Consider the following 103,320-nt stretch of genomic DNA (forward strand, 5'->3'; position numbering starts at 1 on the left):
CGGTGCGTGCTGGAGACGATGGTGGCCGAGAACCCGCACATGGCCGGGTTCTTCGCCGACGACCTGGGGTCGCGGTCGTGGTTCCCGGGTATCGACTGGTCGAGCTTCCCGGACAAGGCGGGGTATCGGGCGGGTGCGGTCGCGTTGACCCAGACCCTGCGGTCGGTGGCCGACGCACACGGGCTGGTCGTCATCGTGAACGGCACCTGGGGCGCCAGCGAGGGCGGGGGGTGGCCCGATCCCGCGAAGTCCGGGAACGCCTTGGCCGACGGCGGCTTCGTCGAGAACCATGACGGGCAGATCGGCTACTTCGGGCCCTACGGCTGCTCGTCGCAGTGGGCAGCGCAGTCCCCGGTCACCCGCGGCCGAGCGATCAACTTCGCGGTCACCGACACCGCAGCGGGGCTGACGGAGTACGTGGACTCCGCCTGCTATGCCTACGTGAACCGCCATTCCGCCGACCGCGCCCAGGGTGCGCCGCCGTGGGGCGAATTCCACCCGATAGGCCTGCCATCCCGGGTCGCCTACTGAGCTGCGCGCAGCGGACCGGTTCCGAGGGCCACCCGTCCATGCGCTGGGGCACCGCGGTCCGGCGTGGCGCCCCCTACCTCCGGCTCATCCCCGGTCCTAGTCTGCGCCGCATCCGACTTCTCGGACGGAGGTCGCAGTGACGACGTGGACCCAGGACCCGCGCTCGTGGCCACCCGCTGCGGACCGCGCGCGCCACCACTGGATGGTCGAGCACCGCCTGCGCCAGGAGCTGCTGGCGAGCAACGCCGCCGAGCGGGAGCGGGTCACGAGGGAGGTCTACAACGAGCTCTTCCGCGAGGTGCCCTGGCACGACGCGAACGTCGCAGACGCCGGTACCACCGAGGCCTACGAGGAGCACTGGCTCCGCCTCTACGGGCCCCTCACGCGCCCGACCGACGTCCTGCTCGACATCGGGTGCGGGAGAGGCAGCCTCGTCCGCCACTTCGCCCGGGTGGTCGCCGAAGCCGTCGGTCTCGACGCCTCCGACGCGATGGTGGCGATCGCGGAGCAGTCGCAGCCGGGGAACGTCCGTTTCGTCGTCGGGAACCTGCTCAACCCCCCGTTGCCCCCGTGCTCCGTGGACTTCGTGGTGAGTCGCCAGCTGATGGAGCACCTCCACCCGGACGACGTCCCCGGGCACCTGCGCGCCGTCCACGAGATCCTGCGGCCGGGGGGCAGGTTTCTCATCGAGACCCCGAGCCGCATCACCGGTCCCTGGGACATCTCCCGGGGGTTCACCGATGTGGCCTCGGGCTTCCACCTCCGCGAGTACACCAACTCGGAGATGGGCGCGATGCTGCGCTCCGCGGGCTTCCGTCGAGTGCGCGGCCCGGCAGTCCCGGCACGAGTCCTCGCTCTGCTCGGCCGTCGGATCCGCCGCCGTGCCTACGTCCCGGTCCAGGTCAAGGGAGTCCTCGAGCGGGCGCTCCGGATGGCGCCCCCGAACCTGCGCCCACGACTGGCGGGGCCCCTGCTGGTCCGGGACGTCACCCTGGTCGCGGAACGCTGTTGACCGGCGCGGGAGCGGTTCCTGCCGCAGAGCGCGACGACGAGACGCCTGAACGAGCCGGACAGAACCTATGGTGACGGCGGTCGCAGGCTCCACAGCGGCCGGCGAGGACGGTCGTCGTCCAGCAGTCGGGGGATCGCAGGTACCCAACCGGCGAGGGAGCGGCAGTGACAGCACACGGGGCGCACAGCGCGACGGACGCGCTCGAGCTGGGCGGGGCCGGCGGCCTCGCCGCTCTGCTGGTGCGGCTGCGTCGCTACTGGCTCCTCGTCCTCGCCGTGACCGTGCTGGCCGTCCTCGGCGGTCTGGCCGCGACGGCGCAGGCCCCGACGACGTACGTGGGCCGTACCTCGATGATCGTCTCCTCCAACGACCGGTCGCCGGATCAGGATGCCGTGCTCGTCCAGGGCTACGTCGCGTACTTCAACGACACCGCCTACCAGCGGGCACTCACCCGCAGGGCAGGCGTGCCCGATGACGTCACGCTGGAGGCCCAGGCGGCCGCAGCGAGCCCGATCCTGATCGTCAGCGCGACCACGTCGGACCCGGAGACGGCCCAGGCGTACGCCATCCAGGTGGCCGAGGTGTTCCGGCAGGACATCAACCGCGTCCGCGCCGAGAGCCGGGCCGAGCAGCTGGTTGCGCTGCAGGACCAACTGGACACGGCGCTCAACAGCGGCGACCCGAACGCGGGGGTGATCGTCGTCGACCTGCAGGATCGGATCGAACAGGTCCAGTCCGACCAGGTCAACGTGCTGCAGGAACTCCAGGCCGAGGGCGGTGTGTCGGTCGAGGAGGCCTCGTTGATCCGCAACGTCCTGCCTGCCGCGGCGGGCGGACTGCTCCTGGGACTGCTGGGGGCTTTCGCCGCGGCGAAGCTGTCCCGGCGGCTGCATTCGGGGCGCGACGTCGTCGACAAGGTCGGCGTGTCCACGCTCGTCGAACTCCCGCGGTCCCGCGGCACAGCGGCCCGGACCCGGCAGGAGCGGAGGCTGGGGCAGCTGGCCAACATCGTGCGATCCCGGCTCCCCGGTCCGAGCGTGGTGGCCGTGGCGCAGCCCGATGCCGGCGGGGCGTCGTCGTTCGTCGCGCTGGAACTGGCTCGAGAGTGGGTGCGGCAGGGCCACCCCACCGTCCTGGTCGACGCGGACGTCGGCGGTGTCCTCGACGGCGCGGAGGCCGTCGTCACGCCGGGCCGGCCGGGCACCGTGCCGCGACTGTGGCTGGCCGGGCTGGCGCCGCAGGTCGACGAGGACGCGCCGATCCTGTCGGTCAGCAAGCTCACCGAGCTGCTCAGGCAGGAGGCCCTCGCGGGGCAGTACGTCGTCGTCGACGTCCCCGCGGTCGTCGAGTCGGCGGCCGGCCAGGCCCTCTGCCAGGCCGCCGACCAGACCGTCCTCGTGGTCGACAGCAGGATCACCCGGGTCTCCGCTGCCCGCGAGGCCGTCGTCGTCCTCCGTCAGATGGCGGCCTCGGTGATGGGGGCGGTCGTGGCCACGACGGGCAAGGCCGAGCGCCAGGCAGTCGCGGCCGAGCGAGAGCGATCGCGTTCCGTGCCGGCAGACCCGGAGGTCCCCGGGGCGCGGTCCGGCGACGTCGGTGCTCGGGTGACCGACGCGGACGGTCTCGCTCGGTCCCCTGTCGAGGCCACGCCGGCGGGCGGTCGTCCGGGTGCGCCGACGGATCAGCAGTGACCCCGGCCGCCCCGAGCGGGCCTCGTCCGCGATGACGGGACCCACGCCGGCGTCCGGCCTGCGGCCGAGGCTTCGAGCCGGGTGGCCCGAGGCCGCGGTCGTGGTGGGCGTGCTGGGGGGCTCGGCGGCTGTCGTCCTCGCGCTGGTGGTGGTCGCTCCCGCACGATCGGGGTGGATCCTCCTCCTCGGAGCAGCCGGGATCGTGGCCGTGGCGCTCGGGCTGCGCAGCCCCGTGCTCGCCTGCGTGTACCTCCTCGTCGCGACCTTCTTCCGGCTCGCCGTCCCCGGCGGCACCTTGCCGGTGGATCCCTTCGTCCTCGCCTTCGCAGGCGTGCTCGCGTCCACCTGGCTGTGGACCCGCCCCTGGCGAAGGGGCCTGTCCGACGTGCGGCTGGACCCCATCACGTGCGCGATCGGGCTCTACGTCGGCTGGAACGTCCTGTCCGCCGTCGTGCCGCACGCCTACCCGGCAGGCCCTGTGGACCAGCCCGGGACCTACTCCCTGACCCGCTTCCTGATCATCGGCATCGTCATGCCGTTCGTCATGTTCCTGATCGGGCGCCGGCTGTTCGTCGACGCGCGGGCCATCCGGGTCCTGCTGTGGACCGTCCTGGCCGCCGCCGGGTACTCGGCACTGGTGAGCGTCCTGCAGTTCAGGGCGCCGGAGTTCGTGTGGCCGCGCTACATCGCCGAGGACCCCAACTGGGCCGATCGGGCGGTGGGCGTGTTCAACCAGCCGGTGGTCAACGGGCTGGTCCTCGTCATCGGTTTCGTGGTCGCGATGCTCATCGCCTCCCACGACACGGAGGGGGCCGGACCGCGCGTGCTCGCCGGCGCGATCGCCGTGCTGATCGTCTACGGGGTGTACCTCACGCACACCCGCGTGGTGTGGCTCTCCTTCGGGTTGGTCGTCCTCCTCGGAGTCCTCCTGGCGAAAGGGTTCCGCACGGGATTCGTCCTCGTCGCGGTGGTCACCGCCGCAGCCGTGCTCCGGAACTGGTCCACCTTCATCAGTGCCGACCGCACCGCCGGAGGTGTTCGCTCGCCGGAGGAGATCCAGGACCGGCTGAACAACGTGGCGACGTCGTTCTCGGCCTTCACCGACGAGCCGATCGTCGGGGCGGGCATCGGCCGGTTCATCGCCGTCAACACCTACCACCACCAGGCGTGGTCAGCGGAGACGCCCTGGCAACGGGGATTCGGCATCTCCTCGCACCTGGACAGCCTCGGCATCCTGGTGGAGCTCGGCCTCGTGGGTCTCGTGCTCTGGCTGCTGGTCTCTGCCCTGCTGTACAGCCGGCTCGTCCGCGTGGTGCGCCGGCTGCCGGTCGGCGGCATGTACGACCGCGCGCTGGGTCTGACGGCCCTGCTGTGCCTGCTCGCCCAGACGATCACCGGACTGACGGTGGACCTCCGCTTCTTCGACTTCCCGAACATCGCCGTGATGCTCCTCGCGGGGGCGGCGATCGGGTGGCAGCGGGCGCGGGCGGAGGCGGATCTCGCGCGGGGGGCGGCCGACGAGGGCCCCGCCCCCGCGCCGTCGCCCCAGGTGCCGGAGGCGGTCCGGTCGTGAGCCGGCGACGTGCGGTGTGGGTCTCGACCAGCACGGGGACCCTCGGCGGCGTGGCCACCTATGTCCGGACCATGCAGCGGACACCGCTGTGGGGCGAGTGGGACATCCGGCACGTCGCGACCCACCGCGACGGCTCTGTCGCGACGCGCGTGATCGTCTTCCTCGGCGGAGCGACGGCGTTCGTGCGCGAGCTGCTGCTCCACCGGCCTGCGGTGGTCCACCTGCACACGGCCTCGTACGGCAGCTTCGCCCGCAAGTCGCTGCTGGCCTGGGCTGCTCGTGGTGCGCGCGTCCCCGTCGTCCTGCACGTCCACGGTGGCGCGTTCCGGGACTTCTATCGCGCCGCGCCGTGGCTCGTCCGGCGCTATGTCCGCGCGACGCTGCAGATGGCGGACGCCGTCGTCGCCCTGGGGGAGACGTGGCAGCGGATGCTCCAGGAGATCTCGCCGGGCGCTCGGGTCGTGGTGATCCCGAATGCGGTACGACCCGGCGCACCGGTGGAGCAGCCGGGCCCGGGAGAGACGGTGCGCGTGCTCTTCCTGGGGTCGATCCACGAGGCCAAGGGCGCGTTCCTCCTCCTCGACGCGTGGCGCAGGCTCGGGGACGCGCGCCGAGGACCTCCTGCCGACCTGGTGATGGCCGGCAACGGAGCAGTCGACGAGGCTCGAGCGAAGGTGGCCGACCTCGGCCTCGCCGATCAGGTCCGGGTCACGGGCTGGGTGCCGCAGCGCCAGGTCGAGACCCTGCTGCGGGGCTCCCATGTGCTCGTGCTGCCGTCCTTCGCCGAGGGGCAGCCCATGGCGCTGCTCGAGGCGATGGCCCAGGGCCTGTGCGTCGTCGCCAGTTCGGTGGGCGGCATCCCGGATCTCATCGACGGCGAGTGCGGGGTCCTCGTCCCACCGGGGGACGGCGACGCCCTCGTCGCGGCGCTGTGCACGGTGCTCGCCGACCCGGAGCTGCGGTCCCGGCTGGGGGGGCGGGCCCTGGACCGGGTGCGCGAGCGGTTCGACGTCGATCGGGTGTGGCGTGCGATCGACGGGTTGTACGAGGACGTCACCGCATGACCTCGCCGCGGCGGCTGCGGGTCGCCTTCGTCGTCCCTGACCTCGGCCTCGGCGGGGCGGAGCGGCATGTGACGACGTTGGTGCGCCGGCTCGACCGGCAGCGGTTCGAGCCATCGGTGGTCTGCCTCGGGCGGGAGGGGGAGCTCTTCGCCTCCCTCGTGGAGAGCTCGGTGCCGGCCGTCGCCCTCCACCGGACCAAGCGGCAGGCCGCCCGGTGCCTCGTCGACCTGGTGCGGGCCCTGCGGAGGACCGCGCCGGACGTCGTGGTTCTCCGCGGCTACAACGCCGAGCTGCTCGGCCGGGTGGCCGCCGTCCTCGCGCGCATCCCGCGCTCGGTCGTCTGGGTCCACAACTGCGGCGACCTGGGACCCCGGGGCCTGGTGAGACGAGTGGCGGACACCGTCCTCGACCCGGTTACGGACGCCTACTTCGGCGTCGCGCACGCGCAGGTCCCCTATCTGGTCGAAGAGGTGGGTGTGCCGCGCCGGAAGGTGCGGGTCATCCACAACGGAGTGGACCCCGCGGCCTTCGACGGCCGGACCGGCGCCGCCGCCCGGAGCTCGCTGGGGCTGCGCGGGGACGACCTCGTGGTCGGCATCGTGGCCGCGCTGCGGCCGGAGAAGGACCACGAGACGTTCCTGCGCGCAGCGGCGCTCGTCGCTGCGGCCCAGCCCAGGGCTCGGTTCCTGGTCGTCGGTGACGGTCCCCGGCGACCGGTGCTCGAGGACCTGGCCGCCCGACTGGGCATCTCCCGTCGAGTGGACTTCACGGGCGCCCGGCGCGACGTCGGCTCCCTGCTGGCGACGATGGACGTGTTCGTGCTCTGTTCGTACACGATCGAGTGCTTCCCGATGGCGCTCCTCGAGGCGATGGCCTCGTCGCGTCCCGCGGTGTGCACCGCAGTCGGAGGTGTTCCGGAGATGGTGGACGACGGGGTCACGGGGTACCTGGTGCCGCCGCGGGATCCGGAAGCGCTGGCGGACAGGCTGATCTCGCTGCTGCGGGACGAGGGGGCGCGGCAGGCGTTCGGAACCGCCGCGCGTGTCCGCGTGGCACGGGAGTTCACCCTCGAGCGCAGTGTCCAGGAGGCGGAACGCCGGCTCCTGGAGATCGCGCAGCCCCCGCGAGGAGGCGCAGCGCGCAGGCCGCTCCGGTTGGCCCTGGTCCTGGACGAGACCTCCGTCGGGGGCGTCGAGATGCTCATGCTCGACGTCTTCCGATCCTTCGACCCTGCCACGGTGCAACCGGTCCTCATCAGTCTCCGCGCCCCCGGCCCCCTCGCCGACGAGTACCGGGCTGCGGGCGTTCCGGTCGACGTCATGGGCCGGACGGGGAAGTTCGACCTGCGGACCCTGCCCCGGCTGGTCGCGACCCTGCGCCGGCGGGACGTCGACGCGGTCCTCGTCACGCACCACCACCGGGCCGCCCTCGCCCTCGGCCGCCTGGCGGCCCGGCTGGCCGGGGTGCGGGTGACCATGGTGGCGGCCCACGACATGGACCTCACCGGCGTCGGGGGCCGGGTCCTCCCGAGATGGGCCGTCACCACGCTCCGCGAGACGGACGCGCTCGTCCTGTTGGCTCCCAGCCAGGGCGAGTACCTGCACCGGGAGGAGCGGGTCGGTCGTCGCCCCTGGAGTCGTACGCGGGAGGTCGTGATCCCGAACGGGGTCAGGGTGGGCCCGCTGCCGGACGAGGTGACGAAGAGGGCGGCGAGACATCGACTCGGCCTTCCCGACGAAGCCTTCGTGATCGGCATCGTCGCCCGGCTGAGCGCACAGAAGGCGCACCACGTGCTGTTCGAGGCCTTCGTCATCGTGCGGCGGACGTACCCGACCGCGCGACTCGTCGTCGTGGGCGGCGGTGCCCGTGACCAGGAGCTCCGAGAGCTGGCGACGGCCCTCGGGATCGCCGACGGCGTGCGCTTCACCGGCGTCCTGAGCGACGTCTCCGCGGTGCTGCCGGCCTTCGACGTGACCTGCCTGTCCTCGGTCCACGAGGGGGTCCCCATGGCGGTCATCGAGTCGCTGGCCTCCGGCGTCCCCGTGGTCGCGACGGACTGTGGGGCGATGCGCGACATGGTGGTGGACGGCGAGCAGGGCTTCCTCGTGCCCGTGAAGGACGCCGAGGCACTGGCCGATCGACTGCTCACCCTCGCCGGGAACCCGGGGCTGCGGGAGCGGATGGGGGCCCGCGGGCGCGAACACGTGCTGGAACACCACCGGATCGAGCAGACGGCGCGCGGCTACGAGGAGTTGCTGATGGACCTTGTGGATGCCCGATGAGCCGGCACGTGCTCATCCTCGTGGAGAACCTGCCCGTCCCCTTCGACCGCCGTGTCTGGCAGGAGAGCCGCGCACTGGTGGAGGCCGGCTACGCGGTCACCGTCGTCTGCCCGATGGGGACCCACGCTCAGGAGAGCGACGTGACACTGGAGGGCGTCCACGTCCTCCGGTATCCCCTGGATCCCGCGCAGGGCGGCGTCCTCGGCTTCGTACGCGAGTACGCCGTCGCGATGTTCCACACGAGCAGGCTGGCGCTGCGGGTCGCCCGGGCGCGCAAGGTCGACGTCGTGCAGGCCTGCAACCCGCCCGATCTCCTCTTCCTCGTCGCTCTGCTCCTGCGGCCGAGGGGCGCCCGATTCGTCTTCGACCACCACGATCTCGTCCCGGAGCTGTTCCTCTCCCGGTTCGCCGGGGGCGGCCGGGCGCTGTACTGGGTGACCAGGCTGCTCGAACGGCTCACCTTCGCCTGCGCGGACGGCGTGATCGCCACGAACGAGAGCTACCGCGCAGTGGCCACCGGCCGTGGCGGTGTGGACCCGAGCCGGGTGACGGTGGTCCGGAGCGGGCCGGATCTGTCGAGGTTCGTGCAGTTCCCGCCGGACCCTCGGTTGCGCCGGGGAAAGCGATTCCTCGCGGCCTACCTCGGCGTCATGGGTCCCCAGGACGGTGTGGACTACGCGCTGCGTGCGCTGTACGCGCTGAAGAACGACCTGGGCCGCACGGACCTGCACTGCGTCTTCATGGGTGCCGGTGACGTGCAGCAGCAGATGATCGCGCTCAGCAGGGACCTCGGGCTCGACGACATGGTGGAGTTCACCGGCCGCGTCCCCGACGAGTTCGTGCAGCGCTGCTTGTCGACCGCCGACGTGTGCCTGTCGCCGGATCCGAAGAACCCGCTCAACGACGTCTCGACCATGAACAAGGTGCTCGAGTACATGGCGATGAGCTGTCCGATCGTGTCCTTCGACCTGGCGGAGGCGCGGGTATCCGCGGGTGGGGCAGCGGTCTACGCCACCCCCAACGACGTCACCGACTTCGCGGCGCGGATCGATGAGTTGCTTCGCGACGAGGAGGTGCGCCGCGAGATGGGCCGGCGCGGGCGGGAGCGCATCGAGCGCGAGCTGTCGTGGAACAGATCCCGCGAGGCGCTGATCGGCTTCTACGACGCGTTGTTCGAGCTGGACAGGTGATCGCGGGACCGCACCGGCTCCGGCTCGGAAGGAGCTCCTCGGCCAGGGATCCGCCGCCGCACGGCGGCCGCCAGCGCGGTCAGGTCCCGGAACGTGGCCGGGGCGAGGAAGCGGAGACCCACGCCGTACAGGGCCAGGAAGACGACACACACCGCTGCGATGGATGCCAGAGCCCAGGGACCGCCGTCGCCGGCGCGCAGGGCGAATCGAGCCGGCACGGCGACGAGCACGTAACCGAGCAGCGCGGCGACCATCGCCGGCACGGCGGCGCGGGATGTCTGACGCCACGTGACCCCCACGACCGGAGCCGCTGTCCCGGTCACGACGACGCCGAGGACGAGCGCGGTCAGCGAGATGGACAGGCCCACGCCGACCAGCCCGAGGGGACCGATGAGGGCCAGCAGCAGCACGACGCTCAGGAGCGTCTCCGCGACGGTGAAACGGTTGAGCAACCGCGTCCGGCCGGCGCCCTTGATCGCTTCCTCTCCGACGATCATCATCGACTTGCCGAGCCCGAGGCCGGCCATCGCGACGAGGGCTTCGCCGGCGCCGCGCCACTCCTCCCCGAGGACGACGACCACGAGGGGTATCCCGACGGCGACGATGAGCGCTGTCATCGCGGCGGCGACGGCCACCGACAGGCGGAGCGCCTGGAGGTAGGCGGCCTGGAACCGCCCGCGCTCACGGGCGAGTCGCGTGAACGCGGGGAAGAGCGAGACCGACCCCGTCTCCACCAGCACCATCACCGGGATGCGGCCGATCCGCTCGGCATACCGCAGCAGGCCGAGGTCCCCGGCTCCCAGCACCTTTCCCGTGACCACCGCCTCGACCGACTTCTGCGCCCGGTCACCGATCATCCCGAGCACGAGGGGAAAGCCGAACCGAGCCAGCTGCCGCCAGATCGGGAACGAGGGGCGGCCCCGTCGCGGGCGCCAGTCGCAGATCCACCAGAGGGTGAGCACCCACACGACCGAGGAGGCGTAGCTGCCGACGACCATGCTCCAGACGCCGAGGCCCAGGGCCGCCGCGGTGACGGAGACGGCCGCGAACGTCGCGGATACCGCAGGTCCCACGATGAGGCGCCGTCGCACGCTGAACTCCCGCTGCAGCAGCGCCTCCGGGACGTTGGTGAGCGCGTAGAGCAGGAGTCCGCCGGACATGGCGGCGGCGACCAGGCCCGCTGTGCGGCTGTCGAAGACGTGGCCGACCAGCGGTGCCGCTGCCAGGGCGAGCACGGACATGGCGGCGCCCGTCCCCAGGGTGGCCCAGAACACCGTGGCGGCCGCGTCATCGAGGTCGCCGTCGCGGTGGATGAGCCCGGAGCGGAGGCCCCCCTCCACGAAGTTCGTGACGAAAGTGGTCAGTACCCCGCCCGCCACGAACAGGCCGACCTCTGCCGGGGACAGCAGCCGGGCCAGGGCGACGGTCTGACCCAGGGCGATCAGCTCGCTGAAGAGCAGCGCCACGACCGATGCCCCGGCCACCCTGCCGATGCGGGATCGCAGCGAGTCGCCTCCCGGCCGACCCGTCGGATCGTCCGCCTCTGGCTCGGACCCCTCGCCACCGCGAGGCGCTCCGGTCGCTGCGGGGCGTTCCGGCCCGGGCTCAGACAAGGTCGCAGATCCGTCGGAAGGCCGCCCGGCTGAGCTCGATCTGCTCGACTGCGCTGGCCACGAGGGTCGGCCCCACCGACGGTGCACGCGACCACGCGCGGGTGATCGCCAGCCGGAGCCGTTCGGGCAGGTCGTCGTCGCCCAAGCGGACCAGGTCGATGCCGTCGCCGAACATGTCGGCCAGGCCGAGGAACTTGTCGTCGTAGTACGCCGACGACGTCAGCGCCACCACGGGGATCCCCTGCGAGAGGGCGAAGACGCCGGCGTGGTAGGCCCCGGTGACCATGACCCGGCAGGTTCCCACCCGCCGGGCGACGTCCTGGGGGCGGGCGAAGCGACCGAGGGGGCGGCGAGCGTGCTCGTAGCCCTCGACCAGCGGCAGCGTCGACCGGCGATCCTCCGACCGGAACTCGCTGATGATGACCGGCGTCAGATCGACGTCCAGTTCGCGCGCGGCGGCCCGCAGTCCGGTGCCCACCGCGCGCCGTGCGCCCACGCTCACCGGCGAGTAGCCCGCCACCCGCAGGCAGACACCGAGGTCGCGTCCCAGTTCGTCCGGGCGCTGGGAGTAGGCCAACTCGATCGCGTCGTCGCCGGTGACCAGTACCCGCGACGACGGAACACCGATCCGGCGGAGCAGTGCCGGCCCGTTCCTGCGCTCGCGCAGGGCGATCAGGTCGACCTCCGGGAGCACCCCGGAGGCCCGGGACAGCAGCCTCGGATCCTCGAGCGGGCCGATGCCCTGCCCCAGCATGGCGGCGGGCACGCCGTGGTGGCGCGCATGACCCAGCAGGGCGAGGACCCGGGCGGCCTGGTGAGGGTCTGCGTCCGTGACGTATCCGCCGCCCAGGGCGAGGACCAGGGACGACGCCGCGACAGCCCTGCGCGTGTTCGGCGCGAGCTCCTGGGGGGGAACCGGCGTCGTCGATGCCGCTCCGTCGTCGGGCCACGGGTCCGAGCCGCTGGAGCCTGGTCGCAGCCGGGCCGTCAGCGGCCGCAACCGCTGCTCGCCCCGTCGCCGTGCAGCGCGTGCCATCCGTCGGAGGCGCACACCTGCAGCGAGCCGGAGGAGGTCGTAGGGGCCGACGACACGCGGTCCCAACAGCTCGGCCGATCGGGCCGGCCGGCCGGCGGGCCGCCACGCGGACGTGGCCCAGGGCTCGATCGCATCCACCCCGGGGAAGTAGGCGCGCAGCAGGGCGGGCGTTTCGGTGAGCACGCCGATGCGACCGCGAGGCCACCGGTTCCGCAACCGTCGGATGGTCACGTCCAGCATGGCCAGGTCGCCCATGTTCCGCAGCCAGTACTCGCTGCTGTCGATGAGGATCCGAGGCGCGCCCTCCGGCGGCAGCTCCGGCGCGGCGGGCATGGTCGGGCCGGACGCTCCCCTGTGCTCAGTCATCGGGAGTCCGCACGGCAGCTCTGAGCTTTCCGCTGGGTTCGCGGGGGATGTGGTCGAGGATCTGGAAGGTGACGGTCTGGCCGGGGCCGAAGTAGGTGTCGACGTTCTTCCGTGCCTGTTCCTGGACCGCGGTGAGGTCGGTGGTGTCGGTGGGGACGAGGCGGAATTCGAAGCGTCCGGGGGCGAGTTGGGCGATCTGCACCTCGCGCAGGCCGATCAAGTTCTTGATCACGGTGTGCGGCAGCGGGAGCGGTCGCCCGTCGGTGGCCGTGAAGGTGTCCTCGACGCGGCCGTCGATGTGGCCGAGCAGCGGGAACGTGCGCCCGCAGGGGCAGGGGTCGGCGGGGGCGGGGCCGACCTCGTCTCCGGTGCGGTAGCGAAACAGTGGGAACCCCCAGTTGTGCAGCGGGGTTCCGACGATCTCCCAGGTGTCGGTGCGGCCGGGCACCGGGAGCAACTCGGTGATGCCGTAGTCGGGGAACTGGTGGTAGCCGCCGGCCTCGCAGCTGCCGGCCATCGACACCCGCTCGGTCTGCCCGTAGTGGTCCACCACCGGGCCTCCGAAGACCGCGCGCATGAGCGCGGTCTGCCGGGTCGTCATCACTTCCGAGGAGGTGATGACCGCGGTGACCGGCAGTTCCTGCCCGGCGTCGCGCAGCAGGCCGGCCAGCAGGGTGATGCTGGAGGGCCAGCCCTCGACCACCTGGGGGTCGAACTCCCGGATCTCCTCCAGCAGGTCGGGCAGCCGGCCCGGGTCGAGGCGGTAGCTGGAGACCACCAGCTGCCGGGCCCCGGGCACCTGCCGGGTCAGCGCCCCGGTGCGGTGGGGATCGGGGTCGTGGCTGCGCAGCAGCAGGCTGCGTGGCCGGTGCGGTATCCCGAACCAGCCCCACTGGCGCTGCAGCGCGGCGAGCTCGAACGCCGACGAGCCGGGGGTCCGGTAGACGGTGACCACCCGTCCGGACGTGCCACTGGAGTGCGCCGACCACATCAGCCGGCGCGGATAGGCCCGGAACCGATCCGGCTCGTGCATCAGGTGGTGGCGCTCCAGCAGCGGCAGCCGCGGCAGGTCGGCCAGCGTCCGGATCGAGGCAGGGTCCATCCCGGACGATGCGAACCATTCCTGGTAGAACGGCGAACGTCGCGCCGCCCACCACAGCAGTGCCCGCAGCCGGCGCTCCTGGTAGGCGGTGATCTCCTCCGCCGACGCCCGCTGCATCCGCCGCAGCGTCCAGCGCATCCCACCCCGCAGAGGAAACGCATGCCGCAGCCGGTGCTGCACGCTCAGATGCCTCCCCGGTGGCGCCACCGGCGCAGTCTGGCACGAACCGAGCCCGGGTTGAGCCGGATGAGGACGACTCCCGGGAGATCACCCGGGAGGTCCCCGGGTGAGCGGGCCGGGGCGGTTCCGAGGCATCCGCGAGCTAGCGGCGGCGGGCCTCGATGGCGAGGTCACGACCCAGGAGCATCCGCTCGAGGGTCCACCGCCACGGGCGCTCGAGCCCCACCCGCGTGCAGCCGCCCCGGACGATCCGGCTGTTGAGCACCCGGAGGACACCCCGGTCGCCGGCGGGCTGCAGGGATCGGACGCGGAGACCGGAGAACCCGGCGGCGGCCAGCATGCCCCGCAGTTCCTTCAGCTCGGGCCACTTGCGGAGCATCCCCTCGGCCGTGGGCTTGAGCTGGGTCCACCGGCGCCACACGTAGGGGTTCTGGCTCATCAGCAGGAACACCCCGCCCGGGCGGAGCAGGTCCGCAGCGCGCCGGACGTACGCCGGCTGGTCGGCCACGTGGGCGATCACCTCGGAGCTGACGACCAGGTCGAACGGTCCGGTGAGCGCGGCGTCCGAGAAGTCCCCCGCGACGAAGTGGACGAGCGGGAACTCCTGCTTCGCGTGCTCCACCGCCGCCGGGGCCAGATCGATCCCCCTGACCTCCCCGAGATCGGTGAGCGAGGCGCCCAGCCAGCCCGTGCCGCAGCCGAGGTCGAGGATGCGCAGCGGGCGGTTCCCCTCCGTCGACGCCGCGAGGCGCGTCGCGGCCCGGCGCACCCGGTGCAGCTGGCGCAGCTGGAGCGGGCTCCGGTCGGAGTAGGCACGGAGTGCGAGGTTCCACTCACCCCAGAAGCGCCTCTGCTCCTCCAGGGACGGCCCGCTCCGCTCCGCAGCCGCGTCGGTCATCGCCGCACCGTAGGGCCGGGCCCGCAGCGGTCTCCATGACCTCGAGGGGGCTCCGGAACCCCGGAGGACCCTGGTCGGAGCGGCAGGGCCGTCGTAGTCTCCCGTCGGGGCGGAGCGCGTACGTGCTCCTCCTCCCGAACCGAGCAGGACGACACCGTCGAGGCCGGCCGTGCGGCGACACCCCTCCCGCCTGGTGGCGTGGTGCCTCGTCGTCGTGACGGTGTGCGTCGGGACCGCCATGGGGGTCTGGGCCCAGCGGCGGGACGTTCCCGCCGGCCAGGCGCTGCGCATCCCGGGGGCCAGCACTTACCTCGCGGCGCCGTGGCCCGCGGCCATCCCCGGAGCAGGTGCGGGCGGACGCCCGTTCCTGGCATCGGTCGCTCCCGATGGTCGGTACTTCCTCGACCAGTACGGGCAGCCCTTCCTCGTCAGGGGCGATGCGCCCTGGTCGTTGATGACCGATCTCTCCCCTCCGCAGGCCGAGCTCTACCTGTCCACGCGGGAACAGCAGGGCTTCAACGCGGTGGTGGTCTCGCTCCTGGGATCCCTCGGTAACGGTGGCCCTCACGACGACGGGCGAACCCACGACGGCGTGGCGCCCTTCGACGGCGGGGACGTGCTCCGGTGGAACGAGCCGTACTGGGAGCGGATGACGTCCTACCTCCGGATGGCGGCCGACCACGGCATCACGGTCTTCCTCTACGTCGTGGACGGCTGGACGATCGGGCGCTCGTTCGTGCCCCGGTCCATCGACCAGTGCACGGGGTTCGGCCGCCGCGTCGGGGAGCGGTTCGCCGACCTGCCGAACATCGTCTGGGTGACCGGCGGTGACTACGCCCCGGCGACCGACGACCTCGCGGCGGGCAGTGACGTCGACCGGTGCTGGGACGCCGTGATGCGCGGGATACGTGAGACCGGGGACGGCCGGCCCTTCTCCATCCAGCTGGACTTCGACGAGTCGATCTCCAGTGACAACCCGTTCTGGGCTCCGCGGCTGGACTGGGAATTCGTCTACACCTATCACCCGACCTACACAGCGGTACTCGAGGCCTACGGCCGCAGTCCGGCGAGGCCGGTCGTGCTCGGCGAGGCCAACTACGAACGGGAGAACAATCAGCCCGAGTCCGCGCCCACCACGGACGAGACCCTGCGCAGGCAGGTGCTGTGGAGTCTCACCTCCGGGGCCGCCGGAGAGGTGATGGGCAGCCACGACTGGGACTTCCCCGGCGGGTGGGAGACACGTCTCGCGACCCCCGCCGTCGAGCAGGTCGGCCGGCTTCGTGAGCTGTTCGCCGCCTTGCGCTGGTGGGAGTTGGTGCCCGACCGTGCCGATGACCTGGTGACCGCGGGGCGCGGCCTGCCGCTCGAGGCCGGCACGGCCGTGGACGTGCTCGACGACGACTACGTCACCGCGGCGAGAACCCCCGACGGCGCTCAGGCCGTCGTCTACCTCCCCTCCGCGCGCACCATCTCGGTCGACACCGCCGTCCTGGCGGAGGGTGTCCACGTTGCCTGGGTCGACCCCGCGTCCGGGCAGCGGACGCCGGTCCCCGTATCGAGCATCTTCACCACCCCGGGCAGGAACGACGGCGGAGACGAGGACTGGGTCCTGCTCTTCACCGCCTGACCGGGGGCCGATCCAGCACGACCCGATCGGCCTCGTGGGAGGACGCTGCGTGATTGGCTGCGGTGGCCCGGGCCCTTGCCGCCCGCGCCGAAGTCGCGACGACCGCAGCTGGCATGGCGGACGGAACAGGGGTCCGATGGAACGACGGCCGACGGCACGCCGGGAGCGCCTGTCGTGGTACGTCCGCCGCCTGCGCTCCATGAGCGTGAGCGAGGTGTGCTGGCGCGCCGGCCACGTGGTCGAGCCGGTCATCACGCGTCGCTCCCTCGATGGTGCTCCGGAGGCCCGGCTGCTCATTCCCTCGATGACCTGGGAGCGGGCACTGCGGGACTTCCGCGACGGCGTCGGCCGCCCGGTGCTGCTGGACCGATCCCGTGCGCGGCAGATAGCCGCCCGTCATCCGGACCAGGTGGCGGCACTGCTCCGGATGGCGGAGCAGGCCCGAGCGGGCGTCGTGGCCTACTTCGGCTACCCCGAGGTCAGGCTCGGCGTGCCGATCGACTGGAACCACGATCCTCTTCGCGACTTCCACTGGCCGTCGGTGGACGCCGCCCGCATCGATCACCGATCGGCTGCGGCGGATCCCAAGTGGATCTGGGAGCTCAACCGGCTGCAGCACCTCCCGCTGCTCGCCGAGGCGTGGCTGTTCACGGGGGACGACCGGTACGCCGATTCGGCCTTCGTGCACCTGGACTCCTGGCTCGACCAGAACCCCGTCGGCCGCGGCATCGCCTGGCGCGGCGCGTTCGAGGCCGGGGTGCGGGCGGTGTCGGTGGCCGCGGCCCTCCAGGGTCTGCGCGACCACCCGCTGCTCACCCCGGCCCGATTCGAGCGCGTCGTCCGGATGCTGGCGGCGAGCGCCGAGCGGTGCTGGCGGCATCGCTCCCGGTTCAGCTCCGCGAACAACCACCTGGTGGGTGAGCTCGCCGGCCTCGCCACGGTCGCCCTCCTGTTCCCGGAACTGGCGCCGTCGTCCGGTTGGGCACGGCGAGCGATCAGCGGGCTGGTGGCGGAGGCCTCCCGGCAGATCCTCCCCGACGGCAGCGGAGCCGAGCAGGCCGTGGGCTACCAGGTCTTCACGGCCGACCTGCTGCTGCTCGTGGCCGCCCTCCTCCGGGCGCGAGGGGACGAACCGCCGGCGTCGCTGCTCGCCGCGGTCGACCGCAGTGCCGACTACCTCGCGGCCGTGGTCGGCGACGCGGACCCGGCTCCGCGGTACGGGGACGACGACGAGGGCTTCGCCCTCCGACTCGGCCCCGAGCCGCGGCCGACGGTCCGCGACCACCTCGGCGCGGTCGCCGCCCTGACGGGCAACCCGCGGGCCCGTCGGGCGGGCACCGAGACCCTGGCCGCCCGGTGGTTCGACGCGATCCCCGCACGATCGACGGCACCGGCACCTGCGGTGACGAGCGGGCCCAGCTTCGTAGCGCCGGACGGGGGGCTGGTGGTCCTCCGGTCAGCCGGCCGGAGGATCACGATGGACGTAGGCCCGCTGGGCTACCTCGCCATCGCCGCCCACGGGCACGCGGATGCCCTGGCGGTGACCCTCAGTCTGGAGGGGCACGACGTCATCGGGCACCCGGGCGCGGCGAGCTACTACGGGCACCCGGAATGGCGCTCGGTCCATCGCAGCACGCGAGCGCATCCGACGGTGACCGTGGACGGCCAGAGCCAGTCGGTGCCCGGCGGCCCCTTCCTCTGGACCCGGCACGCACGGGTCCGCGTGCGGTCGCTCGACGTCGACGGGGGGATGGTCGACGCGGAGCACGACGGGTATCTGCGGCTCGCGGCTCCGGTGACGCACCGACGGTGGCTGTTCGCTCCGCCGGCGGACCCTGCGGTCCTCGTCGTCGACGAGATCAGCGGGTCCGGTCTGCACGAGATGCGCACCTCGTGGCCGTTGCACCCGGAGCTCGACGCCGCCGGGATCCCCGAGGGGCATCTGGTCACGAGAGGCGGAACCGGCGTGATCCGGATACTCACCGCTGCGGTGCACGGCGTGACCCTCGCCCAGGCCAGGGGGGACGAGGCGACCCACCTCGGGTGGTGGTCGGACCGCCTGGAGCGCCGGGTGCCGTCCTGGGTCGTCGGGGGGACGACGCGGGGTGCGGCGCCGTTGATCATGGCGACGCTGATCCAGCGTCAGGAACGGGGGGCGGACCCCGCTGCCGACCTGGCGGTCTCCGTGGCAGGCGACCTCATCGCCGTCGCGTGGAGTTCAGGAGGACGCCGTCGCGAGAGGGTCATCGATCGGTCGCGTCAGTCCGGCCGTCGCGTTCAGGATTCCTGAACGGGGACGCCGTTCTCCAGGACGATCGCCTCGTACCCGCCATGGGTGAAGGTCCGCGTCTGCGTCAGCCCCAGGCCGGCGGAGAAGGCTTCGCGGAAACGTGGATCGAAGTAGATGACCCAGATGTGCCGCGGTCGGCGCTCGAGCGACTCACGGATGCGCTCGACGACGATCTCCAGCACCTCGCGGGCGAACGGGTTGAAGAAGTAGAAGACGTTCTCGTCGTCCCTCAACTCGTAGGTCGTGGCGTCCGCGCACACCGGTTCGATCTGTGCGGAGCGCGGACTCCCGAGACGCCGGACGTTCTCCGTCGCGATGCCGTGCAGTTCAGGCGCGTACTCGATACCGACGATCCGCCTGAACTCGAATTCCGTCGCCAGCATCAACATCTTGCCCTTGCCGGAGCCGTAGTCGACGAACACGCTGCCCGGCGGGAAGCGGAGAGTGCGGAGGAGCTTCCGGAAGGCTCGCCCCCGGGTCGGGATGTAGGCATGGGCCGATGCCTGGTGGGGGCTGTCCACCCGCAGGTCGGGCTGCTGCAGGCGGCTCATCGTGTCGGTGCCATGGGTCCGGTCGAACCACCAGTCGCCCACGATGCTGGCGGTGCTCTGCAGGGAGCGACGGACGCCGCGACGATGGAGGCTGTCGAGACTGCGCGTGACGATGTTCACCGCGCGAGTGTGGGGACGGGCGTCCGCCGGAGTCCATGGCCGGGGCCGTCACCTGCGTGCTGACCACGAAGTCTGGCCTCGTAGGTGATCGCGTGAACGCGGTCGGTGCCGACGCGCCATGGTCACTGCCGGTCACGACGTTGTGAGGTGGATCACGAACCAGCGGCCCTAATCTGCGCAGATGACCAGCACCACCTTCCCCATGGAGGGCATGGCACGGGCATCCAGTCGCGCCCTGACGGGCATCAGCGTGTTCGGTCTCGGGTACGTCGGTTCGATCTCCTCGGCGTGCTTCGCGTCCCGAGGCCATCGCGTCGTCGGCGTCGACGTCGACGTGCGCAAGCTCGACCTGCTCCGGCAGGGGATGGCCCCGGTCATCGAGGCCGGTCTCGGGGACATGGTCCACGACGCGGTCGGATCGGGGCTGCTCTCGGTGACCGATGCCGCCTCGGCGGCGGTGTCGGCCACCGACATGTCCCTCGTCTGCGTGGCCACGCCGTCCCTGCCCGGCGGGGGGCTCTCGACCGCGTACCTGGAGGCGGTGTCGTCCCAGATCGGCGCAGCGTTGGCGACGAAGACAGGTTGGCACACGGTCGTCTACCGCAGCACGATGCTGCCGGGGACGTGCGAGACGGTGCTGATCCCGTTGCTGGAGCGGGCGTCCGGCAAGCGCGTCGGCGTGGACTTCGGGGTGTGCGTCAATCCCGAATTCCTTCGCGAGGGCACGAGCGTCCGGGACTTCTTCGAGCCGCCGAAGACGGTCGTCGGCTACACCGAGGACAGATCCGCCGGACTGGTCGTCGGGCTCTACGAGGGACTGCCGGGCCCACGTTTCCTGGTCCCCTTGGGCGTTGCCGAGATGGTGAAGTACGTGGACAACTGCTTCCACGCACTCAAGGTCGACTTCGCCAACGAGATCGGAGCCATCTGCGTCGCACTGGGACTCGACTCCCACGCGGTGATGGACGTCTTCCTGTCGGACACGAAGCTCAATCTGAGCGGGGCGTACCTGCGGCCGGGGTTCGCCTTCGGCGGATCCTGCCTGCCCAAGGACGTCCGGGCGCTGACGCACGCTGCACGCCGGCACGACGTCGAGATCCCGGTGATCGCCAACATCCTGCCGTCGAACGAGGCGCACCTGCACCGGGCGCTGGACACGATCCTGGCGCTCGGCAAGCGCAGGATCGGAATGTTCGGACTCTCCTTCAAATCGGGGACCGACGACCTGCGCGAGAGCCCCATGGTGGAGCTGGCCGAACGGCTGGTCGGAAAGGGGTGCGACGTCAGGATCCACGACGAGAACGTCTCGCTGTCCCGCCTCACCGGCTCGAACAAGGCCCACATCGACGAACGGCTGCCGCACCTGGCCGAACTCCTGGCGGAGGACAGGGACACCGTCGCGCAACACGGCGAGGTGCTGCTGGTGGCGACGAAGGACGCGGCCACGCTCGACGCCGTGGAGCGCGCGCCCGCCGGCACGGTGGTGCTCGACCTCGTCCACGTGCCGGGGCTGCGCGAAGCGCGCCACGGCTGCGCCTACGTGGGGTTGAGCTGGTAGATGGAGGCTGCGAGCGGATCCCGGCCGAGGCTCAGTTTCCTCACCTCCGCCTACCGGACCGAGGCGTACCTACGGGGGACCATCACGTCGGTCCTGCGGCAGACGGACCCGCACTGGGAACTCGTCGTCGTCGACAACGGGATGTCCGATGCCATCGCCGCGATCGTCCGTGAGTTCGCCGATGATCCGCGAGTTCACTTGCTCCGTCAGGAGAACCGCGGGTACGCGGGCGGCGTGATGGCCGCGGCCGCGGTCGCCCGGGGTGACTACTACTCGGTCCTCGACAGCGACGACGAGGTCGTGCCCGAGTTCGTCGCCACCGTGCTGGAGTTCCTCGACGGGCATCCGTCCGTGGACGGGGTGGGTTGCGACGCCCACATGGTGCTCGACGGGGACGACCGTCCCTCTCTCCGCAGCTACCTGCAGTCGATCGGCTCCCGTCCGCCCCCCAGCGGCACTCCGCTGACGGTGGAGGAGGCGCTCGGTGGCCGGGTGCCCTACTACACGGGGGCGGTCCGCGCGGAGTCATGGCGGGCGGTCGGGGGATATCAGCCCGGCGTCGAGAGCGACGTGCTCATGTGGTTGCGGCTGGCCGATCGGTTCTCGGTCTGGCTGCTGCCGGACAAGCTGGGCCGGTACCGCGTCCGGGGAGAGTCCGAGTCCCGGCACCCGGACAGGGTCGAGGACTTCGAGAGGTCGTTCATCCACACCCTGGAGTCGTACGCGGCGGAGTCGGGCCTGCCGGGCCATCGCGCGATCGTGCAGTCGCCCGTGCGCCGGCTGCGCTACCACCAGGCGCTGCGGCGCGCCCGGTGGGCATTCGTCGACGGCGACGTCGCCGCCGCCCGCCGGCACGCGCGCGACGCCCGGGAGCAGCGAGCCACCCTGCGGTCCGCCGGGATCGTCCTGCTCCTCCACCTGTGGCCCAGGTTGCTCATCCGCATGCATCCGCTCAAGCAGCGACTGGCGAGCGGAGTACATCGCGCGCGGCAGCGGATCCTCGGCTGGGGAGCACCTCCGTGGCCGCCCGTCCGTGCGCGCTCGGGCTCGGACGGAGCAGGGTCTCGTGGCGTGCCGCGTGCCGGGGGGCGTCGTGGCGTCCGACCGTGACATGACGCTGATCTCGCGCCTCGCATGCCGTATCGGCGTCGAGCGACGGGCTGGACCACCCCCGGTCGTCGACACGTGCCCGCGGAGTGAGTCGAGAACACCGGTGGAACGGGCTCATCCCCAGCGCCTGACAGTGAGGTCCAGACCATGAGCGCACCCACCTGCCGACTCTGCCGAGCGGCTCTGGTCGACACCTTCGTCGACCTCGGGATGTCACCGCCCTGCGAGAGCTTCCTGGCCGTCGACCAACTCGACAGCGGTGAGGTGTTCTACCCGCTGCACGTCCGGATCTGCGCCCGGTGCCTCCTGGTCCAGCTCCCGGCCTACATCGCCGCCGGCGACATCTTCAGCCACTACGCCTACTTCTCCTCCTACAGCGACTCGTGGGTCGCGCACGCCAAGACCTATGTGGAAGAGGCCGTCGAGCGGCTGTCGTTGGGCCCGGGCTCCTTCGTCGTCGAGGTGGCGAGCAACGACGGCTACCTCCTCCAGCACGTCGTCGAGCGAGGTATCCGCGCGCTGGGCATCGAACCGGCGGCGAACGTGGCGGAGACGGCGATCGAGAGAGGGATCCCGACCGAGGTCACCTTCCTGGGCGAGGCCGCCGGCCGCGACGTCACGGCGAGGCACGGAGCGGCCGACCTGGTCGTCGCGAACAACGTCTTCGCCCACGTCCCGGACATCGTCGATTTCGCGAAGGGCCTGCGGGCGTTGGTTGCCGACGACGGCACGGTGACCATCGAGATACCGCACCTCATGAGGCTCATCGAGGGCAACGAGTACGACACGATCTATCACGAGCACTACTCCTATCTCTCGCTCCTGACGACGCAGCGGGTCCTCGCCGAGGCGGGACTGGTCGTCGTCGACGTCGAGGAGTTGCCGACCCATGGCGGGTCGCTGCGCACCTGGTCGAGGCCCGCAGAACAGGCATCGCGCCCGAGCGAGGCCGTGGCCTCCGTGCTGGCCGCCGAGGCGGCGGCCGGCCTGCACTCGCTCGACGGCCATGCCGGCTTCGCGCGGGCCGTCACGCGGGTGCGCGACGACTTCGTGGAGTTCCTCGTCGAGCGCTCGCGCCGGGGGGAGACGGTCGTGGCCTACGGCGCGCCGGGGAAGGGCAACACGCTGCTCAACCACTGCGGGGTCCGCAGTGACCAGATCTTGTTCGCCGTCGACCGCAACCCGTACAAGCACGGCAAGTTCCTGCCGGGCACCCACATCCCCATCCACCCGCCGGAGCACCTGACGGAAACCCGGCCCGACTACGTGCTGATCATGCCCTGGAACCTTCGCGACGAGATCTGCGAGCAGCTCCGTCCCGTCCGTGGCTGGGGCGGCAAGCTCGTCGTCGCGCTTCCCCGACTCGAGATCTTCTAGGCATCGAGGGAGTCATCCATGAAGGTCGTCATCTTCTGTGGCGGACTCGGCATGCGGATCCGGACCGGACCGGAATCCTTGCCGAAGCCCATGATGCCCATCGGCAGCCGTCCGGTCCTGTGGCACGTGATGCGCTACTACGCGCACTTCGGTCACCGGGAGTTCATCCTCTGCCTGGGCTTCGGGGCTTCTGCAGTGAAGGACTACTTCCTCGACTACCGCGAGACCAGCTCGAACGACTTCGTGCTCACGAAGGGTGGCAAGCACGTGGAGATGCTCGCCACCGACATCAGTGACTGGACGATCACCTTCATCGACACGGGGGTCTCCACCGCCATCGGGGAGCGATTGCGCCGGGTCCGGCCATACCTCGAGGGCGACGAGGTGTTCCTCGCCAACTACGGGGACGTGCTCACGGATGCCCCGATGAACGACCTGATCGCCGAGTTCGAGAGAAAGGACGCGGTGGCCACCCTGCTGGCCGTGAAGCCGCAGGACTCCTTCCACGTCGTGGACATCAGCGACGACAACCGGGTGACCGGTCTGGTTCCTGTCGCGGACATGGTCATGCGCATCAATGGCGGCTACTTCATCCTCCGGCAGCGGATCTTCGACTACCTGGAGGAGGGGGATGACCTCGTCATGGACGGGTTCGTCCGGGCCGCGGCCGACGGCAATCTCTGTGCCACGCCCTACGACGGTTTCTGGGCGCCCATGGACACCCTGAAGGAGCGGGCGGCGCTCGAAGAGCAGTACCGCAGCGGAGTCAGTCCGTGGGCGGTGTGGCGCGATCAGCCGGTGGAGCCGGGACGGGCGATCTTCCCGGTGGTCGTGGCGGAGCCCAGTGTCGGCGCCCCCCGGTAGGCGTGCCGGGGCGGACGACGGGCCCGCGAGCGAGGACCGGTCGTGATCGAGCTGGTGCCGCCGGGCGACCGGCTCGACGTCCTGTGCATCGGCGCGCACCCGGACGACATCGAGATCGGCTGCGGGGGGACTCTCCTCGGGCTCGGCGACCGATCGGGGGCCACCGTCACCGGCTTGGTCCTGACCGGCACCCCGGAGCGGCGGAAGGAGGCCGAGGCGTCGCTGCCGGAGTTCTTCCCCGGTGCCTCTGTTCGTGTCCTCGATCTCCCCGACGGCCGGCTGCCGGGGCACTGGAACGCCGTCAAGGAGGCTCTGGAGGACTGCGCCGCCGAGCGGCAGCCGGCCGTGGTGATGGCGCCCCGGCCCGACGACGCGCACCAGGACCATCGCCTCCTGGGTCGGATGGTGCGCACGGTGTGGCGTGACGCGCTGGTCCTGCACTACGAGATCCCGAAGTGGGACGGGGACCTGCGGGTGCCGAGTCTGTACGTCCGCGTGCCGGATGATCACGCGCACCGGAAGGTCGAGTTGCTGCACCGGTGCTTCCCGTCGCAGGTCCAGCGGGACTGGTGGGACGACGAGACGTTCCTCGGCCTCATGCGCCTGCGCGGGATGGAGTGCCGAACTCGCTACGCGGAGGGATTCGTGGCCGACAAGCTGATCCTGTCCCTCGACGAAGGACGTGCCCGATGACGCCGCCGGGGGAGGAGGGCCGGACCTTCACGGCGTCCACGGCGATGCAACAGAGGCTGCACGAACTCGTGCCGGGCGGTGCGCACACCTATGCCCGGGGTTCGGATCAGTACCCCGAAGGCATGGCGCCGGTGATCGCGCGCGGGGCAGGTGCACGCGTGCAGGACGTCGATGGCAACTGGTATGTCGAGTACGGCATGGGACTGCGCTCGGTGACGCTCGGGCACGCATACCCGCCTGTCGTCGAGGCGGTGACGGAGGCGGCGCGCACGGGCGTCAGCTTCAGCCGGCCGTCGGTCTACGAGTTGCGGGCCGCGGAGGAGTTCCTCGCACAGGTCCCCGGGGCCGACATGGTCAAGTTCGCCAAGAACGGCTCCGACGCCACGACCGCGGGGGTCAAGCTGGCTCGCGCAGCCACCGGCAGGGACCTCGTGGCCATCTGTCGGTCGCAGCCGTTCTTCTCGACCGACGACTGGTTCATCGGCACCACCGAGATGCGCAGCGGGATCCCGACCTCGCAGCGTGAGCTCACCGTGACCTTCGACTACAACGACCTCGGCTCTGTCGAGAGCCTTCTGGAACGGCACCCCGGCCGGATCGCCTGTGTCCTCCTCGAGGCGGCAACGGGGACCGCGGCCCCGGAGCGCGGCTTCCTGGAAGGGCTTCGCGCCATGGCCGACCGTGACGGCTTCGTCCTGATCTTCGACGAGATCATCACGGGCATGCGCTGGGCACCGGGCGGCGCTCAAGGCGTCTACGGCACGACCCCCGACCTGTCCACGTGGGGCAAGGCGCTCGGCAACGGCTTCGCCGTCTCGGCTCTCGCCGGCAGGCGCGAGCTCATGGAGCTGGGCGGCCTGCGGACGGATGCCGCCAGGACGTTCCTCCTGTCCACGACCCACGGCCCCGAGACGACGGGTCTGGCGGCCTACCTGGCGGTGGCGGACGCCTATCGGCAGCGTGACGTCGTGAGCGTCATGGAGCAGCAGGGGCGCAAGCTCGCCGACGGCGCGAACGAGGCTGCGGCTCAGCTGGGGCTCGCGGATCACTTCGCCGTGGTCGGCCGACCGTCCTGCCTGGTCTTCGAGACGCGCGACCACCTCGGCCGGCCCTCGCAGGAGTTCCGGACGCTGTTCCTCCAGGAGATGTTGCTGCGCGGCGTCCTCGGGCAGTCGTTCGTCATCTCGGCAGCGCACACCGACGACGACGTCGGCCTGACGGTCGAGGCGGTGGGTGAGGCGCTGTCGGTCTATGCGAAGGCTGTCGACGCAGGTTCGTGCGACGGGCTCCTGAGGGGGCGCCCCGTCGCGCCGGCTCTGCGCAGGTTCGCGGCCCCCCGTCAGATCCCGGCGCCGCACCGGGCCTGACAGTCCGGCCATCTGTCGTCGAATCGAAGGAGGTGCTCGCACATGGGCTGGCTGGACGTGGCGCGGGACGACGGGCGAGGACGCTGCCGGGTTCCTCCCTGCGGCCCGGACGGACCTGCTGCAGCCTCCGACAGCTCGGGCGACCCGTGTCGCTCGGAGTCATGACCCGATGACCCTGGCCCGGCACGTGGATGCGCTGCGTTCCGGCGACCAGGACGGACGCGCTCTGGGCGAGGCCATGCACGCGGTCATGGGGCGGCTCTACCCCATCTGCCGCAGCATCACCGGGGACGGGGTGCGAGCGACGCTGGACGTCCTCGCGGAGTCGGCCGACATCCAGCGCCGCAGCATCCCGTCCGGCACCCAGGCGTTCGACTGGACGGTCCCCGACGAGTGGAACGTGCGGGACGCCTACGTCGCCGACCGCCACGGGCATCGCCTGATCGACTTCCACCGCCACAACCTGCATCTGGTCAGCTACAGCGTCCCGGTGCGCGCCACGATGACGCTCAGCGAGCTCCGGCCCCACCTCCACACGCTGCCCGACAGGCCGGACTGGATCCCGTACCGGACGTCGTACTACCACCGGGACTGGGGTTTCTGCCTGGCCGACAGCCGGCTGCGTGCCATGGACGAGGGCCCGTACGAGGTGGTGGTCGACAGCACTCTCGAACCGGGGGAGTTGACCTACGGCGAACTGGTGCTGCCGGGCTCGAGCACGGAGGAGGTCGTCGTCAGCGCCCACATCTGTCATCCGTCGCTGGCGAACGACAACCTCGCCGGAATCGCAGTCGCGAGGGAGGTGGCGCGCACCCTGGCTTCCCTTCCGTCCCGGCGGTACACGTACCGGTTCATCTTCGCGCCGGGAACGCTGGGATCCATCGCGTGGCTCAGCCGTAACGCCGACGTCCTCCCCCGAGTCCGGCACGGGCTGGTCGTCACAGGTCTCGGGGGACCGGGCGTGCTCGTGTACAAGCGCTCGCGACGCGGTGGCGCGGGCATCGACCGGGCGGCCGCGCACGTCGTCTCACGACGAGGTGGGGAGATCCGCGGCTACTCGCCGTACGGCTACGACGAGCGGCAGTTCAATGCCATCGGCTTCGACCTGCCCTTCGGGAGACTGTCGCGCACCCCCCACGGGGAGTACCCCGAGTACCACACCTCGGCGGACGACCTCTCGTTCGTGACGCCTCCGCAGTTGTTGGAGTCGTACCTCGCCTTGCTGGAGATGATGGACGTCCTGGAGAACGACCGGCGCTACGAGAACCTCAGTCCGTACGGCGAGCCACAGCTGGGCAAGCGGGGCCTCTATCCGACCACCGGTGGAAAGCAGGCCACCGACGCAGTCATGGCGATGCTCTGGGTACTCGCCTACTCCGACGGATCCACGTCGTTGCTCGACATCGCCTCCGTCGCCGGCGTCGACTTCGCCGGTCTGCGCGGTGCCGCCGCGAGTCTCGAGGCAGCAGGACTCCTGGCCGCCGAGAGGTAGGCCCTCCGGAGCTGCCCGCCGGCCTCGGGCGCGCAGTCCCGCCACCAGGGAATCCGGGGGAAGGCACCGGTTGAGCAGCGTCGTCGGGTGAGGGACGATGGGCGCACCCCACACCGCGGGCAGCCGCCCGAACGGGTTCGTCAGCCACGAGGCCCCCCATGACACTCGTCCTGGTCATCATGGGGGTCTGGTTGGTCGTCGCCGCTGGCGTGAGTCTCATCCTCTGCCGCGCGATGCACGATGCCGAACTGCGCGACGGGGGACCGTCCAGGGTCCGGGTCGCCGGGCCCGCGGTGCGTCTCGGCGGTGACTCCGAGCGAACCCGCAGCCGGGTGCTGGTCGAGCCGGACCCGGACGACCTCGCCACCTGGTACGGGTGGCGAGGTCGGCCGCCCGGGAGGGCCCCGGCCGGACCGCCGGGCCGCCCCGGCGCGGGCGACGCGGGCTGAGATCCGGCCGGGGCATGACGCCGATCCCAGGCGCACGGCCGGGGCCCGGCGGGTCGACACGTCCCCGAGGTCGACGCCCTCGTCATCCCCACGGTGTCGTGTCGTCCCTCGCGGGAATGAACGGGGGGAATGCGTAGTGCCCTCCGGCGCCGGTGCTCCACTCCATCGGTCACGATGTCGGCTGAGGAGGAGTGGCCGGACCGGTACCCCGGCCCACGATCGATGCTGTCGCTGCTCGCTGAACACCGGGAGCTCGCCCGTCTCCGGTTGCCCCCCGAGGTGTGGGACTACTACGAGGCAGGCTCCGGCGAGGAGGTGACACTCGGCGAGGCGGAACTCGCCTGGCGGAGCTACCGGCTGCGCCCGCGGGTCCTGCGCGACGTCTCCTCCGTCGACCTCGCCACCCGTCTGCTCGGTACGACGCTGCGGTCCCCCTTCGTCGTCGCCCCGATGGCGTTCCACGCCCTGGCCCATCCCGATGCCGAGTGCGCGACCGTCCGCGGTGCGGGCGAGGCCGGCTGCCTGACCGTGGTGTCGACCCGCGCGTCACGGACCATCGAGGAGATCGGGGCAGCGGCTGCCGGCCCGTGGTGGTTCCAGGCCTACGTCATGCGCGACCGCGGGCTCACCGAGGCGCTGGCCCGGCGCGCCGCCGCGGCCGGTGCCGGCGCGATCGTGCTGACCGTGGACACCCCGTACGTCGGCCGCAAGAACAAGGTCGGCGGCGTCCGCTTCGCGGTGCCCGACGACGAGTTCCTGGTCAACCTGGCCCAGCACCTCCTCCCGGGGGCGGTGGGCCGGGAGTCGGCGGAGCAGGACCCATCCGTCACGCCCGACGTGATCGGCCGACTGGCCGAGGTCAGCGGTCTACCGGTCCTGGTCAAGGGCGTGCTTCGGGGCGACGAGGCGCTCCGCTGCCTCGAGGCCGGGGCGGCGGGTGTCGTCGTCTCCAACCACGGCGGCCGGCAACTCGACCGCGCCCTCGCCAGCGCGCATGCCCTCGTCGACGTGCTCGACGCCGTGGCCGGGCGCGCGCCGGTGCTGGTGGACGGCGGCGTGCGCAGCGGGGCCGACGCTCTCGTCGCACTCACCCTCGGCGCGGACGCCGTCCTCGTCGGTCGCCCGGTCCTCTGGGCGCTCGCAGCCGACGGGGCGCCGGCGGTCCGGGCCGCCCTGCAGGCGCTGTCCGCCGACCTGGCCCATGTCCTGGCCGTGGCAGGGGCCGCCCGGCCCCTGGACCTCGACCGCAGCATGGTGGTGGGTCGACCGGCCGGGTGAACTCAGGTGCGGGTGCGCCGGCCGCGCAGCAGGTCGGTGGCGCCCTCCCAGAAACCCAGCCCCCAGCCGACCTGCATGGCGACCAGTGCGGCCGGGACGGCCCGCCGGTCGGTGCTCTCCGGGGCGGTGCGGATGATCGCCGTCGACGCGGCGCCGACGGCCAGCAGGTAGGGCGCCACCGCGACGGCCGCCCACCGAGGGCGGCGCGTGCCGGTTGCGGCGGCACCCGCGAGCCACAGCACCAGCGCGGGGGGCGCCAGGTGGCGCAGCCGTACGCCGTCGGGGTGCCGCAGCGCCACGGCGGGCTTGCCGCGTCCGTAGCGCCGGTACTGCCGGAACAGCCCGGGGATGCTCTCCCGCACGTTCCAGTCGATCTGCAGCGCCGGGTCGAACAGCAGTTCGCCGTGCTGCCGGAGTCGCTGGTCGAACTCGAAGTCCTCGTTGTTCAGCACCGCCTCGTCCCAGCCGCCGAGGCTGCGGACGAGGTCGGTCGGGTACGCGCCGAACGGCACGTGATCGACCACGGTCTCCGTCGTCCCCCAGTGGTAGACCGACCCGCCCACGGCCAGTCGTGAGTTGAGGACGGCGGCGATCGCCCGCCCCACCGGCGACCGGCCGACGGCGGCCTTGCGGCCCCCGACCCCGACCCACCGCTGCTCCTCCAGTCGCGAGACGGCGCGCGCGAGGTACCCCGGCGGGATCGTCGAGTGCGCGTCGACCCGGACCAGCCAGTTCCCCCGGGCCGCGGACACCGCGAGATTCAGGCTCGCCGGGATGGATGGTGCCGGATTCGACAGCACCGTCAGCCGGGGGTCGGCGGCTGCGCGCGCCGCCAGCCGCTCGGCCGTCCCGTCGGTCGAGCCGTTGTCCACGACGACGACCTCGAAGACGACGCCCTCCTGCGCGAGGACCGAGTCGAGGCAGGTGTCGATGGTGGCCGCCTCGTTCCGCGCGGGCACGATCACGGTCGCCCGGGGCGCGGGCGTCCCACCGGTCGATGCGGCCTCGTCCGAGGTCATCGTGCGTGTCATCCGTGGCCCTCCTGTCCGTGGTCCGATCGACGATCGCCCCGGCGACGGCGACCGCGGTGCCGCCGGGACGGTACCGCCGCAGTTCCTCCGCGTCCCTCGCGTGTCACCGTCCCGGGTCATGTCGAGTCCGTGGCTAGACCGTACGTAATCGGAAAGACATGCGCGGTTCACCAGGGGGCCTGTCGTAATGCGCTAGTCCTGTAACGGAGAGTAAGGGATCGCCGCGAAAGGGTGGTTGTCTCGTGTGACTCCGGCTTCAAGGTGCGCAAACCCCGTGACGCAACGTGTTCGGCCGTTAGCGTGCTCCCTTGATCAGCACAGAGTCACCACACGAGACCCCCGCGGAACTAGCTGTCCGCCTGCGCACCGGAGGAGGACTGATGCCGACGTGACGGCGGCCCCCCGACATGTCCGAGATGCGGCCGCGCCTGCGCCGGCCGCTCACCCGCCCCGGGAGACCCGGCCGTCGGCCCTCCCGTCGTCCCCCCTCCCGCCGGCATCGGTACGGGAGCACCGGACGGCGGAACCGAACTTCACAGCCGAGGAGCGCGTCACCGGTTGGACCCGGCTCTCCCGGTTCGGCATCGGCCCTCTCCTGCTCGCCCTGGACCTCGTCGCGGTCGGCGGGGCGCTGGTCGTGGCCGAGTGGATCGGCCGGGAGGTCGGGGAGGACTCCCCGTTCCGGAAGACCGCGGCCTTCGCCGTCGTGTTCCTCCTCGCGATGGGGCAGGCGGGGCTCTACCGGTCGCGGTTGGCGCTCTCGGTCCTGGACGACCTCCCGGCGCTCGTCGGACGGTGGGGGCTTGCCGCTGGCGTCGCCGTCATCGGGCAGATCGTCTGGTCCAACGCACTGTGGCGGGACTACATCATCGACTGGCGCTTCCTCGCCGGCGCCGCAGGCGTGGGAGTCGTGGTCATCGTCTTCCGCGCCGCCGGGTATGCCATGGTCAGGCGCCTGCGGTCCCGTCGGTTGGTGGCGCACCGGACCCTGATCGTCGGCGCAGGCCGGGTCGGTCACCAGGTCGCCGACATCCTCCGGGAGCACCCCGAGTACGGGCTGCACCCGATCGGGTTCCTCGACGGTGACCCGCGGGTCATGAGCGGCCCGTCGCGGCTGCCCGTCCTCGGCGGCCCCGCTGCCCTGCCCGCGGTGCTGGAGGGGGGCCGCGTGAACAACGTCGTGGTGGCCTTCTCCACCATGAAGGAGTCGGAGATGGTGCGGCTCATCCGCACCTGTGACCGGTTCCGGTGCGAGCTGTTCGTCGTTCCGCGCCTGTTCGAGCTCCACCAGGTCGACGGAGAGATGGACACGGCGTGGGGGTTGCCCCTCGTCCGCCTGCGCAGGTCGACGTACCGGAGCCGCACCTGGCGGATGAAGCGCCTGTTCGACATCGCCTTCGCCGGCGGTGCGCTGTTCGTCCTGGCGCCGCTGATGCTGCTGCTCGCGCTGGCGGTCCGGTTGGACGGCGGACCGGGGGTGTTCTTCCGGCAGGAGCGCGTGGGCGTCGACGGCCGCACGTTCGAGGTCCTCAAGTTCCGTTCGCTCCGCCCCGCCGGCGGCGAGGCGGCGACGACGTGGAACATCGCCGACGACCCCCGCTTGTCCCGGTTCGGCCGGATCCTGCGCAAGACCTCGTTCGACGAGCTCCCGCAGCTGATCAACATCCTGCGCGGAGACATGAGCGTGGTCGGGCCCCGCCCGGAGCGCCCGCACTTCGTCGAGGAGTTCCGCAACGTCTACCCGAGCTACGAGGCGCGTCACCGGGTGCCCTCCGGGCTCACCGGATGGGCTCAGATCCACGGCCTGCGCGGGGACACCTCGATCGCCGACCGGGCGCGCTTCGACAACTACTACATCGAGAACTGGTCCCTGTGGCTGGACGTCAAGATCATCCTGCGCACCGTGGGCTCGGTGGTGCGCGGAGCCGGAGGCTGAACACCGGCAACTCCGGGCGCCGCCCGGACACCGCACACCCCCGTTTCCCAGAACAGGAGAACCTCATGGGCGCACCCACCGGAGACCCGGCCGTCGCCGACATCCCCGTCGTCATCCTCTGTGGAGGCATGGGGACCCGGCTGAGAGAGGCCAGCGAGCAGCTCCCCAAGCCGCTGGTCGACATCGGTGGCCGGCCGATCCTGTGGCACATCATGAAGATGTACAGCCACTACGGCTTCCGCCGGTTCGTGCTCTGCCTCGGCTACAAGGGCGACATGATCAAGGAGTACTTCGTCGACCACCGGTCGCGGATGAACGACTTCACCCTCCGGCTGCGCGGGAACCACGAGTTGGAGTTCCACACCGCGCTCGGTGACGAGGACTGGGAGATCACGTTCGCCGAGACCGGGCTCACCACGGCCACCGGCGCCCGCATCGCCCGGGTCGGCTCCTACCTCGACGCTCCCCGCTTCGCGCTCACCTACGGCGACGGCATCGGCGCGGTGGACATCCCCGGCGTCCTGCGCGCGCACCTCGAGAGCGGCAAGCTCGGGACGCTGACCGGCGTGCACCCCAGCGGTCGCTACGGCGAGATGGTCCTCGACGGGGACGACGTCACCGCCTTCAACGAGAAGCAGCCGCAGACCGGCTACGTCAACGGCGGTTTCTTCTTCTTCGAGCGCGAGTTCGTCGACAAGTACCTGGATGCCGACGCCACCGACGAGATGCTCGAGCACGCTCCGCTGGGCCAGCTGGCCAGGGACGGGCAGCTCGGGGTGTCTCGGCACGAGGGCTTCTGGATGGGTATGGACACCTTCCGTGACTGGAAGGAGCTCAACGGCATCTGGGACGACGGCAAGGCCGAGTGGAAGGTCTGGGAGGACTGAGGCGGTCGAGGGGCCCCACTACCCGGGGCCCCTCGCCGACGCCGTCCACGGACCGCTGCGCCCCCGCGCGGGGGAGAGCGGGGAGCCTTGCCTCGTCGGGGGGTCGCCGAACGTGCCGTTCACACTTTGGTGACGGAGAGTCACCCGGGTGCCCTTCGGTGGTTGTAGGTTCTCCATCCCCAGCCACATCTTCACCGCGATCGAGGCGAACGTGCGAGTACTAGTCACCGGTACCGAGGGTTACCTCGGCTGCCTGACCGCCCAGGAACTGCTGCGGGCAGGCCATGACGTCGTCGGTGTGGACACCGGCTACTACAAGTACGGATGGCTGTACCCGGGCGTCGAGCAGACGCCGCGCACCCTCGCGCTCGACATCCGAAAGCTCGGACCCGAGCACCTCGAGGGCGTCGAGGCCGTCGTCCACATGGCCGAGCTCTCCAATGACCCGATCGGCGACCTGATCGGCGAGGTCACCTACGACATCAACCACCACGGCTCGGTGCACCTCGCAGAGGTGGCCAAGGCAGCCGGCGTCCCGCGGTTCGTCTACATGTCCTCGTGCAGCGTCTACGGCGTGGCCGACGGCACGGTGGACGAGTCCAGCCCGGTCTCGCCGCAGACTGCCTATGCGCGGTGCAAGGCCTTCGTGGAGCGCGACGTCTCGGCGATGGCGTCCGACGAGTTCTCGCCGACCTTCCTTCGCAACGCGACCGCTTTCGGCGCCAGCCCGCGCATGCGGTTCGACATCGTGCTGAACAACCTCTCGGGGCTGGCGTGGACGACCCGCGAGATCGTGATGACCAGTGACGGGTCGCCCTGGCGGCCGCTGGTGCACGCGCTCGACATCGCCAAGGCCATCCGCATGACGCTGGAGAGCCCGCGGGAGCAGGTCCACGGCGAGATCTTCAACGTGGGCAGCGAGGCCAACAACTACCGGGTCCGGGACATCGCCGAGATCGTGGCCGCGGAGTTCCCCGGCTGCGATCTCACCTTCGGTGACCCCAGTGCCGACAACCGCAGCTACCGGGTCGCCTTCGACCGCATCCGCCAGGTGCTGCCGGGCTACGACACGGATTGGGACGCCAAGGCCGGCGCCGCCCAGCTGCACCGGGTCTTCCGGTCGATCGACCTCGACGAGGCCACCTTCACCGGCCGCGGCCACACCCGGCTCAAGCAGATCGAGTACCTGATGCGGACCGCGCAGGTCGACGAGCAGCTCTTCTGGGCGGCGCCGTGAAGTACACCGAGCTGGGCGTGGCCGGGGTCCACCTGGTCGAGCTGGAGCCCTTCACCGACGATCGGGGAGCCTTCGCCCGGTCCTTCGACGCGGACGAGTTCGAGGCACGCGGCATGCGCCCCCGGGTCGCCCAGTGCAACACGTCGTGGAACCACCGGGCGGGGACCCTGCGGGGGCTGCACCTGTCGCTGCCCGGGCACCCGGAATCGAAGTTCATCCGGTGCACGCGGGGGGCCATCGTCGACGTCGCCGTGGATGTCCGGCCGGATTCGCCGACCTACCTGAAGCACGTCCAGGTGGAGCTCAGCGCCGACAACCGCCACGGCCTGTACCTGCCGCCGCACCTTGCGCACGCCTACATCACTCTGACCGACGACACCGAGGTGCTGTACATGGTCAGCGTGCCGTACGCGCCGGGTGCGGAGATGGGCTACCCGTACGACGACCCGGCCTTCGGGATCCGCTGGCCACGCGAGGTCGCCGTCATCTCCGACAAGGACGCCTCCTGGCCGGCCTTCGACGCCGAGGCCAACGCCGCGCTCTTCGCCGCAGGTGTGTCGGCGTGATCCCGGTCGACACTCTCCTCGCGAGTCGGCAGACGGACGGACGCCCGGTGCGACTCGGCCTCGTGGGGGCCGGGTTCATGGCCCGGGGGCTGATCAACCAGGTCGTCAACAGCACCCCCGGCATGCAGCTGACCGTCGTCTGCAACAGGACGCCGGCCAAGGCGCACGCGGCGGTCGGGGACGTCGGTGCCCAGGCGGAGGCCGCGGAGTCCCTGCGGGACGTCGAGCGGATCGCCGCGGCCGGAGACGTGGCGATCACCGATGACATCGCGCTCGTGGCAGGCAGCGACGCCGTCGACGTGGTCGTCGACGCCACCGGTGCAGTCGCCTTCGGTGCCGAGCTGGCGCTGGCGTGCTTCGCCGGAGGCAAGCACCTGGTGCTCCTCAACGCGGAGGTCGACGCCACGCTCGGGCCACTGCTGGCGACGAAGGCCGACGCCGCAGGGGTCGTCTACTCCGGCGCGGACGGCGACCAGCCGGCCGTGCAGATGAATCTCATCCGGTTCGTTCGCCAGATCGGCCTGGAACCGCAGGTCGCGGGCAACATCAAGGGTCTGCAGGACCCGTATCGGACGCCCACCACGCAGGAGGGGTTCGCGAAGCGGTGGGGTCAGGACCCGTGGATGGTCACGAGCTTCGCCGACGGGACCAAGGTCAGCGTCGAGCAGGCGCTGGTCGCCAACGCCGCCGGGCTCACGGTGCCGCGCCGGGGGCTCTACGCCATGGACCACACGGGCCACGTCGACGAGCTCGCCTCCCGATACGACGTGGACGAGCTGCGCGCGCTCGGCGGCGTCGTCGACTACGTGGTGGGGGCGAAGCCGGGACCGGGCGTCTACGTGATGGCGACGCACGACGACCCCAAGCAGCGGCACTACCTGGAGCTGTACAAGCTCGGCACGGGGCCGCTCTACAGCTTCTACACGCCTTACCACCTCTGCCACTTCGAGGTGCCGACGACCGTGGCCCGGGTGGCCCTGCTGGGCGACCCCGCCATCCGGCCACTGGGAGCGCCGCGGGTGGACGTCGTCCCGCTGGCCAAGACCGACCTGGCGGCGGGCACGGTGCTCGACGCCCCGGGCGGCTACCACTACTACGGCGAGGCGGAACGCGCGGAGGTCACCCACGCGGAGCGGCTGCTGCCCCTCGGCCTGGCCGAGGGGTGCCGCCTGCTGCGGGACATCCCCAAGGACGGCGTCATCGGGTACCAGGACGTCGAGGTTCCCTCGGGGCGGGTGGTCGACCGGCTGCGGGCCGAGCAGGACCAGATGTTCTTCGGCAGCCCGGCGGCGCGGACGCCCGAGAGCGCTCGCGCCTGATCCCTGCTTCCCTGGCGCGAGGCCGGTGCCCCACGGGGTGCCGGCCTCGCCTGTTCCCCCGGCCGAGGGGAATCCATCACCGGAACGAAGGCTCCGCTCCACCGCGCCCCTTCTCAATGCCACCCGCGCTGTCGTTCCCTGGCTCTCCGGCGTGCCCCGACATCGGCGCCGGCCCGGTTCAGGGCGCACGGGAGACCAGCATCGAGGCGAGGAGCGCATGGCTGTCCAGCGGGAAGGTGACGGGGGAACGGTCCGCGGGCAGCGGCTCTCCGCGTTCTGGGCGGGATGGCGCGAGTCGCGGCGGAACCCGGTCGGGTACGCGCTCAGCCATCCCCGGCTGGCGCTGGCCGCCGTCGGGGACCTGATGGCCCTGCCGTGGGTGGAGGCGCCGCTGGGTGAAACGCCTGCGGGCCGGCTGATCCGGAGCGACCTCTCTCGACGGTGCCTGGCCGGTGCGACGCTGGCCGCCACGGGAGCGTCCGTCGTCGACGTCCCGGAGACGCCGCCGGCCTACCGAGAAGGCAGGTCCAAGCAGACGCTCCGTCGCAAGATCCGCGCTGCGGAGCGCGCAGGTGTGGCCTGGCGTCCCGTTCCGCGACCGGCCGAGCAGCGGGAGCTGGCCGCTCGGCTCGACCGCGCGCTGGGAGTCAAGTCCGATGCGCGCTACCGGCAGCTCGGCACCGACCACGCGCACTGGGTGGGGCGGGGGATGTGGACCGTGGCCGTCGATCGGGACGGCGAGCCCCTCGTCCTGGCCGTCACGCCCCACGACGGCGAGTGGGCACTGCTGAGCGTGTTCATCACCCTCGGCGAGGGTCCGCAGCACTCCGACGCGCGCTACCTGCTCTTCGCGGCCGTCGTGGAGCAGTTGTCGGAGCGGGGCGTCCGCCACCTCGTGGACGGCCGGGGACAGCACGAGCTCACCAACGGGTTGAGGCACTTCCAGCGGATGCTCGGCTTCCGGATCGCCCGGATCAGGATGAGGCGGCGGGAGCCGGGGCTCCGGTCCGCGGCCGTGGGCTCGCGCGCGGCCTGACCCGGCGCTCGAGATCCCGGACCGCCGCGGTCACTCCGGGGCGGTCCCGGGGATCGCGGCCAGCAGCGGGCGCACCGCGGCGGTCCAGGAGTGGTCGGCGGCCACGGCGTCGACGCCGATCCGCCCGAGGGCCGCCGTCCCCTCGGCGTCGACGAGCAGCCCGACCAGGGCGGACGCCATCTCCGCCGGGTCGTCGGCGACGACGACGCCGCGGCCGATGAGGTCTTCGAGGCCCTCCGCGCCGATCGTCGTGGCGACCACCGGCCGTGCCGCGGCGAGTGCCTCGAGGATCTTGAGTCGCGAGCCGCCGCCGGCCAGGAGCGGGGCCACCGCCACCCGGGTGCGGGCGTACCAGGGGGCGAGGTCGGGCACGGTGCCGGTCACCTCGACCGTGGGGCCGGCCAGGGCCTGCACGGCCTCGGCGGGATTGCGCCCCACCAGTTGCAGCCGCGCCTCGGGGACCTCGGCGACCACCCGCGGCCAGACCTCCCGGGCGAACCAGACGGCCGCGTCCACGTTGGGCCCCCACGAGAGCAGGGCCACGAAGCTCACCACCGGGTCGGGGGCCGGCGGCAAGGGCTCGGGTTCGTCCCAGGCGTTGGGCACCACGAGCACGCGCGGGTGGGCGATGATGCCGGCGAGCGTGGCGCGGTCGACGTCACTGACCACGGAGACGACGTCGGCGACCCGGGTGCGGCGCTCCAGCGCCCGCAGCGCTCGCGCCTCCCCCCACCAGGCCCATCGCCGCGGGCCGCGGGACGAGGCGGAGATCCGCTGTGCGAGGGCGGACTCGACGTTCTGCATGTCGACCACCGACAGGCCCGCGCGGACCCCGCGCAGGTAGGGCAGGAATTGCGCGTGCCCGACCAGCACGACGTCCGTGGGCTCCGCGGTGGCGACCGCGACCTCAGCGGCCAGCCGGCGGCTCCAGAAGCGGGCCGCCGTGATGGAGCGCCCGAGGAGGGCCCCCTGCAGGAGGCTGGCCGCGCTGCGCTGCAACGGCACGCTGCGCACCTCGATGCCCTCGGCGCGCAGCGGTCCCGCGTCGTCGTCGGGGCCCTCGAACGCGCACAGCGTCACCTCGCCGCGCTGCCGCAGGGCGCGCACCAGCCCGAGGGTCCGGCGCTTGTCGCCGCTGTTGGGGGGCCAGGGGACGAACTTCGCCACGACGACGCTGCGCACGCTGCAGGGACCTCCGGGGAGTTGGGGGGCGGCACGCCAACCTAGCTGCCGCTGCGGTACCCGCGGGAGGGGATGGGCGGAGCTGCGTCAGCGGGACCGCCCGCGTGTCCTGGCATCAACACGCCGGGTGGGACGGAACGGTACGCATCGTCATCTGGCGATTGCTCTGTGTATGTGCCAACCTGCCAAACGTCACTGATGTGATTCATCGGCCTACGCTCCGTGTAGCTCTCAGGAGATCTGTGTCCCCGCGCCTTCCCCGACCGCCCTTCGCTGCCGCCTCCCGCCGTCGCGCTGCTCTCACGCTGGCCGCCGTCGCCGCTGTGGGCCTGTCCTCGACGGCGTGCCTGCCGGACGCGTCGGTGACGCCCAGTGCGTCCACCCGGTCCTCCGCCGTCGGTCCCTCCTCCTCCGGGGAGACGCGCGCGAGCACGGAATCCGGACCGGCTGCCACGACGCCCGGGCAACCGCCGGCGGTCGTGCCGCCGTCGGACACCGCGCCTCCTGTTCCGGTGGAGACGACGGCTGCCGAGCCCCCCACCTCGACGCCCCCGGCCCCGACGACCCCCACTGCGCCGCCGCCGGCGCCGACCCCCGCCGCCGCTGGGGCCGGGAACCTGCCCTCTCCGTCGGCTGGAACCTGGCTGTCCGGCGCCTCGGGCGTCGGCGCCGCGACGGGCGAGTTCGGGTCCTGGCGCGGCCGTCCCCTGGAGATCGGCGGCCAGTGGGTCGACACGAACCAGGACATGGTGCACCTGTGGGGACTCAAGGAGGAGTGGAACCACTGGGACGGCCCGATCGACGTGGCCATCGGGGCGATCGGCCCGGGGGAGACCTGGCAGCAAGCCGCCACCGGCGCCTATGACGGCCGCTGGCGGCAGTCCCTGACCAACCTGCGCGAGGTTCGCGGCTCCCGCTCGGGAGCGCTGTTCATCCGCTTCGCCCACGAGAGCAACGGCAACTGGTACCCGTGGTCGGTCGACGCCGGTGAGGTGGACGCCTTCCGTGCGGCGTGGCAGCGGTTCCGGGCGCTGCAGCAGGAGATCTATCCGGAGTCGCAGCTCGTGTTCAACGTGAACCGGGAGTCCGTGGGCAGCGGCGTGGACTGGCGGCGCACCTTTCCGGGGGCTCGGTACGTCGACGTGATGAGCGTGGACTACTACAACCAGTGGCCTGCGGTGACCTCCGCGGGCCAGTGGGCCGGCACTCTCGACGACGTCGACCAGTACGGGGCGCCCAAGGGGCTGGAACAGCACCGCCTCTTCGCCGAGAGCGTCGGGCTTCCGCTGGCCATCTCGGAGTGGTCGGGCAACGCCGACCAGGGCGGCTCCGCGGCCTTCATGGAGGCCATGTACGGCTACCTCGGCGAGCACGCCGGGAACGGGCCGGGCGAGATCCTCTACGAGATCCTCTTCAACGTGGCCGGGTACGACGGCACGTTCGCCGTCTTCGGCAACGGCGTCCGGATGCCCGAGACCGCGGAGGCCTACCGCCGCTTCTGGTGACACCTCCGTGCCTCCCGGATCGGCGAGGGTGACACGCGAGGCCGCCCGGGCCTTACCGTCGGGGAGTGACCTCGTCGCCTCCCGACCTGCCCGCCGGGGCCCCGTCCCCGACCCGCGACCCGGAGCAGGCGCCGGCACCGCCGTCGTTCCGCGACCGGCGGCTGCTGTGGACCGCGCTGGCGGGACTCCTGGTGCTCGTCCTCGTGGCGGTGGGCGTGTACGTCGTCCGCCAGTCCGACGGCGATCCCGAGGCGGGCCCCGGCAGCGGTGACGGCTCGGGCCTCCCGGCGGGCGAGTGGCTGTCCGGCGCCTCGGGGGTGGGTGCCGCGTCGGGTGAGTTCGGCACGTGGCGGGGGCGTGCCCTGGAGATCGGCGGCCAGTGGGTCGACACCAACGAGGACATGGTCTACCTGTGGGGCCTGAAGGAGGAGTGGGCCGACTGGGACGGACCCCTCGACATCGCCATCGGAGCCATCGGCCCGGGTGAGACGTGGGCCGAGGCGGCCGCGGGCGCCTACGACGAGCGGTGGCGGCAGTCCCTGACGAACCTGCGCGAGGAGCGCGGCGACCGGTCCGGCACGCTGTACATCCGCTTCGCCCACGAGAGCAACGGCAACTGGTACCAGTGGTCGGTCGACGCCGGGGAGGCGGAGGACTTCCGTGCCGGGTGGCAGCGGTTCCGGGCGCTGCAGCAGGAGATCTACCCGGAGTCGCAACTCGTCTTCAACGTGAACCGGGAGTCCGTGGGCAGCGGCGTGGACTGGCGGGAGACGTTCCCCGGCGCGGAGTACGTCGACGTGATGAGCGTCGACTACTACAACCAGTGGCCCGCGGCGACCACTGCGCAGGAGTGGGCCGACACTCTCGACGACGTCGACCAGTACGGGGCGCCCAAGGGGCTGGAAGAGCACCGCCTGTTCGCCGAGAGCGTCGGGTTGCCGCTGGCGATCTCCGAGTGGTCGGGCAACGCCGAGCAGGGTGGATCCGAGGCGTTCATGGAGGGCATGTACGACTACCTCGGCGAGCACGCGGGCACCGGGCCCGGCGAGATCCTGTACGAGGTCCTGTTCAACGTGGAGGGGTACGACGGGAAGTTCGCGGTCTTCGGGGACGACGTCCGGATGCCGGAGACCGCGGAGGCCTACCGCCGGCTCTGGTGAGCGCCGGCCCTCAGCTCCGGGATCCCCGGACGGCGTCGTCCGGGCGCCCGGGAGGCGGGGCCTCGTCCGAGGAGACGTCGTCCGGCGTCCGGCCCGGCAACGGCTCGACCGCGGCGGCGCCGGTGCCCGGGAGCCGCCCGGACGTCCGCTGCAGTCGGTCCTTGAGCCGCAGGAACGGCCGCTCGACGACGAGGTAGCTCAGGGTGGCGGCGGCGAAGGCGGCGACCACGCCCAGGAGGCTGGAGTCGAAGCCGGGCAGCCCCGTGCCCTGAGGGGCCAGGAAGAGCTGCTGCCAGAGGTAGAGGCTGTAGGAGATCAGCCCGACCAGGGTGAGGGCGCGCCACCGCAGGACGCGGGTGTACGGCGTCGGCTCGTCCCGGCTGATCGCCGCGAGCACCAGCATCCCGGCCGCGATCGTCGCGACGGTGTACCCGAACGGGAGCACCCACCGGCCCTCGAACTGCCGCTCCAGCGCCGAGGAGACGAGCAGGGCGACGACGGCGACCGCCACAGTGGCTCCGCGGCGGCCCAGCCAACGCAGACGCTGCCAGAGGTCCGGGTAGGCGACGGGCAGGAGCGCCAGGAGGCAGCCGACCAGCAGGGAGTCCGCGCGGGCGTGGAACATCATCCAGACGTCCTCGCGAGCCGACCCGAACGTCGCGTAGCAGCCGACCCGGATCACCGGCGCCGCCACGAGGTAGCCGACGGCCACCCAGCAGGCGCGGCGCGGCCGCAGGAAGCCGAGGGCGAGCGGCCAGAGGAGGTAGAACTGCTCCTCGATCGCCAGGGACCAGGTGTGGCCGAGCCACCAACCGTCCGCGGCGGGGGCGTAGTTCCAGACGAAGAGGCCTGCCGCGAGCAGCTGGGAACCGCTCACCTGGACGAGGTCGACGACTGCCAGGATCGCCATGGTGGCGAGGAAGACGTAGTACGCCGGGAGGATGCGGAGAGTCCGGCGCAGGTAGAAGGCCCGGTAGTCGACCCGATCGGTGCGCTGCCGCTCGCGGACCAGGAGTCCGGTGATGAGGAAGCCGCTCAGGACGAAGAACAGCGTGACGCCGATGCCCCCGTTGAAGACGACGGAGAGCGCTCCGGGGAGCGGCCGGTCCTCGTCGGAGACCGCACCGATGGCGTGTCCGAACACGACGAGGAGGACGGCGACCCCGCGCAACCCGTCCAGCGTTGCGACCCGAGCGCTGCTCATCGGCGCAAGCTGTCATGTGCGGTGGAGGGGTGGCCATGATCCTCGGCGCCCTTCACCCGATCGGGCAGGGCCGGGGGCTGCGTGCGCCGCCAGCTGTACCGATGTGCGGGCAGCAGGGTCATCCAGAAGAGGGTGAGGAACACCTGGGTGCTCTGGAGGAACGACGCGTTCACGTAGAGGTACGCGACCAGCAGTCCGATGGTCCACGGCCGCGGGACCGCGCCGCCCCCGAGGAACAGCACCAGCGGGAGGAGGATGCCCAGTAGCCCCAGGATGCCGTACTCGTAGAGCACCTTCGGGACGACCGGTGCGGTGGCGTCCAGCTTTCCGATGTCGATCAGGTAGTCGTCCGCAGCGCCGGCGCCGTGGCCGACGATGGCGCGCGGGGTGTCCTCCACCGCCGGCGGGAGCAGGAGTTCGTACGGCTGCACCAGTCGGGCGCTGGAGCTGGTGCGGGGGTCCGACGCTTCGGTCGAGCGTTCGAGGTAGCGCTCGCCGAGCGGGGTCAGCGTGGCCACGACCAGGGCGATGGCGATCGCGGGAAGGGCGGCCACCAGATGGCGCCGCTGCGCACCGAACAGCATCAGAACGAGGGCGGGGACGAGGACGACGAAGCCGCTCCCGGCCAGCGGGGGGACCATCCCGACGAGGAGGACGGTCACCTGGAGCACACCCGCGCCCCGGTACAGGGCCAGGGCGACGGCCAGCCCGAGGAACAGGGAGAGGAACGAGGGTTCCAGGAAGACGATCCCGTTGGAGCGGTACAGGGGGTCGCCGTATGCGATCGGGTCGGCGGTGTTGTAGCCCTCGAGGAGGAGGTCGGCCGGGACGATGCCTGCCAGATAGTCCTCGTACGGCACCCCGGTCAGCTGCGCGACCATCTGGCCGATGGAGACCACTGCGGCGATCGTCATCAGCCCCAGGAAGACACGCTCCACTGTGGCGAGGCCCTGGGCGGTCAGGTCGGCCGAGACGCCGACCAGGGCGTACAGCGCGAGGAAGAGGACCACGGACAGCAGGGACGGCGCCCCGCCCAGCACGAGGTGCCCGATCGTGCACGCGACGGCCACGGCGGCCATGAGTGCGAACACCCGCAGCCGTGCGGCCTCCACCCGGAACTCGCCGCTGACGAGTCCGACGGCGAGCATCGCCAGAACGAACGGGATCGTGAGCGAGAGCTGCTGCTCGCCCAGCGGCACCGCGAGGCGCTGGAAGAGCGTCGAGCCGACCAGCATGGCGATGCAGCAGGGCGCGGTCCACCTGCTGCCGCCCTGGGCGGCCGCCTCGGTCGGGTGCATCGTCAGGCCGGGCTGCGGCTGGTTCCCGCGGGCTGCAGCCGGGTGTGCCGCTTGTGCAGCAGGACGACGATGCAGACGCCCAGGAGGAAGCCCAGCGCGGCGCCCAGGGCAGCGGCGGTCGGCAGCGACAGCGACGACGGCTCCGTGGGCTCGACCGGCGACCGGAGGGGCACGGCCTGCCCGGGGTAGACCTCGGCCCCCGCGGTCAGGCTCTCCTGCTGGGCCCTGAGGTCGGCCAGCCGCGTCGCGGCATCGGCCAGCTCAGCGCCGACCTGCGTGGCCTGGGCCTGGACGGCCCCGTACTGGGCGCTGTTGATGTTGAGCCCGCCGAGCTGGTTGGTGAGGCCGTCCAGCGACTGGCGGAGCTCGTCCCAACGGCCCTGGAGTCGCTCGATCGACGGCTGCAGCACGGCCGCCTGGGCGACGAGCGCCTCGGCCCCGGCCCTCTGGACGTACTGCACGTACGCGGTCGTGACGGCATCGGCGATCCGGAAGGCCGTCTCCGCGTCGTCGGCCGTGGCGGTGATCGTGAGCCGGCTGCTGCCCGTCTCGACGTCGACGGTGATCGCGTCGCGGACGACGTCGCCCTCGAGCCCCAGGGTGTCCCCGGCGGCGTCGACGATCTGATCCGAGGTGACGACGTCCCGCTGGTCGGTGACTGCCCGCTCGAGCGAGTTCGGGTCGTCCGAAGGGGTCAGGCCGAGGAACTGCGTGGCGCTCGGATCCCAGAGCAGCTGCGACTCGCTCGAGTAGCTCGGCCCGCTGATCGTCGTCCCGGCCACGATGGCCGCGGCACCCAGGAGCGTGGCGAGCGCGACGACGGCCGCGGCGCGGCGCGTGCGCGACGCCGGCCGGGCGACGACGAGGCTCGGCGGGGCGTGGGGGGGCTCTGGGCGCGCCGGGAGTGCCATTGCTTCCTGTGGAGGGACTTCGGGGGCCGCGGCCCGCTGGTCGTGGTCGACGCCGGGAGGTGTGGTCGCGGGAGTCAGTGGGAGCTCCTGGCCGGACGGATGCGAAGCACCTCGGACGGGTCCTGGGGCGGTGATTCGCTGTCTGCTGGGCGCACGGCCGCGAGGTTACTGCACCTCCCCCCCTCGAAGGACCTCTCGGCGGCCCCCCGATGGGGTCATCCGCGTCACCGGAACGGGGGTTCCGGCGGCGGTCGGCCCGCTGGGGCGCCCATTAACCTCGGTCTCCCGGCGCCCGGGTGGCGGGCGTCCCGGCTGCGAGGTGTGCTGATGCGTCGAGCGACCCCTGGGACCCGACCGTGACGGCACCGGACGACGGCACGGGACCGGGCGCGGGGGTGCCGCGCTGGGGGTCCTGGCTCGGGTGGGCGGTCGCTGCGGTCGCGGTGGTGGTCCTCGTGGTCAGCGTGCTGTTCGCCGTCCGAGGGGAGGAGGAGGACCCGCCGCGGGCCGCGCCGACCGGCCCGGACCCGGAGACGTCGGAGCCGACCGCCTGGATGTCGGGCGGCTCGGGCCCCGACATCGTGACCGGGAAGTTCGGGGCCTGGCGTGGTCGCGACGTGGAGATCGCCGGCACCTGGTCGGACAACAACGAGGCCATGGTGAACAACTGGCAGCTTCAGCCCGACGCCGAGTACGGCGACTGGGACAAGCCCATGGACGTCGCGATCGGCGCGATCGGCGAGGGCGAGACCTGGGCCGAGGCCGCCGACGGCGCCTACGACGAGCGCTGGCGCGGGGCGCTCACCTCGCTCCGCGAGCTCTGGGCCGAGCGCCCCGGCACCCTCTACGTCCGCTTCGCCCACGAGATGAACGGCAACTGGTACCCGTGGTCGGTCGACTCCACCGAGGTGGATGCCTTCCGCGCGGCCTGGCAGCGGTTCCGGGGGCTGCACCAGGAGATCTACCCGGAGTCGCAGCTGGTGTTCTGCGTGAACCGGGAATCGGTGCAGACCGGCTTCGACTGGCGGGAGAGCTTTCCCGGCGCCGAATTCGTCGACGTCCTCTCCGTGGACTACTACAACCACTTTCCGTACGTCGCTTCCGGCGTGGAGTGGACCAACTCCCTCGACGACACCGACCAGTGGGGAGGCCCCAAGGGGCTGCAGCGGCACCTGGAGTTCGCGCGGGAGATGGGCCTGCCGATGGCGGTGTCGGAGTGGTCCGGCAGCGCCGGGCAGGGGGACTCGCCGGCGTTCATCCGCGGGATGTACGCCTTCTTCGAGTCGAACGGCGGAACCGATCCGGGTCAGGTGCTCTACGAGATCCTCTTCGACGTTCCCATCGACGACCGGAACTTCATCCTCTACGGCGACACGCGCATGCCGGAGTCGGCCTGGGCCTACCGCGAGCTCTGGTGACGTCCGTCGCGCGCCATCAGGAGTCGGCGGGTTCCTCGACGAGACCGCGACCCCACTCGTGGGCCTCCTCCGCGACGGTGGCCCAGTCGGTGCCCGGGGCGACGTAGCCGATCTCCACGTGGGTCGCCAGGTTCGGCTCGGGGGCGATGAGCAGGCGGCGGCGGTCGCGGCGCCGATGGGAGCGGAGGTTGGTCGCGACCATGAAGGGCGCCATGAAGGCCTCGCGGAGCCGCTCCTTCGGGGTTCCGGGAGCCAGCCCGACCAGGTCGCGGGCCAGCTTCCGGTAGGAGTGGGGCTCGAAGCCCTGGTACAGCAGGCAGGTGTCGTGGTCCCGGAACATGTTCCGGTGCGGCACCGTGCAGAAGCGGAAGATTCCCTGATCCGCGCGCAGGGCGCCGACGCGGCCGGCGAAGGTCGCCGTGGTGCTGTACAGCCGCACCCAGTCCCGGCCGTCGACCTGCCAGGGCGGCGGGTCGACCCAGCCGCGGGGCCGGTGGACGGGGGGGTCCGGCCGCGGGTGGGGCTGCAGCGGGTTGCTCCCGTAGAGCCCGAAGTAGTCGGCCTCGGGCACCACGGCCGCGGCCCGCACGAGCGCGGGAAAGGCCTCGGGGCGGTAGAGGTAGTCGTCCTCGCTGTAGGCGACGACGTCGTCGTCGTCCCAGGTGCCGTGCGTGGCCAGCCGGAGCGCGCTCAGGTAGGACTCGTGCACCCCGACGCCGGGCAGGTCGACGATCTCCCCCGCCGCGCGCATCAGCCGGACGCGGTCCTCGGCGATGGGCCCGTTGTTGACGAACACCAGGTGCGCGTCGACCTCGTGGGCCGACCGGAGGAAGGACAGCAGACAAGCCATCTTGTCGAAGTACTCGGGGCGGCCCTTCTTGTTCTCCCCGCCGTACGACCGATAGACGAGATGCAGTGCCACGTCCCTGTTCCCTTCCGCCCGCCCCGCCGGACGGGCGCCCCGTGTCCCGCGCGGAACGCGCCGCGGCCTTTCCTACACCCTGCCGCGGGATCGGACAGCCCTTCGGCGCCGCGGTCGACCGGACGGGTGAGCAGGGTCGCCGGTCCAATGACGGCCTCCGGGCCGCCCGCTACCGTCGACTCGTGGACAGGGAGGCGCGGGCGACCGCCGCGGTCGCGGCGGTGTCCGCGCCGGAGGGGCTCCCCGGGCCGGATCCGCTGGTGCCCTCGGGCTCCCGGCGGGCGGGCCTGGCGCGGATGGCGCGCGGCGCGGGCTGGAGCGTCGTCGACCAGGCCTTGTCCAGCCTGAGCAACCTGACCCTGTCGATCCTGGTCGCGCGGGCGGTCGATGCGCACGCATTCGGTGCCTTCACGGTCTCGTTCACCGTCTACTCCATGGCGGTCCTCGTCTCGCGGGCGCTGGTGACCCAACCGCTGGCCGTCCGCTTCTCGGGAGCCCGCCGGGAGGTCTTCCAGGTGGCCGCGGGAATGTCCGCCGGGGCCGCCGTCGTGATGGGCGTCGCCCTGGGCAGCGTGGTCCTGGTCTGCGGGCTGCTGATCGGCGGCAGCGTCGGGCTGGCGCTCTCGGCGGTGGCCGTCTGCCTTCCGGGGCTGCTGCTGCAGGACGCCTGCCGGATGGTGTTCTTCGCCGAGGGCCGACCGAAGCTGGCCGCTCTCGTCGACGCGCTCTGGATGGTCCTGCAACTGGTCGGTGTCGGCGCCGTGGTGGTCACCGACGCTCGATCCGCGGTTCCGTACGTGGTGGCCTGGGGGGTGGCGTCCGCCGTCGCGGCGACCACGGGCGTCGTCCGTGGGGGACTCAGGCCGCGGGTGTGGGACACACGGACCTGGCTGCGCGACCACTGGTCCCTGACCCGCTACCTGGTGCTGGACGCGGTGCTCGTGCAGAGCTCCTACCAGGGCACGCTGCTCGTCGTCGGTGCTCTCGGATCGCTGACGGGTGTTGCGAGCCTCCGGGGCGCCCAGGTGCTCATCGGTCCGATCTCCATGCTCGCCATGGCGGCGATGGCGTTCGGGGTTCCGCAGATCTCCCGCCGTGTCCACCTCACCGGCGGGCAGCGGATGCGCCTGTCCTTCGTCGTGTCGGCGGTCTTCACGGTGATGGGGGTCGTCTGGGCGGCCGTGCTGCTCCTGCTGCCGGACGGTGCGGGTGAGGCACTCCTCGGTGACAGCTGGTCCGGGGTCGACGACGTGCTCGTGCCGACGCTCGCCGGTGCAGTCGCGAACCTCCTGGCGATCGGCCCGACGCTGATGATCTACGCCATGGGCAGGAGCGCGACGGCCTTGCGGATCAACGGCGCGCTGTCGGCCCTCCTCGTCGGGTGCGGGCTGACCGGGCTGTGGCTCGGCGACGCGGTCGGCGTCGCCTGGGGCCTCACGCTGGCCTACTGGCTGGTGATGCCCTGGTGGTACATCGCCCTCCGGCGAGCACGACTCGAGAGCGCTCCGGCTCCGGCGTCCGCCGCGCTCTGACCCCCGCCCCGACCGATCTCGCCCCGCCCCCTCCGGCGGGGTCTGTGGGACTCTGAGTCGAGAACGGCTCAGGAGTTCCAGCGGACGGAGGCACGGCATCGCGGTGGAGAGCGGAAGCGTCATCCCGACCGGACGGATCGGCCCTGCGCCGGGTGATCCGGCTCTCGGGCCAGGGCGACCGTCGATCGCCGGGGTGGTCATCAACCACGACTACGGCGACTACGTCCTGGATGCCGTCCGCTCGCTGACGCAGCAGAGCGTCCCGTTCGCGGAGGTCGTCGTCGTCGACGACGGGTCGACCGACCACTCGCTCGCCGTCCTCCAGACGTTGCCGCGGGAAGTGCGACTGCTCCGCAAGGCGAACGGTGGCCAGCTGAGCGCGGCCCTGACCGCCCTGGCGGAGGTCGGGGCCGACTACGTCTACTTCCTCGACGCCGACGACCGAGCCCTCCCGGACCTGGTCGCACGCGTGACCCCGGATCTGGCCGGCCGGCCGGTGAAGGCCCAGTTCCAACTCCAGGGTGTCGCCGCCGACCTGACTCCCACCGGCTCGGTCTTTCCCACGTTCCCGTCGGGCTACGACAGCGCCCGGATGCGGGAGGACAACGCCCGCCTCGGCTTCTACGTGTGCCCGCCCACCTCGGGCAACGTGTACCGGTGCGACGTCCTGCGGGGAATGCCGCTTCGGGAACTGGACCAGTGGGACTTCGTCGACGGCGTTCCCGCCATGGTGCAGCCGGAGCTCGGCGCGGTGGTGAGCATCCCGGAGCCGCTCGCGCAGTACCGGGTGCACGACCGCAACCACAGCAGCTGGGCCCGGCCGACCGTGGGCCAGCTGGAGGAGGAGACCGCTCGGTTCTCCCACCGGTGGAAGGAAGCCGACGCCGTCCTCGGGATCGACGTGCCCTTCTCCGCGCACGCGCCCGCGTTCGTCGTGGAGCGTCGACTGATGACGGCGGCGCTGAGCGGGCAACCGGTGTCCGGCCACGCGATAGCGCTGGTCCGCCGGCTGTGGAGCAGCCACCTGCCGTTCCTCCACAAGGTGGCGCTGAGCGCCTGGGCCGTCGGCTTCGTCCCTCCCGTCGCGAGTTGGCGGCGCACCTCCGTGGACCGGCGGCGCTCTCCGTCCGGGCGATCGCGGGCCATGCGGACGGCCATCCGTCTCCTGAGGGGGTTCCGGAGCGGCTGAACCGCCCGGTCACCCCGAGGTACGGATCCGTTCGAGCAGCTCCTCGGCCGGGCGGGTGTTGATGACGCGCTCGGCAGGGACGCCGGTCTCCACGGCTCGCTCGCAGCCGTTGGACTGCCAGTCGAGCTGGCCGGGCGCGTGCGCGTCGGTGTCGATCGCGAACTCGCAGCCCAGCTCCACGGCGAGGGACAGCAGCCGCAGCGGCGGGTCCAACCGCTCGGGCCGGGAGTTGATCTCCACGGCGGTGCCGTGCTCGACGCAGGCGCGGAACACCGCCTCGGCGTCGAAGTCGCTCTCCGGGCGCGGTCGCTGGGTGCCGTTGCGCTGCGTCCGCCCGATCACCAGCCGGCCGGTGCAGTGCCCGAGGACGTCGGTGTAGGGGTTGGCGACGGCGGCCAGCATGCGCTCGGTCATGACGGTGCGCTCGGCCCGCAGGTCGGAGTGCACGCTGGCGACGACGACGTCGACCCGCTCCAGCAGCTCGTCGGTCTGGTCGAGGGTGCCGTCGAGGTTGATGTCGCACTCGATGCCGGTGAGGATCCGGAACGGCGCCAGCTCCTCGTTGAGCTCGGCGACGACGTCGAGCTGCCGCTCCAGCCGCGCCGCCGTCAGCCCGTTGGCGACGGTCAGCCGCGGCGAGTGATCGGTCAGCGCCAGGTACTCGTGCCCCAGGCCCCGCGCGGCCTCGGCCATCTCGCGGATGGGGCTGCCGCCGTCGGACCAGTCCGAGTGCGAGTGCAGGTCACCCCGCAGCAGGGCGCGGAACCCGGCGACGTCGTCGGCCAGCGGCACCAGCTCCGCGTGCTTCTCCTCGAGCCCGGCCAGGTACTCGGGAACCTCGCCGCGGTGGGCCTGCACGATCGCGGTGCCGGTCTTGGGGCCGATGCCCTTGAGGTCGGTCAGCGTCCTCGTGCGGATCCGCCGGTCGAGCTCGGCGTCGTCCAGGCCGTCGATCACGGCCGCGGCGGTGCGGAACGCCGCGACCCGGTGCGAGGGCTCGCGGGCGCGCTCCAGGAGGAAGGCGATCCTCCGGAGCGCGGCCGCGGGCGGGAGTGGCTCGGTCAGCTCTTCGCCTTCCTCGCCTGCTTCTTGGCCTTCCGGGCCGCCTTCTTCTGCGCCCGGCCGGCCCGCTTGGCGGCCTTCTCGTAGCTCTCCTCGGTCGCGTGGGCTGCGCGCGCGGCCGCCCGCTTCGCCCGGTAGCCGACCGACGGCCGGCCCTCGGTGTCGACGGCGGCGAGCAGCAGCCCGCCCAGCAGGCCGGTGTTCTTGAGGAAGTTCGAGATCTGCCCGAACCGCTCGGTCGGGTCGTCGTGCTCCCAGAACCGGTGCCCCGCCAGCGTGGTCGGGACGACGGACGCCGACAGCACCAGCGCGGTCAGCCGCGGGAGCTTGTTCAGCGCGAACAGCGAGCCGGCGGCCACCTTGATCGCGGCGTCGGCCTTGACCCACTGCTCGACGTCCTTGGGCACCTGCACGGGCAGCTGCTTGTCCGCCGTCCCGGCGATCTTCTCCACCACGGGGGCGGCGCCGGGCACGCGGTCCTGCGGCTTGCGAAGCGTGCTGATGCCCCCGTAGATGAAGGGCGCGGCGAGCAGTGGCCGAGCGATGCGGCGGACCAACATGGGCAGACCTCTTCCGTCGACGAACCGTGTCGGTGTCCCCATGCCCAGCTGAGCAGGAGGGACACACTCCCCTCGGACCGTAGTGAGATCGGCGCCGCTCCGCTCGCCCGTTCGGGTCGGCTCTGCGATCCCGCCGTTCCCCGGAGGGGTGAGGCTCCCTGTCGGATGGCGACGAGGCCGGGCACGCTGACCGCATGGGGAAGGCTGACGGCATGGGCAAGGCACTGCTGGGCCTGCTGCTGATCGTGGTCGCCGTCGAGATGATCGCCGTGGTCGTCATCGGCGCCGTCCTGGTGCTGCTGGGCACCACGCAGACCACGCTGATCGGCGTCGGCATGATGTTCGCCGCCGTGGCCGCCGCCATCCTCAGCTGGCGGTTCGCGCGCCGGAGGGTGTGACGCGGTCCCGCTGACCGGGTGCCACGGCGCGGGCGGGGGCCGGCCGACCCGGGCACTCAGCCGAGCAGTCGCGTGGCGGCGCCGAGCAGGTCGAGCAGGTCGACGCTCAACGCGCGCGCGATGGCCTGGAGGTCGTCGAGGTCGAAGGGGCTGTCCTCGCGCAGCTTGCGCGCGACCGTGGCCTGGTTGATCCCGGTCTCGCGGGCGAGCTGCCGCCCGGACCAGCCGCGGTCGGAGAGCAGCGACCGCACGACTGCTGCGACCGCGGCGGACAGGTGCACGGACACACCGTAGGTCGCTGCCGGTGTCCCCGTGGCCCACCGGCAGCGACGTGCCTCACCGCGCCGCGCTGCCGGGCCGCAGTCGTCGCCCGATCAGGGACAGGTCGCCGCGGAGCACGTCGAGCAGCAGCGGCAGCGCGTCGAGTCCGTACCGGCGCAGGACGTGGCCGACCGGCGTGACGCCGTCGTCCGGGACGGCGGTGCGGAAGCGGAGCCGCCGCTCCAGGTGGCCGTCGGGGGCCATGCGCACGGAGTGCGAGAACACCGGACCGGGACTGGTGGCCCGGACGGCGACGGCGATCGCCACGAAGACCGGCAGCACCAGGAACAGGCCGACCAGGGCGAGGCCTCGGTCGAGCGCGCTCGTGGCCAGCTGGGAGGCGCGGGTCGTGGGGGGGAGGGGGCGGGACGTGAGCGGTTCCATGGGGGACCTCCGGCGGGACGGCGCGGGGGGCGCGCGTCCGGCGAGAAAGGGTCTGTCGCGGGGGAAGCACCCGGCAGGGCCGGGTCTGCGGGAGCCCGGCGCGGGGCCGGGGGTCGCGGTGCCCGGCATGGAGCCGGGGGTCGCGGGTGCCCGGCGCGGGGCCGGGCCTGCGGGGAGCGGGCTGGAGGAGGAGCCCGGTCTCAGTCGGGGGGCGAGCCCGGATCGCCGGCGCGGGTGAGCGCCTGCTCGGCGGCACGCGTGATGCGGCGCACCTCGGCCGTGTCCGCGGTGCCGCCGTCGACGGCGCCGGTGGAGAGCAGCGAGGAGCCGGCGTCGGTGCTGGTACCACCGCCCTGGTGGACGACGTTGCTGCCGGGCAGGGGGCAGGAGCCGGTCGGCGCGGGCGGCGGGGTGGGCGCAGGCGGCGGACCGGTCGGGATCGGGCTGCCCGTGGCCGGGCTCGCCGGCGGGGGACCACCGGTCGGTGAAGCGGACGCAGGGGACGACGCCTCGGAGGTGCGGAACGCCGTCCGTTCGGGGGCGGAGGCCGGGATGCAGAGGACCTCGGCGGCCTCCGGGGTCACGGCATCGGGGTCGGCCGGCTCGGCGAGGGGCGGAACGAGGCCCAGGATCGCGAATCCGGGATCGGCCAGGATCTCCGCGCCGGGGATGCCGGGCTCCGTGCCCGGGGTGCCGAGTTGCTCGCCGGGGACGGCGGGCTCCGCGCCGGGGGTGCCGGGCTCCGTGCCCGGGGTGCCGAGCTGCTCGGCCGGGGTGCCGGGCTCCGTGCCCGGGGTGTCGGGCTCCGTGCCCGGGGTGCCGGGCTGCTCGGCCGGGGTGCCGGGCTCCGCGGCCGGGATACCGGTCGCGGGCGCCGGCTCGCCGCCGGGGGCCGGAGGGGTGGGCGCGACGTCGGGCGGGGGCGCGGGCTCGGGCGTCGGTGCCGGCTGGGGGGAGGCGTCCGGCGGCGGCTGGTCCGAGGTGGTCGGCGAGGGCTCGTCCGGCCCGTCGGTCGGTGGTGCCGGCGCCGGCTGCGGGAGCGGGAGCGGCACGGTCGGCTCGGGTGGCGGCGACGCCGGGGGCCCGTCCGAGGCGCTGCCGTCGACGCCGGGCCGGCCCGGGGGAGCTCCCGCTGCCGGTTCGGCCTCGAGCCCGGCGTCATCGGTAGTGGCGCCGGCGTCGGTCGCGGGCGGAGCCGTGTCCGCGGACGCGCTCTCGGCGACGGCGGTGAGCAGCAGCCAGCCCGCGATCGCGAAGAGCAGGGTGAGGAGCAGGCGGCGGGCGAGGCGACCGGCCGGCGCGGGCACGTGGCTCGGGAGGATGGTCGCGCACCTCCTCCCGGCCGCGGTTCCCCGCGTGACGCCGTGTCAGCCCGTAAACCCTGACAGAGGTTCGCGCGGGATCAACGGTTTCCCGGCCCTCCGCTGCCGACGACCGATCCCGGCCCGGCTGGTTCTCACGCGGAGTGACGTCAGTCGTACGGGTCGGTGAGCACGGCGTGGGCCTCGACGACGGTGAAGGTCACGGGGAGGCCGTCGGTGGTCGTCGTCCCGGGGACGTCGAGGCTGGCGCCGCCGTCGACGCTGTAGGTGCCGCTCCAGGTGGTGGTGAGCGAGGCGGTGTAGGTGCCCGAGGGGTAGTCGTGGGTGACGGTGTGGTGCGGGTAGGGGGCGCCGGGGTCGGTGCCTGTGAGAGCGGTGCCGTCGCCCGTGTGCCAGGTGAAGGCGTCCGCGGTGGCGCGGATGTCGACCGTGAAGCCGCGGATGTCGAGGGTGTGGGTCTGGGTGGTGGGGCCGTCGGTGAAGAGGATGACGGGCAGGCCGACGAGCGCGTTGCCGGGTGGTTGCTGGTGGGTGGGCAGCTGGGGGAGCGGGAGGCGCTCGAAGTACCGGAACACCTCCTCCGGCGACGGCGCGGGATTCAGCGCCGTGACGTCGACGCACGAGACGGTGAGCGCCTGCCAGGCCCCGACGGGTTCCCCGACCGGCCAACCGGCGGGTACGGGTGTGCCGTCGACCGTCGTGCCGTCGGGCTGGACGAGCGGGCGGCTCTGCACGGTCAGGAACCGCACGACTCGGTCGGGCGCCGCCTCGCACGACTGGTCGAGAACGGGTGAGCAGTCGTTGCCCGTGCTCGACTCGCACGGCCGCAGCAGGCGGTAGGTGAAGGGCTGCGGTCCCGGTGCGGTGGCAAATGCGATGAAGGTGCCCGATTCGGAGGCCAGGTAGGCAGCGGTCAACGCTCCGCCGCCAATCGCCACCTCTGGCTCCTCACACGAGAGCCCCGTGCACTCTGCGCGCGCCGGCGCGTTCTGTAGGAGGAGGCTCATCACGAAGACCGCGATTGCTGTCAAAGGGCGCACGGCTCAGCCAATAGTCAGCACGCTGACGTTCCAGCTCTGCTCGGAGGCGTTCCACACCAGCCGCGCACCAGAGGCAAGAGCTCCGGTGGCCGGGGCGGATCGGCCGGTCACTGGCTGACCGCTTGAATCGAACACGAGCAGCTCGCTCTGTGCGAACACGAAGCTGACCTCTGCATCTGGCCCTCGCATGATCGCTGGACCAGCTGGCTCAAACGTGTATGTGAAGTCGCTGTACGTGTAGCCAGCGTCGCGGTCGGCGCCATACGAGTCCGCGATCATCTGGCATTGATCGCAGTTCTGCGCAAGATCAAGCAGAGGCTGAGGATCTTGTGGACCGTCCGCGACATGAGCAGCGAGCGCGATGTAATAGCGCGTGAATTCGAGTGCTCCTTCGGCGGAGTTCTGTCGCGCCGCCTCGGGGACCGGGAAGTCGGGCGGGCCCAGGGGTGGGAGGGCCTCGCTCGACGTCGTCTCCGCGGTGGAGCTCGGCAGGGACCCGCTGGCCGGCCGCTCCTCGGAGCACCCGCTCAGCACCGCGACGAACAGGGCGATCGCCCCCGCCGTCGTCCGCCCGGCGAGCCGTGCCGCCATGTGTCGCCTCCCCGTCGTCCCGGAGGAGGGAGACTAGCCAGGGCCGCATCCCCGGCGCAGCCACCGCTGTGGACAACCGCCCGATCGGGCCCCCTGTGGGCGACCCCCGCACGGTCGGCTCTGGCGGTGTTCCTCGCGCTTCGGCGGTGCTGCAGCCCCGCCAGAGCGCGGACAAGACCGCCAGAGCGCACCGGGCGCGCCGGGGAAGGGCCGGAACCGGCCGCCTCAGGTCGTCCGGGAGCAGTAGACGGTCAGCGAGCCGCCCTTGGTGAACTCGAAGTCGGTGGCCGGGTCGCCCATCTCGCCGTCGTAGGCCACGGCCTGCGGTCCGGACAGCGAGCGCACGTGCACCGACCGCACCTGGGTCTCCGCGTAGCCGGACACCCGGTCGGAGACGCCCAGCAGCGAGCCGAGCACCGCGCGGGTGCGGCTGAACGCGATGTCGGCCCGCAGGTACTGGACGTCGAGCAGCCCGTCCTCGAGCCGGGGTCGCCAGGCCGGCGCCAGCCCGCGCGGGGTGTAGGTGCAGTTGCCGACGAACAGGATCCAGACCAGCACCTGCCGGCCGTCGAGATCGAGCGCCACCGGCGTCCCGGTGCGCAGGGTGCGGGCCGCGGCCACGGTCATCGCCGCCCACTTGCCCAGCCGGCCCGACAGCGCGTCGCGGCGGCGCACCATCTCCGGATAGCTGCCGATGCTCGCGGTGTTGAGGAACGGCGTCCCGTTGAGCGACGCGACGTCCACCTGCACCGCCGCCCCCCGGGCGACGGCCTCGGCCGCCTGCTCGACGGTCTCGACCCCGACGTCCCGGGCGAAGTGGTTCAGCGTTCCCGCCGGGATCACCGCCAGCGGCAGGCCGTGCTCCAGCGCGACGGCGGCGGCCGCGGCCACCGAGCCGTCGCCGCCGGCAACGCCCAGCGCTCGGGCCCGGCCCGAGCGCGCCGCGTCGCCCAGCAGGTCGGCGACGCCCCGGTCCTCCGACAGCTCGAGCACCTCGGCCCCCGGGAGGAGCTGGCGGATGTCGGCGGCCGGGTCGTAGCTCTCGGCGCCCGACCGCGGGTTGACCGCCACGACGAGGCCCTCGCCGTCGGCCAGGGCCGGCGCGGAGGACGCGGGGCGCACCCGGGCGGGGGTGCGGGGCCGCACCGCCCACCACCGCCGGCTGGCCGCGGCCACCGCCGTCCCCACGGCGAAGCCGGCGAGCACGTCCCCCGGGTAGTGGACGCCGACGTGCACCCGCGAGTAGCCGACGCCCAGCGCCACCGGCGCGAGCGCGGTGCCGGCCAGCGGGCTCTCCATCGCCACCCCGGTGGCGAACGCCGCTGCCGAGGCGGCGTGCCCGCTGGGGAAGGAGTGCGTGCTCAGCGTCCGGCGCAGCAGCCGGTGGGGGCCGTGCGAGGAGAGGTCCGGACGGCGGCGTGCGAAGAACGTCTTGAGCACCGTGTTCGCCACGGTGCTGGTGACCGCGAGCGACCCGATCCCGCGGACGGCCCCCCGGCGCATCGGGCCCTTGCGGGCGGCCAGCAGCGCGGCGACCGCGAACCAGAGCCGGCTGTGGTCGGCGGCCGTGGAGAGCCGGCGCAGCCAGCGGTCGGCCGGGGAGGCGGGGATCGCGCCGACCGCGGCGTGCAGGCGGGAGTCCCAGTGCCGCGGCGACCTCACGCGGTGACCGTAATGGTGGAGGACTCCCTCGCCGCCACCCCTCGCTCCGCTCGGAGCGAGTAGCGCTCGAGCGACTCCGTCAGACCTTGCGGCGGGCCCGGTAGGCGGCCACGGTCGAGCGGCTCGCGCAGGTGTTGGAGCAGTAGCGGCGGCTGGCGTTGCGCGAGGTGTCGACGTACACGTTTCCGCAGCCCTCGGCCGAGCAGACGCCGAGGCGCTGCCAGCCGTGCTGGGCGACGACCTGGGCCAGGCCCATGGCGACCGTCGTCGTCAGCTGGTCGAGGACCGGGGCGTCGGCCGGCGTGTAGTGCAGGTGCAGCTCGCCGTCGTGGTCGGTGGCGTGCGGCTGCGGGTGCGCGCGGGAGAGCAGGGCGTTGAGCCGGTCGAGCACCTCGGCCTGGGTCGTCGCGAGCGCGACGGCGCGCACCAGGTCGGCGGTCTCGGCCGCGGCGCGGGCCCCGCCGGCGTCGAGGTCGCGGGGCGACCCCGGGGAGAACCACTCGTCGTGCGCGCGGAGGAACTCCGCGGACCAGCCGTCGACGGCGCGGTCGGCGTTGGCCAGGTCGATCGCCAGCTCGACGGCGTTCGACGCGTAGGTGTCGTAATCCACTTGACCCCCTACCCTTGGCTCGTTACCGTGACCTGTAGGTGGTCAACCGTTGATGACCGCCTACACATTCCTCGTAGTCCTGAATCGAGCTCCACCGTGCACGCGTACCTCTCCGTCTGGCGGCTGCCCTCCGCTCCGACGCTCCTGATCGGCGGCTTCGCCGGGCGGCTGCCCTCGGCCATGGTGCCGCTGGCGCTGCTGCTCATGGTGCAGCAGCAGACCGGCTCGTTCGCGGTGGCGGGGCTGGCCGCGGCGACGCTCGGCATCGCGATGGCCGCGATGGCGCCGGTCCTGGGCCGGGTGGCCGACCGCCGTTCGCCGCGCCCGGTGCTGCTCGCGCAGGCCGTCGCCTACCCGCTGCTGCTGGGGGTGCTCGTGGCGGCCGTGCTCGCCGGCGCGCCGACGCCGGTGGTCGTCGCCGCCTCCGCGGCGGCCGGTGCCGCCACCCCGCTGGTCAGCGGCACCGTGCGGGCGCTGTGGTCGCGAACCGGCCCGCGCGTGCGCCCCGCGGCCTTCGCGCTCGACGCCACGAGTACCGAGCTGGTCTTCGTCGTCGGCCCGGCCGTGGTGGCCGCGCTCGCCGTCCTCGCGGCGCCGGCGGTCGCCATGGCGACCGCCGGGGTGCTCGCCGTCGCCGGCGCCGTCGGGATCGGCCTCTCCCGCCCGATGCGCGACTGGGTGCCGGCCGCGCATGCGCAGTCCGGCGTCTTCTCGACCGTCCGGGCGCCGGGCATGCCCCGGGTGCTGATCAGCGGGGCCGCCCTGATGACCGGTTTCGGCGCGCTCGAGGTCGCCGTCCCCGCCTTCGCCGACGCGGCCGGCACGCCGGGGATGTCCGGTGTCCTGCTCGCGGTCTGGTCGCTGGGCTCGGTGATCGGCGGGCTGTGGTTCGGCGCCCGCGTGCTGAGCGCCTCGCTGCCCCGCCAGTACCGCTGGCTCCTGCTGGGCACGACCATCGGCCTGGCGCCGCTGGCCGCGGTGTCCAGCCCGTGGGTCCTGGGTGTCCTGCTGTTCCTCGGCGGATCGGTCATCGCCCCGACGCTCACCGTGCAGAACTCCCTGGTCGGCGCGATCGCCCCGGCGCAGGCGACCACCGAGGCCTTCACCTGGTTGTCCACGGTCACCGTGGGCGCCTCCGCCGTCGGTGCGGCGCTCGGCGGCGCGCTGATCGAGGGATCGGCAGGCGTGCCCGGGGCGCTGCTGCTCGCGGTCGGCGGGGCCGCCGTCGCGGTCGCGGTGACGTTGCTGCCGGGTCGCCGCATCGTCGTCCCGTCGGCGTCGCGGCGGCCGGTGGCCGCCTGACCGGCTCCGCACCCCCGGGCCGGGGGCGGCCGGGGCGCTGGTAGTCTTCAGCGCGGTGGTTCCGAGGGGACTCGGACCCCGGGAGGCTTCGCCTAGTCCGGTCTATGGCGCCGCACTGCTAATGCGGTTTGGGTTAATCCCCATCCCGGGTTCAAATCCCGGAGCCTCCGCGCACGACAACTGAACACAGGCACCCGTAGCTCAACGGATAGAGCATCTGACTACGGATCAGAAGGTTAGGGGTTCGAGTCCCTTCGGGTGCACGTCTGGTTGAGACACCGATCTGCCGCGCCGCCCCGACGGGGGAGGCGCGGCAGATTCGTTTTCCGGGGCCGATACGGACGCCCGCCCGGTGCGGGGTGGTGCAGATCCCGGCCCTACCGCTCGGCATCGCCGGCGGTCGGGGGAGAACCCCCACCGGTCGTCCCCCGGAACCGGGGACGGATGGGGGTCCTCCCCGATGGGCCCGCCGCCGCCCCGCCGACAGGCTCCGAGGGCGGGATGTCGGGCTGGCCCGACACCGGCTCCGCCAGCTGGCGGGATGGGTCCGCGCGCCCCTGAGCAGCAGATTCGGCGGCGGACATCCCGCACCCAGACAGGAGACCTCCCATGCAGCGAACCGGCAACCTCGCCGGGCGGGTCGGCCGGTGGAGCGCCCGCCACCGCAGGGCAGCAGTGCTCGGCTGGCTGACCTTCGTCCTGGCCGCCCTCGCCGTCAGCGCCCTCGTCCCGCAGGGCGAGCTGACCGGCACCGAGCAGAGCCTCGGGGCGCCCGCCGAGGCCGAGCGGATCCTCGACGAGAACGGCTGGGAGGAGCCGGCGGCGGAGATGGTCCTGGTGCAGCGGGACGCCGACGTGCCCGAGGCCGCCGTCACGGCCGCACTCACCGACCTCGTCGCCACGCTCCGGGCCGTGCCCGAGGCCGTCGACGTCGCCAGCCCCCTCGACGGCTCGCCGCTGGTCTCCGAGGACGGCCGCTCGGCGCTGGTCACCCTCGACATCGCCGGCGACGCCGAGACGGCCGACGAGCGCCTCGCGCCGATCACCGCTGCCGTCACCGCGGTCGCCGACCGGCACGACGACGTCCGCGTGGAGCAGTTCGGCGACACCACCGCCGACGTCGCCATCGGCGAGACCCTCGACGAGGACTTCCAGCGGGCCGAGCTGCTGTCGATCCCGATCACGCTCGCCGTCCTGCTGCTCACCTTCGGCGCGCTCGTGGCCGCCGTGCTGCCGCTGGTGTTCGCGCTGACGGCGTTCGTCGGCGCCCTCGGGATGCTCAGCCTGACCAGCCAGATCTGGCACGTCGACGAGAGCGCGCAGATCGTCATGCTGCTCATCGGCCTGGCCGTGGGCGTGGACTACTCGCTCTTCTACCTCAAGCGCGAGCGGGAGGAGCGCGCCAAGGGCGCGGGCCCGGTCGACGCCCTCGACATCGCCGCCGCCACCTCCGGCCGGTCGGTGCTGATCTCCGGCATCACGGTCGTCGTCGCGATGGCCGGCATGTTCCTCACCGGCTTCTCCGTCTTCACCGGCATGGCCTCGGCGACGATCCTCGTCGTCGCGATCTCGGTCGTGGGGTCGCTGACCGTGCTGCCGGCGATGATGGCCTGGCTCGGCGACCGGGTGGAGAAGGGGCGGCTGCCGTTCGCCCGCCGGCGGACCGGCGCCAGCCCCGGCCGGTTCTGGTCCGCGCTGCTGGGCGTGGTGCTGCGGAGGCCGCTGGTCGCCGCGCTGGTCGCCGGAGCCGCGCTGACCGCCCTCGCCGTCCCCGCGCTGACGATGGACCTGCGCAACGAGAGCGTCAGCGACCTGCCGCAGGACCTCGCCGTGATCCAGACGTACAACCGGATCGAGGAGGCGTTCCCGGGCGGGCCGTCGCCCGCGGAGGTGGTGGTCGAGGCGCCGGACGTCGACGCCCCCGAGGTGCAGGCCGCGATCGCCGACCTGCGGGAGCGGGCGCTGGCAAGCGGGCAGATGAACGAGCCGATCGACGTGGCGACCAACGAGGCCGGGACGGTCGCCGTCGTCAGCGTGCCGCTGGTGGGGGACGGCGAGGAGCAGGCCTCACGCGACGCGCTGGCCACGCTCGCCGACGACCTGGTGCCCGCGACCGTGGGAGCGGTGGACGGCGTGACGGCCGTGGTCGGTGGCGACACCGCCGAGTCCGTGGCCTTCGACGAGCTCATGGCCGAGCGCACCCCGCTGGTCTTCGGCTTCGTGCTCGTGCTGGCCTTCGTGCTGCTGCTGATCTCGTTCCGCTCGGTGACCATCGCCGTCACCGCCATCGTGCTGAACCTGCTGAGCGTGGCCGCCGCCTACGGTGCCCTGGTGCTGGTGTTCCAGCAGGGGGTGGGCGCCGACCTGATCGGCCTGGACCGGACCGGCGGCATCGTGAACTGGATCCCGCTGTTCCTCTTCGTGATCCTGTTCGGCCTGTCGATGGACTACCACGTGTTCATCCTCGGGCGGATCCGCGAGGGCCACGACCGCGGCCTGTCCACCCGCACGGCGATCGCCCGCGGCATCACGTCGTCGGCCGGCGTGGTGACCAGCGCCGCGGTGATCATGGTGTTCGTCTTCCTGACCTTCGTGACGCTGTCGATGACGTCGATGAAGCAGGTGGGGCTGGGGCTGGCGATCGCGGTCCTGCTGGACGCCACCGTCGTCCGGGCGGTGCTCGTGCCGGCGGTCATGCAGTTGCTCGGGGAGGCCAACTGGTACCTGCCGAGGTGGCTGCGCTGGCTGCCGGAACTGCGCCACTCCGATGCCGCCCCGGAGGCCGTCCCGGCGCCGCGGATCCCCGCCGCCGTCGACGAGGTCCCGGTCCTGGTCCGCGACTGACCGTGGCGGCCCCGGTCGCCGGGGACGGCCCTCCGTTCCCGGCGACCGGGCGTCGGCGGGGCGCTCCCCGGCCTTGCGCACGTATCCTTCGACGGGGCCGGCGGCCGAGCCGTGCACCGGGCGGGGTGGGCGTGCTCCCTGGCGCACCTGTGACGGACGAGGCGATCCCCCGCGCCGGGCGGACGGCCGCGCGCCCGCACGGGCATGGCACCCTCGCAGGACGGAGGGCCGGCCGCCCACCGAACCGGACCGACCCCTGGAGACGTCGAGCGTGGACATGACCGTCGTGGTGCCGACGTTCAACGAGCGCGGCAACGTCGCCGAGCTCGTGCGCCGGCTCGGGGAGTCGCTGCTCGACCGCGACGCCGAGATCCTGTTCGTCGACGACTCCGACGACGACACCGCCGACGTCGTCCGCGAGGTCGCGCGGACCAGCAGCCTGCCGGTGCGGCTGTTGCACCGCGAGCGCGACCAGCGCGAGGGCGGCCTGGCCGGCGCGGTCGCCGCCGGGATCGCCACCGCGCGCGGGGAGTACGTCGTCGTCATGGACGGCGACCTGCAGCACCCGCCGGAGCTCGTGCCGCTGCTGCGCGACGGCGCCGAGTCGGTCGACATGGTCGTGGCCAGCCGCTACGTCGGCGCGGGGGACTCCTCCGGCCTGTCCTCGTCGTGGCGGCGTGCGGTGTCCAGCACGTCCACCCTGCTGGCACGTTCCTGCTTCCCCCGCCGGGTGGGCCGGGTCTGCACCGACCCGATGACCGGCTTCTTCTGCGTGCGGCGCAGTGCCGTGCACCTCGACCGGCTCCGCCCGCGCGGGTTCAAGATCCTGCTCGAGATCCTCGCCCGGCACGACCTGGACGTCGCCGAGGTGCCGTTCGCCTTCGGGGAGCGGCTCGACGGCGAGAGCAAGGCCTCCTGGCGCAACGGCGTGCAGTTCGCCTACCAGATGGCGGCGCTGCGGATGGGCCGGATGTCGCGGTTCGCGGCCGTCGGCGCCCTGGGCACGATCCTGAACCTGCTGCTCATGTGGCTGCTGCTGCGCGAGACGAGCCTGCACTACCTGCCGGCGGCGGTCATCGCCACCGAGGTCGCGATCGCGCACAACTTCGTGCTGCAGGAGCGCTTCGTCTTCAACGACCTCAAGGACAACCGGCATCCCTGGTGGATGCGGTTCCTGCACTCGCTGCTCTACAACAACGTGGACACCCTCGCCCGGCTGCCCGCGCTGGCGTTCCTCGTCGAGGTGCTCACCTTCCCGTCGGTCCTCGCGCAGGGGCTCACGCTCGCGGTCGCCTTCCTGGCCCGCTTCTTCTTCGTGTCGACCGTCGTCTACCGGCCCCGGCGCGCGCCGGGTGCGACCGGTGTCGAGGACGGGCCGGAGATCGACGTCATGGCGATCGCCCCGCTGCAGGGAGTTCCGGGACCGGCCGAGGACACCCGGCCGGCCCCGGAGGACGGCATCGCGCGCGACTCCTAGAGCGTCGGTCCTGGAGGGCCGGCGACGGGTCAGGCGATCCCGAGCTCGGCGCAGGTGTCGGCCAGGGTCTCCAGGCCGGCCAGGGTGGCGTCGATCTCCTCCACGCCGCCCCCGCCCTCGAGCGCGGGCACCGCGGCCGCGGCGGCGGCGCTGATCTCGGTCGCGGTGGCCAGCACCGGGGAGGACACCTCGTCGGCCGGGACGGCGTCGATGTCGGCGGCGAGGGCGTCCAGCGAGTCGACGAGGGTCGACGGGTCGTCGGTGCTGCCGCTGCCGTACTCGTCGTAGGCCAGCCGGAAGGTCTCGCCGTCGGCGGCGTACAGCCCGCACGCGGCGGCGTCCCCGGGTCCGGTGGTGCCCTCCTCGACGGTGCCGGCGGCGCCGTCCCCGCTCCCGCCCTCGGCGACGACGCCGGGCGCGCCGGAGGCGGCGGGCTCGTCGTTCTCGCCGCAGGCGCCGAGGAACAGGACGGCGGCGGAGAGGGCGAGCAGGGTGGTGCCTGTTCGGGCGACGGTGCGCATGGGGGAGGTGCTCCTCGGGACGACGGCGGGGGAGCCGGACGGGATGTCCGGCCCCGGTCGTGGAGGAGCGTCGTTCCGACCGCTTGCGCGGCCCTTGCGGGCGGCCGGGTGCTCGCTCCCGGCCGCCCGCAAGGCCTCAGAGCGGAAAGGAGATGTACTTCGTCTGCAGGTACTCGGCCAGGCCCTCGTGGCCGCCCTCCCGGCCGATGCCGCTCTGCTTCACCCCGCCGAACGGCGCCGCCGGGTCGCTGATCACGCCGCGGTTCAGCCCGACCATGCCCGACTCCAGGGCCTCGGCCAGCCGCAGCCCACGGGCGAGGTCGCCGGTGAACACGTAGGAGACCAGGCCGAACTCGGTGCCGTTGGCCAGGGCCAGCACCTCCTCGTCGGAGCCGAAGCGGACGATCGGGGCCACCGGCCCGAAGATCTCCTCCTCGGTCGCCGGGGACCCGGCCGGGACGTCGACCAGGACGGTCGGCGGGTAGAACCAGCCGGGGCCCTCGGGCCGCTCGCCGCCGGTGACCACGCGCGCGCCGGCGTCGACGGTCTCCCGGACGATCCGTTCCACCTTCTCGACCGTCTCCTCGTTCACCAGCGGGCCGAGCCCCACGCCGTCGGCGTCGCCCCGGCCGACCGTGATGGCGCCCATCCGCTCGGCCAGCCTGCGGGCGAACTCGTCGGCGACGGCGTCCTCCACGTAGAACCGGTTGGCCGCCGTGCACGCCTCGCCGCCGTTGCGCAGCTTGGCCAGCATGGCTCCCTCCACCGCGGCGTCGAGGTCGGCGTCGGCGCAGACGATGAACGGCGCGTTCCCGCCCAGCTCCATCGAGCTGACCAGCACCTGGTCGGCCGCCTGCTTGAGCAACCCGCGCCCCACCTCGGTCGATCCGGTGAAGCTCACCTTGCGCAGTCGCGGATCGGCCATGGCGGCGCCGGCGACGTCCCTGGCGCTGGTGGTCGGCAGCACGCTCAGCACCCCCTCGGGCAGCCCGGCCTCGGCGAGCAACTCGGCCAGCAGCAGGGCGGTCAGGGGGGTCTCCGCGGCCGGCTTGACCACGACGGGGCAGCCGGCCGCGAACGCCGGGCCGAGCTTGCGGGTGAGCATCGCCGCGGGGAAGTTCCACGGCGTGATGGCCAGCGCGATGCCGACGGGCTGGCGGACGACGACCGTGCGGGTGCCGCCCGCGGGGGCGACCCGGTAGTCGCCGTCGATGCGGACCGCCTCCTCGGCGAACCAGCGGAAGAACTCGGCGGCGTAGGTCAGCTCGGCCCGGGCGTCGGCGAGCGTCTTGCCGTTCTCGCGGACCATCAGCAGCGCGAGGTCGTCGGCCCGCGGGCCGGTCATGGCCTCGAAGGTGCGGCGCAGGATCTCGCCGCGCTCGCGGGGGGCGGTGGCCGCCCAGCCCGCGGCGGCGGCCGCGGCGGCGTCCATGGCGGCGCGGGTGTCGTCGGGTGTGGCGTCGGCGACCCGCGCCAGCACGGAGCCGTCCGCCGGGTCGTGGACGGCGAAGTCGGCGCCGCCGGTGGCGGGCCGCCACCGCCCGCCGACGAAGAGGCCGGTGGGGACGGGGCGGCTGATCCCCGCGATGCTCGCGTTGGTCTCGCTGCTGGTCACGGGCCCATTCTGCGCCCCGGGGGCAGGTCCCGTGCGCCGATCGCGCCCGGCTCCGGCGACGCGGAGGGGAAGTGGGGCGGGGGGCCGGCTCTGGCGGTCTGGCCGCGTTGGTCGGTCCATCCAGCGGTGGATGGCCAATGGTTTCCCGGCTGCCCCCGCCCGAGACCACTGTGACCCGGGCCACACCGTCGGGTCAACCCCCGCCCGGCGTGTCCCCGGGCGGGCTCACGGCATCCGGCGGAGGACCTCCGGCGTGAGCTGGTCGACGGCGGTGAACCCGGCGAGGCCCAGGGTCAGGTCGAACTCGCCCAGGACGTCGGACACGACCTGCCGCACGCCGTCCTCCCCGGCCAGGCCCAGTCCCCACGCGAACGGGCGACCCAGCAGCACGGCTCGCGCCCCCAGGGCGACGGCCACCAGGGCGTCGGCGCCGCTGCGCACACCGCTGTCGAGCAGGACCGGCGCGCGGTCGCCGATCGCGGCGACGACGTCGGGCAGCGCGTCCAGGGCGGCGATCGAGCGGTCCACCTGCCGGCCGCCGTGCGTGCTCACCACCACGCCGTCGACCCCCTCGTCCAGGGCCCGGCGGGCGTCGTCGGGGTGCAGCACCCCCTTGAGCACGATCGGCAACCGCGTCCGCTCGCGCAGCCAGGCCAGGTCGGCCCAGGTGATCGAGGGCCGCGAGTAGATGGCCAGGAACGTCTCGACGGCGGCCCGGGGCAGCGGCGAGCGGAGGTTCTCCCGCAGCGGCCCGGGCCAGGCCCGTGCCATGCCGACCAGTGCCCGGACGGCCGCGAGGGTCGGGCGCGGCTGCCGGTCCCGCCGGGCCGACGCGGCGGCCTCCGCGGGTGCGGGGGCGGCGCCCGCTCGCTCGGCCACCAGCCGCCGGAAGTCCGGGTCGGAGGTGTACTGCGCGATGCCCTTGCCGAGCGCGAACGGCAGGTGGCCGAGGTCGAGGTCGCGCGGGCGCCAGCCGAGCATCGTGGTGTCGAGGGTGACGACGAGCGCGTCGCACCCGGAGGCCTCGGCGCGGGCGACCAGGCTCTCCACCAGCTCGTCGGACGTCGACCAGTACAGCTGGAACCACCGGGGCGCGTCGCCCATCGCGGCGGCGCACGTCTCCATGGGGACCGAGGCCTGGTTGGAGAAGACCATCGGCACGCCCAGCGAGGCCGCGGCCCGGGCCACCGCCAGATCGGCCTGGGGGTGCACGAGCTCGAGGGCTCCCACCGGGCCGAGCAGCACGGGCGCGGGCAGCCGGCGGCCGAACAGCTCCACCGAGGTGTCGCGCGCGCTCACGTCCCGCAGCACCCGGGGGACGATCGCCCAGCGGTCGAAGGCCGCGCGGTTGGCCCGCTGGGTCGCCTCGTCGCCGGCGCCCCCGGCCACGTAGGCGTAGGCGCGGGCGTCCAGGCGACGGCGGGCGGCCCGCTGCAGCGCGCGGGCGACGGTCGGCACGCGGGGCCTGCGGCCGTACACCCCGGCCCGGTAGATCTCGTTCTGTCGCTCGCGTCCGGTGCCGGCTGCTGAGGTCACCCGGCCACGCTAGGACCTCCCCGCCGGACGGGCCCCCCGAGTACCGCGGCGCACTTTCTGCCGACACGCCGCGACGACACGCCAGAAGCGTCAGTGACACACGGTCCGGAGCCCGTCACAGGCCTCATCATGGGGAGGCCGGTGCAGCGACGTCCGTCGCGCCCGGCAGCAGACTGCTCGAGGGGGAACTGCGTGCCGTCAGGTACGTCACCGGGAGCCGTCCGCAGGACCGCCGTGCGCGGGCTCCTCGCGGCCGGCCTCGTCGCTGGCATGGCCACTCTGGGTGTCGTGGCGGCCGGCTCGGCCCTCGCCATCGACGACCCCACCCGACCCGACGCCCGGGTCACCCACGGTCCGAGCTGCCGGCCCGGCGGGGTGGCGGTCGAGGTCGTCGGGGGCACCGTCGCCTACGACGTCGTCCTCGCCACCACCCGGAGCCCGGAGGGAGAGGACCGCGCCTCGGTCGCGCCCGGGCAGACGGTCGAGCTGCGCACCGGCGACGTCGCCTGGGGCGAGACGATCGACAGCCGGCTGCTGTTCACCGCCCTCGACGGCTCGGGCGTCACGTACGTCGACGAGCTGCCCGGATTCGAGTTCACCCGCCCCGCGGAGGAGGACTGCGCCGCCATCGCGCCGCCGACGGCCGACGCCACGGTGCCGCCCATGGCCGGGGGCGCCGACGGGGGTGCCGTCGGCGGCGACGTGCCGCCACCCGCCGCGTCCGTGGGCGTCCCGGCGGGCTCGGCGTCCAGCGTGGCCGCCGGGGACGTGGTCACCCTGACCGCTTCCGGCTTCGCCGCCGGGGAGGAGGTGACGCTCCGCCTCGGCGACGGCACGGAGCTCGGCACCTCCGTCGCCGACATCGACGGGCTGGTGGCCGTGGAGGTGCGCATCCCGTCCTCGGCCGCGACCGGCGCCACGACCCTCGAGGTGGTCGGCGCCGTCACGCCCACCACCGTCACCGTCGACCTGCGGATCGCCGCCGCCGGCAGTCCCGTCGCCGAGCAGGCCTCCGCGACGTGGCCGCTGGTGGTGGCAGGCGCGGCCCTGGTGGCCGCGGCCGGCGGGGTCGGCGTCGTCGCGCTGCGCCGCCGGGCCGAGCGGTCGGCGTCCGGGAGCTCCTGAGGTCGACGACGATGGGGCGGTGCCCGTGGACGACGTGCCGACGTCCGCCGTACCCGACGTCGCGGACCTGCCCGGCGCGGCGCCGCGGCCCCAGGAGACCTGGCTGCGCATCGTGCAGGTGCACGACCGGATCACGCGGCGCGTGGACTCCGCGCTGCATCGCGGGCACGGCATCTCGCTGACCGGGTTCGAGGCGCTGCGCCGGATCGCGGACGCGCCGGGTGAGCGCGCCAGCATGGGGGAGGTCGCCGAGGCGCTCGGTCTGTCCCGCGCCGGGGTGACCAGCACGGTGACCCGGCTGGTCGCCGCGGGGCTCGTCGTCCGGGAGCGCGGGGCCGACGACCGCCGGCTGCTCCACGGCCGGCTGACCGACGCCGGCCGCGCCACCGTGCGCGCCGCGGCAGCCACGCACGACGACCTCGTGGCCCACCTGCTCATCCGGCTGGGCGACGACGCCCCCGTGGTCACCGACGCCCTGGCCCGGGTCTCGGCCGCGGCCCGCCCCCGCCGCTGACCCGGCCCCGCCCCCACTCCGCCGTCCCCGGGCAATTCCGCCACATTGCGCGGTGCAGAAGCGCGATAGTGCGCGGTGCAGAAGCGCGAGATTGCGCGGTGCAGAAGCGCGAGATTGCCCGGGAGGGCGGCGATCAGGAGGCGATGCTTCGAGCCCGTAGTGTTTCCCCGTCCGATCGGTAGGGCACGACCGATCGCATGGAGGGCGTCCTCGAGCGCGTCACCGTGGTGGTGCCGACGATCGGTCGGCCCTCGCTGGATGCGCTGCTCGACGCCCTCGCCGCGGCTCCCGGCGACCGCCCGGCGGAGCTCGTGCTGGTCGACGACCGGCCCGCGGGTCCGCCGCTGCGGCCCGAGCGGCCCGGCCTGCCGCCGCTGCGCGTCGTCCGCACCGGGGGCGGCGGCCCGGCCCGGGCGCGCAACCTGGGCTGGCGGGTGGCCCGCACCGACTGGATCGCCTTCCTGGACGACGACGTCGTCCCCGACGCCGACTGGTACCGGCGGCTCGCGACCGACCTGGCGGGCCTCGCCCCGGACGTCGCCGGCAGCCAGGGCCGGGTGCGGGTGCCGCTGCCCGGCGACCGCCGCCCCACCGACTGGGAGCGCGGCACCGCGGGCCTGGCCACCAGCAGCTGGATCACCGCCGACCTCGCCTACCGCCGCGCCGCCCTGGCCTCGGTCGGCGGCTTCGACGAGCGCTTTCCGCGCGCGTTCCGCGAGGACTCCGACCTCGCCCTGCGGGTGATGGACACCGGCGCCCGGCTGGTGCGTGGCGAGCGGTGGATCACCCATCCCGTGCGGCCCACCGACCGCCGGGTCAGCGTGCGGGTGCAGGCCGGCAACGCCGACGACGTCCTCATGCGGAGGCTGCACGGCCCCGGCTGGCGGGCGCCGGACCGGGCCGACGCCCCGCTCGGCCGACGTCCGCAGCACCTCGCCGTCACCACCGCCGCCGTCGCGGCGCTCGGGCTCGCCGCCGCGCGCCGGCCCCGGGCCGCGACGGCCGCCGCGCTGGCCTGGGCGGCCGGCACCGCCGAGTTCGCCCGGGCCCGGATCGTGCCGGGGCCGCGCGACCGTGCCGAGGTCGCCACGATGCTCGCCACCAGCGCGGTCATCCCGCCGCTGGCCACCTGGCACGTCCTGCGCGGCCTCCTCACGCACCGCCGGGTGGGCCGCTGGCGCGGCCTGCCCGATCTCGTCCTGTTCGACCGCGACGGCACGCTGGTCCGCGACTACCCCTACAACGGCGATCCCGCCCTGGTGACGCCGGTGCCGGGCGCCCGCGAGGCCGTCGACGCCCTGCGCGCCCGCGGCGTGCGGGTCGGCGTGGTCAGCAACCAGTCCGGCGTCGCCCGCGGGATCATCACCCGCTACCAGGTCGACGCCTGCATGGCCCGCCTCGACGAGCTGCTCGGCCCCTTCGACACGATCCAGGTCTGCCCGCACGGCCCGGACGACGGCTGCGCCTGCCGCAAGCCCGCGCCCGGCATGGTGAAGGCCGCCTGCACGGAGCTCGGCGTCGATCCCGCCCGCTGCGTGGTCGTCGGCGACATCGCTGCCGACGTCGAGGCCGCCGCGGCCGCGGGTGCCGCCGGGATCATGGTGCCCACGCCCGTGACCCGGAAGGCCGAGGTCGCGGCCGCCCCGCACGTGGCGGGAACGCTGACGGAAGCGGTCGACGACGTCCTGGCGGGCCGGTGGTGACCGGCGGGCGGCGGACGGTCCTCGTCGCGCGGCTGGACAACGCCGGCGACGTCCTCCTGCAGGCGCCCCTGGTGCGGGCCGTCGCGCACGGCGCGGACCGTGTCGTGTTCCTCGCCGGCCCGGCCGGTGCCGAGGCCGCCGCCCTGCTGCCGGGCGTCGACGAGGTGTGGACCTGGTCCTGCCCGTGGATCCTCGGCGATCCCCCGCCCGTGGACGCCGCCGATCTCGCCGCGCTGACCGCGCGGATCCGGGAACTCGCGCCGGACGAGGCCGTCGTCCCCACCTCGTTCCACCAGTCGCCCCTGCCCCTGGCGCTGGTCCTCCGCGCGGCCGGCGTCCCGCGGATCTCGGCGATCAGCGTCGACTACCCCGGCGCGCTGCTCGACGTCCGGCACCGAGTGGACGACGACCTGCCCGAACCCGAGCGCGCGCTCTCCCTCGCCCGCGCCGCCGGCTTCGAGCTGCCCCCCGGCGACGACGGCCGCCTCGCCGTCCGGCGCCCCCTGCCCCCGACCGGCCGCGAGCCGGGGTACGTCGTGCTGCACCCCGGCGCGTCCGTCCCCGCGCGCGCCTGGCCGGCCGACCGCTGCGCCGAGGCCGTCGAGGCCCTCGCCGACGCCGGGCACCGCGTGCTGGTCACCGGCGGGCCGGGGGAGCGGGCGCTGACCGCCGCCGTGGCCGGCAGCCGCGGGGAGGACCTCGGCGGCGCCACGAGCCTGGCGGGGATGGCGGCGCTGCTGGACGGGGCCGCGGCCGTCGTCGTCGGCAACACCGGCCCGGCGCACCTGGCCGCCGCCGTCGGCACGCCCGTCGTCTCGCTGTTCTCCCCGGTCGTGCCGGCCGCGCGGTGGGCCCCCTACGGCGTGCCGACCGTGCTGCTCGGGGACCAGGACGCGCCCTGCCGCCGCACCCGTGCCCGCGTGTGCCCGGTGCCCGGCCATCCCTGCCTGACTTCGGTGACCCCGGCCGACGTCGTCGCCGCCGTCGAGAAGCTGGTGAGCGGATGAAGGTCCTCGTCTGGCACGTGCACGGCTCCTGGACGACCGCGTTCGTGGAGGGGGACCACGAGTACCTCGTCCCGGTCACCCCCGATCGGGGTCCCGACGGGCGGGGCCGCGCCCGCACCTGGAACTGGCCGGCGTCGGCCCGCGAGGTGACGCCGGAGGACCTGCGGCACGCCGACGTGGACGTGGTCGTGCTGCAGCGGACCCGCGACCTGGAGCTGTGCCGCGCGTGGCTCGGGCGCGAGCCGGGCCGCGAGCTGCCGGCGGTCTTCCTCGAGCACAACGCACCAGGGCTGGAGCCGGACGACGGGCCGGTGCCGCACACCCGCCACCCGCTGGCCGACCGCGACGACATCTCCATCGCGCACGTCACGCACTTCAACCGGCTGTTCTACGACAACGGCCGGGCGCCGACCACGGTCATCGAGCACGGCATCGTCGACCCGGGGGAGCGGTGGACCGGCGAGCTCGCCCGCGCCGCCGTCGTCAGCAACGAGCCGGTCCGCCGCGGGCGCACCGTCGGCGCCGACCTGCTGGCCGGGCTGGCCGTCGTCGCCCCGGTCGACGTGTTCGGCATGGGGCTGGCCGGGCTGCACGAGCGGTACGGCCTGGACCCCGACCGGGTGGCGCTGTTCGACGACCCGCCGCAGGCGGCGATGCACGCCGAGCTGGCCCGCCGCCGGGTCTACGTGCACCCCGTGCGGTGGACGTCGCTGGGCCTGTCGCTGCTGGAGGCCATGCACCTGGGCATGCCGGTGGTCGCCCTGGCCACCACGGAGGTGGTCGAGGCGGTGCCGGCCGAGGCCGGCGTCATCTCCACCCGCCCGGAGCGTCTCTGGGAGGGGGCGCGCCGGTTCCTCGACGACCCGGATGCCGCCCGGCTCGCGGGCAAGGCCGCCCGCGCCGCCGCGCTCGAGAGGTACGGCCTGGCCCGGTTCCTGGCCGACTGGGACGCACTTCTGGAGGAGGTCATCCGATGAGGATCTCGTTGGTGAGCGAGCACGCCTCGCCGCTGGCCGCGATCGGCGGGGTCGACGCCGGCGGGCAGAACGTGCACGTTGCGGCCCTGGCCGCCGGGTTGGCCGCGCGGGGGCACGACGTCACCGTGCACACGCGCCGGGACGACGTCGCGCTGCCCGACGAGGTGGTGACCCAGGACGGCTACCGCGTCCGGCACGTCGCCGCGGGGCCGCCGGAGAACCTGCCCAAGGACGACCTGCTGCGGCACATGCCCGACTTCGCCTCGGCGCTGCGCCGCCAGTGGTCCGCCGCCCGGCCCGACCTCGTGCACGCGCACTTCTGGATGAGCGGGCTGGCCGCCGTCGCGGCGGCCGGGGACGTGCCGGTGCTGCAGACGTTCCACGCCCTCGGCTCGGTCAAGCGCCGCCACCAGGGTGCCGCCGACACCTCCCCGCCACAGCGGGTGCAGCTGGAGCGGGCGCTGTGCCGCACCGTCCGCCACGTCGTGGCCACGTGCTCCGACGAGGTTTTCGAGCTGCGCCGCCTGGGCCTCTCGCACGAGCGGGTGACGATCGTCCCGTGCGGCGTGGACACCGAGGTCTTCTCGCCGCAGGGCCCCGTCGCGCCCCGCACCCCGGGCCGGCAGCGGCTGCTGGTGCTCGGCCGGTTGGTCGAGCGCAAGGGCCAGGACGACGCCGTCCGGGCGCTGGCCGTGGTGCCCGGCGCCGAGCTCGTCGTCGTCGGCGGGCCGCCGCGGGACGAGCTGGACCGCGATCCCGAGGTGCGGCGCCTACGGGCGGTGGCCGCGGGGGCCGGGGTCGCCGAGCGGCTGCGCTTCACCGGGGCGGTGGCCCGGACCGACGTGCCCGCGTGGATCCGCTCGGCCGACGTCGTCCTCGCCGTCCCCTGGTACGAGCCGTTCGGGATCACCCCGCTGGAGGCGATGGCCTGCGGCCGGCCCGTCGTGGCCACCGCCGTCGGCGGGCTCGTCGACAGCGTCGCCGACGGCGTCACCGGCGACCTCGTGCCGCCGCGGGACCCGGTCGCGCTGGGGGCGGTGCTGGCCGCCCTGCTGGCCGACGACGCCCGCCGGGCCGCCTACGGCGCGGCCGGGGTGCGACGGGCGCGCTCCCGTTACCGCTGGGCCCGGGTCGCCGCCGACACCGAGGCCGTCTACGGCCAGGTGCTGGGCAGCCCGGCCGTGGCCGAGAACCGCGTCACGCGCCCCGTGGAGGCCGCCCGATGAGTGCCGTTCCCCGATCCGCCGGCACGGCGGTCTCCCCGGACGCCTGCTCCCACCTGACCGGGCACGACCACGTCGCGTCGCTGGCCGCGGCGCTGCGGGACGTGACCGGGCACGTGGCGACCCTGGACCGCTGGGGGCGCCTGCTCGCCGGCGTCCTGCGGGGCGAGGGCCGGGGCCGGCTGCTCGCGGCCGGCAACGGCGGCAGCGCCGCCCAGGCCCAGCACCTGACCGCCGAGCTGGTCGGCCGCTACCGGGCCGAACGGCCGCCGTTCTCCGCGATCTGCCTCAGCGCCGAGACCTCGTCGCTGACCGCGATCGCCAATGACTACCCGGCCGAGGAGCTGTTCGCCCGCCAGGTGGAGGCGCACGGCCGCGCCGGGGACGTGCTGGTCCTGCTCTCCACCAGCGGGCGGTCGCCCAACGCCGTGGCCGCCGCCCGCCGGGCCCGCGAGTGCGGCCTCACCGTCCTGGCGCTGACCGGGCCGGGGCCGAACTCGCTGGCCGACGTGGCCGACGAGGCGGTCTGCATCGACTCCGCCTGGACGGCGACGGTGCAGGAGTGCCACCTGGTCGCGCTGCACCTGCTCTGCGCGGCCTTCGACGCCGCCGTGCTCGCCGAGCCCGCGCGGGTTCCGGCGGGCGCCGGGGACGCACCGGGGCGCGAGGCGGGGAACGGCCCGCGGGAGCGGCCGGCGCCGGCGAGCGAGGCCGGCGGCGCGCGGCCGCTGGTCGTCGTCGGTGACGCGCTGCTGGACGTCGACCTGGTGGGCACGGCGTCCCGGCTGACCCCGGACGCGCCCGTGCCGGTCGTCGAGGACGTCGAGCGCCGCGAGCGGCCGGGGGGTGCCGCGCTGGCCGCGGTGATCGCGGCGGCGTCGACGTCGCGGCCGGTCGTGCTGGTGACCCCCATGGCCGACGACGACGGCGCCACCCGGCTCCGGGCGCTGCTGGCCGGCCGGGTGCGGCTGGTGGAGATCCCGGCGACCGGCGGCACGGCGGTCAAACGGCGCGTGCGGGTCGGGGACCACTCGGTGGTGCGGATCGACTCCGGCGACCCGGTGGTCCGGCTCGGCGCCCTGCCCGACGAGGCGCGGGAGGTGCTGCGGACGGCGGCGGCCGTGCTCGTCGCCGACTACGGCCGGGGGACGACGGCCTCGGCCGCGGTGCGCGAGGCCCTGGCCGCGGCCGGTGGGCCGATCGTCTGGGACCCGCATCCCCGCGGGGCCGACCCGGTGCCCTCGACGCGGCTGGTCACCCCCAACGGCGCGGAGGCCGCCCGCGTGGCCGCGGCTGCCGGCGTGCCCGCCGACGGCGACGGCCTGGCCGCCGTCGGCGCCCGGGCGGAGGCGCTGATCCGCCGCTGGGGCGTGGGAGCGGTGTCGGTGACCCTCGGCGCCCGCGGTGCCCTGCTCTCCTACGGCGGGGGAGCCCCGATGGTCGTGCCGGCGCATGCGGTGACCGGCGGCGACCCCTGCGGCGCCGGCGACGCGTTCGCCGCCGCCGCGGCGCTGCTGCTCGCCGACGGCGCGGTGACCGGCGAGGCGGTGGCCGGCGCGGTGGCGGCGGCCTCGGTGTTCGTCGGCCGGGGCGGCGCGGGCGCGTGGGACGCCGGGGACGCGCCCCGGTCGGGCGCCCGCGCGCCCAACGTGATCGCCGAGCCCGGCGTGGACTCGGTCCTCTCCCGGGTGCGGGCGGCCGGCGGCACCGTCGTGGCCACCGGCGGCTGCTTCGACCTCCTCCACCCCGGGCACGTGGCGACGCTGCGGGCCGCCCGCGGGCTCGGCGACTGCCTGGTGGTGTGCATCAACTCCGACGACTCGGTGCGCCGGCTCAAGGGGCCGGCCCGGCCCCTGGTGTCCGCCGCCGACCGCGCGCGGGTGCTCGATGCGCTGGAGTTCGTCGACGCCGTCGTCGTCTTCGAGGAGGACACCCCGGCGGCGGTGCTCGACCGGCTTCGGCCCGACGTCTGGGCCAAGGGCGGCGACTACGCCGGCGCGGACCTGCCCGAGGCGGCGGTGCTGCGCCGGTGGGGCGGCCAGGCCGTCGTCCTTCCCTACCTGGACGGCCACTCCACGACCGCGCTGGTCGAGCGCTCCCGGGCGTGAGGGCCGACGTGCAATTCCGCGCTTCTGCACCTCGTCCCTCCGGGCAGAAGCGCGGAATTGCACGGCCCACCGCGGTGGTGCTGCGGCCGCTCGGGCTGGGGGACCTGCTCACCGGGGTGCCGGCGATCCGCGCGGTGCGGGCGGCCGTCCCCGGGCACCGGCTGGTGCTGGCCACCACGCGGGCGCTCGAGCCCCTGGCCGGGTTGATCGACGCGGTCGACGAGGTGCTGCCCGCCGGGGAGCTCGAGCCGCTCGAGTGGACCGGCCCGCCCCCGGACCTCGCCGTCGACCTGCACGGCAGGGGGCCGCTGTCGCACGTCGTCGTCGCCGACCTGCACCCGCGGCGGCTGCTCACCTTCGACAGCCCCGGCTACCCCGGCCCGGCCTGGTACCCCGACGAGCACGAGGTCCGGCGATGGTGCCGGCTCGTGGCCGAGGGGCTCGGGGTGGACGCCGACCCGGACGCGCTCGATCTCGCCGTCCCGGCCGTGCCGCCGCCGGTGACCGGCGCCGCGGTGGTGCACCCCGGTGCGGCGTTCGCCGGCCGCCGGTGGCCGGTCGAGCGGTTCGCCGCCGTCGCCCGCCACCTCGCGGCCGCCGGCTGCGACGTGCGGATCACCGGCGGTCCCGCCGAGGTGCACCTGGCCCGCGCCGTGGCCGAGGGCGGGGGCCTGGGCCCGGACGCGGTCCTCGCCGGGACGACGACCGGCCTGGAGCTCGCGGCCGTCGTCGCCGCGGCCCGGGTGGTGGTCAGCGGCGACACCGGCGTGGCGCACCTGGCGACGGCCTACCGGCGGCCGTCCGTGGTGCTCTTCGGCCCGGTCGCCCCGGCGCTGTGGGGGCCGCCGACCCGCATCCGGGACGGCGGCCCGCTGCACGTCGTCCTGTGGCACGGCGACGGCACCGGCGACCCGTGGGGCGCCGATCTGGACCCGGCACTGGCGCGGATCACCGTCGACGAGGTGGTCGCGGCCCTCGACGGCGTGCTGGGTCAGCGCTCCCGGATGGCGTCGAAGAGCACGGCCTGCAGGTCGTCGGGGTCCTGGGCGGAGTAGGCGGTCCCGCCGGTGGCCGCGGCGATCTGCTGCAGCTCCTCGAGGTCGGCCTCCGGCCCCAGCGCCACGCCGACGAGCTGCACCGGCCGGTCGGGGTCGGCCTCGGAGCGGAGCGTGTCGATCAGCCCCTGCAGGGAGATGCCGCCCGCGTCGTCGTCGTTGGTGCCGTCGGTCAGCAGGACCACGCTGGAGACCGCGCCCTCCTGGTACAGCTCGCGGGCGGCCCGGACCGCGGCGAGCGCGGTGTCGTAGAGGCCCGTCCCCCCGGACGTGAGCGAACCCGACAGCGTCTGCAGCTGCGCGGCCAGCGCCGCACGCTGGGTGGACCCGTCGACGTCGGCGTCCAGCGCGCGCAGCGGCACCCGCTCGGCGTAGTCCCTGTCGCCGTCCACCCGGTAGGCGAAGGTCCACAGGCCGACCGAGTACTCGTCGGGGAGCCCGGCCAGGGCGGTGCGGGCGGCGTCGACCGCCAGCGAGATCCGCGTGCCGCCGGCGGCGGTGGCCTCCATGGACGTGGAGGTGTCGATGACGGTCAGCAGGCGCGAGGGGGCGAGCACGCGGTTGGCCTGCTCGATGGCCGCGGTCGCGGCGTCGGGCTCCATCGGCAGCCGCTCGGGCGCCTCCGGCTGCGTCCCGGTGTCCGGTCCCGCGCCGTCGGGCGCGTTCCCGTCGGCGTCGCGGAACCCGGCGGCGCGCACCGCGGCGGCGGCGTCGTCGGAGGTCAGCGCCGCCACCACGGTGTCGACGGCCGCGCGCCGGTCCCCGTCGGGCTCCCCGGCACGCACCACCGGGTAGTCGAGGTAGGTCGAGCCCCCCTCCGGGTACAGCGCGACCATCTGCGAGTCGCCGGCCAGGTAGCTGGCCAGCACGTCCTGCTCGGTGCCGGCCCACAGCCCCGCGTCCGCGTTCCCGGCCACCGAGGCCGACCGCACCTCGTCCAGGGTCGCGCCGGACCGCGAGAGCCCCAGCGACGCCGCGAGCTCCTCGTCCGAGATCGCCACCCCGTTGCCGGTCGCCTCGACCGACAGCGAGACGCCGATCTGGCGGGCGGATCCGGTGAGGTCGGCGGTCGGCATGGACCGCCCCGCCGTCAGCGCCGCGATGACCACGTCGAGCCACACCGGCGTGGGAGCGAGCACGCCGAGGTCCTCGGCGGAGGCGCGGCTCGTGGCGAGCACGAGCGGGGAGATGGCCAGCGTGCCGGCCTGCTCCACGGAGGCGCCCTCGACCTGGGCCGGCCAGATGGAGGAGTCGGGCACCCAGACGTCGGGCACGCCGGAGTCCGCCCCCGCGGTCAGCGCGGCGACGGTCTGCAGCGAGTCGGCCTCGACCACGTCGGCGGTGACGCAGTCGCCGGACAGCGCGTCGGCCAGCACCTCCTGCACGACCGGCGCGATCTCGGGAGCCACGGCGACCCGCACGGCGGCGTCGTCCCCGCACGCGGCCGCGTTCCCGTCGTCGTCGGAGCCGGCGAGCCACCACACCAGCCCGCCCGCGACGAGCGCGACGACGGCCAGTGCCGCGATCAGCACGAGTGGCGGCGGCGGCCACCCGCGGCGAGTGGTCGTGGTGGTGGTGGCGTGCCGGCCCATTGATGCGCTCCGTCGTCGTCCGAACACTCATGGCGACCCCGTTCGCCGGGTCCAATGTAGAGGGACGACGGTCGGTAGAGGGGGCCTCGTCGACGGAAGGCCGACGGGGGACGCTCAACCGACGGCGCGCGTGCCCATCGAGCGCTGCTCGGCGAACCAGGCGACGGTGCGTCGCAGCCCCTCCTCGGAGGGCACCAGCGGCCGCCAGTCCAGCAGTTCCTCGGCCCGGGTGGTGTCGGGACGGCGGACCTTCGGGTCGTCGACGGGCAGGTCGATGAACTCGACGGCCGACCCGGAACCGGTCAGCTCGATGATCCACTGCGCCAGCGCCAGCATGGAGAGCTCGTCGGGGTTGCCGATGTTCACCGGGCCGGCGTGCCCGGACGCGGCCATCGCCAGGATGCCGCGGACGGTGTCGTCGACGTAGCAGATCGAGCGGGTCTGCGAGCCGTCGCCGGCGACGGTGACCGGTCGGCCGGCGAGCGCCTGGCCGACGAAGGCGGGGATGGCGCGGCCGTCGTCCGGGCGCATCCGGGGTCCGTAGGTGTTGAAGATCCGCACGATGCCGGTGTCGGTGCCCTTGGACGTCCGGTAGGCCGTGGTCATGGCCTCGCTGAAGCGCTTGGCCTCGTCGTAGACGCCCCGCGGCCCGACCGGGTTGACGTTGCCCCAGTACTCCTCGGTCTGCGGGTGCTCCAGCGGATCGCCGTATACCTCCGACGTCGAGGCCAGCACGTACCGGGCGCCCTTGTCGTGGGCCAGGCCGAGCGTGTGCAGCGTGCCGAGGCTGCCGACCTTGAGGGTCTCGATCGGCATCCTGAGGTAGTCGATGGGGCTCGCCGGGGAGGCGAAATGCAGCACGAGGTCCACCGGTCCGGGGACGTGGACGTAGTCGGTGACGTCGCAGCGCAGCAACCGGAACGCGGGGTGCTCCATCAGGTGGACGACGTTCTGCGGCGAGCCGGTGAGGAAGTTGTCCAGGCACACCACCTCGACGCCGCGCTCGAGCAGGTGCTCGCACAGATGGGAGCCGAGGAACCCCGCCCCGCCGGTGACCACCGCCCGCCGGATCGACCGAGTCGCGCGCACCATCCCCAGCCCTCCTCGTGCCCCGCCGACGCGCACCGCGCGTCATCGGCGCCCCTACCCAGGGGGCATCCGGGCACACCCCGCGGGGCGGTCCGCCCGGGGACGCCGACGGCCGCGGGTCCCGGGGAGGGACCGCGGCCGCCGTCGTCCTGCTCCTACCGGCCCCGCTGCAGGGTCCCGCCGCGCGCGGAGCGTGCGGTGGAGGGGCAGCGGGGCCCTTCCGCTAGCCGACGGCCTCCTCGTCCGGGATGCCGCTCTCCGGCGGGGCGATGGGCTCGCCGTCGTACTCCTCGATCTCCGCATCGCCGGTGTCGGTGACCAGCAGCGGCGTCTTCGGCTCTCCGACGCCCTCGGCGTTGAACTGCACCACCGACATGCCGCTGATGCCGGCGTGCCGGTCGGAGGAGTAGCGGAACGGCGTGAACGCCGGCCCCTGCCAGTCCGCTCCGGCCTCCTCCACCGCGGCGACCAGGTCGTCACCGGTGGGGTTGCGGCCGGCCGCCTGGAGCGCCTGCACCATCGTGTAGGCCATCGACATGCCGTAGACGCGGGTGTTGGTGAGCACGCCCTCCTGGCCGGACTCGTCCCAGATGCGCTGGAACAGCTGGATCCACGGGTCGTCGACCTGGTCGACCGTCGGGATGTAGGAGGTCGTGTAGATGCCCGCGAGGGCCGACGCGCCGCTCACAGCGCCCTGCGAGAAGGCCCCGAGCAGGGAACCCACGAGGTCGGGGGCGGACCCGACGTTCGAGTACCACCACTGCGGCGTGTAGTTCAGGTCCCGGGCGGCCAGCTGGGTCAGTGCCGTGTACGGCGGGGTGTTGAACCCGAGCACGAAGTCGGCCCCGGAGGCCTGCAGCGCCGCGATCTGCGGCCCCACGTCGATGTTGCCGGACGTGTAGGTCTGCACCTCGACGATCTGGTCGTCGTCGAGGTACTGCCGCACCCCCCGCTCGCCGTCCTCGCCGAAGTCGTCGTCCTGGAGGAACAGCCCGACCTTCGCGTCGGGGAACTCCTCGGCGATGTACTGACCGATGATCTTCCCCTCGCTCTCGTAGTCGGTCTGCCAGCCGAACGTGTACGGGAGGTTTTCCGGGTCGTCCCACAGCGAGGAGCCCGAGGAGACGAACAGGTCGGGGACCTCCTCGGTGTTGAGGAAGTCGAGGACGGCGTTGTGCGTCGGCGTACCGAGGCCGCCCATGATGGCGAACACCTCCTCCTCCAGCACCAGCTCGCGGACCACGGTGCTGGTGTTGGTGGGGTTATAGCCGTCGTCGCGGTAGACCCACTCGATCTGCCGGTCGTAGACGCCGCCGTTGGCGTTGACGTAGTCGAAGTAGGCCTGGACGCCGGTCGGGATCTCGCTGTAGCCGGGCGCGGCACGGCCGGTCAGCGGGTAGTGCGAACCGATGGTGACGGTGTCCTCGGTCATACCAGGGCCGGTGGCCTCGTTGTCCTCGGCGGTGCCGCCGCCGCCACCGCCGCCGCCACCGCCATCGCTGTCGTCGTCACCGCCACAGGCGGCCATGCTGGTGGCGATCGTCGCTGCGGCCAGGACGCTCACGAGGCGCCGGGAGTTTCGTGTCAAGGGTGCTCCTTGGGTGTCGCCCGGGCAGCTGTGCCCAGGGGTGTGGGGGGTGCGCCGTGCGTGGCGGGAACGGGGATCGAGTGCCCGCTCCCGGGGCCGGTCGGCGGTGGTCTCGTCGCGCGGCTCACCCCCGCCCGCTGCGGGTGAGCGCGCGCGCGGCCCGTCGCCGCAGCAGCGCCAGGCGGATGGTGCCCACCAGTCCGGCCGGAGCGAAGAGCATCGTCACGACCAGCAGCAGGCCGTAGACGACGAAGGACGACTGCGAGGCCTGCGCCTCCTCCATGTCGAAGACGTCCCGGCCGAGATCGATGAGCCATGGCGGGAGGAAGACCAGCAGGGCCGAGCCGAGCAGCGCGCCGGTGAGGGTGCCGAGCCCACCGATGACCACCGCGGTCAGCAGCGACAGCGACAGGACCGGGAGGAACGACCCCGGCGCGGCCAGCTGGACCACGATGGCCAGTACCGCCCCCGCCAGGCCCGCGGCGGCGGCGCTCACCACGAAGGCCAGCACGCGCCAGGCGCCCAGGGAGATGCCGGCGAGCTCCGCGGCGACCTCCTGGTCGCGCACCGCGCGCCAGGTGCGGCCCATCCGGCTGCGCATCAGGTTGGCGAGGAAGAAGTAGGAGATCAGCAGGCAGGCGACGGCGATGTAGGCGACCCACTTGTCGTTGAGGCCGCGCCCCGTCGCGCCGGACAGCTGCTCGACGGTCTCGGTGAACCACTCCGGCCGCTCCGGAGGCCGGATGGTGAGGCCCTGCTCGCCGTTGAAGGTGTCGCTGAAGTACAGCGCCAGCCCGGGGAGTCCGACGGCGAGCGCGAGAGTCGCGCCGGCCAGGTACGGACCGTGCAGGCGGGCGGCGGCGACGCCGACCAGGGCGCCGACGAGCGTCGTCGCGGCGACGGCGGCGAGGAAGACCAGGGCCAGACTCGGCGGCTCCTCGCTCCGCTCCACGTCGAGCATCAGCGCCGTCGTGTACGCGCCCACAGCCATCAGCGCCCCGTGGCCCAGGGAGATCTGCCCGGACAGGCCGGTGAGCAGCGTCAGCCCCCCGGCGGCGATCGCGAGGTAGGCGACGTTGCCCAGCTTGATGTTGGTGTTGAGCTCGGTGCTCTCGAGCAGCAGCACCGCCACGGCGGCACCGACCACCAGGACCAGCAGGTGCCGGAGCAGGGTGATGCGGGGCAGCAGGGACCGGCGTCCGCCGGCCCCGGCCGACGGCGCGTTCGCCCCGGCCGTGGCGGTGGTGGGGGCGGCGTCGGACGCGGCGCCCGGGTCGCCGGTGGGGGTCTGGGTCTCGCTCACGGTCACGCCCTCCGCGCTGCGGTGGTGGAGAAGAGGCCGCCGGGGCGGACCAGCAGGACGACGACGAGGATCACCAGCGCGGCCATGCCCAGCAGCGAGTCGTCGAGGTAGCCGCGCACGTAGTTGAGCGCCAGGCCCAGGAGCAGGCCGCCGACGACGGCGCCGATCGGCGAGTCGAGGCCACCGAGCACTGCGGCGACGAACCCGAAGACGATCAGGGTGTCCATGAAGGTGGGCCCGATGAACGAGACGTCGCCGGCGATCAGCATCCCCGCCAGCGCGCCGACCGCCGCGGCGAGGGCCCAGCCCAGCGTGAGCATCCGGCCGACCCGGACGCCGAGCAGCCGGGCGACCTCCTGGCCGAAGGCGGAGGCGCGCATCGCCAGGCCGAGCCGGGTGAACCGGAACAGGGCGATGAGCGCCAGCATGGTCACCAGGACGGCGCCGACGGTCCAGATCGAGTTGCGCGACAGCGAGAGCAGGGTGAAGCCCTCGCGGACCTCGTAGCCGACGGTGCTGAACGGCGGGACGAACGCCCGCTCGTCGACGCCGGCGACGAGGGCGACGATGCCCTGGATGGCGACGAACAGGCCCAGGGTGACGATGACGGCGTTGAGCTCGGGACCGCCCTCGACCGGCCGGATGACCACGCGCTCGATCAGCGCGCCCATGACCAGGCCGGACAGCAGGGCGACGACCAGCGCGAGCCAGTAGGACCCGCCGGCGTCGATGACCGCCACCGCGATGAACGTGGTCGCGGCGGCCATCGAGCCCTGGGCGAAGTTCACGATCCGGGTCGACCGCCAGATCAGCACGAGCGCCAACGCGAACGCGGCGTAGACCGATCCGTTGACCACCCCGCCGAGGGTGAGGCTGATGAACTGCTCCACGAGTGGACTGCCTCCTACGCAGACGAGGGGTTCAGAAGCCGAGGTAGGCGTGCCGCAGGTCCTCGTCGGCGGCGAGGGTGCGGGCGTCGTCGGTGACGACGACGCGGCCGAGGTTGAGCACGACGCCGGTGTCGGCCACCGAGAGGGCGCTGCGGGCGTTCTGCTCCACGAGCAGCACCGACAGGCCCTCGGAGTCGACCAGTTGCCGCACCAGCCCGAAGATCTGGGCGACGATCTTCGGCGCGAGTCCCAGCGACGGCTCGTCGAGCAGCAGGACGCGCGGGCGGGCGAGCAGGGCGCGGCCGATGACGAGCATCTGCCGCTCGCCACCGGACAGCGTGTGCGCGGGGTTGTCGCGCCGCTCCGCGATCCGCGGGAACAGGTCGTAGACCCGGTCGAACTCCTCGCGTCCGACCTTCCCGCGGAACAGCGAGCCGACCCGCAGGTTCTCGTCGACCGTGAGCTCGGCGATGACGCCGCGGCCCTCGGGGACGTGGGCCATGCCCTTGTGCACCATGGCTTCGACGGGGGCCCGGGTGATGTCCTGGCCGTCCAGGACCACCCGGCCCGCCGTGGGGCGGACCAGGCCGCTGATGGTGCGCAGCAGCGTCGTCTTCCCGGCGCCGTTGGCACCCAGGACGGCGGTGATCCGGCCGGCCTCGGCGCGCAGCGAGACGCCGTCGAGGGCGCGCACCGGGCCGTAGGAGGCGGACAGGCCCTGGACGTCGAGCAGCGCGGTCCCGGTCGCCGTCCCGCCGCCGGACGCGGCCTTGCTCAGGCCGACCGCGCTGCTGCCGTGTGCCTCGGTCACGCCGACGCCCCCTCGGTGCCGGTGGGAGCCGTCTCGGAGCGGGTGGACCCGAACTCCGTGGTGTGGGCCGCGACGTCGACGTCGTCGCCCAGGTAGGCCTCGGTGACCGCCGGGTTGGCGCGGATCTCCTCGGGGGTTCCGACGGCGATCGGCTTGCCGGAGTCCAGGACCGTGATCCGGTCGCAGACGCGCATCACCAGGTCCATGTGGTGCTCGACCAGCAGCACGCTCATCCGCGCCGACAGCGTGCGGATGAGCTCGCCGAGCTCGTGCATCTCGTCCTCGGACAGACCGCTGGCGGGCTCGTCGAGCAGCAGCAGGTCCGGCTCGGCGACCAGCGCCCGGGCCAGGGCCACGCGCTTCTGCACCGGGTAGGGGAGGCTGCCCGGATACCGCTCGGCGTAGGCGGTGGCGTCCAGCTCGGCCAGCGCGGTCATCGCGCGCTCGCGCAGCCGCTCCTCGTCCTTGTCCGCGGTGGGGATCGCGAACAGCGCGGAGAGGAAGCCGGACCTCGCGTGCCGGTGCGCGCCGACCATGACGTTCTCCAGGACCGTCATCCCGGCGAACAGACCGACGCCCTGCAGCGTGCGGGCGATGCCGAGCCGGGTGAGCTGTGCCGGGCGCAGCCGCCGCAGCTCGCTGCCCTTCCAGGCGATCCGGCCGGAGCTCGGCCGGACGAGGCCGCACGCGACGTTGAACATCGTCGTCTTGCCGGCGCCGTTGGGGCCGATCAGGCCGTGGACCTGGCCCGGCTCGACGGTCAGGGAGACCGCCTCCAGCGCCGTCACGCCACCGAAGGCGACCGAGATGTCGGTCATCTCCAGCCGCGCGGTGGGGGCCCGGTCCGGTGGTGGGGTGGTGCGGTCGAGCGGCGCTTCCGCCACGGGCCCACGACTCCTCGGGGTCTAGGAGGTCCCCCGACCGGGTGGACGGTCGGAGACGATTGGGTCACGGCTACGTCCCGATGAGGTTCCCCGCTGGTGAGGGCGGTCACAATGGGCGCGACGCACAGTGATCGACGGCCCGGGTTGTGCGCAGCGCAGCGCGTCAGGGAGGTGAGCGGTGCACGTGTTCCCGCCAGAGGTGGCCGACCGGCTGGGGGACGTGGCGCCACGGCTGTTCGACGAGGTCGACGCCATGGTGGACCGGATGGTCGACGTGCTGCTGCGGACCGAGCCCGCGTACCGCGAGCTGGACCTGGTGGAACTGCGCCGGTCCAGCCGCGCCGGGCTGGCCGGCGGCATCCGCAGCCTCGTGGGCGCCGCGGGGGGCACCCGGGAGCTGCAGACCGCCGAGGCGCGCGAGGTCGGCCGGCGCCGCGCGGCGCAGGGCATCCCCCTCGAGGCGGTGCTGCGCGCCTACCGGCTGGGCGGGCAGATCACCTGGGAGACGCTGCTGGCGGTGGCCCGCACGTCCGGGGGGCCCAACGACACGCTCCTGGTGGAGGTGGCCAGCGCGGTCTGGCGGACCAACGACGTCGAGTGCGGGGCGGTCGCGGAGGGTTACCGCGAGGAGCAGCGCCGGCTCGACTCCGTCGACGACGACGCGCGCCGGCACGTGCTCGACGGGCTGCTGGACGGGCGGGGCGGCGACCCCGCGTTCGTCCGCTCGGCGTCGGAGCTGCTGGGCATGCCGCTGGCGGGTCGCCTGCTCGCCGTCGTCGCCGTCCCGGACGGCGAGGGGACGGCGAGCCTGCTCGACCCCGCCGCGGGGCTGCTTCGGCGGGGGATGCGCTCGGTCTGGGGCGAGCGGTCCGGCGCCCAGGTGGGCGTGGTGGCCCTCGGGCCGCGCCGGTCGACCGACGTCCTCGGGTGGTTGCGCGCGGTGGCGGCCGGGCCGGTGGGCGTCTCCGCCGAGGTCGAGGGCGCGACGGGGGTGGCCACCGCCTACCGGCTCGCCGAGACCGCTGCGCGCACGCTGCCGGTCGGCACCAGCCAGGTCGTGACGATCGACGACCGGCTGCCCGAGGCGCTGCTGAGCAACTCGCCCGAGATCAGCTCACGGCTGGTCGGGCAGTGCCTCGGCGGGCTGCTGGACCTGCCCGAGGACGAGCAGACGGTGCTGCTGGACACCCTCGCGGCGTTCCTGGCCGCGGACGGCTCGCCGACCCGGGCCGCCGACGAGCTCTACTGCCACCGCAACACGGTCATGCACCGGCTGCGGCGGATCGAGACGGTGACCGGCCGCAAGGTCACCGACCCGCGGGCCCGGTTGCTCTGGCAGCTGGCCCTGCTCAGCGCGCCGCAGCTGCGACCGGCCCGTCCCGCCGCCTGACGAAGGACCCCGTCCCTCTCACGCGACTCGGGACGGAGCCCTACTGCAGGTAGCCCTCCACCTCGGACGCGGGGCGCACCTCGGCGTCGGCGGGGTCCTCGGCGTACTGCCGCTTGGCCCGCCGCTGCCGCAGCAGGTCCCAGCACTGGTCGAGCTGCACCTCGAGGTCCCTCATCCGGGCCTTCTGGTCGTCGGTGTGCTCGCCGCTGTCGCGCAGCCGGTGCTCCTCGTCGACCAGGGCGGAGATGCGGGTCAGCAGGTCCTTCTCGTCCATGATCGCCTCCGTGCCCGCGCCGGTCCCGGGGGAAACGATCAGGGGGTGTCGGGCAGACGGCCCTCGACGAAGGCGGCCAGCCGCCGGGTGACGGCGCCGCCGGCCCGGCCGAGCGCGAGCAGCGCCGCGCGGTCCAGCGGGACCCGGACCGTCCGGGACCCCGCGGGCACCGCCGCGCGGACGGCGTGCCCGGTCGCGACGAGCTCCGGCCACGGCCTGGCCAGGTGCTGCTGGACGCGGGCCAGCGCGGCCGCCGTCGGACCCGCGTTGGCCTCGACCATCGCGGTGACCAGGGCCGGGTCGCTGCCCGCCACGCGCGTGCCGTCGCGGAAGCTGCCGGCGGCCAGCGACAGTGCCAGCGGGCCGGCCTCGCCCGCGGCGGCGGCCAGGGCCGCGGCCAGCAGGTGCGGCACGTGGCTGACGGCGGCGACGGCGTCGTCGTGGTCCGCGGCCGTGGCCGGCACCACCTCCGCGCCCACCGCGAGGGCGATCTCGGCCACGCGCAGCCAGCGGGGGAGCTCGGTGCCCCGCTCCAGGCACACGGCCCACCGCGCGCCGCGGAAGAGCTCCGGGTCGGTGGCCGCGTGGCCGGACCGCTCGGTGCCGCACATCGGGTGGCCGCCGACGAACCGGCTCCCGAACGCCGCGCCCAGGGTCGCCAGCACGGGCCCCTTGACCGAGCCGACGTCGGTGACCGTGGCGGCCGGGTCGATCGCCAGGTCCGTCAGCGCGGCCGTCATCGCCGGCAACGGCACCGCGAGGACGACGACGCCCGTCAACTGCGTCCCGATCCGGACCCCGCGATCGGCCGCCGCCGCCCGCGCCTCCGGGTCGACGTCCCAGCCGGTCACCTCCCGCCCGGCGGCGACCAGGGCGGCGGCCAGCGAGCCTCCGAGCTGCCCGAGGCCCACCACCCCGACCGGAGGGGCGGGCATCGTGGGCACCGGGAGGGCGGCGTCGGCCATGATCAGAGGCTATGCGCCACACCGTGTCCTCCCCGCGCCACTCCCGGGGCGCGCCATGACGCCCCGTTCCTTCCTCCTCACCCAGCAGGTGGCCGACTACGTCCGCGCGAGCTCCGAGGCCCCGGACGACGTCGTCACCGACCTCGTCGCGGAGACCGCGGCGATGGCCGACCGCGGCGAGCTGTCGGCGACCATGCAGATCGGGACCGAGCAGGGCGCCTTCATGCAGCTGCTGACCCGGGCCCTGGGGGTGCGGACGGCGATCGAGATCGGCACGTTCACGGGCCTCTCGTCGCTGTGCATCGCCCGCGGCCTGCCCGACGACGGCCGCCTGCTCTGCCTGGACCTCAACGCCGACTGGACCGCGGTCGCCCGGCGGTACTGGGACCGGGCCGGGATCGGCCACCGGATCGAGCTGCGCCTCGGGGCGGCGCTGACCTCGTTGCGGGCGCTGCCGGCCGAGCCGACGTTCGATCTGGCCTTCGTGGACGCCGACAAGACGGGGTACGCCGGCTACGTCGAGGAGCTGTACCCGCGCCTGCGGCCCGACGGCGTCGTCCTGCTCGACAACACCCTGCGCGGCGGCCACGTGCTGGAGCCGCGCAGCGACGACGACCGCGCGGTCGCGGCGCTGAACGCGGCGCTGGCCGCCGACCCGCGCTGGGAGACCGTCCTGCTGCCCCTGGCCGACGGCCTGACGATGCTCCGCCGCCGGTGAGCGCCCCCGAGGGGCCGGCGAGCTACGCGGTCCGCGTGGACCGGGCCGGGGAGCGGTGGTCGGTGCAGCTGCTCGCCCACGACGCCGACAACGAGCTGCCGGTGCTCGAGCGCGCCCTCGGCGAGCCCGGGGCCGAGGGCTGGCCGGGGCCGCTCGTGCTGGTCGTGGACTCGCGGCTGTACTTCGTGGTGCTGCGGCACGGGCCGGGCGGGATGGTCCGCGCGTTCATCTCCGACGCGACGATGCTCGAGTGGCTCCTGGCCAGCGAGGTGGTCGAGCGGTACGGCATCGCGGTGGACACCGAGGGCACCTTCGACGACGACGAGACCGGCTGGCCCGGTGGTGACCTCGACGTGCTCGCCGACTACGGGCTGCCCGCCGACGAGCTGAGGCCGATCGCGACCGCCGACGACCTCTGGGCCGACGAGATGGTGGCCCGCATCGCCGGGCGGCTGGGCTTCGGCGACGAGCTGGCCGCGGCGGTGCACCCGTGAGCTCGGTCTCCGCCGTCGTGTTCGACCTCGGCGGGGTGCTCACCGAGAGCCCGATGACGGCCTTCGCCGCCTACGAGACCGAGGCCGGGTTGCCGGAGGGGCTGATCCGGCGGCTGAACAGCACCGACCCGGACGCCAACGCCTGGGCCCGCTACGAGCGCGGCGAGCTGGATACCGCGGGGTTCGTCGGCGCCTTCGAGGCCGAGGCGCTCGCCGCCGGGCACCGGCTGGACGCGCGCCGGGTGCTGGGTGCGCTTGCGGGGGAGTTGCGGCCGGCGATGCTGGCGGCCGTGGCGTCGCTGCGGGCGGCGGGGCTGCCCCTGGCGCTGCTGTCCAACAACGTGGCGCCCATGCCGCGCACCGGCCGGCTCGGCGAGCTGCTGGGGCAGTTCGACGCGGTGGTGGAGTCCTCGGTGGAGGGCGTGCGCAAGCCCGAGCCGGAGATCTACCGGCGGGCGCTGGTGCGGTTGGCGGAGGCGGCCGGCCGGCCGATGGCCGCCGCCGACTGCGCCTACCTCGACGACCTCGGGATCAACCTCAAGCCCGCCCGCGCGCTGGGCATGCGCACGATCAAGGTGGTCGACCCGGCGCTGGCCCTGGCCGAGCTGTCGGAGCTGGTCGGGCTCGATCTGACCGGCGGCGGCGCCGGGTGAGCCGCGGACCGGGAGGGACGGCGGCGGTGGTCGTCGGCCGCGCCTCGTGCTCTGCCTCCCGGGGGACGCAGAGCACGAAGGGGACGGCGGCGGTGGTCGTCGGCCGCCCCTTGTGCCCTGCCTCCCGGGGGACGCAGAGCACGGGCGGGCGCGGGGGATCGGCGTGACCGGCCCCGGTCCGGCGACCGGCCCCGGTCCGGCCCCCGGTCCCGGCCCGGCCCCCGGGCAGCCACTGGGCGCCGACGTGCTCGACGCCGCGATGGGCCGCGCGCTGGAGCTCGCGGCGGCCGCGGTCGAGTGGGGCGACACGCCGATCGGCGCCGTCGTCCTCGGGCCGGACGGCGCGGTGCTCGCCGAGGCGGCCAACGAGCGGGAGAAGCGCGGGGACCCGACGGCGCACGCCGAGGTGCTCGCGCTCCGCGCCGCGGCGGCGGTGGCCGGCGACGGCTGGCGGCTGACCGGCGCCACGCTCGTGGTCACCCTCGAGCCCTGCACGATGTGCGCCGGGGCGGGGGTGCTCGCGCGGGTCGCCGCCGTCGTCTACGGCGCCGACGACCCCAAGGCCGGGGCCGCCGGATCGCTGTGGGACGTGCTGCGCGACCGTCGGCTCAACCACCGCCCGCTGGTCACCGGGGGGATCCGGGCCGAGGAGTCCGCCACGCTGCTACGTGCGTTCTTCCGCGCCCGGAGGGGCCTGTAGTCTCTTCGGCGGTGGCGTGTCCGAGCGGCCGAAGGAGCACGCCTCGAAAGCGTGTGAGGGCAACCCCCTCCGTGGGTTCAAATCCCACCGCCACCGCCAGCAGGACCTCGACGGCGGCGTCCGCCCGGGCTCGATCCCGGACGGGCGCCGCCGTCGTCGCGGGGATCAGGCCAGCACGTCCAGGTCCACGAGCAGCCCGCCGTCGCCGTCCCGGACCAGCGTCACGGCGTGGGTCTCGACCACCTGCTCACCGGGCCGGACGAACTCCACGTCGGTGGTCGCAGTGATCCGGTCGCCCTCCACGGACACGTTCCGGACGTCGACCAGGCGCACCTCCGACCACGTGCCGAAGAAGCCGGCGTAGGAGCCGTAGCCAACCTGCGCCCGCAGGGACGGCCCGGTCAGCTCGTACGCGGTCTCGGTGTCGTCGGGCAGCAGGTCATAGTAGCGCTCGAGGGTCTGCTGCACCTCGGCAGCCGGGTCCCCGGGCGGTGTCGACGTCGCCGTCGTGGGGGTGGTCTCCTCCGACGGGGCGGGCTCCTCCCCGGTCGCGGAGGTCGGCGCCGGCTCCCGGGACTGCTCCGGGGAATCGGTCGTCGCCGGGGCGGACGACGAGGAGGCCGCCGGGTCCGCGGTCTCGCCGTCGCCGTCCCCGCCGGTGGAGACCAGCCAGGCGACCCCGCCGCCGATGAGGAGGAGCAGGACCAGGCCGGCGACCACCAGTGGCCAGCGCCGCCGGCCGGCCGGGGTACCCGCGGGGGCGGCGACGGGGACCGGCGCGGGCGGACGCGGAGGGAGCGGCGTCGGGGCTGCAGCCGGGGGTGTCGCCGGACCGGCGGCGGGCGGGACCACGTCGGCCCGGCGGTCGCCGGCCGGCAGCGACGCCGTCCGCATGCGATCGGGCGCCGGGCGGAGCTCGGTGCGGGCCAGGAGGACGGTCGTCGGGTCGCCGTCGCGCCCCGCCGCCAGCACGGCGAGGCGGTCGCGGACCTGGGACATCGTCGGCCGGGCCGCCGGGTCGTCGGCCAGCATCTCCATCAGGGGCGCGGCGAGGGAGCCGGCGCGGGCGGGCGGGCGCACCCCGCCGCCCGCGACCCGGTGGAGCAGGCGCAGGGCGTTGTCGTCCATGCCGAACGGCGGCTCGCCCTCCAGGCAGGTGTAGAGCGTCGCGCCGAGGGAGAAGACGTCGCTGGCCTCGCTCATCTCCGTGCCCTGGGCGACCTCCGGCGCGAGGAACGCCGGCGTCCCGGTGATCTGTCCCGTCTGGGTCAGCGTGACGTCGCCGATCGCGTGCGAGATGCCGAAGTCGGTGATCTTCACCAGGCCCTCGACGTCCTCGCCCTGGCCGACGAGCACGTTGGCCGGCTTGACGTCGCGGTGCACGATCCCGGCCACGTGCGTGGCGGTCAGCGCGTCGGCCACCTGGGCGCCGATCTGGGCGACGAGTTCGGGAGGGAGCGGGCCGTCGTCGAACAGCACCTGGGCGAGGCTGCGCGAGGGCAGGTACTCCATGACCAGCCACGGCTGGCCCCCGTCGGTGGCGACGTCGTACACCGAGATGGCGTGCGGATGGCTCAGCCGGGCGGCGATGCGGCCCTCGCGCAGCGCGCGCTGACGCTGCTGGTCGACGACCTCCTCGTCCGCGCCGGGCGGCGGGAGGATCTGCTTGACCGCCACCTGCCGGCCCAGGAGTTCGTCGCGGGCACGCCAGACGGTGCCCATCCCACCGCCCGCGATCTGCGCGAGCAGCCGATAGCGCCCCGAGACGAGATGACCGGGTCCGATGACCTGCACAGAGGCGCTCCTACCCGCGCCGAGCCCCGATCTGCACGCGGTTCAGACGGTGCTGGGCACGCCGAAGCGCCGGGCGTACTCCTCCTGGGCGCCGGCAGGCAGCGCGTCGTACAGCGTCGCCAGTTCCTCGACGGCGTCGGCGGAGAGGTCGTCGAACAGGACCTGCCAGGTGGGCGGCTCGTCGTAGCTGCGGGTGAGCAGCAGCTCCCAGGCCTGGGTCTGGCGGTCCCGCTTGCTGCGCTCGGCGGCGAACTCGGTGAGGTACAGGTCCTTGGCGGCCTGCTTCTCCTCCGGTGTCGCACCGGCCGGCAGGCCCTCGGGGTCGGCGCCCTTGAGCACCGCCACGATCGCGTCGACGACCTCGGGCCGTGGCTCCGTTGCGCTCATCCCGCTCGCCTGCCCTTCTCCGGTGGACGACGACCGTGCGGTCCCGTCCGGCTGACCATGCCCACCCGCCGGTCCCTCAACCGTCGGCACCGGCGGCCGGCGGGCAGGAGCCTTCCACGAGCCCGCCACGCCGTCCCTCCGGGGGCGGCCGCGGGCCGACGCGCCCCCGGGGAGCCGCGGCCGACCCCCGCCGCGCCGCCCGGTAGTCTGGGCGGCACGGGAGGATTCGCCTAGTGGCCTATGGCGCTCGCTTGGAAAGCGGGTTGGGGGCAACCCCTCGGGAGTTCGAATCTCCCATCCTCCGCACGTGGGCAGGGCCTCCGGCACACCGCCGGGGGCCCTGCCGCGTCTCTACAGCCCGGCCTCGACCTCCGGCGCGCGGCCGAGTTCGCGCACGTACAGGCCCGCGACCGCCGCGAGCAGCAGCAGCCCGCCGACGACCGCCCCGGGCGCCAGGCGCTCGCCGAGGAACGCCGTCGCCAGCGCGGTGGCGGTGAGCGGCTCCAGCAGCGTGACGATCGACGCGACGGGGCCGGGCACCGTGCGCACCCCGGCGAAGAACAGCCCGTACGCCAGCGCGCTGGGCACGAACCCCAGGTAGAGCAGCACCGCGACGGCGACGGGGTCGGTGGGGACGGCGAGCCCCGCGGCCACCACCGCCGGGGTGAGCAGCAGCGCGCCGCCGGCGAACCCGATCAGGGTCACCGGCACGCCCGCCGGAACCCCCGCGCCGGCGAGCGTGACCACGGCGTAGCCCAGTGCCGATCCGGTCGCCATCAGCGTGCCCAGCAGGACCGCCGTCCCGCCGTCCGCGCCGGCCGACACCCCGACCAGCAGGCCCAGCCCGGCGAGTGCCACGACCAGCGCGGCCAGCGTGGTCCCGCTGGGCCGGCCGTGCCCGAGCAGCGCCGCACCGACGGCGATCAGCAGCGGCGCCAGGCCCAGGGCGACGAGCGTCGCGATGCTCACCCCCGCCCGGGAGACCGCGCTGAAGTACGCCAGTTGGTAGGCCGCCAGCCCCGCACCGACCAGGCCGAGGCGGACGGCCACCGGCCGGCCGACGGCTCCCCGGCCGGGGCGCCGGGCGGCCGTCAGCCCCCACGCGGCCAGGAGCACGACGGCGCCGATCGCCAGGCGGTACCAGGCGATGTCGAGCGCGGAGAGGTCGCTGCGGTCGGCGACCACGCTGCCGCTCAGCCCGGACGTCCCCCAGCACAGCGCGGCGGCGACGACGAGGAGGAACCCGCGGCGGGGATGCGCGGCGGGACCGCGGCCGGCGGCGGACGCGGCGGTGGAGGGGGTGGACATGGCGCTCCTGGACGGTTCCGGACGGAGGGACGGCGGTCCGGAGCACGGGCGAACAGCTCGCCGGGGGAGCGCCGGCGGGCGTCAGGGGTGCGCGGCGCTCCGGGTCAGGAGCGGGGCGGCGGGAGCGCGCGGGCGCGCCGGGGCGACATGGCGCCCAGGGTAGGGGGGCGGCGTGGCCGGAGCCCGACCGCGTTCCTCTACAGTGGGACCCGACCCCTCGTGTGGCGTCATCCTGTGAACCTCCCCAGGGCCGGAAGGCAGCAAGGATAAGCGGGCTCTGGCGGGTGCGCGGGGGGTCCCTTCTTTCTCCCGTGGGCGAGGGTCGTCGGTGCGGGCACGTAACCTCGCCGCGTGGCTCTGGCGCTCTACCGGAAGTACCGCCCGGCGACCTTCGCCGAGGTGGTCGGGCAGGAGCACGTCACCGCCCCGCTGATGAACGCGGTCGACGGCGGGCGGATCAACCACGCCTACCTGTTCAGCGGCCCGCGCGGCTGCGGCAAGACGTCCTCGGCGCGGATCCTGGCCCGCTCGCTGAACTGCGCGCAGGGTCCGACGTCCACCCCGTGCGGGGTCTGCGAGTCCTGCGTCGCGCTGGCGCCCGACGGGCCCGGCTCGCTCGACGTCATGGAGATCGACGCGGCCAGCCACGGCGGTGTCGACGACGCGCGGGACCTGCGGGAACGGGCCTTCTTCGCGCCGGTCAGCAGCCGCTACAAGGTCTACATCGTCGACGAGGCGCACATGGTCACCACGCAGGGCTTCAACGCCCTGCTCAAGGTGGTCGAGGAGCCGCCGGAGTTCCTCGTCTTCGTGTTCGCCACCACCGAGCCGGAGAAGGTGCTGCCCACCATCCGCTCGCGCACGCACCACTACCCGTTCCGGCTGGTGCCGCCGTCCACGCTGCGGGGGCTGCTGGAGCGCACCTGCGCCGCCGAGGGGGTGACCGTCGAGCCCACGGTGTTCCCGCTGGTGGTCCGCGCCGGCGGCGGCTCGGTCCGCGACTCCCTGTCGATCCTCGACCAGTTGCTGGCCGGCGCCGGGCCCGAGGGCGTCACCTACGCCTCCGCGCTCGGGCTGCTCGGCGTCACCGACGACGCGCTGCTCGACGAGACGATCGACGCGCTGGCCGCCTCCGACGCCCCCGGGGTCTTCCGGGCCGTCGACCGCGTCGTCGAGGCCGGCCACGACCCACGCCGCTTCGCCACCGACCTGCTCGACCGGCTGCGCGACCTCATCGTGCTCGACGCGGTGCCCGACGCCGGCGGCAACGGGCTGCTCGACTGCCCGCCCGACCGGCTGGACCTGATGAGCTCGCAGGCCCGCGCGCTGGGCTCGGCGACGCTCTCCCGGATGGCGGACACGGTGCACGCCGGGTTGACCGAGATGCGGGGGACGACGGCGCCGCGGCTGCTGCTGGAGCTCGTCTGCGCCCGCATGCTGCTGCCGGGCACCGACGACGCCGCGGCGGCCACCCTCCAGCGCCTGGAGCGGCTCGAGCGCCGGATGTCGATCGCCGGGGAGCACGCAGGCCGGCCGGCCGCGGAGGCTCCGGCGCCGCAGTCCCCGGTCCGCGAGGCGCTGGTCCGCGAGGCGCCGGTCCGCGAGGCGCCGGTCCGGGCCCCCGAGGCCAGGCCCGACACCCGGGCCCCCGAGGTCCGGGCCCCCGAGGCGCCGGTGCGCGAGAGCCCTGCCGCCGCCCCGGCGCCCGCCGAGCGGCCCGCGGCGGCCGCGGCGGGATCGCGCCGCGAGTACGTGCGCCCGTCGCGGTCCGCGCCCGCCGCCGCCCCGGCGCCCGCGCCGGCCGCCCCGGCACCGGCCGCGACCGCCGACGACGACTGGCCCGAGACGACGCAGCCGGGCTCCGGCGCCGCGGCATCCGGCTCCCCGGCCCGCGCCGCCGCTGCCGCGCCCGCCGCTCCTGTGCCCGCCGTCCCCGCCGCGCCGTCGACGCCGGAGCAGGAGCCGCCGCGGCCGCGCCCGACCACCGACGAGCCGGACATCCCGCTGCCGCCGGAGCCCACCGACGACGAGGACTGGCCGCACCCCGCCGAGCCGGCCGCGGCCGCGGCGGCCGCCGCGCGGGTGGTCGCCCCGCGCGACGCCGCCCCGCCCGACGCCGCCCCACCCCGGGCCGCCGCCGAGTCCGCGCCCGCACCGCGCGGCGGCGAGCCGACCCCGCTGGTCTCGGCGACCGCCGGCGAGGGACCGCCGGCCGCCGGCGACGGGGGCGGATCCGGCGGTGACCTCACCACCGCCGACGTCCGCCGGGTGTGGCCGGAGCTGCTCGCCGTGGTCCGCAAGCACAAGCGGACCACCGAGGCGCTGCTGAAGTCGGCGCAGGTGCACGACCTGACCGGCGGCACGCTGCACCTGGCGATGACCTCGCCCGCGCTGGCCAAGATGCTCAGCGACGACCTGAACCAGGACATCATCCGCACCGCGCTGCAGGAGCTGCTCGGCGTGCGGTGGAAGGTGCAGGCGGTCGTGGAGGGTGCCGCCAAGGCGCCCGGCGGCGGCCGGGCCGGGCCCGCGGACCGCGAGGCCGCCCGCGAGGCCGAGCGCGTGGCCGAGGCCGCCGAGGCCACCGAGCTCATGGCCGAGCGCGCCGCCGAGACCACCAGCGACCGCCCGCCGGAGCCCGCCGTCGACCCCGAGCAGGCGGCGCTGTCGCTGCTGCGCGCCCAGCTCGGGGCCCGCCCGATCGACGAGTGAGCGGCACGACGTCCCCCCGGGGCCACGTGGGCCCGTGCGGCCGCCCGCCGAGACGGGCCCGGCGCGCCGCAGCCAGGTGAGCCTGCCGCGGACGTCGTCCACCGGGCCTACGCTCGGGAGCATGTCGTTCCCCGGAGGCGCCCCCGACCTGCAGCAGCTGATGCAGCAGGCGCAGCAGATGCAGCAGCAGTTGGTCGCCGCCCAGGAGCAGCTCGCGCGGGAGGAGGTCACCGGCTCGGCCGGGGGAGGCCTGGTCACCGCGACGATGACCGGCGGCGGTGAGCTGACCGCGGTCACCATCGCGCCGGCCGCCGTCGACCCCGACGACCTGGAGACCCTGCAGGACCTGGTCGTCGCCGCCGTCCGCGATGCCGGCCGCGCCGCCAACGAGCTGGCCGCCAGCCGGATGGGCCCGCTCGCCGGGGGCCTCGGCGGCGGACTCGGGCTCCCCGGCGCCTGAGCCGACCCGCCACCGGAACCGAGGAGCACCGTGTACGAGGGGGCCGTCCAGGACCTCATCGACGAGCTCGGCCGCCTGCCCGGCGTCGGGCCGAAGAGCGCGCAGCGCATCGCCTTCCACCTGCTCGCCGCCGAGTCCGCCGACGTGAGCCGGCTCGTGGCCGCGCTGCAGCGGGTCCAGGCCGAGGTGCGCTTCTGCGTGACCTGCTTCAACGTCGCCGAGGCCGAGCAGTGCCGGATCTGCCGCGACCCCCGGCGGACCGAGGACGTCATCTGCGTCGTCGAGGAGCCCAAGGACGTCGTGGCCATCGAGCGCACGCGGGAGTTCCGTGGCCGCTACCACGTCCTCGGCGGCGCGATCAGCCCCATCGAGGGCATCGGGCCCGACGACCTGAAGGTCAAGGAGCTCATGACCCGGCTGATGAACGGCCAGGTCACCGAGCTGATCATCGCGACGGACCCCAACCTCGAGGGCGAGGCGACCGCCGCCTACCTGGCCCGGCTGGTGGCGCCGATGGGGCTCGCCGTCTCGCGGCTGGCCAGCGGGCTGCCGGTGGGCGGTGACCTGGAGTACGCCGACGAGGTGACGCTCGGGCGGGCGTTCGAGGGGCGCCGACGGATCGACGCATGACGGACCTCTCGCCCCCTCGCCACCCGCGAGCTCGCCGCGGGCCCTGCGAGCGGGCCGTCGGTCCGGTGCCGTCGCGCCATCGGTCCGGGTCGTCCAGCAACACGGTCGGATAACCGATGCGCACCTGATTCCCACGTGCTGGGACGAATGTGCTACTCATGAGTAGCAACTGTTTCCGTGGCGTTCGCCCGCCGTCCCGACGCGCGAGCGGCCACATCTGAGAACGAGGTAGTGGATGACCCCCCTGGGAAGCAGTGGCCGGCGCGTGCGCGCGACCACGGCAGGCATCGCGGTGACGGCCCTGGCCCTGACCGCCTGCGGCGGCGGTGACGACGACAACGGGTCCGGCGGTTCGGGTGGCTCCGCCGACGCCCTGATCGTCGGCACGACCGACAAGATCACCACGATCGACCCGGCCGGCTCGTACGACAACGGCTCCTTCGCCGTGATGAACCAGGTCTACCCCTTCCTGCTCAACACCCCGCTGGGCAGCCCCGAGGTCGAGCCGGACATCGCCGAGTCGGCCGACTTCACGTCGCCGACCCAGTACACGGTGACCCTCAAGCCGGGCCTGACCTTCGCCAACGGCAACGAGCTGACCGCCTCGGACGTCAAGTTCTCGTTCGACCGCCAGGTCGCCATCGCCGACGAGAACGGCCCGTCGTCGCTGCTGGCCAACCTCGAGAGCGTCGAGGCCCCCGACGACACCACCGTCGTCTTCAACCTCACCAACCCCGACGACCAGACCTTCCCGCAGGTGCTCTCCAGCCCGGTCGGTCCGATCGTCGACGAGGAGGTCTTCTCGGCCGACTCGCTGACCCCCGACGACGAGATCGTCGCCGGCAACGCCTTCGCCGGGCCGTACGTCATCACCAGCTACGAGATAAACGACCTGATCGCGTACGAGGCGAACCCCGACTACCAGGGGCTGCTGGGCGCGCCGAAGACCGACACCATCAACGTGCGGTACTACGCCGAGGCCTCGAACCTCAAGCTGGACATCGAGGAGGGCGCCGTCGACGTCGCCTACCGCAGCCTCTCGGCCACCGACGTCGAGGACCTGCGCGGCAACGACGACGTCGAGGTCGTGGACGGTCCCGGCGGCGAGATCCGCTACATCGTCTTCAACTTCAACACCCAGCCCTACGGCGCGACGACCGCGGAGGCCGACCCGGCCAAGGCGCTCGCCGTCCGCCAGGCCATGGCGCACCTGATCGACCGCGAGGAGCTCGCGGAGCAGGTCTACAAGGGCACCTACACCCCGCTGTACTCCTACGTGGCCGACGGTCTGACCGGCGCCACGGACTCGCTGCGCGGCCTCTACGGCGATGGCCAGGGCGGCCCGGACGCCGACGCGGCGGCCCAGGTCCTGGAGGCGGCCGGTGTCGAGACGCCGGTCCAGCTGTCGCTGCAGTACTCCAACGACCACTACGGCCCGTCGTCGGGTGACGAGTACGCGCTGATCAAGGACCAGCTGGAGTCCACGGGGCTGTTCACCGTGGATCTGCAGACCACGGAGTGGACCCAGTACTCCGAGCAGCGCACCGCCGACACCTACCCGGCCTACCAGCTGGGCTGGTTCCCGGACTACTCGGACGCCGACAACTACCTGGCGCCCTTCTTCCTCACGGAGAACTTCCTCAGCAACCACTACGACAACCAGCAGGTGAACGACCTGATCCTGCAGCAGCTGAGCACGCCGGACGAGGCGGCGCGGACGGCCCTGATCGAGCAGATCCAGGACCTGGTCGCCGCCGACCTGTCGACGCTGCCCTACCTGCAGGGTGCGCAGATCGCCGTCGTCCGCACGGGCGTGACCGGCGCCGAGGACACCCTCGACGCGTCGTTCAAGTTCCGCTACGGGGCCCTCGAGCGGGCCTGACGGCACCACAGCGGTACCCGGCCCCGGGTGATCCCTCACGGCGATCACCCGGGGCCTCCCCATGTGCGGCCGGAGCCGCATCCGGAGGACGAGCAGGAGACATGAGCACCACTGCCACCGAGTTGACCGGCGAGCCGGCCGTCGTACCCGAGGCCGCTCCACCGTCCAGGCGGCGCCGCAGCGGCGGCGGGCTGGGCAGCTACATCGCGGTCCGGTTCCTGCTGATCTTCCCGACGATCTTCGTCCTGGTGACGACGGTGTTCTTCCTGATGCGCACCACCGGTGACCCGATCACCGCGGCGCTCGGCGGCCGCCTCGGGCCCGAGGAGCTGGCCGAGCGGGTCGCGGCCGCCGGCTACGACCGGCCGCTGCTCACCCAGTACTGGGAGTACCTGGGCCAGTTGGTGCGGCTGGACTTCGGCACCACGCTGTCGACCAACCAGCCGGTCACCGAGGTGCTCGTCGACTACGGCGCCGCCACGCTCGAGCTCGCGTTCTACGCGCTGATCGTGGCCTTCGCCGTCGGCATCCCGCTGGGCCGCTTCGCCGCCTACGCCCGCGACCGCTGGCCCGACGCCGTCCTGCGCGTCTTCGCGATCCTCTGCTACGCGACGCCGGTCTTCTTCGCCGGCATGCTGCTGAAGCTGGTGTTCAGCAGCGGGCTGGGCTGGCTGCCCTCCAACGGCCGCGCGTCCACGCGCAGCGAGATCATCATGCAGACCACCGTCGACAACCCGACGGGCATCTACCTGATCGACGCGTTCAAGACCGGCAACGGCGAGGTGGTCCGGGACGTGCTCGAGCACGCGGTGCTCCCCGCGATCGCGCTCGGCCTGCTGACCGCCGGTGTCTTCCTCCGGCTGGTCCGCACCAACGTCATCGGCACGCTCGGCATGGGCTACGTCGAGGCCGCGCGCTCCCGCGGCGTCAGCGAGCGCCGGCTGCTGCGCAAGCACGCCTACCGCCCGGCGCTCATCCCGATCGTCACCGTCATCGGCCTGCAGGTCGCCCTGCTGCTCGGCGGCGCCGTCCTCACCGAGACGACGTTCGAGTGGCGGGGCCTGGGCTTCCAGCTCTCGGAGTACCTGCAGGCCCGCGACTTCGTCGCCGTCCAGGGCCTGGTGGTGCTGCTGGCGGTCGTCGTCGCCGTCACCAACTTCGTCGTCGACGTCCTCGCCGCGCTCATCGACCCCCGGGTGAGGTACTGATGGCCACCCCCGCCACCCCCGTCCGCCGCACGCGCGGGCTGCCCGTCGTCCGCCAGCTCAAGCAGGCCGTCGGCCTGCAGCGCGGCATGCTGATCGCGGGCCTGGTGCTGACCGGGATCTTCCTGCTGACCGCGGCGGTGGCCCCCCTGCTCGCGCCCTACGGGTACGACCAGCTGCGCGACGCCGACGGCCCGTTCGGGGCGCAGCAGTCCCCCTCGGGCGAGCACTGGCTCGGGACGACGGTCGGCGGGTACGACGTGCTCTCCCGCGTCATCTACGGCACGCGGACCGCGCTCGCCGTGATCGTCGTGGCCATCGTCCTGTCGCTGTTCATCGGCGTGCTGATCGGCCTGCTGTCGGGCTACTTCGGCGGCTGGCTGGACCGGGTGCTGGTCGTCGTCTGCGACGCGGTCTACGCCTTCCCGACGCTGCTGCTGGCGATCGTCATGGCGATCGTGATCAGCGGCGGCCAGTCCAGCCTGTGGGGCGGGATCTTCGCCGCGGCCATCTCGATCACCGTCATCTACATCCCGCAGTACTTCCGGGTCATCCGCGCCGAGACCGTGCGGATCAAGGCGGAGGCCTACGTGGAGTCGGCCAAGGTGATCGGCGCGAGCCACTGGCGGATCATGACCCGGCACGTGCTGCGCAACGCCACCCGCACGCTGCCGCTGATCTTCACGCTCAACGCCTCCGAGGCGATCCTCACGCTCGCCGGCCTGGGCTTCCTGGGCTTCGGCATCGAGCCGACCTCCGGCGCCGAGTGGGGCTTCGACCTGAACCGGGCGCTGTCGGACGTCACCAGCGGCATCTGGTGGACGTCGATCTTCCCGGGGGCGGCGATCGTGTGGGTGGTGCTCGGCCTGACGCTGGTGGGGGAGAGCCTGAACGACCTCGCCGACCCCCGGCTGCGCAGCCGGCGGGCCGCGGAGGCCGGCGAGACCGGCGAGGTGACGGTCGTGCCCGGCGGTCCGCTCGGTGCGGGTCCCGGTGGCCTGGCGGGGATCGAGGAGACGCGATGAGCGAGCAGTTCACGAAGCCGGCCACGACGGACCCGGTGGTGCGGATCGAGGACCTCTCGGTCACCTTCGCCACCGACGCCGGCCGGGTGGTCGCCGTCCAGGACGTCTCGCTGCAGGTCGCCGCCGGCGAGGTGCTCGCCATCGTCGGTGAGAGCGGCAGCGGCAAGACCGTGACCGCGCGCAGCATCCTCGGGCTCCTGCCGGAGACCGCGACCACCCGCGGGGCCATCCTGCTGACCCGCAAGGACGGCAGCAGCAGCGCCGACGTCGTCACCGTGAAGCGGTCCGAGCTCGGCGAGGTGCGGGGCCGCGACGCGGCGATGGTCTTCCAGGAGCCCTCGACCGCGCTCAACCCGGTCTTCCCGGTGGGCTGGCAGATCATCGAGGGGCTGCGCGCGCACGGCCGCTACACCCGGGCCGAGGCGCGCGCCAAGGCCGTCGACGTGCTCCGGCGGGTCGGCATCCCGGAGCCGGAGAAGCGGATCGACTCCTATCCGCACCAGTTCTCCGGCGGGCAGAAGCAGCGCATCGTCATCGCCCAGGCGCTCGTGCTCGACCCCGGCGTGATCATCGCCGACGAGCCGACGACGGCCCTCGACGTGACCGTCCAGGCCGAGATCCTCGACCTGCTGCGCCGCTGCCGGGACGAGTTCGGCACCGCGATCGTGCTGATCACCCACAACATGGGCGTCGTCGCCGACCTGGCCGACCGGGTCGCCGTCATGTACCAGGGGCAGCTGGTCGAGCAGGCCGACGTCCGTACCCTGTTCGCGAACCCGCGCGACGAGTACACCAAGCAGCTGCTGGGCTCCGTGCCGCGGCTGGGGCAGGGGGTCGCCCGCACCCGGGAGCGGGCGGCGGCCCGGCCGGCCGGCTGGACGACGGCGACCCCGGTCGTCGAGGCCCGCGACCTGCGGATCGTCTACCCCGGCCGGCTGCGCAAGCCCGACTTCACCGCCGTCGACGGCGTCAGCTTCGCCATCCGGCCCGGCGAGGTGCTCGGCCTGGTCGGGGAGAGCGGCAGCGGGAAGACGACGATCGGCCGGGCCATCGCCGGCCTGACCAAGGTCACCGGCGGGTCGCTGTCGGTGCTGGGCACCGAGATGAACGGCGTCAAGGAGCGGCGCTTCCGCCCCGTGCGGGAGCGGATCGGCTTCGTGTTCCAGGACCCGGCGTCGAGCTTCAACCCCCTGCTGACCATCGCCCAGGCGGTCGCCGAGCCGCTGGTCGTGCACGGCCGGGCCAAGGACGCGCACGCCGCCCGCGGCCGGGTCGACGAGCTGCTCGAGGCGGTGCAGCTGCCCAGGTCCTTCGGGGACCGCTTCCCGCACGAGCTGTCGGGTGGCCAGCGGCAGCGGGCCAGCCTCGCCCGGGCGCTCGCGCTCGGCCCGGAGCTGCTCATCGCCGACGAGCCGACGTCCGCGCTCGACGTGTCGGTGCAGGCGCGGGTGCTCGAGCTGTTCGACGAGCTGCAGCGCGAGCTCGGCTTCGCGTGCCTGTTCATCAGCCACGACCTCGCCGTCGTCGACCTGCTGGCCGACCGGATCGCGGTGCTCTACCGCGGGCAACTGGTCGAGGAGGGCACGGGGGAGCAGGTGCTGGGCGCACCGCAGCACCCCTACACGCAGCGGCTGCTCGCCTCGCTGCCCGTGCCCGACCCCGACGAGCAGGCCGCCCGCCGCGCGAGCTGGCACCAGCTGGCCTGAGCGGAGTGCGCGAGCGCAGGTTTCCTGCGTGTTGAGTCCGAGGACATCTGTCAGTCCTGAAGTCTCATGACATGTGTCGCTTGATCATCACAACGCCGATGAGGTGGTGTGGGGAAGCGAGCGCCAGTCATGAAGCTGCTGGATGCGACGTTGCAGGTCGGCGTGCCGATCGAGAACGTCGCGGAGTGGTGCCGGGTCAACGGGGTCGAGCCGCGGACGTTCTACCGGCATCGGGCGCGGGTGGCCGCCGAGGGCG

87 protein-coding genes, 4 tRNA genes and 1 other RNA gene are annotated in these 103,320 nt (G+C 73.6%); 57 read left to right on the plus strand and 35 right to left on the minus strand.

Features of this window, described 5'->3' with window-relative positions:
- The 7 genes from BMY88_RS23935 to BMY88_RS19440 all read left to right on the plus strand — a co-directional run.
- A partial coding sequence (locus BMY88_RS23935) for a hypothetical protein (protein WP_170861198.1) occupies positions 1-531 on the plus strand: 531 nt, incomplete at its 5' end.
- Between the two features lie 136 nt (positions 532-667).
- Complete coding sequence (locus BMY88_RS19415; RefSeq protein ID WP_091947607.1) at positions 668-1,543, plus strand: class I SAM-dependent methyltransferase; 876 nt, start codon at positions 668-670, stop codon at positions 1,541-1,543.
- A 164-nt stretch (positions 1,544-1,707) separates the two neighbouring features.
- The gene (locus BMY88_RS19420) at positions 1,708-3,234 is read left to right on the plus strand and encodes a hypothetical protein (RefSeq protein WP_091947610.1); all 1,527 of its coding nucleotides are present in this window, start codon (positions 1,708-1,710) and stop codon (positions 3,232-3,234) included.
- Positions 3,235-3,334: 100 nt separating this feature from the next.
- Positions 3,335-4,807 carry an O-antigen ligase family protein gene (locus BMY88_RS19425; protein ID WP_091947614.1) on the plus strand — a complete coding sequence of 491 codons (1,473 nt, stop codon included), beginning with the start codon at positions 3,335-3,337 and terminating at the stop codon, positions 4,805-4,807.
- A 50-nt stretch (positions 4,808-4,857) separates the two neighbouring features.
- Positions 4,858-5,871 carry a glycosyltransferase family 4 protein gene (locus BMY88_RS19430; RefSeq protein ID WP_211435733.1) on the plus strand — a complete coding sequence of 338 codons (1,014 nt, stop codon included), beginning with the start codon at positions 4,858-4,860 and terminating at the stop codon, positions 5,869-5,871.
- Positions 5,868-8,153, plus strand: a complete 2,286-nt coding sequence (locus BMY88_RS19435; RefSeq protein WP_091947617.1) for a glycosyltransferase — start codon at positions 5,868-5,870, stop codon at positions 8,151-8,153. The genes BMY88_RS19430 and BMY88_RS19435 overlap by 4 nt, the downstream gene beginning before the upstream one ends.
- On the plus strand, positions 8,150-9,343 hold the full coding sequence (locus tag BMY88_RS19440) for a glycosyltransferase family 4 protein (RefSeq protein WP_091947620.1): 1,194 nt from the start codon (positions 8,150-8,152) through the stop codon (positions 9,341-9,343). The genes BMY88_RS19435 and BMY88_RS19440 overlap by 4 nt, the downstream gene beginning before the upstream one ends.
- Here the strand turns inward: BMY88_RS19440 and BMY88_RS19445 are convergent.
- The 4 genes from BMY88_RS19445 to BMY88_RS19460 all read right to left on the minus strand — a co-directional run bounded on the left by BMY88_RS19445 (position 9,313) and on the right by BMY88_RS19460 (position 14,538).
- Complete coding sequence (locus BMY88_RS19445) at positions 9,313-10,827, minus strand: oligosaccharide flippase family protein (RefSeq protein ID WP_170861199.1); 1,515 nt, start codon at positions 10,825-10,827, stop codon at positions 9,313-9,315. The two genes, BMY88_RS19440 and BMY88_RS19445, sit on opposite strands and share 31 nt — an antisense overlap.
- Positions 10,828-10,948: 121 nt before the next feature.
- The gene (locus tag BMY88_RS19450) at positions 10,949-12,358 is read right to left on the minus strand and encodes a polysaccharide pyruvyl transferase family protein (protein ID WP_211435734.1); all 1,410 of its coding nucleotides are present in this window, start codon (positions 12,356-12,358) and stop codon (positions 10,949-10,951) included.
- Complete coding sequence (locus BMY88_RS19455) at positions 12,351-13,577, minus strand: phenylacetate--CoA ligase family protein (RefSeq protein WP_211435735.1); 1,227 nt, start codon at positions 13,575-13,577, stop codon at positions 12,351-12,353. The genes BMY88_RS19450 and BMY88_RS19455 overlap by 8 nt, the downstream gene beginning before the upstream one ends.
- Positions 13,578-13,782: 205 nt before the next feature.
- Complete coding sequence (locus tag BMY88_RS19460; RefSeq protein ID WP_170861200.1) at positions 13,783-14,538, minus strand: class I SAM-dependent methyltransferase; 756 nt, start codon at positions 14,536-14,538, stop codon at positions 13,783-13,785.
- A 169-nt stretch (positions 14,539-14,707) separates the two neighbouring features.
- Here BMY88_RS19460 and BMY88_RS19465 point away from each other — a divergent pair, with 169 nt between their 5' ends.
- Together BMY88_RS19465 and BMY88_RS19470 are read left to right on the plus strand one after the other, a co-directional pair.
- A complete protein-coding gene (locus tag BMY88_RS19465) occupies positions 14,708-16,165 on the plus strand; it encodes a glycoside hydrolase family 140 protein (RefSeq protein ID WP_211435736.1) in 1,458 nt (485 codons plus the stop codon).
- A gap of 199 nt (positions 16,166-16,364) precedes the next feature.
- Positions 16,365-18,455, plus strand: a complete 2,091-nt coding sequence (locus BMY88_RS19470; RefSeq protein WP_091947828.1) for a heparinase II/III family protein — start codon at positions 16,365-16,367, stop codon at positions 18,453-18,455.
- Here BMY88_RS19470 and BMY88_RS19475 read toward each other — a convergent pair.
- Positions 18,443-19,126 (minus strand): SAM-dependent methyltransferase, encoded by a 684-nt coding sequence (locus BMY88_RS19475; protein WP_091947636.1) that lies wholly within the window; start codon positions 19,124-19,126, stop codon positions 18,443-18,445. The two genes, BMY88_RS19470 and BMY88_RS19475, sit on opposite strands and share 13 nt — an antisense overlap.
- A gap of 181 nt (positions 19,127-19,307) precedes the next feature.
- Between BMY88_RS19475 and BMY88_RS19480 the strand changes: the two genes are divergently transcribed.
- The 8 genes from BMY88_RS19480 (at position 19,308) to BMY88_RS19520 (ending at position 29,314) form a co-directional block, all read left to right on the plus strand.
- On the plus strand, positions 19,308-20,684 hold the full coding sequence (locus BMY88_RS19480) for a nucleotide sugar dehydrogenase (protein ID WP_211435737.1): 1,377 nt from the start codon (positions 19,308-19,310) through the stop codon (positions 20,682-20,684).
- Entirely contained in the window at positions 20,685-21,794 is a 1,110-nt protein-coding gene (locus BMY88_RS19485; RefSeq protein WP_091947639.1) for a glycosyltransferase family 2 protein, read from the plus strand.
- 147 nt (positions 21,795-21,941) lie between these two features.
- Positions 21,942-23,171, plus strand: a complete 1,230-nt coding sequence (locus tag BMY88_RS19490; protein ID WP_091947642.1) for a class I SAM-dependent methyltransferase — start codon at positions 21,942-21,944, stop codon at positions 23,169-23,171.
- Between the two features lie 18 nt (positions 23,172-23,189).
- Positions 23,190-24,035, plus strand: coding sequence for a sugar phosphate nucleotidyltransferase (locus tag BMY88_RS19495; protein ID WP_139220524.1), 846 nt, complete (start codon positions 23,190-23,192; stop codon positions 24,033-24,035).
- Between the two features lie 42 nt (positions 24,036-24,077).
- A complete protein-coding gene (locus BMY88_RS19500; protein ID WP_091947645.1) occupies positions 24,078-24,728 on the plus strand; it encodes a PIG-L deacetylase family protein in 651 nt (216 codons plus the stop codon).
- Positions 24,725-26,095: a glutamate-1-semialdehyde 2,1-aminomutase gene (locus BMY88_RS19505; RefSeq protein ID WP_091947648.1), complete on the plus strand. Its 1,371-nt coding sequence runs from the start codon at positions 24,725-24,727 to the stop codon at positions 26,093-26,095. Before BMY88_RS19500 ends, BMY88_RS19505 begins: the two co-directional genes overlap by 4 nt.
- Before the next feature lie 169 nt (positions 26,096-26,264).
- Positions 26,265-27,587 (plus strand): DUF4910 domain-containing protein, encoded by a 1,323-nt coding sequence (locus BMY88_RS19510; RefSeq protein WP_091947651.1) that lies wholly within the window; start codon positions 26,265-26,267, stop codon positions 27,585-27,587.
- A 623-nt stretch (positions 27,588-28,210) separates the two neighbouring features.
- The gene (locus BMY88_RS19520) at positions 28,211-29,314 is read left to right on the plus strand and encodes an alpha-hydroxy acid oxidase (RefSeq protein ID WP_244524801.1); all 1,104 of its coding nucleotides are present in this window, start codon (positions 28,211-28,213) and stop codon (positions 29,312-29,314) included.
- A gap of 2 nt (positions 29,315-29,316) precedes the next feature.
- Here BMY88_RS19520 and BMY88_RS19525 read toward each other — a convergent pair whose 3' ends face one another.
- Positions 29,317-30,345, minus strand: coding sequence for a glycosyltransferase (locus tag BMY88_RS19525; RefSeq protein WP_170861201.1), 1,029 nt, complete (start codon positions 30,343-30,345; stop codon positions 29,317-29,319).
- A 388-nt stretch (positions 30,346-30,733) separates the two neighbouring features.
- On the opposite strand from BMY88_RS19525, the gene BMY88_RS19530 reads away from it, so the two are divergent.
- The 6 genes from BMY88_RS19530 to BMY88_RS19555 all read left to right on the plus strand — a co-directional run bounded on the left by BMY88_RS19530 (position 30,734) and on the right by BMY88_RS19555 (position 37,326).
- Positions 30,734-32,281 (plus strand): exopolysaccharide biosynthesis polyprenyl glycosylphosphotransferase, encoded by a 1,548-nt coding sequence (locus tag BMY88_RS19530; protein ID WP_280138747.1) that lies wholly within the window; start codon positions 30,734-30,736, stop codon positions 32,279-32,281.
- Between the two features lie 65 nt (positions 32,282-32,346).
- The gene (locus BMY88_RS19535; RefSeq protein WP_091947661.1) at positions 32,347-33,168 is read left to right on the plus strand and encodes a sugar phosphate nucleotidyltransferase; all 822 of its coding nucleotides are present in this window, start codon (positions 32,347-32,349) and stop codon (positions 33,166-33,168) included.
- 148 nt (positions 33,169-33,316) lie between these two features.
- Positions 33,317-34,405 carry an NAD-dependent epimerase/dehydratase family protein gene (locus BMY88_RS19540; RefSeq protein ID WP_244524802.1) on the plus strand — a complete coding sequence of 363 codons (1,089 nt, stop codon included), beginning with the start codon at positions 33,317-33,319 and terminating at the stop codon, positions 34,403-34,405.
- Positions 34,402-34,971, plus strand: coding sequence for a dTDP-4-dehydrorhamnose 3,5-epimerase family protein (locus tag BMY88_RS19545; protein ID WP_091947667.1), 570 nt, complete (start codon positions 34,402-34,404; stop codon positions 34,969-34,971). Before BMY88_RS19540 ends, BMY88_RS19545 begins: the two co-directional genes overlap by 4 nt.
- Before the next feature lie 47 nt (positions 34,972-35,018).
- Positions 35,019-36,290, plus strand: a complete 1,272-nt coding sequence (locus BMY88_RS19550) for an NAD(P)H-dependent oxidoreductase (protein ID WP_244524803.1) — start codon at positions 35,019-35,021, stop codon at positions 36,288-36,290.
- 217 nt (positions 36,291-36,507) lie between these two features.
- Positions 36,508-37,326, plus strand: a complete 819-nt coding sequence (locus BMY88_RS19555; protein ID WP_091947674.1) for a hypothetical protein — start codon at positions 36,508-36,510, stop codon at positions 37,324-37,326.
- 30 nt (positions 37,327-37,356) lie between these two features.
- Here the strand turns inward: BMY88_RS19555 and BMY88_RS19560 are convergent, their stop codons facing one another.
- Positions 37,357-38,508 carry a glycosyltransferase gene (locus tag BMY88_RS19560; RefSeq protein ID WP_091947677.1) on the minus strand — a complete coding sequence of 384 codons (1,152 nt, stop codon included), beginning with the start codon at positions 38,506-38,508 and terminating at the stop codon, positions 37,357-37,359.
- A gap of 512 nt (positions 38,509-39,020) precedes the next feature.
- Between BMY88_RS19560 and BMY88_RS19565 the strand changes: the two genes are divergently transcribed.
- Both BMY88_RS19565 and BMY88_RS19570 read left to right on the plus strand, forming a co-directional pair.
- Positions 39,021-40,013, plus strand: coding sequence for a glycosyl hydrolase (locus tag BMY88_RS19565; RefSeq protein WP_091947680.1), 993 nt, complete (start codon positions 39,021-39,023; stop codon positions 40,011-40,013).
- Between the two features lie 65 nt (positions 40,014-40,078).
- Complete coding sequence (locus tag BMY88_RS19570; protein ID WP_091947683.1) at positions 40,079-41,173, plus strand: glycosyl hydrolase; 1,095 nt, start codon at positions 40,079-40,081, stop codon at positions 41,171-41,173.
- Between the two features lie 10 nt (positions 41,174-41,183).
- Here the strand turns inward: BMY88_RS19570 and BMY88_RS19575 are convergent, their stop codons facing one another.
- The 3 genes from BMY88_RS19575 to BMY88_RS19585 are packed head-to-tail and all read right to left on the minus strand — an operon-like array spanning position 41,184 to position 44,586.
- Positions 41,184-42,377 carry an acyltransferase family protein gene (locus tag BMY88_RS19575; RefSeq protein WP_091947688.1) on the minus strand — a complete coding sequence of 398 codons (1,194 nt, stop codon included), beginning with the start codon at positions 42,375-42,377 and terminating at the stop codon, positions 41,184-41,186.
- Entirely contained in the window at positions 42,374-43,675 is a 1,302-nt protein-coding gene (locus BMY88_RS19580; protein WP_091947691.1) for a hypothetical protein, read from the minus strand. The genes BMY88_RS19575 and BMY88_RS19580 overlap by 4 nt, the downstream gene beginning before the upstream one ends.
- 2 nt (positions 43,676-43,677) lie before the next feature.
- Positions 43,678-44,586: a GumC domain-containing protein gene (locus BMY88_RS19585; protein ID WP_091947694.1), complete on the minus strand. Its 909-nt coding sequence runs from the start codon at positions 44,584-44,586 to the stop codon at positions 43,678-43,680.
- 356 nt (positions 44,587-44,942) lie between these two features.
- On the opposite strand from BMY88_RS19585, the gene BMY88_RS19595 reads away from it, so the two are divergent.
- Positions 44,943-46,004, plus strand: coding sequence for a glycosyl hydrolase (locus BMY88_RS19595; RefSeq protein WP_091947700.1), 1,062 nt, complete (start codon positions 44,943-44,945; stop codon positions 46,002-46,004).
- Between the two features lie 16 nt (positions 46,005-46,020).
- Here BMY88_RS19595 and BMY88_RS19600 read toward each other — a convergent pair whose 3' ends face one another.
- Positions 46,021-46,926, minus strand: a complete 906-nt coding sequence (locus tag BMY88_RS19600; RefSeq protein ID WP_091947703.1) for a hypothetical protein — start codon at positions 46,924-46,926, stop codon at positions 46,021-46,023.
- Between the two features lie 182 nt (positions 46,927-47,108).
- Between BMY88_RS19600 and BMY88_RS19605 the strand changes: the two genes are divergently transcribed.
- Positions 47,109-48,458, plus strand: coding sequence for an MATE family efflux transporter (locus tag BMY88_RS19605; protein ID WP_091947706.1), 1,350 nt, complete (start codon positions 47,109-47,111; stop codon positions 48,456-48,458).
- Between the two features lie 193 nt (positions 48,459-48,651).
- On the plus strand, positions 48,652-49,647 hold the full coding sequence (locus tag BMY88_RS19610; RefSeq protein ID WP_170861203.1) for a glycosyltransferase family A protein: 996 nt from the start codon (positions 48,652-48,654) through the stop codon (positions 49,645-49,647).
- Between the two features lie 9 nt (positions 49,648-49,656).
- Here the strand turns inward: BMY88_RS19610 and BMY88_RS19615 are convergent, their stop codons facing one another.
- Positions 49,657-50,712, minus strand: coding sequence for a PHP domain-containing protein (locus BMY88_RS19615; protein WP_091947838.1), 1,056 nt, complete (start codon positions 50,710-50,712; stop codon positions 49,657-49,659).
- A complete protein-coding gene (locus BMY88_RS19620; protein ID WP_091947717.1) occupies positions 50,709-51,269 on the minus strand; it encodes a DoxX family protein in 561 nt (186 codons plus the stop codon). The genes BMY88_RS19615 and BMY88_RS19620 overlap by 4 nt, the downstream gene beginning before the upstream one ends.
- Before the next feature lie 194 nt (positions 51,270-51,463).
- Between BMY88_RS19620 and BMY88_RS19625 the strand changes: the two genes are divergently transcribed.
- Positions 51,464-51,667, plus strand: a complete 204-nt coding sequence (locus BMY88_RS19625) for an MYXO-CTERM sorting domain-containing protein (protein WP_091947720.1) — start codon at positions 51,464-51,466, stop codon at positions 51,665-51,667.
- A 56-nt stretch (positions 51,668-51,723) separates the two neighbouring features.
- On the opposite strand, the gene BMY88_RS19630 is transcribed toward BMY88_RS19625, so the two are convergent.
- The 7 genes from BMY88_RS19630 to BMY88_RS19660 form a co-directional block, all read right to left on the minus strand.
- Positions 51,724-51,948 carry a helix-turn-helix domain-containing protein gene (locus tag BMY88_RS19630; protein WP_170861204.1) on the minus strand — a complete coding sequence of 75 codons (225 nt, stop codon included), beginning with the start codon at positions 51,946-51,948 and terminating at the stop codon, positions 51,724-51,726.
- A gap of 55 nt (positions 51,949-52,003) precedes the next feature.
- Positions 52,004-52,372 carry a sugar transferase gene (locus BMY88_RS19635; RefSeq protein ID WP_170861205.1) on the minus strand — a complete coding sequence of 123 codons (369 nt, stop codon included), beginning with the start codon at positions 52,370-52,372 and terminating at the stop codon, positions 52,004-52,006.
- 200 nt (positions 52,373-52,572) lie between these two features.
- Positions 52,573-53,679 carry a hypothetical protein gene (locus tag BMY88_RS19640; protein ID WP_091947728.1) on the minus strand — a complete coding sequence of 369 codons (1,107 nt, stop codon included), beginning with the start codon at positions 53,677-53,679 and terminating at the stop codon, positions 52,573-52,575.
- Positions 53,680-53,843: 164 nt separating this feature from the next.
- On the minus strand, positions 53,844-54,611 hold the full coding sequence (locus tag BMY88_RS19645; protein ID WP_244524804.1) for a PKD domain-containing protein: 768 nt from the start codon (positions 54,609-54,611) through the stop codon (positions 53,844-53,846).
- A gap of 126 nt (positions 54,612-54,737) precedes the next feature.
- The gene (locus BMY88_RS19650) at positions 54,738-55,325 is read right to left on the minus strand and encodes a DUF6318 family protein (RefSeq protein ID WP_091947733.1); all 588 of its coding nucleotides are present in this window, start codon (positions 55,323-55,325) and stop codon (positions 54,738-54,740) included.
- Positions 55,326-55,550: 225 nt separating this feature from the next.
- Complete coding sequence (locus BMY88_RS19655; RefSeq protein WP_091947736.1) at positions 55,551-56,987, minus strand: bifunctional phosphatase PAP2/diacylglycerol kinase family protein; 1,437 nt, start codon at positions 56,985-56,987, stop codon at positions 55,551-55,553.
- Between the two features lie 79 nt (positions 56,988-57,066).
- A complete protein-coding gene (locus BMY88_RS19660) occupies positions 57,067-57,597 on the minus strand; it encodes a CGNR zinc finger domain-containing protein (protein WP_091947738.1) in 531 nt (176 codons plus the stop codon).
- A 96-nt stretch (positions 57,598-57,693) separates the two neighbouring features.
- Here BMY88_RS19660 and BMY88_RS19665 point away from each other — a divergent pair, with 96 nt between their 5' ends.
- The 5 genes from BMY88_RS19665 (at position 57,694) to BMY88_RS19685 (ending at position 63,220) form a co-directional block, all read left to right on the plus strand.
- Positions 57,694-58,899, plus strand: coding sequence for an MFS transporter (locus tag BMY88_RS19665; protein WP_091947740.1), 1,206 nt, complete (start codon positions 57,694-57,696; stop codon positions 58,897-58,899).
- 81 nt (positions 58,900-58,980) lie between these two features.
- Positions 58,981-59,069: transfer RNA gene (locus BMY88_RS19670), tRNA-Ser, on the plus strand.
- A 20-nt stretch (positions 59,070-59,089) separates the two neighbouring features.
- A tRNA-Arg gene (locus BMY88_RS19675) sits at positions 59,090-59,162 on the plus strand.
- A 346-nt stretch (positions 59,163-59,508) separates the two neighbouring features.
- Positions 59,509-61,743 (plus strand): MMPL family transporter, encoded by a 2,235-nt coding sequence (locus BMY88_RS19680; RefSeq protein ID WP_091947743.1) that lies wholly within the window; start codon positions 59,509-59,511, stop codon positions 61,741-61,743.
- A 277-nt stretch (positions 61,744-62,020) separates the two neighbouring features.
- Positions 62,021-63,220, plus strand: coding sequence for a glycosyltransferase (locus BMY88_RS19685; protein ID WP_244524812.1), 1,200 nt, complete (start codon positions 62,021-62,023; stop codon positions 63,218-63,220).
- 29 nt (positions 63,221-63,249) lie between these two features.
- Here the strand turns inward: BMY88_RS19685 and BMY88_RS19690 are convergent, their stop codons facing one another.
- From BMY88_RS19690 to BMY88_RS19700, 3 genes are all read right to left on the minus strand, one after another.
- On the minus strand, positions 63,250-63,741 hold the full coding sequence (locus BMY88_RS19690) for a hypothetical protein (RefSeq protein WP_091947748.1): 492 nt from the start codon (positions 63,739-63,741) through the stop codon (positions 63,250-63,252).
- Positions 63,742-63,877: 136 nt separating this feature from the next.
- Positions 63,878-65,356: an NAD-dependent succinate-semialdehyde dehydrogenase gene (locus BMY88_RS19695; protein WP_211435738.1), complete on the minus strand. Its 1,479-nt coding sequence runs from the start codon at positions 65,354-65,356 to the stop codon at positions 63,878-63,880.
- A gap of 225 nt (positions 65,357-65,581) precedes the next feature.
- On the minus strand, positions 65,582-66,892 hold the full coding sequence (locus tag BMY88_RS19700; protein ID WP_091947754.1) for an alpha-hydroxy-acid oxidizing protein: 1,311 nt from the start codon (positions 66,890-66,892) through the stop codon (positions 65,582-65,584).
- A 270-nt stretch (positions 66,893-67,162) separates the two neighbouring features.
- Between BMY88_RS19700 and BMY88_RS19705 the strand changes: the two genes are divergently transcribed.
- From BMY88_RS19705 to BMY88_RS19740, 8 genes are all read left to right on the plus strand, one after another.
- Positions 67,163-68,017 (plus strand): hypothetical protein, encoded by an 855-nt coding sequence (locus BMY88_RS19705; protein ID WP_139220528.1) that lies wholly within the window; start codon positions 67,163-67,165, stop codon positions 68,015-68,017.
- A 19-nt stretch (positions 68,018-68,036) separates the two neighbouring features.
- Positions 68,037-68,531 carry a MarR family winged helix-turn-helix transcriptional regulator gene (locus BMY88_RS19710; RefSeq protein ID WP_091947759.1) on the plus strand — a complete coding sequence of 165 codons (495 nt, stop codon included), beginning with the start codon at positions 68,037-68,039 and terminating at the stop codon, positions 68,529-68,531.
- 197 nt (positions 68,532-68,728) lie between these two features.
- Positions 68,729-70,234, plus strand: coding sequence for an HAD-IIIA family hydrolase (locus BMY88_RS19715; RefSeq protein WP_091947761.1), 1,506 nt, complete (start codon positions 68,729-68,731; stop codon positions 70,232-70,234).
- Positions 70,228-71,241 carry a glycosyltransferase family 9 protein gene (locus tag BMY88_RS19720; RefSeq protein ID WP_244524805.1) on the plus strand — a complete coding sequence of 338 codons (1,014 nt, stop codon included), beginning with the start codon at positions 70,228-70,230 and terminating at the stop codon, positions 71,239-71,241. Before BMY88_RS19715 ends, BMY88_RS19720 begins: the two co-directional genes overlap by 7 nt.
- On the plus strand, positions 71,238-72,218 hold the full coding sequence (locus BMY88_RS19725) for a glycosyltransferase (protein ID WP_091947764.1): 981 nt from the start codon (positions 71,238-71,240) through the stop codon (positions 72,216-72,218). The genes BMY88_RS19720 and BMY88_RS19725 overlap by 4 nt, the downstream gene beginning before the upstream one ends.
- Positions 72,215-73,444, plus strand: a complete 1,230-nt coding sequence (locus BMY88_RS19730; RefSeq protein WP_091947767.1) for a glycosyltransferase — start codon at positions 72,215-72,217, stop codon at positions 73,442-73,444. The genes BMY88_RS19725 and BMY88_RS19730 overlap by 4 nt, the downstream gene beginning before the upstream one ends.
- Entirely contained in the window at positions 73,441-75,549 is a 2,109-nt protein-coding gene (gene rfaE2 / locus BMY88_RS19735) for a D-glycero-beta-D-manno-heptose 1-phosphate adenylyltransferase (protein WP_091947769.1), read from the plus strand. The genes BMY88_RS19730 and rfaE2 overlap by 4 nt, the downstream gene beginning before the upstream one ends.
- Positions 75,550-75,623: 74 nt before the next feature.
- Positions 75,624-76,604: a glycosyltransferase family 9 protein gene (locus BMY88_RS19740; protein ID WP_244524806.1), complete on the plus strand. Its 981-nt coding sequence runs from the start codon at positions 75,624-75,626 to the stop codon at positions 76,602-76,604.
- Here BMY88_RS19740 and BMY88_RS19745 read toward each other — a convergent pair.
- From BMY88_RS19745 to BMY88_RS19775, 7 genes are all read right to left on the minus strand, one after another.
- Positions 76,541-78,196 (minus strand): substrate-binding domain-containing protein, encoded by a 1,656-nt coding sequence (locus BMY88_RS19745; RefSeq protein WP_091947772.1) that lies wholly within the window; start codon positions 78,194-78,196, stop codon positions 76,541-76,543. The two genes, BMY88_RS19740 and BMY88_RS19745, sit on opposite strands and share 64 nt — an antisense overlap.
- 114 nt (positions 78,197-78,310) lie before the next feature.
- A complete protein-coding gene (locus tag BMY88_RS19750) occupies positions 78,311-79,288 on the minus strand; it encodes a UDP-glucuronic acid decarboxylase family protein (protein ID WP_091947775.1) in 978 nt (325 codons plus the stop codon).
- Between the two features lie 220 nt (positions 79,289-79,508).
- Positions 79,509-80,873, minus strand: coding sequence for an ABC transporter substrate-binding protein (locus BMY88_RS19755; protein WP_244524807.1), 1,365 nt, complete (start codon positions 80,871-80,873; stop codon positions 79,509-79,511).
- 124 nt (positions 80,874-80,997) lie between these two features.
- Positions 80,998-82,176 (minus strand): branched-chain amino acid ABC transporter permease, encoded by a 1,179-nt coding sequence (locus tag BMY88_RS19760; protein ID WP_244524808.1) that lies wholly within the window; start codon positions 82,174-82,176, stop codon positions 80,998-81,000.
- A gap of 2 nt (positions 82,177-82,178) precedes the next feature.
- Entirely contained in the window at positions 82,179-83,066 is an 888-nt protein-coding gene (locus tag BMY88_RS19765) for a branched-chain amino acid ABC transporter permease (RefSeq protein ID WP_091947780.1), read from the minus strand.
- 31 nt (positions 83,067-83,097) lie between these two features.
- Entirely contained in the window at positions 83,098-83,877 is a 780-nt protein-coding gene (locus tag BMY88_RS19770; RefSeq protein ID WP_211435739.1) for an ABC transporter ATP-binding protein, read from the minus strand.
- On the minus strand, positions 83,874-84,761 hold the full coding sequence (locus BMY88_RS19775; protein WP_244524809.1) for an ABC transporter ATP-binding protein: 888 nt from the start codon (positions 84,759-84,761) through the stop codon (positions 83,874-83,876). The genes BMY88_RS19770 and BMY88_RS19775 overlap by 4 nt, the downstream gene beginning before the upstream one ends.
- Positions 84,762-84,945: 184 nt before the next feature.
- On the opposite strand from BMY88_RS19775, the gene BMY88_RS19780 reads away from it, so the two are divergent.
- Positions 84,946-86,151: a PucR family transcriptional regulator gene (locus BMY88_RS19780; protein ID WP_244524810.1), complete on the plus strand. Its 1,206-nt coding sequence runs from the start codon at positions 84,946-84,948 to the stop codon at positions 86,149-86,151.
- 40 nt (positions 86,152-86,191) lie between these two features.
- Here the strand turns inward: BMY88_RS19780 and BMY88_RS19785 are convergent, their stop codons facing one another.
- Positions 86,192-86,425 (minus strand): DUF2630 family protein, encoded by a 234-nt coding sequence (locus BMY88_RS19785; protein ID WP_091947787.1) that lies wholly within the window; start codon positions 86,423-86,425, stop codon positions 86,192-86,194.
- Positions 86,426-86,463: 38 nt separating this feature from the next.
- On the minus strand, positions 86,464-87,390 hold the full coding sequence (locus tag BMY88_RS19790) for a prephenate dehydrogenase/arogenate dehydrogenase family protein (protein WP_091947790.1): 927 nt from the start codon (positions 87,388-87,390) through the stop codon (positions 86,464-86,466).
- A gap of 55 nt (positions 87,391-87,445) precedes the next feature.
- On the opposite strand from BMY88_RS19790, the gene BMY88_RS19795 reads away from it, so the two are divergent.
- From BMY88_RS19795 to BMY88_RS19815, 5 genes are all read left to right on the plus strand, one after another.
- On the plus strand, positions 87,446-88,108 hold the full coding sequence (locus BMY88_RS19795; protein WP_091947794.1) for an O-methyltransferase: 663 nt from the start codon (positions 87,446-87,448) through the stop codon (positions 88,106-88,108).
- Positions 88,105-88,602 (plus strand): tRNA adenosine deaminase-associated protein, encoded by a 498-nt coding sequence (locus BMY88_RS19800; protein WP_091947796.1) that lies wholly within the window; start codon positions 88,105-88,107, stop codon positions 88,600-88,602. The genes BMY88_RS19795 and BMY88_RS19800 overlap by 4 nt, the downstream gene beginning before the upstream one ends.
- Positions 88,599-89,255 carry an HAD-IA family hydrolase gene (locus BMY88_RS19805; RefSeq protein ID WP_091947799.1) on the plus strand — a complete coding sequence of 219 codons (657 nt, stop codon included), beginning with the start codon at positions 88,599-88,601 and terminating at the stop codon, positions 89,253-89,255. Before BMY88_RS19800 ends, BMY88_RS19805 begins: the two co-directional genes overlap by 4 nt.
- Positions 89,256-89,418: 163 nt before the next feature.
- The gene (locus BMY88_RS19810; protein WP_244524811.1) at positions 89,419-89,955 is read left to right on the plus strand and encodes a nucleoside deaminase; all 537 of its coding nucleotides are present in this window, start codon (positions 89,419-89,421) and stop codon (positions 89,953-89,955) included.
- 10 nt (positions 89,956-89,965) lie between these two features.
- A tRNA-Ser gene (locus tag BMY88_RS19815) sits at positions 89,966-90,054 on the plus strand.
- Positions 90,055-90,120: 66 nt separating this feature from the next.
- Here BMY88_RS19815 and BMY88_RS24180 read toward each other — a convergent pair.
- A complete protein-coding gene (locus tag BMY88_RS24180) occupies positions 90,121-91,749 on the minus strand; it encodes a serine/threonine-protein kinase (protein ID WP_211435740.1) in 1,629 nt (542 codons plus the stop codon).
- Between the two features lie 42 nt (positions 91,750-91,791).
- Complete coding sequence (locus tag BMY88_RS19825; RefSeq protein ID WP_091947802.1) at positions 91,792-92,136, minus strand: hypothetical protein; 345 nt, start codon at positions 92,134-92,136, stop codon at positions 91,792-91,794.
- A gap of 219 nt (positions 92,137-92,355) precedes the next feature.
- Here BMY88_RS19825 and BMY88_RS19830 point away from each other — a divergent pair.
- Positions 92,356-92,440: transfer RNA gene (locus BMY88_RS19830), tRNA-Ser, on the plus strand.
- Between the two features lie 47 nt (positions 92,441-92,487).
- On the opposite strand, the gene BMY88_RS19835 is transcribed toward BMY88_RS19830, so the two are convergent.
- Entirely contained in the window at positions 92,488-93,444 is a 957-nt protein-coding gene (locus tag BMY88_RS19835) for a DMT family transporter (RefSeq protein WP_091947805.1), read from the minus strand.
- 208 nt (positions 93,445-93,652) lie between these two features.
- Between BMY88_RS19835 and ffs the strand changes: the two genes are divergently transcribed.
- From ffs to BMY88_RS19875, 8 genes are all read left to right on the plus strand, one after another.
- An RNA gene (ffs, locus tag BMY88_RS19840) (signal recognition particle sRNA small type) lies at positions 93,653-93,748 on the plus strand.
- Between the two features lie 47 nt (positions 93,749-93,795).
- Positions 93,796-96,156, plus strand: coding sequence for a DNA polymerase III subunit gamma and tau (locus tag BMY88_RS19845; RefSeq protein WP_091947808.1), 2,361 nt, complete (start codon positions 93,796-93,798; stop codon positions 96,154-96,156).
- 121 nt (positions 96,157-96,277) lie between these two features.
- On the plus strand, positions 96,278-96,616 hold the full coding sequence (locus tag BMY88_RS19850; RefSeq protein ID WP_091947860.1) for a YbaB/EbfC family nucleoid-associated protein: 339 nt from the start codon (positions 96,278-96,280) through the stop codon (positions 96,614-96,616).
- A gap of 30 nt (positions 96,617-96,646) precedes the next feature.
- On the plus strand, positions 96,647-97,246 hold the full coding sequence (recR, locus tag BMY88_RS19855; RefSeq protein WP_091947812.1) for a recombination mediator RecR: 600 nt from the start codon (positions 96,647-96,649) through the stop codon (positions 97,244-97,246).
- 235 nt (positions 97,247-97,481) lie between these two features.
- The gene (locus tag BMY88_RS19860; protein ID WP_091947815.1) at positions 97,482-99,128 is read left to right on the plus strand and encodes an ABC transporter substrate-binding protein; all 1,647 of its coding nucleotides are present in this window, start codon (positions 97,482-97,484) and stop codon (positions 99,126-99,128) included.
- A gap of 101 nt (positions 99,129-99,229) precedes the next feature.
- Positions 99,230-100,336 carry an ABC transporter permease gene (locus tag BMY88_RS19865; RefSeq protein WP_091947816.1) on the plus strand — a complete coding sequence of 369 codons (1,107 nt, stop codon included), beginning with the start codon at positions 99,230-99,232 and terminating at the stop codon, positions 100,334-100,336.
- Positions 100,336-101,358 (plus strand): ABC transporter permease, encoded by a 1,023-nt coding sequence (locus BMY88_RS19870; RefSeq protein WP_091947819.1) that lies wholly within the window; start codon positions 100,336-100,338, stop codon positions 101,356-101,358. The genes BMY88_RS19865 and BMY88_RS19870 overlap by 1 nt, the downstream gene beginning before the upstream one ends.
- Positions 101,355-103,064 carry an ABC transporter ATP-binding protein gene (locus BMY88_RS19875; protein WP_091947821.1) on the plus strand — a complete coding sequence of 570 codons (1,710 nt, stop codon included), beginning with the start codon at positions 101,355-101,357 and terminating at the stop codon, positions 103,062-103,064. Before BMY88_RS19870 ends, BMY88_RS19875 begins: the two co-directional genes overlap by 4 nt.
- The last annotated feature ends 256 nt before the right edge of the window (positions 103,065-103,320 follow it).

This window comes from Trujillonella endophytica (assembly GCF_900110555.1).
Lineage (GTDB): Bacteria > Actinomycetota > Actinomycetes > Mycobacteriales > Geodermatophilaceae > Trujillonella > Trujillonella endophytica.

Bases quoted from the DNA above. Each gene is read 5' to 3' on its own strand.
- BMY88_RS19650 (WP_091947733.1), bottom strand. From the start codon at position 55,325: ATGGCGGCACGGCTCGCCGGGCGGACGACGGCGGGGGCGATCGCCCTG.
- BMY88_RS19490 (WP_091947642.1), top strand. From the start codon at position 21,942: ATGAGCGCACCCACCTGCCGACTCTGCCGAGCGGCTCTGGTCGACACC.
- BMY88_RS19745 (WP_091947772.1), bottom strand. From the start codon at position 78,196: ATGGGCCGGCACGCCACCACCACCACGACCACTCGCCGCGGGTGGCCG.
- BMY88_RS19450 (WP_211435734.1), bottom strand. From the start codon at position 12,358: ATGACTGAGCACAGGGGAGCGTCCGGCCCGACCATGCCCGCCGCGCCG.
- BMY88_RS19625 (WP_091947720.1), top strand. From the start codon at position 51,464: ATGGGGAAGGCTGACGGCATGGGCAAGGCACTGCTGGGCCTGCTGCTG.
- BMY88_RS19705 (WP_139220528.1), top strand. From the start codon at position 67,163: ATGGCCACTCTGGGTGTCGTGGCGGCCGGCTCGGCCCTCGCCATCGAC.
- BMY88_RS19865 (WP_091947816.1), top strand. From the start codon at position 99,230: ATGAGCACCACTGCCACCGAGTTGACCGGCGAGCCGGCCGTCGTACCC.
- BMY88_RS19520 (WP_244524801.1), top strand. From the start codon at position 28,211: ATGTCGGCTGAGGAGGAGTGGCCGGACCGGTACCCCGGCCCACGATCG.
- BMY88_RS19825 (WP_091947802.1), bottom strand. From the start codon at position 92,136: ATGAGCGCAACGGAGCCACGGCCCGAGGTCGTCGACGCGATCGTGGCG.
- BMY88_RS19790 (WP_091947790.1), bottom strand. From the start codon at position 87,390: ATGGCCGACGCCGCCCTCCCGGTGCCCACGATGCCCGCCCCTCCGGTC.
- BMY88_RS19505 (WP_091947648.1), top strand. From the start codon at position 24,725: ATGACGCCGCCGGGGGAGGAGGGCCGGACCTTCACGGCGTCCACGGCG.
- BMY88_RS19635 (WP_170861205.1), bottom strand. From the start codon at position 52,372: ATGGAACCGCTCACGTCCCGCCCCCTCCCCCCCACGACCCGCGCCTCC.
- BMY88_RS19795 (WP_091947794.1), top strand. From the start codon at position 87,446: ATGACGCCCCGTTCCTTCCTCCTCACCCAGCAGGTGGCCGACTACGTC.
- BMY88_RS19725 (WP_091947764.1), top strand. From the start codon at position 71,238: ATGAAGGTCCTCGTCTGGCACGTGCACGGCTCCTGGACGACCGCGTTC.
- BMY88_RS19525 (WP_170861201.1), bottom strand. From the start codon at position 30,345: ATGACACGCACGATGACCTCGGACGAGGCCGCATCGACCGGTGGGACG.
- BMY88_RS19455 (WP_211435735.1), bottom strand. From the start codon at position 13,577: ATGCAGCGGGCGTCGGCGGAGGAGATCACCGCCTACCAGGAGCGCCGG.
- BMY88_RS19850 (WP_091947860.1), top strand. From the start codon at position 96,278: ATGTCGTTCCCCGGAGGCGCCCCCGACCTGCAGCAGCTGATGCAGCAG.
- BMY88_RS19715 (WP_091947761.1), top strand. From the start codon at position 68,729: ATGGAGGGCGTCCTCGAGCGCGTCACCGTGGTGGTGCCGACGATCGGT.
- BMY88_RS19585 (WP_091947694.1), bottom strand. From the start codon at position 44,586: ATGGCACTCCCGGCGCGCCCAGAGCCCCCCCACGCCCCGCCGAGCCTC.
- BMY88_RS19460 (WP_170861200.1), bottom strand. From the start codon at position 14,538: ATGACCGACGCGGCTGCGGAGCGGAGCGGGCCGTCCCTGGAGGAGCAG.
- BMY88_RS19870 (WP_091947819.1), top strand. From the start codon at position 100,336: ATGGCCACCCCCGCCACCCCCGTCCGCCGCACGCGCGGGCTGCCCGTC.
- BMY88_RS19680 (WP_091947743.1), top strand. From the start codon at position 59,509: ATGCAGCGAACCGGCAACCTCGCCGGGCGGGTCGGCCGGTGGAGCGCC.
- BMY88_RS19495 (WP_139220524.1), top strand. From the start codon at position 23,190: ATGAAGGTCGTCATCTTCTGTGGCGGACTCGGCATGCGGATCCGGACC.
- BMY88_RS19685 (WP_244524812.1), top strand. From the start codon at position 62,021: ATGACCGTCGTGGTGCCGACGTTCAACGAGCGCGGCAACGTCGCCGAG.
- BMY88_RS19510 (WP_091947651.1), top strand. From the start codon at position 26,265: ATGACCCTGGCCCGGCACGTGGATGCGCTGCGTTCCGGCGACCAGGAC.
- BMY88_RS19690 (WP_091947748.1), bottom strand. From the start codon at position 63,741: ATGCGCACCGTCGCCCGAACAGGCACCACCCTGCTCGCCCTCTCCGCC.
- BMY88_RS19875 (WP_091947821.1), top strand. From the start codon at position 101,355: ATGAGCGAGCAGTTCACGAAGCCGGCCACGACGGACCCGGTGGTGCGG.
- BMY88_RS19555 (WP_091947674.1), top strand. From the start codon at position 36,508: ATGGCTGTCCAGCGGGAAGGTGACGGGGGAACGGTCCGCGGGCAGCGG.
- BMY88_RS19580 (WP_091947691.1), bottom strand. From the start codon at position 43,675: ATGCACCCGACCGAGGCGGCCGCCCAGGGCGGCAGCAGGTGGACCGCG.
- BMY88_RS19620 (WP_091947717.1), bottom strand. From the start codon at position 51,269: ATGTTGGTCCGCCGCATCGCTCGGCCACTGCTCGCCGCGCCCTTCATC.
- BMY88_RS19730 (WP_091947767.1), top strand. From the start codon at position 72,215: ATGAGGATCTCGTTGGTGAGCGAGCACGCCTCGCCGCTGGCCGCGATC.
- BMY88_RS19480 (WP_211435737.1), top strand. From the start codon at position 19,308: ATGACCAGCACCACCTTCCCCATGGAGGGCATGGCACGGGCATCCAGT.
- rfaE2 (WP_091947769.1), top strand. From the start codon at position 73,441: ATGAGTGCCGTTCCCCGATCCGCCGGCACGGCGGTCTCCCCGGACGCC.
- BMY88_RS19440 (WP_091947620.1), top strand. From the start codon at position 8,150: ATGAGCCGGCACGTGCTCATCCTCGTGGAGAACCTGCCCGTCCCCTTC.
- BMY88_RS19575 (WP_091947688.1), bottom strand. From the start codon at position 42,377: ATGAGCAGCGCTCGGGTCGCAACGCTGGACGGGTTGCGCGGGGTCGCC.
- BMY88_RS19750 (WP_091947775.1), bottom strand. From the start codon at position 79,288: ATGGTGCGCGCGACTCGGTCGATCCGGCGGGCGGTGGTCACCGGCGGG.
- BMY88_RS19470 (WP_091947828.1), top strand. From the start codon at position 16,365: ATGAGCGTGAGCGAGGTGTGCTGGCGCGCCGGCCACGTGGTCGAGCCG.
- BMY88_RS19835 (WP_091947805.1), bottom strand. From the start codon at position 93,444: ATGTCCACCCCCTCCACCGCCGCGTCCGCCGCCGGCCGCGGTCCCGCC.
- BMY88_RS19435 (WP_091947617.1), top strand. From the start codon at position 5,868: ATGACCTCGCCGCGGCGGCTGCGGGTCGCCTTCGTCGTCCCTGACCTC.
- BMY88_RS19485 (WP_091947639.1), top strand. From the start codon at position 20,685: ATGGAGGCTGCGAGCGGATCCCGGCCGAGGCTCAGTTTCCTCACCTCC.
- BMY88_RS19860 (WP_091947815.1), top strand. From the start codon at position 97,482: ATGACCCCCCTGGGAAGCAGTGGCCGGCGCGTGCGCGCGACCACGGCA.
- BMY88_RS19785 (WP_091947787.1), bottom strand. From the start codon at position 86,425: ATGGACGAGAAGGACCTGCTGACCCGCATCTCCGCCCTGGTCGACGAG.
- BMY88_RS19535 (WP_091947661.1), top strand. From the start codon at position 32,347: ATGGGCGCACCCACCGGAGACCCGGCCGTCGCCGACATCCCCGTCGTC.